Raw genomic sequence first — 115343 nt, forward strand, 5'->3', positions numbered from 1 at the left:
GGTCGGCCGCCTTCCGGCTCGTCTACGACCGGCTGCCGATCGCGCCGCGCGCCTTCACCGCCGTCGCCCGGGAGGTCGGGGTCCCTCCCCTGCGCACCGGGGCCGCGCTGTTCGAGGGCGACATCAACCTCCTCACCGTCATGGGTTCCGAGCTCGCCGGGTACTCCCTGCCGGCCGGGTACCGCCGGGTGGGGCCGATCTTCGCCGAGCTCCCCGGTGAGGTGCCCCCAGTGGTCCGGGAGCTCGCCGCCGGCCCGCGCCCGCTCGTATATCTGGCGCTCGGCTCCTCGGGAGACCGCCGCACCGTGCTCGCCGCCGTCGCATCGCTCGCCCGCCTCGACGTCGAGGTCGTCGCGCCCGTCCGGCACCTCCTCGAGCCCGGGGACGAGTCGGAGCTGCCGGAGCGCGTGCACCTGGTCGACCTGCTGCCGGCACACCGCCTGGGCGGGCTCGTCGACGCCGCGGTGATCCACGGCGGGCAGGGCACGGTGCAGACGGCGTGCGCCACCGGGGTGCCGTTTGTCGGGATGGGGATGCAGCCCGAGCAGTCGTGGAACATCGCGGTGTGCGCTCGGGAGGGCAATGCCATCGCGCTCCCCCGCCGGGCCGCCGGGACCCGCAGGCTCACCGAAGCGGTCCGCGCGCTGCTCACGGACCCGCGCTACCGGCAGGCGGCGGACCGGGTGCAGGCGGAGTACGCCGCCGAGGACGGGGCTGCTGCCGCGGTGGCCGCGATCGAGGAGGTGCTCGGGGGCGTCGGGTGAGGAGTCGTCAGGTGAGGGGTCGTCAGCGCACAGTCCAGCGCGGTTCGCGCTTCTCGAAGAACGCGCGGATCCCCTCCTCCCGGTCGGGTGACGCCCACAGGGTCTGCGAGGCGCGGTCGGTGAGCGGCCACAGCGGCTCCTCCGCGAGATCGCGCGCCTCGATGAGGGCCCGGGTGGTCTCCGCGACGGCGACCGGGGAGTTCGCGGTGATGCGCCCGGCGAGCTCGAGCGCCCCGGCGAGCGCGTGGCCGGGCTCGGTGACGGTGTTGACGAGGCCGAGCTCGACGGCGCGCGGGGCGGAGATCGGGTCGCCGGTGAGGAGCATCTCGGTGGCGACGGTGGCCGGCAGCTTGGCCGGGGTGCGGAAGAACGCCCCGCAGTTCGCCACCACGCCGCGCTTGACCTCGGGGAGGCCGAACCGGGAGTCGCGGGCGGCGACGACGAGGTCGCAGGTGAGGACCATCTCGAAGCCGCCGCCGAGCGCGAATCCCTCCACCGCGGCGATGACGGGCACGCTGCGCCGGCGGCGCACGAAGCCGTAGGAGCCGCCGTCCGGGGTCTTCGGCGAGGTGCCCTCGCTGAGATCGGTGCCGGCGGAGAAGTACCCGCCCGCCCCGGTGAGGACGATGACGCGGACGGAGGCGGTCGCCTCGGCGATGGCGAAGGCCCGGTCGAGCGCGTCGGCGAGCTCCTGGTTCACCGCGTTGCGCCGCTCGGGGCGGCGCAGCGTGAGCGTCATGATCCCGTCGTGGATCTCGACCTGCAGCGGGGCGTCGGAGGGGAACTCCGTGGTGGCAGGGCTCGCAGGGCCCGGCGACGACGTGTCTGCAGACGCGCCTGCGGACGAGGTTCCGGTGGACGAGGCGTCGCGGGACGGGGAGTTCGATGACGAGGTGCTGGGATCGGACACGGCAGACCTCCTTGTAGGCGTGAACGCCGTCAGTCTATCGGCACCGGTCATCAGGGCCTGGGCGTCTGCTGTCAGGTCTCGGGGGCCGCGCGAGGTCGCACGCGCTGACATTGCGAACTCGTGCGGAATCGCTCTCAGGAACCTTCCGAGATCGAGGTCTCAGCGGGAGAGGATCCGGTCGAGGGCGAGGTTCGCATCGATCAGCGGACCGACGAACCGGGACGGCCCCCCGGTGTGGTCGAGGTGCGCGAACCGCTCGGGGTTCCAGTCGAGCTCCGGCTCCCGCCCGGTGGCAACCGCCTCGGACGCGATGAGCAGCGCGCGCAGGTGGGTGTCGAGCGCGCTGTGCCCGTGCTCCGGCAGCGCGACGAGTCGACCCTGCGGTGCGAGGCGGACGATCTCCTCGGCCACGGGGCGGGGTGTGCGCAGGTCGCGGTCACCGGACAGCGCGACGACGGGGAAGTCGAAGCCCGGCAGCGCCGCCGGCAGGTCGTAGGGCTCGCCGACGTAGTCGGAGTACTGCGCCCGGATCGCCTCGAACTCGTGCGTCTGGTCGAAGATCCGGCCGTCGCCGGCGGCGAAGAAGCTCAGCTCGCGGAACGCGATCTCGCCGACGAGGTCGAACTCCATGAAGTAGGGCAGCCCGTCGCCCATGTCGCCGGAACCGGCCTTGTCGAGGAACGCGAGCGTGCGCTTCGCCCGGCCGAGCCTGACCTGGTTGAGGAAGCGGTCGAGCACCTGCGGCCCGGCGAACTCGAAGATGATCCGCACATCGCGGCCGAGCGTGAGCTCGTCGACGTCGCCGGAGGTCACGAGGTCGTGGACCTTCGCCGCGAGCAGCCGTGTCTCCCGCGACCCCGCGGTGCCGTGGAACAGCAGGTCGCGCGAGTACTCGCGGGCGACCTTCTCGTCCGTCGCGGCGAGCATCGGGGAGTCGAGGACGAGGCCCGCGACCCGTTCGGGGTGCTCGACGGCGAAGGCCTGGGCGAGGTAGGTGCCGTAGGACGAGCCCACGATGACCGCCCGCTCGATGTGCTCGGCGTCGAGCACCGCGGCGATGTCCTCAGCGGCGAGCGCGACGGAAAGCGCCTCGCGGGGCAGGTCGTGGCCGTCGAGGTCGCGGCGGGAGAGCCCGACTCCGCGGTGCTCGATCATGATGACCTCGAGGCCGCGCGCCGCCGCCTGCTTCCGCACCTCACCGTAGGGCAGCGCCGAGGCGAGGCCGGGCCCGCCGGGGAGGATGACGAGGGGGACGGACGCCGCGCCCGAGGCCGGCGCCACCGGGTCCGGTGACCTCCGATAGGTGTCCGGGCCGGTGCGTACGTAGTGGAGCTCGAACTCGGGCCCGGTCGAGGAGGCGGCTGGCGCCTCGGCGGGTGGTGGGGAGGACAGCGGAGATCCCGCCGCCGAGCGCGGGTCGCGGGTGCCGATCGGGCGGCGGATCGAGCGGAGGCCGGGCGTGCGCAGCGCCTGTCGGCGCATGGTCGCTGATCTGTCCATCCGGCCAGTCTAGGAGGTCGACCTGGACGGTGTTCGAGTGCGGCATCGGTGCCCGGCGGCCTCAGTCGAGGAGGTCGACCTCGCCCACGGTGTCGGCGGCGAACCCGCGGAGCAGCCGGGCATAGCGGCGGGGGTGCTCGAAGTGGAAGCTGTGTCCGGAGTCGACCCGCTCGAATCGCACGTCGGGGATGAGGTCGCGCGCCTGCTCCGCGTCCTCGCCGCTCATCGCCGCCATGAGCACGCCGTCCTCGTCGCGGAACCAATTGCAGTGGATGAGGAGGGTGGGCGTGCTGATCGCGGCGAGAGTGAGCGCGTGGTCGAAATGGTCGTGGAAGCTGCCGTCGAAGAAGGCCTGTCCGAACCGCGGGTCGTAGTCGCCCATCCCGCGGAAGTACTCGTAGAGCACCGGCGGCATGAGCGCCCAGCGCACGGGCCGCGCGGGGTCGGCGGCTCGCTGGGCGAGTGCCTGGGCGCGCATGCGCGGGCCGAGGTCGCCGAATATGTCGAGCATGGGGGTGTGCTCGGCGTAGAAGGCGACGAAATCCGCGGCGCGCGGGTCTGCTTCGGACGGGTCTGCCGCGGGCTGGTCTGCCGCGGACGGATCTGCCGCAGGCGGGCCGGGTTGGCCGGGCGGGCCCGAGTCCGGGGAGTGCTGCGCGAGGTAGGCGTGGGCGGTGGTCGCCAGGTCGACGTGGTTCGCGGTCTTCTCCGCGGCCGGCAGCACCGAGGAGAAGAACGGAGGGTCCTCGAGCACGAGCGCGGCGACCACCTCGGGCCGGGACGCGGCGAGCCAGGCGGCGATGAGCCCGCCCGAGGAGTGCCCGGAGACGATGGCCTGCTCGCCGACGACCCCGGCGATGAAGTCGGCGAACAGCTCCCCGAGCACCGCACCGGAGTAGAGCTCGGGGTCGTGCTCGGACCCGCCGTGGCCGGGGATGTCGACGACGTAGACATGGAAGTCGCGGGAGAGGTCAAGCATGACGCGGGCGTAGTTCCACAGGTCGCTCACCTGGCCGGGCAGGAGCACGAGCGCCGGGCCGACGTCGGGGCCCTCGGCGAACCGGATCCCGTGTCCGTTGATCATCGTCGTGCGGAGGGTGAAGCCAACGCGTTCGGCGCGTGCCCGGTCGAGCCGGGCGTAGGTGGTGTTGCGGAGGACGTAGGTGCCGGCGGTGAGGGCGAGAACACCGGCGAGGGCCCCGGCGGTCCGGGCGGCGATCGGGAGGAGGCTGGACTTCGGGCGGGCGGTGGCCGACATGGCGGGCCTTTCGCTGGAGATCGAGTCACGAGCAGACTATCGAACGCGAACCGGTCACGGATCGGGAATCGCGTCGGCCGCGAATCGGGGATGAGAACTCCCGCGGGTTGGACTTCGCACTCGGGGTGCAGCGGCCCGCGGGTTCGGCCCCGCACCGACCGTCAATCCTCGAACCGAGGCACCCCGCGCTGAAACCGCAGAGAACGGCGGATCGGCGCTCAGGGACCTTCCGAAATCGAGGTCTCAGCACGGGGCGGGAGGCGAACGCCGGGGAATGAGAGATGGCTCGCGGGGCTGACAGGACCGCGGCCCGGTGGCAGGCTGGGTGGATGGATGAGCAGACGTTCCCCCGCCTCCGCTCCACCGTGCTCGATGCCGAGGACCACCGTGGACTCGCGGAGTTCTACCGCGCGCTCCTGGGGTGGTCGTACCGCCCGGGCGACGAGCCGGGCGGGAAGCACGACGGGGAGTTCCTCATCCTCGTCTCGCCCGACGGTCAGCGGCTCGCGTTCCAGCCGACCGAGCACCTGCCGCGCTCGACCTGGCCGAGCACCGAGGTGCACCAGCAGCTCCACCTCGACTTCACCGTCGAGGACACCGCACAGCTCGAGCGGCACCGCTCGCGGGCGCTCGAGCTCGGTGCCCGGCAGATCGAGGACGGCCGGGCCGACCCGGACGAGCCGATCGTGATCTTCACCGATCCCGCCGGCCACCCGTTCTGCATCTTCGTCGGCTAGCGGAATCCCGCCTGCACGAGGGTCTTCTTCGGAACGAGGATCATCATCGGGCAGGGCATCGTCGGATGATGATCCTCAGCGGCAATTCCCCGTGTGCGCTTCGCACCACGGGGTCGTGCCCAGGAAGCGGGCGCGGTTGCGCGCGACCCACTGATAGGCGCGATCGAGCAGCTGTTCGACGCCGGGGGTCCGGGCCACCCGCTCGAGCGGGCCGCGCCTCCCGGCTCTATCGACACGGTCGTCCGGGCCGGGCCCGAGGGGCCCACCGGATCCGTGCCGCGCACGGGATTCGAGGCGCGCACCGGGCCCGAGGCCCGTTCGGGATCCGAAGCCCGCTCTGGATCCGATGAGTGTGTCGAGGATCGCGGCGACGGCCTGCGCACCTCCGGCCCGCTCGCCTCCGGGGCCGATGGCCCACAGCTGGTACTCCGCCTGCGCGCGGGTGACGCCCCAGCGCTCCCGCACCCCGGGCACCTGGTGTGCGAGGAACGTGATCCGTCCGTGGGTGTCGCGTGCCTCGACGGCATTCACGCAGCGGGTGCAGAACCCGCAGTGGCCGTCGAAGAGCACGGTGAGCGCAGCGGGCCGAACGCTGCGATCCGCGCGATCCACGGCAGATCGATCCGCTGCGGGCCGGGCCGCTGCAGACCGATCCTCGGAGGACTCCACCTCCGCACCACTCGCGGTCATCGCACTCCGGACTTCTTCATCCGTTTCGCTCCGACGATCCAGAGGATGATGCCGATGATGAGGATGAGTCCGCCGGCCACGGCCGCCATCGAGCCGCCGACGACTCCGAGCACCCCGCCGGCGATTGCGCCGCCGGACACGCTGGGCGCGACGAGCACCTCGGGGTTCGAGCAGGTGAGCTCATAGGTGCCGGCCTCGGTGGTCGTGAAGCCGCCGTTCGACTGATACTGGGCGCCCTCGTGGGTGAAGTTCGTGGTCATCGGGTTCTCGATCGGGTGCACCTCGGCCTGGCCGGGCGGGTACACGGTGCACACCGCCGGCGCCGCGCCGTCGGGCACATAGAGGTAGAGGTCCTCGTCCGCCTCGGCGGTCACGGTGCCGCTGGACACGATGGTCGTCATCCGGTCCTCGCTCGGCACCGCGTTGCCGAACCCGATCACGCCGGTGACGATCGCCGCGATGATGCCGACGACGGTGATCGCGAGGCCGGTCCAGGTCAGCCCCTGCCCCCAACGCTTCATCTTCCGGCCCGGCTGCGGGCCGTAGCCGTGTCCGGGGGCACCGGAGTGGTTCGCTCCCGGGCTGCCGGCACCGGGTCTGGGAGGCGGTGCATCCTGCCCACCCTGCGGCGGAGCGCTCTGAGGCGGAACACCCTGGGGCGGCCCTCCGGCGGACGACCCACCGAACTGCGGCCCTCCGAACTGTGGATCGGACGGTTGCTGGTTGGGAGGCGGGGGAATGCTCATGTCACCTTCTCGGTCTCGCGGGCCTGGTGGGATTGCACTCCGCTCATTCTCTCCCGCCTCGACGGAGGTGTCACACACATGCGGCACGAATGGCGGCAAACCCGAGGGGAGCGGCGGGTTATCCCGAATGCACCGCATCTCCCCTCGTCACCGGCCTGCACCTCGCCTCGGGCGGATGACGAAGACGACCGAACGCTGTGCCCGGACGAACGCACTCGGAGAAGCGCCGACGGACGAGCACCGCACCCGGGTGCGCACCGCGCCGGGCTGGCACCGCGCCCGGACCGACACCGTCAGACGAGCACGGAGAGCACGGTGAGAGTGACCGTCGTCCACACGACATGGGCGGTCACCGCCGCCACCACCCGACCGGTCCAGGCGCGCAGCCACGCGAAGGGCACGCCGAGCACCACGGTGGCGACGACGAGGGCGGGGTTGATCGTGGCGCAGGTGATGATCGCGTAGATCACCGTCGACCACAGGACGGGGCGACGGCGGAACAGGGCGAACACTCCCCCGCGGAAGGCGAGCTCCTCCGTGGCCCCGACGAGCAGCGCGGTGATGAAGACCGGAGTGAAGTTCTCGGCGCGGATCGGACCGAGGACGCCGACGATGAGGTCCGCGGTCCAGGGCAGGAGCGAGAGCACCCATGCGCCGATGATGCTCACGATGCCGACGGCGAAGCCGCCCAGTGCACCGAGCCCGATCGCGCGGCCGAGCGAGGCCCGTTCCGCGGAAGTGCGCCCGTCGCGGACCGCGAGCCCGGCGATGTACACCGCGACCCAACAGGCGGCGAGCACGAACGAGAACTGGAAGAAGAGCGCGGTGTCGTACCCGACGACGAACGTGCCGTAGAGGAACCCTGCGCCGATGAGCAGGCACAGGGCGATGACCGCGACGGCCGCCCACGGCGGGCGGCGGTCGACGGGGGCCTCCGGGTGCTGCGCGTGCGCCACACCGTCGATACTAGGGGAAGCACCCCGGCGGGATTCATCCCCGCGCCCGTCACACCAGCGAACAGGAGCCCCATGCGCGTCTTCGTCTCCGGAGCCACCGGCTACCTCGGCTCCCGGCTCGTCCCCGCCCTGCTGGCCGCCGGGCACGAAGTGACCGCCGGGGCCCGCACCCCGGAGCGGCTCGCGGAGTTTCCGTGGGCGCACCTGGTGCGCGCGGCCGAGTTCGATGTGCTCCGCCCGGACACCATGCCCGCGGCACTGACCGGGTGCGATGCGGCGGTGTACCTCGTCCACTCCATGGCCGACCGCGACTTCGCGCGGATCGACGCCACGGCCGCAACAGAGTTCGCCCGGGCGGCCGAGGCAGCCGGGGTGGGCCAGATCGTGTACCAGTCGGGGCTCGTCCCGGCCGACCGCCCGCAGGTGCGCACCGACCTGCGCACCGGGGCGAGCGCGCGGACCGAGACCCGGCACTCCGAGCACGTGCGCTCGCGCCTCGAGGTCGAGGAGATCCTGCTCGCGGGTGCGGTCCCGGCGCTGTCGCTGCGGGCGGCGATCATCGTCGGCGCCGGGTCGACGAGCTTCGAGCTCGTCCGGCGCCTCACCGAGCGCCTGCCGGCGATCCCGGTCCCCGGCTGGATGCACCACTGGGTGCAGCCGATCGCCGTCGTGGACGTGCTGCGGGCGCTGGCATGGGCGATCGGGTCGACGCGCACCGGGTTCATCGACATCGGCGGGCCCGATGTCATGACCTACCCCGACTTCATCCGGCTCTACGCCTCGGTCGCGGGCCTCCACCGGCCGCACGTGCCTGCCGGCCCGGTGCCCGCCGAGGCGGTGGGCCCGGCCGTCGCCCGCATCACCGGCCTGCCCGCCCCGGTCGTCACCGCGCTCGCGCACAGCGTCGCCGAGGACATGATCTGCACCCACCCGGGCGCCGACGACTGGTTCTCCGATGCTCCGCGGCTCGACACCGCCTCGGCGATCCGCCGCGCGCTCAGCCCCACCCGCACCGGCACCACCCCCGGCGGCGACCCCCAGACCGGCGCCGACACCGACCCGCGCTGGGCCGGCGGGAACGTGGAGATCGACGGCGCCACCCGGTTCCGCAGCACCTTCGGGCACGTGCTCCCCCTCGATCGCGCGCGCCCCGGGCGCCTGCGATTCCCGCGGCATTAGGTCCGGCAGACGCACGGCGAGGCGGGTGAGACGGAGGCGGGTGAGACGGAGGCGTCTGCGCGGCCATTAGTTCCACGGTGCAACAACATCACTGATTTCAAGTAGTCAGAACCGCACGGAAACATCTACCGTGGAACCATGACCCCTGAGGATCACTCGGTCGATCACACTGCCGATCCGGCTCGCGCTCCGATAGGCGATCCCGCTTCCGAACCCGTGGTCGAACACCTGCCGGACGACACCGCCGCGGCAGGCGCCCCTGCCGACAGTCGCAGCCCGCACCGGCACGAGACCGGGTTCTCCTCGCTGTTCCTGCTCCAGAAGTTCACCGTCGAATCGGAGCGCTACTTCGAGACGGTCCGCCGCACCGAGCATATGGGCCACACCGATGTGCACGCGGTCAACGCCGTCATCGAAGCCGACCGGCGCGGCTATCCGATCACTCCGACGGACCTGCGCCGGCGCCTCGTGCTGTCCGGGCCGGCGACCTCGGCAGTCATCGACCGGCTCGTGCGCAACGGACACCTCACCCGCCACCGCTCCGATGCGGATCAGCGGGCGGTCAACCTCCACGCCACGGAGAAGGCCCGGCAGCAGGGCGCGGACATGTTCGCCCCGCTCGTCGAGCACATGATGCGCGTCATGCGCGGGGTGCACCCCGACGACATCGAGATGTTCGACGCCCTCATCGTCATGCTCACCCGCGCCGTCCAGCACGCACAGGAGGAGGTCGCCGCCGGCCAGGCCGAGCGCGGCCCCGCGGCACCGGATGCGGCAGACACCTCGGCGACCGACGAGGCCGACACCACGATCCCGGACGAAGCCGGACCCTCGGCTCCGGACGCGGACGGCGGTCCCGCATGACCCCGCGCCCCGCCGACCTCTACACCGCCACCGCCCAGCGGGCCGCCCACCAGGTGCTCACTCGCTATTCGACCTCGTTCTCGCTCGCGGTGCGCACCCTGCCGCCCCCGGTCCGCGCCCACATCACGAGCATCTACGGCATGGTCCGGGTCGCCGACGAGATCGTCGACGGCGCCTGGGACACCGCCGACCCGGCCGAGGCGCGCGCCGAGCTCGATCGGTTCGAGCACCGGATCGAGGCCGCGGTCGCACAGGGATTCTCCTCCGACCTCATCGCGCACGCCTTCGCCCGCGCTGCCCGCGACACCGGGATCGGCCCGGACCTGTGGCGGCCGTTCTTCGCCTCGATGCGCTCCGACACCGAGCACGACGGCCACGACGAGGACGGTCTGGCGACCTACGTGCACGGCTCCGCCGAGGTGGTCGGCGAGATGTGCGTGCACGGTTTCTTCGACGGCGCGCCGCTTCCCGCGAGCCGCGAGCACGAGATCACCGAGGGGGCGCGCGCCCTGGGGGCGGCGTTCCAGAAGATCAACTTCCTGCGCGACCTCGGGGAGGACGCCGCGCTCGACCGCGCCTACTTCCCCGGGGTGGACCCCCGCTCCCTCACCGAGGAGCAGAAGACCGCGATCGTCGCCGACATCACCGGCGACCTCGACCTCGCCGCCGCGCGCATCCCGCACCTGCCGCGCGGGGTCCGGCCGGCGGTGTGGACCGCGCACGGGATCTTCGACGAGCTCACCCGGATCATCGCGCGCACTCCGGCGCACCGCGTGAGCACCACGCGGATCCGGGTGTCGAATCCGCGTAAGCTCGCACTGGCCGCGGCCGCCGCCGCCGGCCGACCGCGCTCAGGCAATCGCGTCGGCCGTTCACCACGCACCCGGACATGCGTCCGGACCCGAGGAGTCGCATGACCCGCACCGCGCAGTCCTCCGCCGCGCAGTCCTCTACCGCGTCGCCCTCCACTGCCCGGACCGAGGTGCCCCGCACCGTCGTCATCGGAGCGGGGATCGCGGGCCTCGCCACCGCCGCTCTACTCGCCCGCGACGGCCACGCGGTCACCGTGCTCGAGCGCAACTCCTGGCTGGGCGGCCGCGCCGGCATCCATCGCGAGTCGAGCTTCACCTTCGACACCGGGCCCAGCTGGTACCTCATGCCCGAGGTGTTCGACCACTTCTTCCGGCTGTGCGGCACCTCGAGCGCCGAGCAGCTCGACCTCGTCCCGCTCGATCCCGGCTACCGGGTTTTCGCCGAGGACGGGCTCACCGTCGACGTGCCCTACGGCCGCGACCGGGTGAGGGAGCTGTTCGAATCGCTCGAACCCGGCAGCGGAGAGCGCCTCGACACCTATCTCGACTCCGCATCCGATGCCTACGACCTGGCGCTGCGCCACTTCCTCTACAGCACCTTCCGATCGCCGGCCGCGCTCGCCGACCCCGCGATCCTCACGCGGCTCGGACCGCTGGCCGGCATGCTCACCGGCTCGCTCGCCGATCGCATCGACGCCACCGTGACCCACCCGCTGCTGCGGCAGATCCTCGGCTACCCCGCGGTGTTCCTCGCGATGTACCCGGAGCGGGCGCCCGGCATCTACCACCTCATGAGCCGCCTCGACCTCATCGACGGGGTGCAGTATCCGCGCGGCGGCATGCACACGATCATCGACGCGATCGAGCGGCAGGCCCGCGCCGCCGGGGTGGAGATCCGGACCGGGGCCGAGGTGGTCGCCCTCCCGGCCGCACCGGCCGGCCGGCGCGGCACCATCACCGAGGTCGTCGCCCGCACCGAGTCCGGCCTCGAGGTGTTCGAGTGCGACCATGTCGTCGCCGCCTGCGACCTCCACCACCTCGAGACCCGGCTCCTCGACCCGGCCTACCGCACCGCCGGGAAGCAGACGTGGGCGCACCGCGATCCGGGGATGGGCGGCGCGATCCTCATGCTCGGCGTCGACCGGCGCCTCGACCGGCTCGCCCACCACAATCTCTTCTTCACCGCCGACTGGGACGCGAACTTCGCCGCGGTGTTCGGCGAGGAGCGCTCCCTGCCCGACCCCGCCTCGGTCTACGTGTGCGCCCCTTCGCGCACGGACCCCGGTGTGGCCCCGGACGGGTGCGAGAACCTCTTCGTGCTCGTCCCCTGCCCTGCCGACCCGTCCCTGCGCGCCGGTCAGCCGGCCTTCGAGGCGTACTGCGACCGGATCATCGAGCAGATCGCCCGCTGGTCCGGCGAGGCGGACTTCGCCGAGAACCTCGACGAGCACATTCTCGTACGGCGGACGCTCGGGCCCGGGGACTACGTCGACGACTTCCACGCCTGGCAGGGCACCGTGCTCGGCCCGGCGAACACCCTGGCGCAGAGCGTGTTCCTGCGCGGCGGGCCGCGGCGGCCTGCCGGACTGCGTGCTTCGCGGCTCGACAATCTGCTCTACGCGGGGGCCTTCACCGCTCCCGGGGTCGGGCTGCCGATGTGCCTCATCAGCGCGGAGAACGTCGTCAAGGAGCTGCGCGGCGACACCTCAGGCGGCTGGTTGGAATCGCTGTGATGAGCTGGGCGTACCTCGCGTGCCTGCTGTTCAGCCTGGCCGGGATGACGATCCTCGACCTGCGGCACCGGCTGTTCTGGTTCGCCGATGCGCGACGTGCGGCGATCGTCCACGGCCTCGGGCTGGCGGCCTTCCTCGCGTGGGACGGCCTGGGGATCCTCACCGGGATCTTCCATCGGGGCGACAGCCCGTACATGACGGGGATCGACCTGGCTCCCGAGCTGCCGCTCGAGGAGCTGTTCTTCCTCGTGTTCCTGTGCTGGCTCACGATGAACCTCTACACCGGCGGGGCGCGGATCCTCCGAGCGCGTGCAGGCAGGGCGCGTGCGGGCATTGTTCGCCCGGGCAGGGCGCGTGCGGGCAGCGGTATCAGTCATGCCGGCCCCGGCCCCGCTGCCACGGAGCCGGCCGATCACAGCGGACGAGCAGCGCACCGGACGGGAACCGACGTCGACGGCGGACCGGCAGGTGAGCGGCCGTGACCTATACGCTCATCAACCTCGTGTTCCTCATGCCGACACTCGTGCTCGCGGTGGTCGGCTGGCGCTCCGGCAGGGTCTCCCGGTCCGCGCTGGCGCTCACGGCGATCGTGATGATCGCGCTCACCATCGTGTTCGACAACCTCATGATCCGCGTCGGGCTGTTCACCTATGCCGAGGACCTGATCTCCGGGATCATGATCGGTGCGATGCCGGTCGAGGATCTCGCCTACACGGTGTTCGCCGTCCTCGCTCTGCCGGCGCTGTGGGAGCTGCTGGGACGGCGACGCACCTCGGCAGTGAGGAGCGGGGCCGTGGGGAGCGATGCCGTGGGGAGCGCTGCCGTGCGTGTCGACACGGCACGGATTGACGAGGCACGGGTAGACGCGGCACCGAGCGATTCGGCCCAGCATGACCCGGCACAGCATGATCCGGTACTGCATGATTCGGCCCAGCATGATTAGGCCCAGCAGAATGTGGCCCATCAGAATTCGGCACGGCACGATCCGCAGTCGGACCGAGGAGGTGATCACCGTGCTCCGTGAGCTGTTCCTCGCCTCGCGCCCGATCTCGTGGGTGAACACAGCGTTCCCGTTCGGGGCGGCCTACCTGCTGGGAGGCGGCCGGGTCGACCTCGTGTTCGTGCTCGGCGTCGTGTTCTTCCTCGTGCCGTACAACCTCGCAATGTACGGCATCAATGACGTCTTCGATTACGAGTCGGATCTGCGGAATCCGCGCAAGGGCGGCGTCGAGGGGCACCTCGCCTCGCCCGAGCAGCACCGCCGGATCCTCATCGCGGCAGCGGTGGCGTGCGTCCCGTTCCTCATCGCGTTCGTCGTCCTCGGCACGGTGCTGTCCACTGCCGTGCTCGCACTGAGCATGTTCGCGGTGCTCGCGTACTCGGTCAGGGGTCTGCGCTTCAAGGAGATCCCGGTCCTCGATTCGCTCACCTCGTCCACTCACTTCTCCTCACCCGCGTGGTTCGCCCTCGCGCTCCTCGGCGATCCGGTGGGCCGGGACGGCTGGCTCGTGCTCGCCGCATTCTTCCTCTGGGGGATCGCGAGCCAGGCCTTCGGCGCTGTGCAGGACGTCGTGCCCGACCGCGAGGGAGGTCTCGCCTCGGTGGGGACCGTGCTCGGCGCACGGGCCACGGTGCGTCTGACGACATCCGTGTACCTGCTCGCCGGGGCCCTGCTCGTCTTCACCTCTTGGCCGGTGCCGCTCGCCGGACTGCTCGCGCTGCCCTACGCGGTGAACTCCGCCCGGTTCTGGTCGATCACCGACAACACCTCGGCCGAGGCGCACCGCGGCTGGTCGGTGTTCCTCTGGCTCAACTACGTCGTCGGCTTCTTCGTCACCATGCTCATGCTCTGGTTCGCACTGGGGTGAAGCTCCTCCGGGTGGAGTAGGGCGCAGCTCCTCCGGATGGAGGCTGGGGTGAATCTCCTCCGGGTCCAGTACGGCGAAGCGCTGCGAATGCAGGTGACGAGCGGAGCCCGCGGTCGCTCTCCGACGCGGAGGTCAGTGACGATTCCCGGTGACGATCCCGGGGTGTTGGAAAGTTGACCAGCTGATCTCGGAGTCGACGTTTCACGTAGTGCCGGCCTCGTCACCGCCCGTCGACCGATCGGTCCGATCGCGCGGCTGATGCGCTGCGAGCCGGGCGGCGTGCTCGGTGTGGATCGGGTTGCGCATCGGACGGGTGGTGATCGCGTCGGCGCAACTGGCTCGCCATACTGTGCCGGTCACATGGGTTCCGCAGTCTGCGTGGTAACCGGTCGATTGATCTGAGTCACCGGCGATACGGGGATCGCCGCCAGCATGGCACGCGCCGCCTGCACAAGGCTCACCGCCGACGAAGCCCTCCGTCTCCTCCTGGGATTCGACACTGATGATGCCGCGCGTCTTGCAGTCGTGGTGATGTTTGCACAGCGGGTGGAGATTCCGCGGCTCCGTCCGGCCACCGGCCTGAGGGTCGGCGTGGTCGAAGGGGATCAGATGGTCGATCTCGCAGTACTGAGCAGGCACGTCGCAGCCCGGTGCCGCACACGTGTGCCATTGCGATTCGGCTGTTCGCCGCAGAGCGTCCGGGATCGGGTACTTCTGCGCCGCGATCGGCAGGACGGTGCCGTCGACCGGATCGGTGAGAACCCGTTCGAGGTGCGGTGCGAGTGCCACGATGCTGCGGGCGATCTCCGCGGGAACGGGGCTCGTGCCGTGGAGCTCGCCGGGCATGTCCGCACCGCCGGATCTTACATCGAGCAGCGACATCGCGGGTACGGTGACGGTGACCGCGGCCTGGCGGCGCAGCCAATCGTCGTGGGTGGGGCAAGTGAGCGTGACGGTGTGGATGTATGCAGTCTCCGACTCCCCCAGGTCGGGGACCTCGCTGAGGCCGCTGAGCTTCCGCATTCTCCGCGTTCTCGACCCGGTGTGTCGGTGAGTCGGTGGAGGCGTATCGGGTGGTGGATCGTGTGCGCTGCCGGTGCGGGTGTCGGACCCTGCCGGTGCGGCCGTGGTGTCTTCACCGCCTGGATCCGGACTCTGCCGGACCACGGCTCCTGCGCCGGTGCCCGCAGGGCGCTCGGGACCGGGCTGGAAGCTGCTGTTCGGGGTCGCGGGGCCGTCGACCTCGGCGACGGTGACGTCGATCCGGCCGGTGGCGCGGGTGATGATGTCGAACATGAGCTCGTTGACCTTGCGCGGATCGACGATTGCCTGGCGGGAGCGATCGAGGCCGAACGCATCGGCGTGATTCAGGGTGATCGCCCGTGCCATCGCACGAGTGCGCTGATGGAGCGCGTCGAGCGCGGTCGTCGGACCGGTCAGCGTCAGGCGCGCGGTGCCGTCCCGCCAGCGCTCGATCTGCACCGTTCGATGCCGATTGCGGGCGTGCTCCAGGTTCTCGCGGCCGGCGATGAGCGCCGCCTGCCGATCGACGAGCACTCCCAGTCGGTGCGGGGTCAGATCGTGCGGTTGGGCACACGCGAACTCGTCGATCCTCCTGACATCCGTGAGCGACAGGTCGCGGGTCTTCTTCATCACGGTCCGCAGCTTCGTCCATGACGCCTCCCCGGTGAGCACTGCGTGCCTCAGACGTGGCAGCCCGTAGTACGCGAGCAGACTGTCGGCGGCCGCACTCGTCGCACGCGCCGTCGTCATCGACAGCCGGTGCGCCAGAGTGATGTCGAATCCCGCCCTCAGCGACTCCCGCGCCGCATATCTGAACGGGACGGCCGGTGGCACTCGCTCCGCAGCGAGATCGTCCTCGAGCTCGAACAGGGCACGGATCTCGTCCGCGCTGTGCATCGTGGCCAGATAACCGGTAGCGGCCTGGGCGAGTGCGACGAGTTCTTCGAGCGCCACGACATCCCGCTGACGCGCAGCGGCTCGCACCCGCTCATGGAGCCGCTCGAACCGGATCTCCTCCTCCGCGAGCATCGCAGTGCCGCGATCGACCGGTTCGCCCCGGGGACGTCCGGAAGCACGGGTACTCCCGGCGACAGGGAGACTCAGGTCAGAGGGGGACGCACCGACACCGCGTTCTGCATCCTCTGCCGAGAGCATGTTGTAGACGCCGAGGAGAGTCGAGGGCGCTGAGAAGCGCGCTGGGTCCGTGGAGACGGTGTATTCGGGGTCCGCTGGACCTGCACCTCCACCTGCGCCTGCCGCCGCACAGGCAGCGAAGATCTGCTCGTCCACCGTGGGTGCTCGCTTGGCCGACATTGCTCGGTTCCTCTCGCCGTGTTCTAATACTAATCGATCGAAGCAACGATTGGAACAGCTTGCGCTGAGAATGTTCGAATACTTTTTCACTCACTCACACTCCGCTCGTCGGCCGTTCGATTCCGAGCTCAGCAAGTCAAATCCAAACCGACTAAACACCTCCAAACCCACCCCGGGCGGCCCCGGCCCCCGCCCGGAGAGAAACCACCCTGCCGGCAACCACCCCTTCCACCTACCGCTCGACGCCTGGCCACGGTATTCTCAAGAATCTAAACAAATCCAAACCACCGCGACCGGACTGCGATCGGAGGACCACGGACGATGAGCGTCACCATCCCCCCGCCGCCCGTACCCGGTGCCTCCCCCTCGCCCTTCACCCCGACCTTCGGCGTCATCCCACCGGCCCTCGTGGGCCGGCAGGGCGAGGTCAACGACTTCGCCTACGCGCTCGACAGCGGCCCCGGCGCCACCGGCCGGGCCACGCTCATCACCGGCCAGCGCGGCGTCGGCAAGAGCGTCCTCCTCCACGTCTTCCACGAGGTCGCGGCGAGCCGCCAATGGATGACCGTCCATGCGCAGGCCTCGCCCGGGTTCTCCACGAGCCTGACCGAGGCGCGGCTGCCCGAGCTCCTCGCCCGCCTCGATGCCGCGGACACCGTCGAATCCTCCGTCGTCGGGTTCACCCTGCCGTTCGGTGCCGGCGGGCTCACCACCCGCACGGAGTCCACCAACCCCCTGACCCCTGACTTCCGCCACCACCTCATGCGAGCGCTCGAGATCCTCGCTGCCCACGGCACCGGCCTCGTCCTCACCCTCGACGAGGTGCACCGCTCGCAGCTCGACGAGCTCCGCCGCGTCACCGATGCGATCGCCTACGCCTTCAGTCAGGAGGCGCCGGTGGCGTTCGTCGCCGCCGGCCTGCCGCAGACGATCACGAGCCTCGTCGACGACGAGGTCTCCACCTACCTCCGGCGGGCCGAGCGGGTGACGCTCGGCAACCTCAGCCCGGAGAACACCCGGATCGCGCTCGAGGCGCCGATCACGCAGGCCGGCAAGACGATCACGCGCGAAGCCCTCGAGCTGGCGATCGGGGCGAGCGGGCACTATCCGTTCCTCATCCAGCTCATCGGCGACCACGCGTGGAGAGCCACCGGCGACGAGGACGTCATCACCGTCGAGCACGTCGAGGAGTCGGTGGCCCGGGCGCGCACGGCCATGCACCGGCAGATCCACGAGCCGACCGTCGAAGGACTCACCGACCAGGAGCGCAGCTACGTCCTCGCGATGGCCGCCGACGACGACCGCTCCCGGACCGCCGAGGTCGCCCGCCGGATGGGCGTGACGGCGAAGTACGGCAGCGTCTACCGGGCCCGCCTCATCACCCGCGGCGTCATCGAGCCCGCCGGCCGCGGATGGGTCCGCTTCACCATGCCCTACACCCGCGAATACCTGCTCACCCGCTGACCGGGTACACGGAATCGTCGATCGCGATCGGCTGCCGAACCGAGATGTCCGCCGGTCCTGCAGCAGCCCTCGATTCCTCAACAGGTATCGTCGGCCGCAGCAGGATTCGTCGGCAATCGGGCCGGCGAGGCGTCATCGGGCCGGACCGGCCCCGCGCAGGAAGGACCCGCCGTGGCCGACCCCACACCGCAGACCCCGGATCCTCTGCAGACCCCGGATTCCCCGCAGACCCCCGAACCCCCGCACGCCCCTGTCGCCCCGCAGCACACCCGTGGCGATCTGCCGCCGCACGTGCGGACGCTCGTCGGCTTCACCCTGGTCAAGCTCGACGAGATCATCGATGCGGTAGGTGCCCTCGACGACGCCACCGCCAACGCTGTTCCGCCCGCGCCCGGCGCGAACTCCCCCTTCGTCCTGCTCACCCACTGCCTGGGGATGATGCGGCGCTGGTCGTCGACGGTCAACCTCGGCATCCGGGTCCCCCGCGACCGGGAGGCGGAGTTCAGCGCCATCGGCCGGGTCGCCGATCTCCTCGTATCCGCCGCCGAGGTGCGGGCCGCCTTCCTCGCCGACCTCACCGCCACCGACTGGAACAGCCCACCGGTCGCCCCGGCGACCGGGTACGGACCGTGGTCGCAGTCGACGTTCGGAGTCCTGCTCCATGTGTTCGAGGAACTGTGCCAGCACCTCGGGCACCTCGAGATCACCCTCGACCTCCTCCGGGCAGCCGAGCTCCGGGCGGACGACCACTGCGCCCCCGACCACCGGGCCCCCGATCACCGGGCAGGCGACCTCCGGGCAGGGAACGACCCCGCCTGAATGCTCGGCGCCCCCGCCCGCTTCCTCCACCCCGACCCGACTCCCGCGAGGACTCCCATGCGCACTCTCCACGTCATCGCCCTGGGCGGCACCATCGCCTCGAGCACATCACCGGCTCCGACCGACAGCGCCGACAGCACGGGCCGTACCGGCCCTACCAGCAGCACCGATCGCACCGACAGCACCGGACCCACTGCGCCGGCCCGCGGGGTCGCACCGACGGTGACGGCCGAGGAGATCACGGCCGCCGCCCGCCTCGACACCTTGCCCGGCGGCGCCCCGCAGGTCAGCGCGGAGCAGCTCGCGCAGGTGGGGTCGGGGAGCATCGACTTCGGCATCCTGTTCAGCACTGTGCTCGCCGCGCGACGTGCGGCCGCGCGCGGCGTCGACGGCATCGTGCTCACGCAGGGCACGGATACGCTCGAGGACTCCGCGTTCGCGCTCTCGCTCCTCAACGACTCCGGCATCCCGATCGTCCTCACCGGCGCCATGCGCAATCCCACGCTCCCCGGGGCGGACGGCCCGGCCAATGTCCGCGCGGCCGCGCTCACCGCGCTCGTCCCGGAGGCCGCCGGGCTGCGCGCCGCGCTCGTATTCGCCGACGAGGTGCACGACCCGCTGTTCGTCCGCAAGGCGCATACGAGCCATGTCTCGCCGTTCACCTCGGGCCCGGTCGTGGGAGCGCTCGGCTGGGTCGCCGAGGACCGCGTCCGGCTGCCGCACCTCCCTGCCCCGCGCACCCTGCCGGTCGGACTCGCGGTGCCCCGCGGTTCCGGGGCCGACGCCGCCCCAGATACCGCGCACGCCCCGAACCTCGACTTCCCTCGCGTGGCGCACATCGACGTCGGTTTCGACGACGGGCTCGAGTTCCTCGCGACGCTTCCCGAGGCCGGGTACTGGGGCGCAGTCCTCGCCGGAGTGGGCGGCGGTCACGTGGCCGCCCGCGCGGTGGAGGCCGTCGAGGCGCTGGCTGTGCGGATGCCGGTGGTCCTCGCCTCACGCACCGGGGCTGGGGCGACGCTCGAGGACACCTACGGCTACCCGGGTGCGGAGATCGACCTGCTGAGCCGCGGTCTGCTGCCGGCCGGCCTGCTCGATGCGCGGAAGGCGAGGATCGCACTCACCCTCGCGCTCGCCTGCGGGGTCGACCCCGCCGAAGTGCTCGCCGCCTTCCGCTGAGACATCAGTCCTGCGGGCGGTCGTCCCAGGCAGGCCGCTCAGGAGTGCGGCACGTCTCCACACCGACCAGCCGCGCCCCATGGAACCATCCGATTCCCGGAGGAAACAGATCGGTAGGCCGTACTGTTGTCGTAGTACGAACTGCGCCCGTCGCAGTGCGCGCTCTGCACATCGCAGTGCGCGCTCCGCGGTCTCCGCGGAGCGACCATCCACCGCCGCGCGCCAGAAGGGATCCGTCATGACCAAGGACAATCCGAACCGCTCGCCCTACGAGGGAGCAGGCCTCCTCATCGCGTTGGCGAGCACGCTCGTGGGTGCGGCGGTGACCGCACTCGTCGTCAAGGGCCGCCGCGACAAGGGCACCTCGCACATCGACGCCGACGACGAGAACTGACGCGCAGCACTCCCGAGCCCGGCACCACGTGCCCGACACCACCACGACAGCCCCACGAGGACGGCCCCACGGATATCCGTGGGGCCGCCGTCGTGTGTGCGGCTCGACCACCGAGGACGCGCTGCGCGCTCGTCAGGCGCAGGCCCGGACAGGCGCCTAGCCTGGCGCCCGGGCAAGTGCCCGGCCCGGCGCCCGGGCTCGGCTCAGCACGCGGGCCGGATGCTCACTCCCCGACCTGGATGATCGTCTTGCCGAAGTTCTTCCCTTCGAGCATGCCGACGAAGGTCTGCGGCGCGTTGTCAATGCCCTCGGTGATGTCCTCGCGGTACTTGACCTTGCCCTCGCGCACCCACTGGCCCATGTCGCGCAGGAAGTCGGAGAACATCGACTCGACGAACTCGGTCTGGATGAAGCCCCGCAGCAGCAGGCTCTTGGTGAGGATGTTGCGCATGAGGCCGGCGGACCGGTCCGGCCCGGCGGGCGCCTCGGTCGCGTTGTAGCCGGCGGCGAGCCCGCACACCGGCACGCGGGCGAAAGTGTTGAGCCGCGGCAGCACCGCGTCCCACACCGGTCCGCTGACGTTCTCGAAGTAAACGTCGATGCCCTGCGGCACCGCCTGCTTGAGCGCCCCGCGCAGGTCGTCGCCCCGGTGGTCGAGCGCGACGTCGAAGCCGAGCTCCTCGAGGTAGGCGACCTTCTCCGGCCCACCCGCGATGCCCACGGTGGTGCAGCCCTTGACCTTCGCGATCTGGCCCACGGCGGAGCCCACCGGACCGGTGGCGGCCGCGACCGCGACGGTCTCGCCGGCCTGCGGACGGCCGATCTCGAGGAGGCCGGAATACGCGGTGAAGCCCGGCATGCCGAGCACGCCGAGCGCGGTGGTGACCGGGGCGGCCTCGGGGTCGAGGAGGCGCAGGTGAGCAGCCGGCTCGACCGAGTACGACTGCCAGCCGCCGTAGGACAGCACGGTCTGACCGGCGGAGAACTCCGCGGAGTTCGACTCGACGACCTCGGACACCGTCGCACCGACGATGACGTCGCCGACCTCGACCGGCTTCGCATAGGACTTCGCATCGGACAGGCGCCCGCGCATGTAGGGATCGAGCGACAGGTAGCGGGTGCGGAGCAGCACCTCACCCTCGCCCGGGGATCCGATCGGGGCGTCGTCGTGGATGAAATCCTCCGGCTGCGGGACGCCCACGGGGCGGGAGGCGAGGCGGATTCGGCGGTTCGTCTCGGACATGCAAACTCCTTCGGCTGCTGTTCGACTGCGGATCGGCAGGTCTGCCGATCAGTGCGGGTGCGGATCAGCGGTGGTGCCGATCAGCACGGTGCCCGCGGCTGGGGAGCCCGCGGGCGAGGTCTCCGCACCAGTCTATGCTGACCGGTTCCACGTCGGCCACGGGTCCGCGCCCACACGGGTCCACGCGCACATGGATCCGTGGTCACATGGATCCGTGCTCACCGGCACCGCTCCCCACGGCATCCCGCACCGACGCTTCATTCCCCGAGGCGTCGTTCCCCGCCGCCGAGGCGCCCGCCGGCACCCAGGCCGCGACCGCCTCGGGCCCGGGGACGGGCCACGCGGGGTCCGGATCCCAGCGGGTCCACTCCTCGGCGAAGGCCCAGTGCCCGGCGGCGAACTCCGCGAGCGCGAGCTGCGCGTGGTCCTCGATGACCTGCGCGGTCTCCGGCGTCCACATGCCGTAGCGGACGGCGCCGGCGAGCTCATCGTCGTCCTTGCGGCGGACCGCACCGTCCGGGCCGATGAGGAGGTCGAGGATGTGGTCGCTCGTGAACAGGTCCGCGGCGCCGAGGCGCCGGTGGCGGTGCTCGAGATTGACGTACCAGCCGCGGAAGCCGCCGTCGGCGGTGCGGAACACCCAGACGGAGAACGGCATCCCGGCCGGCACGATCCGCAGCACTCCGCGTCCGTGCCAGTGCCGGAGGATCGGCACGCGGCCCGGCGCGCGGTCGACGGGCACGAAGCGCACCGCGTGGTCGACCTCGTGCGGGTTGAGCTCTTCGAATCCGCGCACCCGCAGGTCGGCCGTCGGGGTGCCGCCGGCGAGCCACAGCACCATGCCGCGCGGGTCGTCGCGGACGACGCGCATCGGCTGCACGACCTCCCCGCCCACCCGGTCGTAGTCGAGGCGGCGGAAGCGCCAGCGGACGAGGTCGCCCGGTGCGGCGAACGGCCCCTCGCCCACCGGCCGCGTGCCGGCGGGCAGAGTGATGGGGAACGGGTCGCGCGCGGCCGCCGGTGGACGGGCCGCCGGTGGGCGGGTTGCGGGTGAACGGGTTGCGGGTGGACGGGTTGCGGCGGGCGAGACGGGAGAAGCGGGAGCGGCGTCGGGCATGCGGCCATTGTCGCGCACCGACACCGGCACCGGCACCGGCACCGCGCCGGCGCCTCGGCGTCCCGGCACTGACACCGCGCTTCGGCGTCCCGGCACCCCTACAGTGGTGCCCATGACCACCGAACCCCGCGACGACGCGGACGTCCCCCGGTTCCTCGCCGAGCTCGGGGTCCCCGGGCTCGCCGACATCCACGTCCACTTCCTCCCCGAGAGGATGCTCACGAAGGTGTGGGACTACTTCGACCAGGCCGCGGACGGATACGGCCGGGCCTGGCCGATCACCTACCGGTACGACACCCCCACCCGCCTGCGGATCGTCCGCGAGCTCGGTCTCGCGCGGATCCCCGCCCTGACCTACCCGCACAAGCCGGGCATGGCACGCTGGCTCAATGCGTGGAACGCGGAGTTCGCCGACTCCGCACCGGACATCCTCCACTGCGCCACCCTCTACCCGGAACCCGGGGTCGGCGAGTACGTCGCCGAGGCGCTCGCGAGCGGCGCCCGGCTGTTCAAGGTCCACGTCCAGGTCGGGGCCTTCTCACCGGCCGACCCGCTCCTCGACCCCGCATGGGAGGCGCTCGCCGCCGCCCGGGTGCCGGTGGTCATCCATGCCGGATCCGCACCTCGGCCGGGGAAGCACACCGGTCCCGAGGCGGTCGCCCGGGTGCTCGCCGCCCATCCGGAGCTGCGCCTCGTCATCGCGCACATGGGGATGCCGGAGTACCACGCTTTCGCCGACCTCGCCGAGGCGTACGCAGGGGTCCACCTCGACACGACGATGTTCAACACGGACTTCACGAACGACGGGACGCCGTTCGACGCCGCCTACCGGGCGCGGCTGCCCGGGCTGCGGGAGCGGATCGTGCTCGGCTCGGACTTCCCCAACATCCCCTACCCGTATGCGCACCAGCTCCAGGCGCTGTGCCGGCTGGGAGGCTCGGACGAGGGGTTCGGCGACGACTGGCTGCGCGCGGTGCTGTGGGACAACGGCGCCCGGCTCATGGGGATCGACGGGACCTGAGAGTTCGAGCCGCTCGTCACCGGGGTCGGTCCAGTGCGATCCGACGCGGAGAACCGCACTGCCCCGCCCCCGGAGCAGCGGGTGACGACGCGGTCGGACCTGTGCGCTCAGGTCAGGCTCACCTTACTGAGATGAGCCTATTCTTACTGGTGAGGGGACTGGAGGCGGCCTAGAATCGAGTCATTCCTCCCCCACTGCGCAGGTTTCGGACCGCGCGGGGAGGAGCAGGGTCGACCGGGCAGATGTCCCGTCCCCGGAAAGGAACGATCATGACCGACCTCACCGATCACGGCCCCCGCCCCTACACCCTCGACATCGAGGAGGCCACGCGGGCCAATGACAATTTCCGATCCACGCTGTGGACCGGAGAGCACCTGCAGCTGACCGTCATGTCGATCGACGTCGGTGACGACATCGGACTCGAGGTCCATCCGGACAACGACCAGTTCCTGCGCCTCGAGCAGGGCCGCGGTCGGGTGACCATGGGCCCGTCCGAGACCGAGGTCACCTTCGAGGAGGAGGTCGCCGACGACTGGGCGATCTTCGTCCCCGCAGGGACCTGGCACAACGTCGTCAACATCGGCGCAGAGCCCATGAAGGTCTACGCGATCTACGGCCCGGCCGACCACGTGCGCGGAACCGTGCACGCGACCAAGCAGGACCAGGAGAACGATCCGAACGAGCACTGATCCGGACGAGCACTGATCCGGAGCCCGCCGCGCAGATCTGCCGGGCCGTCGCCCGGCGCTCGCAGGTTCAGCGGCGGCGGTATTGGGGTGCGCGCTTGGCGAGGAACGACTCGGTGGCCTCGGCGCGGTCCTCCGTCATCGCGGTGTAGATCTGCTGGCGGTTCTCGAACTCGACGGCGGCCTCGAAGGACGGGATCTCGAGGCTCTTCCACAGTCCTTCCTTGGTGAACTCGACCGAGATCGGGGCGTTGAGCATGATCTGCCGGGCGGTCTCGAGCGCCCTGTCCATGAGCGCTTCGGGCTCGACGACATCGGCGAGCAGCCCGAACTGCTGGGCCTCCGCCGGGGTGAAGCGCCGCCCGGTGAGCATGAGCTCCTGCGCGCGGCCGGCGCCGACGATCCGGGGCAGCAGCCAGGACAGGCCCATGTCGCAGGCGGAGAACCCGGCGCGGATGTAGCCGACGGCGAAGTTCGCTCCCGGCACCGCGTAGCGGATGTCCGAGGCGCACAGCATCGACAGGCCGACGCCGGCGGTGGCGCCGTTGACCGCGGCGATGACGGGCACCCGCAGCCCGCGGATCCGTGCGACGAGGTCGGCGATCTCCTTCTGGCGGGCCATCGCCCGCGGCACCGTGCCCTGCGCTTCGACGAGGCCATCATCGCCGTAGCCGGTGAGGTCGAGACCGGCGCAGAAAGCCCGCCCCTCCCCGGTGAGGACGAGAGTGCGGACGTCGAGGTCGGCGTCGACCTCCGCGAGGGCCTCCTTCGCCTCGGCGATGAACCCGATGTCGGCGGCGTTCATCCGCTCGGGGCGGCAGAAGGTGAGGCGGGCGATCCCGGGCTCGGGGCGGTCGAGGCGGACGGCGGTCACGGCGGCGGTGTCGGAATCCATGGCATCAGAGTAGCGATCCTGCGGCCGGGGCAGATGGTGCCGATCAGATTCCGGTCGGGTCGCAGCCGGCGTATCACTCGCCGCTGAGCTGGGCCCACTCCTCGGCGAGCCAGGGACTGAAGGCGAAGGGAGCGGCGGCGAGCGCGCGGCCGAGGTCGTCCGGGTCGATCCATGCGAACTCCGCGACCTCGTCGGCGCTCGGCCGCACCTCGCCGACGAGGCGGGCGGTGAACACCGGGCAGATCTCGTTCTCCACCACGCCCGAGGCGTCCACGGCCCGGTACCGGAAGTCCGGCAGCACCTCGGTGATGTCGGTGACCGCGCAGCCGAGCTCCTGCCGGGCCCGCCGTTCGATGGCCGCGGCGAAGGGCTCCTCGGGGCCGGGGTGCCCGCAGAACGAGTTCGTCCACACTCCGGGCCAGGTGCGCTTGCTCAGCGCGCGGCGCGTCATGAGGACCTCGCCGGCGTCGTTGTGGAGGAAGCACGAGAACGCGAGGTGGAGCGGGGTGTCGATGTCGTGGACCGTCGCCTTGGGCGCCGTGCCGGTCGGGGTGCCGTCGTCGGCGAGGAGGACGACGAGCTCTTGAGTGCCGGCCACGGTCGGACCTCCTGGAGTCGGGGCGGATTCCCGCGCTCGGCCCACGGCGCGATGCCGAGGGTGAGTCCGCAGGACGTCCTCCCACCCTAACGGAGGGGCCTGCGCGGAATCCTGCCTGCGAGGCCCCGCGCACGCCGTCCCCCGCAGAGGGTCCCCACGCTCGCTCCGCGCCGGAGCCCTTCACGCACAGCGTTCGATGGCACCCGACAGCGGGAGGTCGGAGCGGACGATGGTGAAGCCGGCCGGTGCGGCCGCGCACACGTCCGCGAGCCGCCCGACGTACTCGATGTCGAAGACCGCCTTCCCGGCCTCGGCGACGGGGGCGTACCAGTCGCATTCGCCCAGATCGAGGCACTGCTCGAGCACCGCGAAGTCGACGAGGTCGACGACCTCGGGCACGATCTCCCCGGCATTCTTGAGTCCGATCGCGAGCCCGTGCTCGTGGGCGATGTCCGCGATCGCCCGCATGTAGGCGACTGCGTCCTCCTCCGTGAGACCGAAGCCGGAATCGTTGCTGAACACGTCGATGCTGTCGGGGTCGATCGCGAGGAATCCCTTGTCCGCGCAGTTCTCGATCCGCCGCGACATGATCGGCAGCAGCACCTCGTGCCGGCGGATGTCGAGCCACCGCTCACCGGGCCACTCCTCATAGGGCTCCCCGATGACCTCGGCGGGGAAGTCCGGCGCATCGGCGCGCCAGTCCTCGACGGTCCCGATGCTCAGGTAGCAGATCGGATAGACGCCGCGGTCGCGCAGACCGCGCACGTCCGTCTCCGCGGTGTCGTCGCCGTCGAGGTCGTAGACGTCGACGGGGAGCCCGAAGTCGACCGCGCCCTCGTACTGGATGTGGAATCTCGCTCCCGGGGGAGGAACCGTGGCTCCGGGCGGCGCGCCCTCCACCCCGGGGGACGACGACGCCCCCGTCACCTCCCCGGTGGGGGACGTGACGGGGGCGGAGGACACCGAGGTGCCCGCGCCGGAACCGGAATCATCACCGGATCCGGGACCATCACCCGAGGCGCACCCCGCGGCGAGCACAATCACGGTTACGGCACCGGCGGCCCCTGCAGCCCGCAGGAGGCCTGTGCGCCTTCGAACGGTCATCGTGACACCGGTTCTGGCCCCGCAGGAGGCCTGTGCGCCTTCGAACGGTCATCGTGACACCGGTTCTGGTCCCGCAGGCCTGCCCGATCCGCCTCAGATGTCCCGGCGCTGAACCCGGTCGACCGGCTCCGGCCGCTCCTCGAGCACCTCGGAGGTGTTGGGGAACAGGAAGCCGTAGGTCAGGCCGGCGAGCGCGGCACCGGCGAGCGGGGCGAGGAAGAACACCCATACCTGTGCGAGCGCATCGCCGCCGGCGAACACCGCGACGCCGAACGAGCGGGCCGGGTTGACCGAGGTGTTCGACACCGGGATCGACACGAGGTGGATGAGAGTGAGGGTGAGGCCGATCGCGAGCGGTGCGAAGCCGGCCGGAGCGCGGTTGTCGGTGGCACCGAGGATGACGTAGAGGAAGATCGCGGTGAGCACGACCTCGCAGACGATCACCGCCGCGAGCGAGTAGCCGTTCGGCGAGAACTCGCCGTAGCCGTTGGTCGCGAAGCCGTTCTCCGCGATGGAGAACTCGGGGCGACCGGTGGCGATGAGGAGGAGGACGCCGCCGGCGACCACGCCGGCGACGAGCTGGGTGATCCAGTACGGCAGGGCATCGCGCCACGGCAGGCGGCCGGCGAGCGCGGCGCCGAGCGTGACGGCCGGGTTGAAGTGGCCGCCGGACACGTGACCCACGGCGTAGGCCATACCGACGACGGTGAGGCCGAACGCCAGGGCGACGCCGGCGAATCCGATGCCCATGTTCACGCCGTTGTCCGCGTCCATGACGGAGGCGGCGAAGATCGCCGATCCGCAGCCGCCGAACACGAGGACGAAGGTGCCGAGGAACTCGGCGGAGAGCTTGGAGACGAGCGAGGGGGAGGTCATGGTGCGGCCTTTCGGTGGGAGTGCCGGCCGGGAGGGCCATGTGCTCGATGCGCCATCAGTATACTCCTACGCTCGGGCGTCGACGACGGCCCTGACGGTCACGACAGCGAGGCGCGAGACGGCGGGAAGGCGCAGAGAGGCTGGGCACGCACCGTCCAGACGCCGATGAGCACAGCACTCTCGGGCAGCACGGTTCAACAGGCGCAGTTCAACAGGCTCGGGTCGGCAGGCTCGGATCAGGGAGCGGGGAGACGGAACCGGCACGGGGATACGCTGGCCCCATGACTTCGCGACCCCTCGGCAGCTCCTCCGACACGACCGCCGACCAGTCTGTCAGCGGCCCCCGCGCGTTCCGGCAGGTCGACGTGTTCGGCTCGGCTCCCCTGGGAGGCAACCCGGTGGCCGTCGTCCACGGCGCCGACGGCCTCGACGAGGCGACGATGGCGGCCTTCGCGCGCTGGACGAACCTGTCCGAGACGACGTTCCTCCTCTCTCCCACCGACGCGGGAGCGGACTACCGGCTGCGGATCTTCACGCCGGGCGGCGAGCTGCCTTTCGCCGGGCACCCGACGCTCGGCTCCGCTCACGCCTGGCTCGAGGCCGGCGGGACACCGCGCACCGCGGGCACCCTCGTCCAGGAGTGCGGGGCCGGGCTCGTCACCCTCCGCCTGGGCGATAAGGGCACCCCGCGCGAGGCGGACACCTCCGAAGATGCATCGACGGACGCATCGATCCGGACCGGGGCATCGCCCGCACCCGAGGCGTACGCGACGATCGCCTTCTCCGCTCCTCCGCTCATGCGCTCGGGTCCGGTCGACGCGGAGACGCTCGCCGCAGCGGTCGCCGCCCTCGGCCTGCGCGAGGACGATGTCGTCGCGAGCAGCTGGGTGGACAACGGGCCCGGCTGGATGGGGATCCTCGTCCGCGACGCCGCGCTCGTCCGCTCCCTCACTCCGGACTTCTCCGCCGTCGGCGACCTCCGCCTCGGCGTCATCGGCGCCTACCCGGAGGCCGAGGCGCACATCGAGCACGAGGTGACCCAGGCCGGCGATGCGCACGCGGCACGCCCGGAGCACGCTGAGGGCACGTCGCCCGCATCCAGCACCTACGACCCCGTGCGTCCGGCCGACTACGAGGTGCGTGCCTTCGTCCCCGGCGTCGGCGTGCCGGAGGACCCGGTGACCGGCAGCCTCAACGCCGGGCTCGCGCAGTGGCTCATCGGCGCCGGCATCGCACCGCGCAGGTACACCGCCTCGCAGGGCACGCAGGTGGGTCGCACCGGCATCGTCGGGATCGAGCAGGTCGGTGAGGACATCTGGGTGTCGGGCTCCACGCGCACCGTGTTCACCGGCACCGCCGACCTCGGCTGAGGATTCCCGCAGGCTGAAGCGCAGTGATCGCACCATCGAGCTGTCACTGGTGCTCGAGATTCGCGCCCCGGATCGAGCACACGTGACAGGTCGATGGGGATCGGGCAGAAACGGCAGGTCGACGGAGCGTGCCGGCCTCGACCGGCCCCGGGCACACGCGCACGCCCTGCCGCCCACCGGCCCCACCGGCTGCACGCACTCTGCCGCCCGCACATCCGGGCGGCCGTTCCACCGACCACGCAACCTCATTTCGACCCGGCCCGCGCACGTATTCTGAAGACCCGCCCCGACGCCGAGGAGGCACGATGACTGCTCCGGATCCCACCCCCGCCCCCACGGACTCCCCCGACACCAGTGCCGCGCCTGCCGCCGCCGATCCCACCGGCACCGCGGACCGCGCCCCGCTGACCTGGTTCATCACCGGTGCGAACTCCGGCCTGGGGCTCGCGATCGCGCGCACCGCAGCCGCCGCCGGCGACCGCGTGCTCGCCACCGCGCGCCGCCCCGAGACCCTCGAACCGCTGACCGCCGAGTTCCCCGACACCGTGCGCACCGCCGCCCTCGACGTCACCCGCTCCGAGCAGATCCCCGGCGCGGTCGACGCGGCGATCGGCGCCTTCGGGCGCATCGACGTACTCGTCAACAACGCCGGCTACGGGCTGCGCGGCGCGGTCGAGTCCTGGAGCATGGACCAGCTGCGCCGCCTGTTCGACACGAATGTGTTCGGCGTCGTCGAGCTCACGCGTGCGGTGCTCCCGCACATGCGCGCGGCCGGCGGCGGCTGGATCGTGCAGATGTCCTCGGTCGCGGGATTCCGGGTGAGCCCGGGCGCGGCGGCGTACTCCGCGTCGAAGTTCGCGCTCGAAGGGCTGTCGAAGGGCCTCGCGCTCGAGGTCGCCCCGCACGGGATCGCGGTCACGCTCGCCGAACCCGGCCCGTTCCGCACGGACTTCTCCGGCCGCTCGCACGACTGGGGCGAGGAGCACCCCGCCTACACCGAGATCCTCGCCGAGGAGTTCACCAAGTACCGCGCCCGCTCCGGTAAGCAGGCCAACGATCCGGTGCGCGCCGCGGAGATCCTCGTCGACCTCGCCCACCGCCCCGACAGGCCGCTCCACCTGCCTCTCGGGCCCGAGGCGTTCGCCACCGCCCGTGGCGAATTCGGCTCCCGGCTGTCCGCGCTCGACGAGATCGAGGGCATCGCCGCGGACACCGGCTTCGCCGACGAGGCCTGAGCCGACCGCCGGTCAGCCGCCGGGGACCGTCCACCGCGGGACTGATCCACCGCGGGGCGGCCTCACCGTCTGCCGGTGTCGACGCTCCGCAGCACCGGGGTGAAGGCGAGGACGATCGCACCGAGGCCGGCGACGACCGTGATGACGAGCGCGTACCGCAGCCCGAGCGCCCCGGCGGTGAGGCCGATGAGCGGCGAGGAGCTGAGCATCGCGATCCGCAGCGCCCAGCTGGCGAGCGTGATGCCCATGCCGTGGCCGAACCCGGGGATCATCCCGGCCGCGGCGTAGGCGGTGGGGATGAACGTCGCGGATCCGTAGCCGGAGAGGAAGAACCCGACTACCACGGCCCACGGTTGGGCGACGCCCATCGCGATCAGCATGCCGATGGTCACGCACACGCCGCCGGACAGCACGACGCCGGGGCGCCCGATCCGGTCGGTGAGCCGGTCGGCGGTGAAGCGGGCGATGAGCTGCCCGGTGAGCGCGACGACGAACGCGATCCCGGCGAACTGCACGCCCACTCCGCCGACCTCGCTGAAGTACAGCGAGGACCAGTTCATGCCGAGGTCCTCGACGAAGGCGCCGAGCAGGCCGAGCGCGATGACGCCGGCGAGGAGCGCCCACTTCGAGGGGGCGGCTGACCGGTCCGGGCCCGAGGCGCTCGACGCCGGCCGTGCCGCCTCGCCTCCGGCTGTGTCCCCCACCGAGGTGCCGTCCGGAGTGCCGGTCTCCTCGGCTGCGGTGGCCCCCGCTGCCGGTCTCGCATCCGCCGGGCTCGCCCCCGGTACGGCACTCGCCCCCGCGACGTCGGTCGTCTCGCCGGAGTCGTCCTCGTCGGGGATGACGGTGCGCTTGCGGGGTGCAGGGCCCGTGCGGTCGGACGCGAAGGGGTTCGGGCCGGACAGTCGCCACGCCCAGAGCGCGAGGCCGACGCCGATCGCGCCGCTCACGCTCAGGTGCGCCCACAGCGGGATGCGGAGGGTGGAGGCGAGGAGGCCGAGGCCGCCGCCGGTCACCGAGCCGACGCTCCAGATCGCGTGGAGGGAGTTGAAGATCGAGGTCCCGCGCGCCTGCTCGACGATGAGGCCGTGGACGTTCTGCGCGGCGTCGACGACGGCGTCGAGGAACCCGGCGAGCGCGATGAGTCCGGCGACGATCCACGGGATCGCAGGGGCCCAGGCGGCCGGACCGCCGGACCCGGGGCCCGTTCCCGCCTCGGCCCCGGGCCCGAGGGCGGCGACGGCAGCCGCGGCGGTGAACACGAGGGCGAGCACCGCGGTCCCCGCACTCGCCACCGCCGCGGCGCCGAACCGGCGGATGAGCGGGGCCGGCAGGGCGGCCGCGGCGATCGAACCGACGGGCAGCGCTGCGATGATGAAGCCGAACTCGACCTCCGTGAGGGCGAGGAGGCCCTTGACCTCGGGCAGGCGGGTGAGGAGCCCGGAGATGAGGAAGCCGTTGAGGAAGAAGAAGAGGGAGGCGCCGAGCCGGGCGCGCGCGTGATGAGCGCGCACCGCGGGGTCCGTGCGCGGCTCCTCGGCTGGTTTCATGGCCTCCCGAGTCTAGTGGCCTGCCCCTGCCGCCCGCACTGCGAGCTCGGTCACAGGACGAGGTCGTGCTGCCGGGGCGGTCATTCCCCCGATGACGTCAGCCGCACCGCGAGGTCGACGAGCTCGGTATCGCGGCCCGGGGCCATGACGAGCTGCACCGAGGCGGGGAACTCGCCGCCTCGCGCCTCGGGAGCCCCGCGCACCTCGGGGACCCCGCGCATCCCGGCGCCGCTGGCACCGGACCCACCGCCGACGAGCGGCGAACCTCCGCCGAGGAGGTCGACGGGGACGGAGATCGCCGGCCAGCCGAGCAGGTTGATGAGCTGGGTGTAGAGACGCAGCTGGTTGCGCACGTGCTGGTCGGCGTCCTCCCACGCCACGGGTTCGGTGCCGAGGGTCGGGAGGACGAGCGCGTCGAGCCCGGCGAGCTGGGCGAGCGCCGCGGTCCGGAGCGCGTCGAGCTCCTCGAACGCCGCCGCGTGGGCCTCGTCGGTGATCCGCGCGTCACCCTCGAGGTTGCGGAGGATCTGCGGCTGGAAGTCCCGCCGGCCGGCGTCGAGCGCCGCGCGGTGGATCCGGTAGGTCTCGTAGCCGCGGATGTGCGCGAAGACATCCGGCATCCGGTCGAAGGCGAACGGGGCGGGGTCGACCGGGGTGAGCGCGACCCCCGGCAGCTTCGCGAGTGCAGGTTCGGCCCGGCGGGACATCCACTCCTCCCCGCAGTCGGCGGCCTCCGTGGTGAGCAGGCCGAGGGCGAGCGGGGCTTCGGTGCGCGCGGCCTCGGTGTACGGCTCGATACCGTGCGGGGCGTCGGCACGGGGGCGCACCGTGGGCGAGTCCAGGGTGTTCGAGCCTTCGACCTGCTGGGCCTCGGTGCGCGAGGTCTCCGCGTGCGCGGTCCACTCCTGCCACAGGAGCTGCATCTCCGCCGGGGTCCGCGTGAAGAATCCGACGGTGTCGAGCGTGGTGGACAGCGGGGCGACCCCGCCCTTCGGCACCCGGCCGAGCGAGGGCTTGAATCCCGTGATCCCGGCGCAGGCCGCGGGCACGCGCACGGACCCGGCGGTGTCGGTGCCGATCGCCACGGGCACGATCCCGGCGGCCACCGCGATCGCCGAGCCGTAGCTCGACCCGCCGGTGAGGAAACCCGGTCGCAGCGGATTCACGCCGCGACCGTGGGCACTCTCCTCGCCGAGGATCCCGTAGGAGTGCTCGTGGCACGTCGTCTTCGCCACCGGCACCAGGCCCATCTCCTCGAACCGGAGGACCACCTCGGCCGAGGCGCCCGCCGGCTCCTCGGGCCGCACGGTCGATCCCATGGTCGTGGTGACCCCCGCGAGGTCGATGACGTCCTTGATGACGAACGGCACCCCGTCGAGCCGGGAGCGCGGGGTCCCGCCGGCGCGCCGGGAGTCGACCTCCCGCGCGGCGGTCCGCGCGTGCTCGGCGACGCGCTCCGTCTGAGTCGCGGGCACGTGCGGTGGGGCGACGACGGCGTTGAGGCGTCGACCCTCCGTGTGGCAGGCCTGCAGCGCGGCCTCCACGCTCGGCTCGGCTGAAGCGGTGCGGTCTCCGAGAGCGGCAGCCAGCGCGACGAGATCGACGAGCGAGTCAGGCGCAGTGTGGGAAGCAGCGTCGGTGCGGGAGGCGGGGTCGACGTGAGATGCGGGGTCCGTGTGAGGCGCAGGGTCCATGGCTCCGTTCTACCCCCCATCCGCCGCACGGGGACAGGGGTCATCGGACCGCGCCCTCACCGATCGCGGCCCCACCGACCGCAACCTGACCTACCGAGCCCCAGCGCACCCGGGCCGGGCACCCGCCGCCGCCCGCTGCGGCGGACCCGCGCTCCTCCGGCTCCCGGCCCGGCCGGGCGCAGACGCGCCCGAGGCGACACGGGCCTGGCATCCGACACGAGCCCGACATCCGACACGGAGCTGACGCATGACGGCGGCCTGACACGCGATGCCGGCGCCTCCCCTCGAACGGGAGGCGCCGGCGTTCGGTGCGAGCGAGCCGCGATGACGACCGTCCGCTCCGGTCGATCTGCCGGACCGGTGATCGTTCCCGGATCCGGTCGTCACCGACTGCGCGGGCTCACCGGTACGCGATGGACACCGAGCCCGAGGTGGCGTCGAGGGTGATCGGGATGACGACCTCGGCGGAGGCGGGCGCCTCGTCGATCGCGATGTCGACCCTGCCGCTCGTCGAGCGCGTGCTGAGCCGGTACCCGGTGGCTTCCGTGTCCTCGACGTCGACGATCTCCGGGACGAAGAGCTCGACGGCCCCGGTCTTGCCGTTGATGTCGATGCCCTCGGTCGGGAGGGTCCGCGTGCCGAGCCGCGCCTCGACCCCACCGGTGTCGGTGTCGACCGTGAGCTTCTTCGCGACCGACAGGTCGTCGATCTCGACGGCGCCGAACTGGGTGTCGAAATCCGCGGTGCCGACGCTGCCGGATGCCCGCACGGCGCCCGTCGAGGTCTGCAGGCGCAGCGAGTCGGCGACGACATCGGCCTCGAGGTAGCCGGAGTTCGTCTCCGCGACGATTCCGCGGTAGGTCCCGTCGATCGAGGTCCGAGCGAAGTTCGAGGTGCTCGTGACGTCGAGCTCCTGCGCCTGGGACTCGGGCACCTCGACGGTGAGGGTGACCCGGTCGTTGCCGCCGCCGAGCACCGAGTCTCCGAGCCCGGTGAGCCCGACGGTGGTGACGCCGCCGGAGACGTCGACGGAGACTGCGGGGTCCTCCGCGCTCGACCCGCGGTAGTGGAAGGACACCGAGCCGGTCTTCCCCGGCGTGGTGACGATCCGGACGCGGGCGTTGCTCGCGTCGACGACGAGCTCGGACATGGTCTCCGGCAGGTCGACGGTCTCCGAGGTCTCATAGGTGTTGACGCGCTTGGTGAAGTCGATGATCGCGCCGGTCAGCGGCAGGATGAGCGCGATGACGGCGATGGCGGCGATGATCAGGCGGATGGCGAGGCGGAGGCCGGGGTTCATGCCGGCGGGTCCGGGAGTGCTGGGGGATGACATGGCGTGTCCTTTCGGGACTGCGGTGCAGAAGATCGATGCGGGGGCGGAGCCGCGGGTCGGTGGCGAGGTCGCGCGGTGCGGGCCGGACGCGGAGTCGAACGGGCCGGTGGTCAGGCTTTCGGGCTGTCAGGCGCGGAGGAAGCGGAGCACAGCGAGCACGCGCCGGTTCTCCGAGGTGTCGGCGGTGAGGCCGAACTTCGTGAACACCGAGCTGATGTGCTTCTCCACCGCGCCGGCGCTGAGGTACAGCGTCGAGGCGATCGCGGCGTTCGACTTTCCCTCCGCCATGAGCTGGAGGACCTACCGCTCGCGCGGCGACAGCGTCGCCAGACCGTCCTGCTTGCGGGAGCGGACGAGGATCTGGGTGACGACCTCGGGGTCGAGCACCGTGCCGCCGGAGGCGACCTCGGTGACGGCGGCGAGGAAGTCGTCGACGTCGGCCACCCGGTCCTTGAGGAGGTACCCGAACCCGCCGGTGTTCTCCGCGATGAGCTCGGCGGCGTAGCGCTCCTCCACGTACTGCGAGAGGACGAGCACACCGGTCTCCGGGTTCTGGCGGCGCAGCAGGACGGCGGCCCGGATGCCCTCATCGGTGAAGGTGGGAGGCATCCGCACGTCGACCACGGCGAGGTCGGGGCGGTCGGTGTTGACGGCGGCGAGCAGCCCGTTGGCATCGGACACCGCACTCGTCACCTCGTGGCCGAACTCGGTGAGCAGGCGGACGATTCCTTCGCGCAGGAGGACGGAGTCCTCGGCGATCACGATGCGCATGGTACCTCCGCAACGATGGTCGTGGGTCCGCCTGCCGGGCTGGTGAGGCTGAGCGTGCCGCGGGCGGAGGTCACCCGGTCGGCGAGCCCGGCGAGGCCGGTGCGGCTGCCGTCGCGATTCACCTGCGCTCCTCCCCGTCCGTCGTCGGTGACGCTGATCTGCATCGATCGTCCGTCACCCACGATACCCACCCGGGCGCGGCTCGCACCGGAGTGCTTGGCGATGTTCGTCAGCGATTCGGCGACGACGAAGTAGGCGACGGACTCCGCCTCGGTGCCCGGTCGGCGCGGCAGGTCGATGTGGACGTCGACGAGGATCACCGAGCGGGCGGCGAGCGCGGAGATCGCCGGGTCGAGGCCGCGGTCGGTGAGCACCGCGGGGTGGATGCCGCGGGCGAGCTGGCGCAGCTCGGTGATCGCGACCTTGCTCTCCGCGTGCGCCTCGGTGAGGAGCTGGCGGGCGTCGTCGGGGTGGGAGTCGAACTTCGACTTCGCCATCCCGAGCTTCATCGACATCGCGACGAGCATGGGCTGCACGCCGTCGTGGAGGTCCCGCTCGATCCGCAGCCGTTCGGCGGTGGCGGCATCGACGGCGCCCACGCGGGCCCGGTCGAGGGTGTGGACCTCGGCGCGGAGTGCGGCGGCCTGGGTGGCCGGGAGCAGTCCGCGGTCGAGTGCCCGGTCGAGGTAGGGCGCGAACCACAGGAGGGTGAGGGCGACGAGGATGCCGGTCACGCCGAGTGCCCCGTTGAGCAGCCGGAAGCCGGCCGCCGCCGGGTCGCCGATCGTGAACACCTCCGCCGAGGCGGGGGTGATGGCGCCGGCGAGCAGCACGAGTCCGAGGCCGGCGCCGACGATCGCAAGCGTGAAGGCGAAGAGCCCGTAGAGGGCTTTGACGATGTGGTGTGCGGTCGAGCGCCAGAACGCGCTCGAGCGCAGGATCAGCCACTGGGTCTCGAGGAAGCCGGCGAATCCGGTGCGCCGGGAGACTGGTGGGGTCGGTGCGGGGATCCCGTCGGCGTACACCGCCTCTGCGCGGAGGCGCTCGACGTGGTTGATCCCGCGCTGGAGCAGGAACCACAGGAACAGGCAGATGATGCCGGCCCCGGCGGCGAAGATCCCGCCGATGCCGACGAAGAGGATCGAGATCGGCAGCCACAGCCACATCACACCGATGACGGCGGAGACGATGACGTTGGCGGCGCCGAGGAATCCGGGAGGGGCGGGGTTCCAGGAACGCTCCGCCGGCTCGGGGGCACCGGTGGCGGTGGATGCGGTGGCGGTCGACGCAGCGGTGGCGACGGTGGCGGGTTCCCCGGGTGCCGAGGCCCCGGCCCCGGGGCCCGTCCCGAGGTGCGTGGTGCGCGGGAGGTCCGCGGGCCGGGCCGGGGCCGGGGCGGGCGCCTCGAGCGTGGCGGTCGGGGCCGAGGCACCGGCCGGGTATTCGCGGGTCGAGTACTCGCCGGCTGCGTGTTCGCTGGTCGCGTTCTCGCGGGTCGAGGCACCGGCCGGGTACTCGCGGGTCGGGGCGGGTGAGGGGATCGGCCGGGTGGCGGGCACCTCGGCGGCGGGCGCCTCGGGACCGGGCAGCTCGGGGGCGGCGTCGTGGGCGGCCGGCCGGGGATCGGCGGACGGGTGGACGGGCGGTGCGTCGGGCCGCGGGGGCGGGGATTTCTCATTCATGCTGTCACCGTACGGATTCCGGGCATGCGCCCACTATGCGGTGGACCGTCCACCCGGCTTCGGGTTTTCCCGACCCGGGGCAGGGGGACGGGCGGACGCCGCGTCCGGCCGGGCCCGCCTCGCTGCGTCTCATGCCCTCCATCCGGCCATTGTCTCCCACCGGCGGATCGGTGAGGATGGCCTGAGTGTGACCGCCGTCATCCGAGAGGACCCCCATGCGCCTGTCGTCCCGTCCCTGGCTCCCCGCCGCCTCACGCGAGCGGATCTCCGCCGTCACCGCGCACACCTTCGCCGACACCGCCGCCCCGGGGAGCATCACCGCCGCGATCGAGGCGCTCGCACGGGACAGCGAGCGCTACTACTCCGAGCAGGCGCTCAACCTCAACCCCGCCTCGAACGTCATGAACCCCCGGGCCGAGGCGCTGCTCGCCGCCGGCATGGGGCCACGCACCTCGCTGGGCTACCCGGGGGCGAAGATCGAGACCGGGCTGCGGGAGCTCGAGGCGATCGAGGTCATCACCGCCGAGCTCGCCGGCCGCGTGTTCGGCGCCGACTACGCCGAGGTGCGGGTGATGTCCGGGGCGATGGCCAACCTCTACTCCTTCATGGCGACGTGCCGGCCCGGGGACTCGATCATCGCCTCGCCGGCGACGATCGGCGGGCACGTCACCCACCACCGCGACGGCGCGGCCGGTCTCTACGGGATCACCACGCTCGAGGCGCCCGTCGACGCCGCGCGCTACTCGGTCGACGTCGATGCGCTCGCCGCGCTCGCCCGGGAGGTCCGGCCGGCGCTCATCACGCTCGGCGGCTCCCTCAACCTGTTCGAGCACCCGGTGGCCCGGGTGCGCGAGATCGCCGACGAGGTGGGCGCGCGGGTGCTGTTCGACGCAGCCCACGTGTCCGGGATGATCGCCGGCGGGGTGTGGGCGAACCCGCTCGCCAAGGGCGCCCACCTCATGACGATGAGCACCTACAAGAGCCTCGCCGGCCCGGTCCACGGCCTCGTCCTGACGAACGAGGCGGAGCTCGCCGAACGCGTCGAGGCGATCGCGTTCCCCGGCCTCACCGCGAACTTCGATGTCGGCGCGGTCGCCGCTCTCGGGGTGACGCTCGCGGACTGGACGGCGTGCGGGGCCGACTACGCGCGGACCATGCGGGAGACCGCCGGCGTCCTCGCCGAGGAGCTCGCCGCCCGGGGCATCGCGCCGTTCAGGGGTGCGGACGGCTTCACCGATTCGCACCAGTTCGCGCTCCTCGCCGCACCGTTCGGTGGCGGCTCCGTCATGGCCGCCGCGCTCGAACGGGCGAACCTGCTCGCCTACGGGATCGGCCTGCCCGGGCCGGAGGTCGCCGGCGACACGAACGGCCTGCGGATCGGCACCCCGGAGCTCGCTCGCCGCGGGCTCACCGTCGCCGACATGCCGCAGCTCGCGGACTTCATCGCGCGCGCACTCACGGCCGGCGAGTCGGGACTCGCCGGCCGTGGATCCGGTGCGGATGGCGCCGGTGACCCGGCCTCCGCGCTCGCCGCCGAGGTGGCGGCATGGCGGGCCGGGTTCACCGGGGTCCGGTTCACCGCCGGCTGAGGGGCTGCGAGGAGGTGGCGGGTGCCGTTGACCCGGTAGGAGCCGTTGACCCGGTAGGAGCGGTTGACCCGGTGGGAGCCGTCACGGCGACCAGGGCAGGGGTGCCGGCGGGCGTCTCGGGCCCGGTGACCGATCCGGCGAGCGCCTCGGGCCCGGTGACCGATCCGGCGAGCGCCGGAGCCGGGGTGCGGAACTGGTCGGCGGCGCGGCCCTGATCGGGGCTGTTGGACTGATCGGTGCGGCCGGGCAGGTTGGTGCGGCCGGTCCGGTCCCAGCGGGGCAGTCGCCACAGGGCGATGGCGGTGAACACGACCGTGGTGGCGACCGCCACGGCGACCCCGATCGCCTGGATCTCCGTGACGTTCATGTCGACGAGGCCGAAGGCTGCGAGGACGAAGATCAGCGTGTTGTTGACGACGTGGAGCCCGATCGCGAGCTCGAGCCCGCCGGACCGGTGGGTGAGCACACCCATCGCGACGGCGAAGACCGTGATGTCGATGAGGCCGATCCAGTTGTAGTCGTGGGCGATGACGAAGAACGGCACCGGCGCGAGGTACGCCCAGGCGGGGTGGCGCAGCCAGCCGCCGATGACCTGCGGCAGCACACCGCGGAACGCGAGTTCCTCCGCGGCGGCCTGGAAGGGCACGAACAGCAGGGCGATGAGCAGCGCGACGAGCGTGCGCTCGTCGATCACCGGGTGCGGGATCGGTTCGCCCAGGCCCAGCAGCGAGGACACGAGCATCGAGGCGCCGATGAGCACGAGCGACAGGATCATCGACCGGCCGAGCAGGCCCCACCGCATCCGGCCGGTGACGGACAGCAGCGAGCCGACCGGGCGACCGCCGCCCAACCGGACGCCGATGAGGCAGGCGGGGATGAGGACGATGAGGGTCAGCAGGGAGTAGAGCTGGACGATCGGAGCGCCCATGTCCGTCTCCCCTGCGGTGAAGGTCTCGATGATCGGGGTGCCGCCGGGCAGGAGCGCGGCGATGCCGAAACCGACGGTGACGAGGACGAGGAGGACGAGGTAGGTCGCGCCGGTGGCGAGCAGGGTGAGCAGCGGGCGCCACCACCGGTGGGAACCGTGCGCGCGGCCGAGCAGGTGGAACGGGACGGGCGCGGCGGACGCAGCGGCGGCGGTGCCGGGCGCCGGGGTTGCCGCGGTTGAGCCGGGTGCCGCGGCGGGCTCGGCGCCGGCCGCGGGTCGGGCCGCCGAGGATCGGGCGGCGGGGGTGGTCAGGGATGCGGAGGATGCGATGTATTCGTTCATGTCTTCAGTCTTCGCGCCTCGTCACGCCCGCGGTATCGGTCAGCGGGGTGAACGCGCGCGGCGAAGGGATGATGTCGGATCATCCCTTCGGACGACAGCGGCCGGGCCCGGGCGCGCCCTAGGATCGAGGGGATGACGACTCTGCCCGCTCCGAACCCCTGGACCCGCCGTGCGGTGGTCGCGACGATCATGGTCGCCGGCGTGCTCCTCGGCCTGGGCCTGCTCCTCTTCACCGTCTGGACGTACATCGACCCGGTGGCGGCGGGAGTGGAGCCGATCCCCCAGGAGCGGGCCTACGCGCTGTTCCTGGTCCAGGTCGTGACCGGGGTCGCGGGGATCGTCCTCACCCCGTTCGCCCTCCGCCACTCCGCGGCGGAGGCCGACCCGCTCGGCACCGCGAGCGGGCCGCGGTCGGCGCTGATCTGCGGCCTCCTCGTCATCGCACTCGGGATGTTCTCCCCGCTCGGAGTGCCGCTCGCGGTGGTCGTCCTCGTCTCCCACTGCTCCCGCCGGTCCATCGCCTGGCCGGTGGCGGCCGTCGTGACGTATGTCGTGGGCGCCTTCGTCGCCGAGCTCCTCGGCGTCGACGGGGATCCGGGTTTCGCCTGGGGGTACCTCGCGCTCAGCCTCGTCATCCCGGTGATCGCCCTGCTCATCGGGATGATCCGCAGGCGACGTCGCGAGAACCGGCAGCGTGTTCTCGCGCAGGCCCGGATGACCGAGGCCGAATCCGCCGCGCGGGAGGACCGCGCCCGGATCGCCGAGCGCACGCGGATCGCCCGCGACATGCACGATTCCCTGTCCCACCGCCTCAGCCTCATCGCGATGCACGCCGGCGCGCTCGAGTACCGGGCGGAGACCGACCCGGAGGACGTCCGGGAGAGCGCGGCCACGATCCGCGAATCCGCCCACGCCGCCGCGGCCGACCTGCGCGCCGTGCTCTCGGTGCTCCGCGAGGAGCAGGAGAACACCGCGCCGCGCCTCGACCTCGAGGAGCTCGCCGCCGAGGCGCGCCGGGCCGGCACCCCGGTCGACATCACGTGGGAGGCGCCGCTGTCACCGGCCGACCACTCCCGGGCGCCGACGCTCATCGCCCACACGCTGTACCGGATCGTCCAGGAGGGGCTGACGAATGCGCGGAAGCACGCGCCCGGCGCGCCGGTCCGGGTGACGGTCAGCCCGGCCCGCCGCGCGGTGGTGCTCCGGGTGAGCAACCCCGGGCCGGCCGATCCTGCCGTCGGGATGCCGCCGGGAGGGACCGAGGCGCGCGTGCCGGGGTCCGGCCTCGGGCTCGTCGGGCTCGACGAGCGGGTCAGGCTCGTGGGCGGCACCCTCGAGGTGCGGCCGGCGGGCCCGGGACACGACGAGCACATCATCACGGCGACCCTGCCGTGGGAGACGGGAGACCGACGAGCATGACCGCACCGCACGCCCAGAACCCCGCACCCGAACGGATCCGCGTCGTCATCGTCGACGACGAACCGCTCATGCGCACCGGCCTGCGCCTCATCCTCGGCGGGGCTCCCGATATCGAGGTCGCCGGCGAGGCGGGCAACGGCGAGGAGGCGCTCGCCGGGATGCCCGGGTGGGCGCCCGGCGTCGTCCTCATGGACATCCGGATGCCGGTCCTCGACGGGATCGGCGCGACCCGGGCGATCGTGGAGGGTGCCTCGGACCCGGCCCGCGCACCCCGGGTGCTCGTGCTCACCGCCTTCGACACCGACGGCTTCATCCTCGAGGCGCTCCGCGCCGGGGCGGTCGGTTTCCTCCTCAAGGACACTCCGCCCGCCGAGCTCGTCGGTGCCGTGCGCTCGGCGGCCGCGGGGACGAACGCGATGAACCCGAGCGTGGTGCGGCGTCTCGTCGACCTCGCCGGCGCCTCGGCCCCGGCCGCGGAACCGCCGGCCGACCCGCTCGCCGGGCTCAGCGCGCGCGAGCGTGAGATCGCCGAGTGCGTGGCGGCGGGGATGACGAACGGGGAGATCGCCGCACAGCTCTTCGTGTCGCTGCCGACGGTGAAGACCCATGTGGCGCGGGTGTTCGACAAGCTCGGGGTGACCAACCGGGTGCAGCTCGCGATCCTCGTCCTCGAAGCGCGGTGAGGAGCGCCGGCGTGTGCTCGCGGTTCCGGGAGCGCACAGTGGCACCGGGAGTGCACGATGTTTCCAGGAGTACACGGTGGCTCCAGGAGTGCACGATGGCACCGGCCGGATGTGGACTCCCCGTGAGATCCCCGGCGCACCGGGTCGGCCGTGGCTCTGTGAGCGGGTGCGGTTTGTAGAGTGGTCGGCATGACGGAACAGGTGTCGACGAACGGGCCGAGCCCCCTGCGGTCGCGCACCCGGACCCTGACCCTGTGGTGGATCGCCGCCGCCGGCGGACTCACCCTGTCGGTGGTGTTCCACATGACGCAGGCCTTCACCCCCGGGACCGTGAGCATGCTCGGCGGGCCGGAGATCAGCTCCGTCTACGACCAGCCCTCGATCGTCATGTTCTCCGTCGACCTGTGCCTCGGGGTGCTCGCGCTCGCGCTCCTGCCGGCCGCTCTCACCCACGACCCGATGGAGGTCGAGGAGTCCTACGTCGGTCCGCCCTCGGCGCTCGTCGCCGGGCTCGTCGTGCTCACCGTCTGGATGGTGTCCGTCATGGCCGCGCCCGCCGGGGCGATCGTGCTCATCTCGATCTCCTCCCGGCTGTCGGCCAATTGGACGGTGCCGGCGGTGTTCGCCTCGCTGCTGTCGATCGTCGTGTACGAGCTCACGATGTCGACCGACCTCGGCATCGACTGGGTGGTCATCGCGATGGCGATGGGCGTGACGCTCGCACTCGTGGGCGTCGGCGCCCTGCGCGGCACCCTGATCCGTCGCCAGGCGCGCGCCGCCGGCGGGTGACCGCCGGGCGAAGTGTGGTGGTTCCGGCGGAGAGTAGGACGAACAATGCCACCACTCTCCGTCGTAAGTCCCACAGTTCGCGCGATGCCGGCGCTCGTGCCGCCTCGGCCGCGACTCGCCGCACGCCTCGGCTGGGATGCGGACCTCACTGTCCCACCGATTGATTCTCGCTGTAACATGAAACACGAATGATTGATACCCGATTGGTTCAGGTCCGTTCGGGTGGCAAAGGAGATGTTCGATGACGCACAAGCCCCGTCCGCGCCCCGATACCCCGCACTACATGACCGAGGACCGCGTCGAGCTCCAGAAGCTCGCGCGCCAGTTCGCCCGCGAGGTCGTCCTGCCGATCGCCGACGAGGTCGACCCCGAGGAGGGACAGTTCCCCGCGGAGATGGTCCAGCAGATGGCCGACATGGGCTTCTTCGGCATCCTCATCCCCGAGGAGTACGGCGGCCTGGGACTCGGCGTCTTCGAGTACTGCCTCGTCGCCGAGGAGCTGTCCCGCGCCTGGATGAGCGTCGGTGGACTGCTCGCCCGCGGCAACGGCATGGGCGGCGGCTTCTCCGAGGAGCAGGAGCAGCGGCTCCTGCCCAAGGTCGCCACCGGCGAGTACCTGGGCGCATTCGCCCTGTCCGAGGCCGAGGCCGGCTCCGACGTCGCGAACATCAAGTGCAAGGCGACCAAGGACGAGGCCACCGGCGAGTGGGTCATCAACGGCACCAAGATGTGGTGCACCTACGCCGACCAGGCCGACTACATCATCCTCTTCGCCCGCACGAGCGTCGACGAGGACCCGAGCAAGCGCCACCGCGGCATCTCCGCCTTCCTCATCGAGAAGGAGCGCGGGACGTTCCCCGAGGGCATGTCCGGCACCCCGGCGCGCAAGATCGGGTACTTCGGCTGGAAGACCTGGGACCTCAACTTCGACAACTTCCGCCTGCCCGCCGATGCGCTGCTCGGCGAGGAGGGCAAGGGCTTCTACCAGGCCGTGTCCGGGCTCGAGGTGGGCCGCGCCCACACCGCCGCCCGCTCGATCGGGCTGGCCCAGGCCGCGCTCGAGGACTCCATCGACTACATGCACCAGCGCACCCAGTTCAACCACAAGCTCGCCGACTTCCAGCACCTGCGATTCAAGGTCGCGGACATGGCCGCGCAGATCGAGGCGTCCCGCCAGCTCATGTACCACGTGTGCACCCAGATCGACACCGGCCGCCGGTGCTCGAAGGAGGCCGCGATGGTCAAGTACCTCGCCGCGGAGATGTCGGAGAAGGTGACGAGCGAGGCCGTGCAGATCCACGGCGGAGCCGGCTACACCAAGGACTTCGCCGTCGAACGGCACTGGCGCGACGCCCGCCTGACGAAGATCTTCGAGGGCTCCTCGGAGATCCAGATGCGCATCATCTCCGACGAGCTGCTGGGCCGCTGAGGCGCCGGGCCGCCGCGGCTCGACCCCACGCTCGAACCAGCGATCTCCGGCGGTTCCGCTCTCAGGAACCGCCGGAGATCGCTGTCTCAGAAGGTCACTTGACCGAGCCGCCCACTCCTGGCGCTCGGAACCGGGTCACCGCTCCGATCGGGACCAGAATTCTGCGAGATCACGGCCGAGCGCCTCGGCCTCCTGCATCGGCAGCGAGTGCGTGGCACCGGCCCACAGGGTCACCTCGGCGTCCGGCAGCAGCTCGTCGGCGCGACCGGCCGCCTTCTCCCCGCCCGCCAGGGAGTCGGTATCGCCGAACGCGGCGTACACGGGCATGGTGAGCGCACGGAGCTCGTCGTCATCGAGCACTGCCGGCATCGGGAGCGCGGAGTGATAGTGCTCGCTGCCCGCACTGATCATGCGCGCCACCGGGTCCTCGGGATCGTAGGGGACTCCCCCGATCTCACCGAGCGCACGGTTGCGCAGACCCTCGGGGATGAGTGGCAGTGATCCGACCATCGCCCAGGCGAACTTCCCCACGGGCGGGTTCGCCACGGTCATGAACGGCTCGAGCAGGGTCAGCGATGCGACATCGCCGGGATGGGACAGGGCATAGGCTGCGGCACCTGCGCCGCCGAAGGAATGCCCGACCACGTGCGCACCGTCGGGAGCGAGCTGGGCCAGTGCCTCGGAGATCCACTCCGCCTGGTCCTCGAACGAAGCGATCGGCACCCCCTGCACCGACATCCCCGCGTCCCCGATCGCGTCGAAGGCGATCACCCGGCGGTGGGCTGCGAATCCCGCGAGATTCTCCGCCCACATCGGGACTCCCGAGGACATTCCCGGGATGAGCACGACCGGGACGGTGCCCTCGGCCTCCGGGCTCGACCATTCGTAGGCGCGGACGGTCCCGAACGCCGTCGGAAGGTCGTGGACCGCGGTGGACTCGGGCAGGAATCGCATCGCCGCGTCGTACGACTCGGTGTAGTCGGCCCGGCCTTCGGCGGTCCGGAAGTGCCCGACGCCCGGGGCTCCGAAGAAGAACTCCCCGGTTGCGACGATACCGACGATCGCGAGGAGCACCGTCACGGCTCGGGCGACCCGGGATCCGCAGCCGCCGCGCCGCCGAACCTCGGTCGGCCGGGCGTCCTCCTCGGTGGTCATGGTCGCCTCGGTCATCGGCACCTCCCCTTTTACAGTACGTTCATACTGTAAACGGAGAGGAGTTGTTCCGTACAGTCGTCACATGCCCAAGATCGTCGATCACGCCGAGCGCCGCAGCGAGATCGTCGTCGCACTGTGGTCCACCATCTACGCCGAGGGGATCAGCGGCGTCTCATTCGCCGCGGTCGCCCGTCACGGCGGGATCTCGATCGGCCGGATCCAGCACTATTTCGCCACCAAGCGCGACCTCGTCCTCGCCGGCGTGCGCGCGATCGTCGCGGCGGCGGAAGAGGATTTCCGGTCGACTCCGGAGGGATCCGAAATCCCCGGGGACGAGCCCGCACGATCGTCCCGCGCAACCCCGATCGATAAAGGGGACGCGACCGATCACGCCGTCGACACGCTCCGCTCGCTCCTCACCGGGCAGATCCCCGAAACGCAGGAGGCCCGGATCGGATCAGCCGTCTGGTCCGCCTACCTCGCGGCCTCGATGGCGGATCGCGAGATCGCTGCAGTCGTCCACGATGCGCTCGGCGGCACGCGGGAGCTCATCGCACAGCTCGTCGCGCAGATCCGACCGGACCTCGCACACGCAGAGGTCGGTACCCTCGCACTCCGCCTCTCCGCCCTGCGCGACGGACTCGCGCACGAGGTGCTCCACGGCACCGCAGCGCCGGAATCCGCCCGGGCGGTGATCGAATCGGAGATCGCCGCACTCACCAGCCGGGGGTGAGGGCGAAGCTCGCACGGATGAGGCACTGCACCTCGGCGGCGTCGAGCGCATCCTCCGCGTCGCCGAGCAGCACGCTCGCCCAGCTGCCCTTGTGCATGTGATAGGCGGGGAGGACGCCGCCGCCGTCGAGCAGCGCATCGAGCTCGTCGGGGTCGACCTTGATGTTCATGACCTCGTGGACCGCGTCCCCGGCCAGTCCGAGCTTCTCCGCGGGCACGTCCATGACGAGCGCGAACCACTTGCCCGTGTCCGCGTGCCGCAGCACCGCGTAGTCCGGGTGGTGCATCCACGGGAAATCCGGTTCGATCGAGAACTCCTCGGCGACGAACGCGAGCACTGCGTCCCGGTCCATGTCATCCCCTTCCGTCGTGGAACCCGCGGCCGAGGCGCCCCGCGCCCCGCCAGCACCACGATCCCACCCCGCAGCACACCTCGCCAATCCCGTGGTCCTGCATCCTCAATGCGACCGCTTCCCACCGATGCAACTGCTTCTCCTCTGTTTCGAAGCCACTGGGCCGGAATTCGTTCGTCCATCGGAGAAACAGCTGCATCGTGCGTCCGAACGGCCGCCGTGCACCAGCATGCGGACCTGTCTCGACACCCGCCACCGGGAGTGATGGAATATGAGCACCCGCTTATGCGCAGTTGATCGAGGAGGATCAGGATGCAGGTTTTCGCCGTCCACGGCCCCGGAGAGCCCGTCAAGGAGATCGAGGTTCCCACACCGGAGCTCGCCGGGAAGGAAGTGATCGTCCACATCACCCACTCCGGCGTCTGCCACTCCGATGTCCACTGCCAGGAGGGGCACTTCGACCTCGGTTCGGCCGGCAAGCTGCCGATCGCAGCCTCCGGCGTCCAGTGGCCGGCGGTGTTCGGCCACGAGATCGTCGGCACCGTCGTCGCCGCCGGGCCCGAGGCCACCGTGCAGCCCGGTGACACGCAGTACATCGTCTTCCCGTGGATCGGCTGCGGCAAATGCCAGGCCTGCCGCGAGGACCGCGAGAACTACTGCCCGCGCGGCCGCAACCTCAGCGTCGGCCTGCGCGGCGGATTCGCGCGCGAGGTGTGGGTGCCCGACGAGCGCTACCTCATCGAGCTCGGTGACCTCGACCCGGCCTGGGGCGCGACGCTCGCCTGCTCGGGCGTGACGAGCTACTCCGCGGTGAACAAGGTGCTCCCGCGCGGCGAGGAGGATGTCGTCGCCGTGATCGGCGCCGGCGGTGTCGGCCTCATGGCCGTCGCGATCCTCAACGCCCTCGGGCACCAGAAGATCGCGGTCGTCGACGTCAGCGACGAGAACCTCGAGATCGCGAAGAAGCTCGGGGCGACGATCACCTTCAACTCGAAGGTCGAGAACCCGACCGCCGGTCTGATCGAAGCCGCCGGGGGCAAGATCGCCGCGGCGATCGACTTCGTCAACAACGGCGCCACCGCGTCGATGGCGCTCGGCGCGCTCCAGAAGGGCGGCCAGCTGGTGAGCGTCGGACTGTTCGGCGGCGAGCACACCTACCCGACGACTCTGCTCGCCCTCCAGGTGTTCACCATCCAGGGCAACTTCGTGGGCAGCCTGCCGGAGCTCAAGGCGGTCGTCGAGCTGGCGCGCACCCACGACCTGCCCCAGCTCCCGATCGTCGAGCTGCCGCTGAGCGCGGACAACATCAACGCCTCACTCGAGGACCTCGCAGCGGGCAAGTCGCGCGGTCGCACTGTGCTCGTGGCGGACTGATCGCCGAAGGCGGGCCGGCCGCACCGGAGCCGTCCGACACAGTCATGCCCCGCAGAACCGCTCGGTTCTGCGGGGCATGGCTGTGCGGGTGCGGATCAGGCGAGCTTGCCGGCGACCTCGACGACGCGCTTCGACATGTGCTCGAGGGCGTCGATGGTCGGCTGCTCGAGCTCGTTCTGATTGTCCCCACCGGTGACGTGCGAGACGCCGTAGGGGTTCCCGTCGACGAACTTGAGCTGGTCGGTGTAGCCCGGGGCGACGATGATGCCGCCGAAGTGCATGATCATCTGGTACATGTGCTGCAGGGTCGTCTCCTGCCCGCCGTGCGCGGTCTGGGACGAGGTGTAGGCCGCGTAGACCTTGTTCGCGAGCTTGCCCTGTCCCCACAGCCCACCGAGCGTGTCGATGAACGACTGGAACGAGCCGGTGACGTTGGAGTAGCGGGTGGGCGAGCCGAAGATCACGGCGTCGGCCCACACGATGTCGTCGCCGGTGGCGGCGGGCAGGTCCTTCGTCGCCTCGTAGTTGGCGCTCCAGGCCGGGTTCTCGGCGAACACCGAGGGGTCGACCTGCTCCTCGATGTGGCGGACGCGCACCTCGGCGCCGGCGGCCTGGGCGGCGCGCTCGATCTCGGCGGCCATCTTCGTGCCGTGGCCGGTGGCGGAGTAGTAGATCACTGCGAGCTTGGTCATGTGGATCCCCTGTCGATCACGGGTCGGATCTGTTGAAATCTGAACCATCTGACGTCTTCACCCTAGTCAGCGGTCTCCGGTCCCGGCCAGCATTCCGCCCGGATACCCAGCGGACGTGGATACGATGATCAGACCGGACCCGAGCAGGACCGGTCCGGAACGTGCCGCCGCCCGACATCGGTGGCGCGGACCGCCGGGTGCCGCCCCGGGCGCCGGCAGAGGAGTGATGAGAATGCGCACCGGAAGACTCGACCCCGCCGCCCGCTCCCGGGCGATCGACACCCTGGCCCGCACCTCGGCGGCGACTCCGCTCGACATCCTCGTCGTCGGCGGCGGAGTGACCGGCGCCGGCGTCGCCCTCGATGCCGCGACCCGCGGCCTGCGGGTGGGGATCGTCGACGCGGGCGACTGGGCCTCGGGCACCTCCTCGAAGTCCTCGAAGCTCGTCCACGGCGGCCTGCGCTACCTCGAGATGCTCGACTTCGCCCTCGTCGCCGAGGCGCTCCGCGAGCGCGATCTGCTCCTCACCACCCTCGCCCCGCACCTCGTGCGCCCCGTGTCCTTCGTGTTCCCGCTCGACTCGCCCGTCGCCGACCGCGCCTACATCGGCTCGGGCATGACGCTCTACGACGCGATGGCGATCCGCCCCGGGACGCGCCGCGCGATGCCGCTCCACCGCCACCTCGGCCCGCGCGGCCTGCGCAGCCGCTTCCCCGGCCTGCGCACCGAGCACGGCGGGATCGAGTACGGCGACGCGCAGGTCGACGACGCCCGCCTCACGCACACGCTGATCCGCACGGCCGTCGCCCACGGCGCGGTGGCGGCCAACCACGCCCCGGTCACCGGCTACCTCCATGCGTCGGAGAGCACGGACGGGGCTGCTGGCGGATCCGCAACCCCGAGCAACAGCGACGGCGAGAGCGGGAGCGACGGCAGTGGCACCGGCAGGGCTTCCGGCGGGGACACCGGCAGGGCTTCCGGAGCAGACAGTTCCGCGGGCCCAGCCTCCTGCACAGAGGATCCCGCGGGCCGGGGCACCGGCCGGCCCATCGTCGGGGTGCGCGCCCGCGACGAGCTCACCGCGGAGGAGTTCACGATCCACGCCCGCCACACCGTGCTCGCCACCGGCGTGTGGACCGAACGGCAGCAGCAGCTCACCGGCTCCTCCGCCGGGCTGCGGGTGCTCGCCTCCAAGGGCATCCACATCACCGTGCCGCGGGACCGCATCGCCGCCGACCCCGGCCTCGGCGTCATCACCCGCACGGAGACCTCGGTGCTCTTCATCATCCCGTGGGACGAGCTGTGGCTCATCGGCACCACCGACACCCCGTGGCGCGAGAGCGTCAGCCACCCGCTCGTCACCGCCGAGGACATCGAGCGGGTGCTCGCCAACGCCAACGCCGTGCTCAGCGAGCCGCTCGAGCGCACCGACGTCGTGGCCGCCTACGCCGGCCTGCGCCCGCTCGTGCAGCCGCCGGCGGATTCCGACGACAGCACCCGGGTGTCGCGCGAGCACGCGATCGAGGAGGTCGCGCCGGGCGCCTCGGCGATCGTCGGCGGGAAGCTCACGACCTACCGGGTGATGGCGGAGGACGCGGTGGACTTCGCGCTCCGCGCCCGCCGCCCGCACCCGCGCAGCCGAACCGAATCCGTGCCGCTGCTCGGCGCGGACATCACGGAGATCACCGGCCCGCGCCGGGAGCGGCTCCGCGCCGCCCACGGCTGGGACGACGCGCGCCTCGGCCGGCTGCTCCGCCGCTACGGCTCGCTGCTCGGCGAGCTGCTCGACCTCATCGACGAGCGCCCCGAGCTCGCGGAGCCGCTGCCGGGAGCGCGGGAGCACCTTGCGGTCGAGGCGGTCTATGCGGTGCGAGCCGAAGGCGCTGTGCACCTCGCCGACGTGCTCCACCGACGGCTGCGCTGCGACCTCGCGTGCGCCGATCGGGGCGTGGAGGCGGCTCGGGCTACCGTCGCTCTCATCGCCCCGGACCTGGGCTGGGATGCCGAGGCGACCGCCGCCGAGCTCCGGGAGTTCACCGCGGAGGTTGCCGCCCAACGTGCGGCGGAGCGCACGCGGACCGACGCCGAGGCGGTCGCGGAGTACGCCGCCCGGAGCCGGGTGTGAGCACGGATACGGGTGCAGGAGAACAGATGACTGCGACGGGCAGCAGGGAGACCCGCCGGGTGGTCGACTGGCTCCTGCCGATCGACCCGGCCGCACATGCGGAGCATCTGCCTGCGGACTGGCGCACGCGCCGGGACGCGAGCGCGGTGTGGGAGGCGATCGGGCGATCCCAGCCCATCGGGCGATGGTGCCTGCGCAGCGGGTACCGGACCATGCGTTCGGGTGATCGGATCTGGGCCTACCTGTCGCGCCGCCAGGAGGTGTGCGCGGTCGGCGCGGTGAGGGAGGTCGTGGAGGACACGGAGTGGTTCGTCCTCATCGACTGGGACGAGCCCCGCACCGCGAAGCTGTGCCGCGACCCGCTGCCGCGTGCGGTCTTCGGGCAGGTGCCGATGTCGACGTGCCGAGCCGGGGTGCGTGCCGCCTCGGCGCTGGCGGAGCGCTTCGCCGCGCTCGGGTGAGGCCCGGGTCCGGCCTCTGCTGAGGCTCGTGGCGGAGGCTCGGGTCAGGAGTCGCCGCTCGTGCAGATGCAGGCGCGGTTGCCCTGCTTGTCCTCGAGGACGGTGAAGCTCGGGGCGTGGCTGGTGTCGACGACGGTGCCGCCGGCCTTGACCGCCCGCTCGACCCGGGCCTGCGCCTGGTCGTCGGGCACCCACACGTCGAGGTGGAAGCGCTGCCGAGGGGTCTCGTGCTGCTCGGTGAGCTGGAACCACAGGGGCGGCACCTGGCCGGTGTTCTCCGTGACCGTTCCGCCGTAGGACGAGAAGAACTCCGCGGAGCCCTGCACGCGTCCGATGTCGCCGTCGAGCACGGCGGCCCAGAACGGTGCGATGGATTCTGCGCGCACGCTGTCGAGGGCGATCTCGATCTCGGTGAGCCGCTCCGGTGCGGCGCTCACGCCGAGCCGGGCGGCGATCCCGCTGATCGTCTCCGCCATGTCGAGGTCGCGCTGGGTGACCCCGCCGGCGCTGTGGCTCACGAGGGCGAGGTCGACGTGGAGGTACCGGAGGTCGATGTCCGGGTGGTGGTCGGCGGTCTCCGCCGCCTCGGCCACGGCGTCGACGAAGCGGATGCCGGTGGCGAAGTCCCCGGTGAGGAACCGCGCGCGGACGATCCGGTTCATCAGGCGCCACTGAGCGGGGAGGTTCGCGCGGATGACATCGCCGGTGAGGATCTTCATGGACCGATTATCCCGTGTCCGCGCGCCCGTGTCAGCCCCCGATCCCCCACCCGAGACCTCAAAATGCGAAGGTTCCTGGGAACCGATCCGCGATGTATCGCAAGGTCACTGGCGCTCCTCGTCACAGGCGCACCGCGTCACAGGCGCTCCGCGTCGAACTGCGCGGTATCCCGATCCAGGCGCGCAATGACGCGTTCGAATCGGGATACCGCGCAGTTCGTCGGAGACAAGCCCGATACCGCCTGCCCCGACGCGAGCGGGGCGCCGTTTTCGCTCCCGCGAATCGGACGCCAATAGAGTCGGGCACCGATAGGTCGAAGGCCAAGAGAGTCAAACGCCCATAGATCGAGTGCCAGAAGAGTCTTGCGCCTTGAGGCCGGCCGGGCGTCTGCAGGTCGAGTGCCAAAAGTGTGCAATTTCTCGCGGTTCCGTTCACAGGAACCGCAAGAAGTTGCACTCTGGGCGGAATCAGGCGTCGGTCATCGCGGCGCGCTTCTCGCGTGCGCCGACGAGTGCCTCGCCCCAGAGCACCATGTCGTCGATCATCGAGGCGAACGGCTGGACCGAGACCTCCTGCGGGGCGAACTGCCCGTCGGTGAAGTCGGTGAAGATGCTGAAGGAGGTCTGGTCGCGCACCACGGCGACCCGCGAGTTCGCAAGGATCAGGCGCAGGTGCTCGGCCGCGCGCACGCCCTTGTCGGCGCCGTAATTCACGATGCCGGCGACCTTGTGGTTGAACTCGAGGCTGACGTAGTCGAGGGCGTTCTTGAGGCCGCCGGGGACCGAGTGGTTGTACTCGGGAGTGACGAAGATGTAGCCGTCGAACTCGGCGAGCTTAGCGCCCCACGCCTTGGTGTGGTCGTTCTGGTACATGTGCGCGCCCGCCGGGATCGGCTCATCGAGGACCGGCAGATCGAAGTCGTCGAAGCGCACGATCTCGGCCTCGATCCCGCCGCGGGCAGCGAGCTGCTGGGCCACCCAGTCGACGACCTGGGGGTTGAGGGCATTGGGTCGGTTGGTCCCGGCGATGATGGCGATCTTCAGCATGTCTCTCCTGTATGAGTTGGCGGATGTCGAGGGGATGCCGTGCGGCGGAGCCGGACTACCGCGACCGCCGGTGCTGCGGCGGTGGCCGACCGACGCCCCGGATCCCTGCGTCTTCACTCAGACTAACTTAGTTCAAAGTTAAATCATTCCATGGCTGGTGAGGGTTTCCTCACAGCGCCGCCCCACCCGGTACCGTGCCGCCGGCTCCTCCAGACCGTCGCCGAGGCGCCCGCCCCATCCCAGCACCGCCCTCGGCCCAGCCCCCAACCGCGCCACCGCCCTCACCGCGCCACCGCCCTCACCGCGCCACCGGCCGCCCGGCGCGCGGCCGCCCGGTACGACCGGCGTACACTCACGCAAGACCCCTTGATGCAATCCCCGCCCGCGCAGCGAACGGAGCCGGCATGGCCAGCCACGAGAAGCACATCGAGAGCCCCCTGTCCGGCATCGACGACACCGCGCATCCGCCCCGGCGGGTGCGGCACCCGTCCCACGCCGACAAGCCGGACTCCCCGAGCGATCTCACCAAGCCCTCGTGGAAGAACATCGCGCGCACGACGTACCGGGAGTACCTCGACGACGAGTGCATGGACCTGGCCGCCGGACTCACCTATCGCATGGTGCTGTCGACGTTCCCCGCGCTCATCGCGCTCGTGTCCATGCTCAGCCTCGTGGGCCAGAGCGGATCGCTCGAAACCGTCCTCCAGCAGGCCGACCGCGTGGTCCCCGCGGACACGTGGAAGATCATCGAGCCGGCGCTCTCCGCGGTCCTCACCGCTCCTGCCCCCGGGCTCGGCCTCGTCCTCGGTCTCGTCATCGCACTGTGGACGGCCTCGGGCTACACCAAGGCATTCGGCCGGGCCATGAACCGGATCTACGACGTCCCCGAGGGACGCGGTCTCATCAAGATCAACGCACAGATGTACCTATTCACGGCTCTCCTGCTGGCCCTCGGCGCGATCGCACTCGTGATCTTCGTCGTGTCCGGCCCGATCGCGGAGTTCATCGGCGGTCTCATCGGACTCGGCGGGACGGCGGTGACGGTGTGGAACATCGCCAAGTGGTTCCTGCTCGCCGGCGTCGTCATCGTCGTCGTCGCGCTCCTCTACTACGCCACCCCCAACGTCAAGCAGCCGCGGTTCCGCTGGATCAGCATCGGCGCCGTCGTCGCGATCGTCGTCTCAGTCCTCGCGACCCTCGGTTTCTTCTTCTACGTGACGAACTTCGGCAACTACAACGCGACCTACGGGGCGCTCGCCGGCGTCGTCGTCCTGCTCCTGTGGCTCTACATCGTCAACGCGGTGCTCCTCCTCGGAGCGGAGATCGATGCCGAGCTCGAGCGCGGTCGCGAGCTCCAGGCGGGACTGCCGGCCGAGCGGGAGATCCAGCTGCCGCCGCGCGACACCACCGCGAGCGACACCCGTGAGAAGAACTTCGCCGAGGACGTCGAGCGGGCGCGCGCCCTGCGGATCTCCGCGGGCGAGACCGCCGAACCCGACGAGGCGCCCCGCAGCTGACAGCCCACCGAACGCCCCTCGCCCGCTCCGCGGACACGCGTTGACCGCCCCGTGAGCCCTCCATAGACTCGGGAGCAGTACCTGAACGATTGTTCAGTTCTGCGGCGGTCGCCGCCGGACCCTGCGTGCGAAGGAGCACCCATGACCTCGATCGGACCCGAAATCGACTACCGGGTGGAGGACGGCGTCGCTGTCATCACCCTCAACCGGCCCGAGCGTCGCAATGCCTTCAACCGCGCGCTGCTCGCCGCCTGGGCCGCCGCGATCGACACCGCGGCCGCGGACCCGGAGGTCAAGGTCCTCCTCATCACGGGTGCCGGCAAGGGGTTCTGCGCCGGGGTGGACCTCGGCGAGTTCGGTGGGGTGACGGAGACGCTGCAGCGCCGCGCCTACCTGGCCGACGACGTCCATGCCGTCGCGCGCGCCCTCGAGCACCTCGAGAAGCCCTATATCGCCGCGATCAACGGTGATGCGATCGGTGCGGGGATGGACATGGCGCTCATGGCCGACATCCGCCTCGTCGGCACCGAGGCCCGGCTGTCGCAGGGGTACGTGCGCGTCGGTCTGGTGCCCGGCGACGGCGGGGCGCACATGCTGCCGCGCATCGTCGGCGAACAGCGCGCGCTCGAGCTCATGTGGACCGGCCGGTTCATCGACGGCGCCGAGGCGACCGAGCTCGGCATCACCATGGCCCACCACCCGACCGAGGAACTGCTGCCGGCAGCGATGGAGCTCGCGAAGTCGCTCGCCGCCGGCCCGCCGATCGCGATCCGCACGATCAAGCGCCTGACCCGCATCGCGCGCACCCAGTCGCTCACCGACCACCTCGTCCACGCCGCCGCGGAGCAGGCGGTCATCCAGTCCACCGCGGACTCCGCCGAGGCGGTCGCCGCGTTCAAGGAGAAGCGCGCCCCGCGCTTCGAGGGACGCTGAGGAGGCCGGCGATGAGCTCGACCGAGATCCGCACCCGCATCCGCACTCTGCTCGACGACTGGCTGTCGGCCGGCCGGTTCACCCCGACGGTGGACTGCTGGCTGCGCTCGGTGGACCGGGACTTCTCCCGCGCGCTCGGCGAGGCCGGGCTGCTCGGCATGACGTGGCCGGTCGAGCACGGCGGCGAGGGCCGGCCGAACACCGACCGGTTGGCGCTGACCGAGGAGATGCTGCGGGTGGGTGCTCCGGTCACGGCGCACTGGATCGCCGAGCGGCAGATCGGCCCGGCGGTGCTGCGCGCCGGGACTCCGGAGCTCAAGGCGGCGATCCTGCCCGACATCGTCGCCGGCCGGGCGATCATCGGGCTTGGGATGAGCGAGCCGGAATCCGGTTCGGATCTGGCGAGCGTGCGCACCCGAGCGGTGCCCACCGAGGGCGGGTGGATCCTCAACGGCCACAAGATCTGGACCACCCAGGCGCACAACGCCACTGCGATGTACATCCTCGCGCGCACCTCGGAGGAGGAGAAGAAGCACCAAGGGCTCAGCGAGTTCGTCATCGACATGGACTCCCCCGGCATCGAGGTGTCCCCGATCGTCGACCTCGCCGGCGAGCACCACTTCAACGAGGTCCGCTACACCGACGTGTTCATTCCTCGCGAGCGGCTCATCGGCACCGAGGGCGAGGGCTGGAAGCAGGTGATCGAGCAGCTGAGCTTCGAGCGCGGCGGACCCGAGCGGGCCCTGTCGACGTGGGTGCTCGTGCCCGAAGTGCTCGCCGCGCCCGGTCTGCGCACCGACGAGGGCGCGCTGCGCGACCTCGGACAGGTCGTCGCGGAGCTCTCCGCGCTGCGCCACATGTACCGCCGCATCGCCGCGGCACTCGACGCCGGGGAGGCGCCGATCCGGCTGGCGGCGGCCTCGAAGTTCATCGGCAACGGGTTCGAGAAGGGGCTCATCGACATCGCCCGCCGCCTCGTTCCCACCCCGGGTGAGAAGCTCGCCGGTCTCATCCAGCAGGCGCTGTGGGCGTCTCCGGCGTTCGGGATCCGAGGTGGGGCGGAGGACGTGCTGCTCGGCATCGTCGCGAAGCTCGAGCTGCCGCGTGACCTGTCGAAGGCCACCCCGCAGCCGCGCCTGGCCGACCCCGAGGCGCAGGAGCTCGTCGAGCTCGCCGGGAAGGTCGCCGGCGGCACCCTGCTCGACGTCGATCGCAGCGATGCCGGTCTGGACCGGCTGCGCTCGACGGTCGAGGACCTCGGCTGGACGCGGGTGTCCGTGCCGGAATCGGCCGGCGGGTCCGGCGGGTCCCTCGCCGATGCCGGGGCGATCGTGCGCGGGCTCGCCCGCCTGGGCGTCACCGCGGACCTGCCGGAGCACCTCGTCGCCGCGCACACCGGTGCCGGGCTCGGACAGCGGGAGGCCACCGCGCTCGCGTCGCTGCTCGACGCCGCGGTGCTCCTCGGTGCCGGGGAGGCAGCCCTCGCGCTGACCATCGGCCACGTCATCGAGCGCGAGCAGTTCGGGGCGCCGCTGGCGGCGATCCCGGCGGTGAAGTCGTGGATCGCACGGATGCGCATGCAGCTCGACCTCGCAGTCGAGTCCTACGACCGCGCCCTCGAGATCGCCGGCGAGGCGCTCGTCGCCGCCGAGGCCGATGATCAGGCCTCCGATGCGGCGGGCGGCCAACACAGGACGGCGAACGATCCGGCCGGCACCTCGGCAGCGGGCACCTCGGGCGAGAGCGCCCCGGGAACGGGGATCAGCGACGCCCAGGTGGCCGCCGCCCTCTCCGCGAAGGCGATCGCTGCGCAGGCCGGCGGGCTCGTCGCCGCGCAGACGCATCAGCTCCACGGCGCGATCGGGATCACCGCAGAGTACCCGCTCCACCACCTCACCCAGCTCATCTGGGCCACCCGCGATTCCGGCACCAGCGAGCACGCAGCGCTCGTCGAGCTCGGCCGCCTGGCCCTAGCCGGCGGCGAACCCGTGATCTGGGACCACCTCACCGACTCCGCCCCGGAGAGCTGAGACGGGCCCACCGACCACGTTGCGCGCCCCGAGTGATGCGCACGCGTCGAGTGGTCACAGATCCTTGAATCCACTCGATATTTCGAGGATCTGTGACCACTCGACGGGCGTCCGAGGAGAGGGTGCCGCGCAGCACCGCAACAGCGCAACCCCTCAGAAGCTCAGGAGGTCGGCTGCCTCGAGGTGGGAGATCTCGTTGCCGGTGAGCATGATCGCGCGATCGGCGGCGAAGCGCACCCGGGTGATCCCGGCGTGGGCGGGCCGGAACAGGAAGTCGCGGCTCAGCCCGTACTCCTCGGCGAGGAACGCGTTGATCACGCCGCCGTGGCAGGCGATCGCCACCTGGTCCCCCGCATGGCGCCGGGCGATCTCCCAGATCGCCCCGTGGACGCGGGCGCGGAACTCCGCCGAGCCCTCGCCGAGCGGGATCGAGTCCCAGGTCAGCGTCTCGATCATCTGCCGGCTGGCCGCGAGCGCGCGCTCGGTGCCGACGGCCTGCTCGAAGCTCTGCTCGCCGGGCACGTCCCGGAAGATCCCGACCTCCTTGAGCCGCTCGTCCACGACGACCTCGACCCCGTGGTGGGCGGCGATCGCCTTCCCGGTGTCGTGGGCGCGGGCAAGGTTCGAGGAGTACACCGCGTCGAGCCCGGCCCCGGCGAGCGCCTCACCCACGGCGAGCGCCTGCGCACGGCCCTGCTCGGAGAGGTGGGCGTCGTAGGCCATCGACTCCGGGGAGTCCTTGCCGGCGCGCACCTGCTGGCCGTGGCGGACGAGGTACACGTCCGTCGCATCATCGACGCGGGTCAGCAGTGCGGTGCCGAGGGCCCGCCCGAGGAAGTTGCTCATGGGTCTCCGTTCAGAGGTGGTCGGTCGGGAAGCCGGGACGCGCTCAGCTCGGGGCGCCGCCGTCGACGGTGAGCAGCGCCCCTGTGGTGTAGGACGCGAGCGACGAGGCGAGGTAGAGCACCGCGCCGACGATCTCGTCCGGCTCTCCCCCGCGCTCGGCGGCGAAGCTCTTGGCCCGCCTGCCGAACGCCTCCATGTCCCAGTGCTTGGCGATGTCGGTGAGGAAGGTGCCGGGCACCACGGCGTTGACCCTCACGCTCGGCCCGTAGGCGTGGGCGAGGGCGATCGTCGTCGCATTGAGTCCGGCCTTCGCCGCGGAGTACGGCACGGTCGAGGGCTTGGGGTGGAGCGCGGCGATCGACGAGATGTTGACGATCGACCCGCCCCCGCGCTCGGCCATCCGCTCCCCGAGCAGCGCGGAGAGCCGGAAGGGGCCCTTGAGGTTGAGGCCGATGACCTTGTCGTAGAGCTCCTCGCTGATACCGGCCACCGAGTCGTACAGCGGCGAGGAGCCCGCGTTGTTGACGAGCACGTCGACGCCGCCGAGCTCGTCCCACACCCGGTGGGCGAACTCCGTGCACTGGTCCCAGTCCGCGGCCTGCAGGGCGTAGGGGTGCACGCGCCCGCCGGTCTCCGTGGTGATCCGGGCGGCGGCGTCCTCGCACGAGGCGATCTTGCGGGAGGCGATCGCCACCTCGGCCCCGAGGGAGGAGAAGGCGCGCGCCATCTCGAATCCCATACCGCGCGAGCCGCCGGTGATGACGACCCGCTTCCCGGTGAAGTCGAAGCCCCACCGACCGGCGCCGGAAGTGCCGGTTCCCGAGGTGCCGGCGGGCGCCTCGGCGGGTGCGTTCCCGCCGTGGCCGGGTGCTGTGCTCTCGGTGCTCATCCGATGATCTCCATCGCCTGGTCGAACAGGGACACGGTGCGCTCGTGGAGCCGCCGGCCCACCGATTCCGGGGCGAGACCGGCCGAGGCGCGCGCCTGCGAGCCCTCGAGGATCGATCCGAAGCGGAAGCACGCGAGCACGTGGTAGAAGTCGACGTCGGAGACGTCGTAGCGGCTGGTCTCGCCGTAGGCGGCGACGACCTCGTCCTTCGCCGGCCAGCCGGGCAGGGCGAGGCCGTGGGTCGAGGCGAGCAGGTGCCCGAGGTCGAGGAGCGGGTCGCCGAGCGTGCACAGCTCCCAGTCGACGATCGCGGCCACGCCCGGTTCCTCCCGGGTGAAGAGGACGTTGCCCGGGTGGCAGTCGCCGTGGATGATCCCGGCGTTGCGCGCGTCGGGCATCCGCTCGGTGAGCCAGGCCGGGATCGCCTCGACGCCGGGGTGGTCGAGTCCGGGCCAGGACTCGAACTCGCGGTAGCTCTCGAGCTGCCCGACCCAGCGGCCGGGCTGCCGGGCGAGCCAGCCGTCGGGCTTGCCGAACCCCTCGAGGCCGGCGGCCACGTGGTCGATGTTGCCGAGCTCTGCGATCGCGCGGGCGTGGGCGAGGCCCATCGCGTGCTGCCAGTCGCGGTCGGCGGCGACGTGCTCGGGCACGCCGCTCACCCCGTTGAACCCGGCCACGGAGCGCATGATGAAGAACGCGTTGCCGAGCACCTCGAGGTCGTCGCAGGCCGCGATGAACTCCGGGTGCGGCACCCTGCTGCCGCCGAGGGCTGCGAGCACGCGGGCCTCGCGGAGCATGATCTGGTCGGAGTTCTTCCGCTTGTTCACCGGCGGGCCGCGGTAGATCAGTCGCTCGTCGTTCCACGTGAAGCCGAGCAGCACGTTCTGGGTGCCGCCGGTGAGGAAGTCCGGATCGGTGATCTCGCCGGGGCCGATCTGCTCGCGCAGCCAGGCGGCGAGCGTGTCGAGCTCGATCCCGGCCTGGCGCGCGTGCTCGGCGGCGACCGCGGCGTCGTCGACCTCGCTCACGAGGCCGCCTCGAGGTACTGGGCGAACTTCTTCTGCGCCTCCTCGGTGCGGGTGGGGATGTGCTCGCTGGGCACCGGGTGCGGCTCGTAGCCGCGCAGCACGCGCCGGGCCACGGTGACCTTGTGGACCTCGTCCGGGCCGTCGTAGATCCGGGCCGAACGGGCGTTGCGGTACATCTCCTCGAGCGGCAGATCACCGGTGATGCCGAGCGAGCCGTGCACCTGGATCGCCCGGTCGATGACGTTGAAGAGCACCTGGGCGCCCCAGAACTTGATGATCGCGATGTCGGTCAGCGCGGCCTTCGTGCCGCCCTGGTCCATCTTCCACGCCGCCTGCAGGGTGAGCAGGCGGGCCGCCTCGAGCTCCGCCTTCGAGGTCGCGACCATGTCCTGGATCATCTGCTTCTGGGAGAGCGTCGAGCCCTTGACCTCACGGGTGACGACCCGCTCGCACATCATGTCGAAGGCGCGCCTGCCCTGGCCCAGCCAGCGCATCGCGTGGTGGATCCGTCCCGGGCCGAGGCGCTTCTGGGCGAGCATGAATCCCTGCCCCTCCTCGCCGACGAGGTTGGCCGCCGGCACCCGGACGTCCTGGTAGAGGATCTCCGCGTGCCCCTTGTCGCCGGCGGCGTGCGACAGGCCCATGACCGGGATGTCGCGCAGCACATTCACGCCCGGGGTGTCGCGCGGGACGATGATCATCGAGGCGCGCTCGTGCGCCTCGGCGTCCGGGTCCGTCACGACCATGACGATGAAGAAGTCCGCGTGGGAGCCGTTCGAGGAGAACCACTTGTGGCCGTTGATGACGTACTCGTCGCCCTCGCGCACCGCACGGGTGGTGAGCATCGTCGGGTCCGCCCCGGCACCCGGCTCGGTCATCGAGAAGCAGCTGCGCAGCTCACCGGCGAGCAGCGGCTTCATCCACTTCTCCTTCTGCTCCTCGTTCGCCGCGATCGCGAGCAGCTCGGCGTTGCCGGAGTCCGGGGCGTTGTTGCCGAAGATCGACGGGGCGAAGACGCTCGCGCCGAGGATCTCGTGCATGAGGCCGAGCTTGAGCTGGCCGAAGCCGCCCCCGCCGAGCTCCGGTTCGAGGTGCGCCGCCCACAGCCCCTGGTCCTTGACCTGCTGCTTGAGACCGTCGGAGACCTGCGTGAAGGCCTCCGGGCTGAGATCGGCGACCTCGAGCGGCATGATCTCCTCGCGCACGAACGTGCGCATCCACTCGAGCTTCTTCTCGAACTCGGGCTCCGTTGAAAAGTTCCAGCTCATGTCAGTTCTCCTCCTTGAGAATGGTCAGCGCCTGCTTGGCGAGCTGTTCCACACCGGCGCCGGCCTCCTCGGGATCGAAATCGAGGTCACCCATCTGTCCGGTGATGAGACGGGTGTAGACGCCCTCGCGGATGCATGCGAGCTTCCACATCGCGAACGCTGCGTAGTAGTTGACGTTCGACGCGGTGATGCCCGACTGCTCCTCGTAGCGGGCGATGAGCTCCGCCTTCGTGGGGAAGCCGTGCTCCGGCCGCGGCACCCAGATGCTCGTGTGCTCGTCCGGGGTCGTGAGCATGGCGATGAAGTAGCCGAGGTCGGTGAGCACCTCGCCGATCGCGGTGAGCTCCCAGTCGACGACGGCGTTGATCGTGCCGTCGGGGGCGAAGATCATGTTGTTCGGCTTGTAGTCGCCGTGCGCGATCCCGATGAAGGAGTCCGCGGCCTCGGGCATCTCTGCGGCGAGGACGTCGTGGACCTCCTTGATCTCCGGGATGTCGCGCTGGGTGATCTGCTCGAACTGGCCGAGCCAGCGGCGCAGCTGGCGCTCGATGAGGCCGCCGGGACGGCGCAGGTCGGTCAGTCCCACGGCGTCGACGTCGACGCGGTGGATCGCGGCGAGCGTGTCGATCATCCCGAAGGCGGTGTCGCGCTTGTCCGCGTCGGGGATCCGGGCCCAGTCCTCCGGGGTGTTGATGGGGAACCCGGGGCAGTGGTCCATGAAGACGAACGGGACCTCCATGACGGCCGGGTCGTCGACGATCTCGAGGACGTTCGTCACCGGCACGTCGGTGGGTCCGAGCGCGGCCATGATGCGGCCCTCGCGGGCGACGTTGTGCGCGCTGCCGCCGGTGTGTCCGAGCGGCGGGCGGCGCAGCACCCAGCGCGGCTTCCCGTCGACCTCGACGGTGTACGTGAGATTCGAGCGGCCGATCGAGAGCACGGTGTACGTCACGTCGGCGGCGCCGAACCTGTCTTCGATCCAGCGGCCGACCGTGACCGGATCGATCCCGGCCGGAGCAGTGGTACCGGTCACCTTTGACCTCCTGAGTGAACAATCGTTCGAGTCTTTTGAACCGTATGGAATCCGGCGCGCAGTGTCAAGCCCCGAAACCGGGGACCGGTCTGCCGGGCCCGAGGCGCCCTGTGGGAGAATCGAACGACTCGTACCGGCTGCTCATTCAAGGATGAATCCTGTGACCATCGACATCACCGCACCCAATCCCGGCCCGCTCTCCGGCGTCATCGTCGCCGATTTCTCCCGCGTGCTCGCCGGACCCTACTGCACAATGATCCTCGGCGACCTCGGCGCCACCGTCATCAAGGTCGAGAGCCCCACCGGCGACGACACCCGCGCCTGGACGCCCCCGGCGTACCAGGGCAGCGCCTGCTACTACCAGGCGGTCAACCGCAACAAGCACTCGATCGCCCTCGACTTCTCCGACGCCGACGACCTCGCCGTGGCGAAGGACATCGCCGCCCGCGCCGACGTCTTCATCCACAACTTCAAGCCCGGCTCGATCGACAAGTTCGGCCTCGGCTACGACGGCGTCAAGGAGATCAACCCGGACATCATCTACGCCCACATCAGCGGCTTCGGCACCTCGGGTGCGGGGGCGGCGCTGCCCGGCTACGACGTGCTCGTGCAGGGCATGGCCGGGCTCATGGACATGAACGGCGAGGCCGACGGCGAGCCGGTGCGCTCGGGTGTGTCGATCTTCGACCTCACGACCGGGATGATGACCGCCGTGGGCATCACCTCCGCCCTGCGCCACAAGGAGCGCACCGGGGAGGGCCAGCTCATCGAGAACAACCTCATGGCGAACGCGATCTTCACCATGGCGAACCAGTACCAGGTCGCCTCGACGACGGGGAAGCACCCGACCCGCAACGGCAAGGAGCACCCGACGATCTACCCGTACAACGCGTTCCCCACCGCCGACGGCGACCTCATCGTGGTCGCCGGCAACAACGGCCAGTTCGCCCGCCTGTGCCAGGTGCTCGGCACCCCGGAGCTGCTCACGGACGAGCGCTTCGACAACCCGGAGAAGCGCAATATCAACCGCGCCGAGCTGCGCCCGCTGCTCGAGCGCGCGCTGTCGGTCAAGGGCAAGGACGAGTGGTTCGAGCTGCTGCGCGGCGCCGGCCTGCCGTGCTCGCCGGTGCAGAACGTCAGCGAGGGCCTCGAGTCCGCGCGTGAGCTCGGCATCGACCCGATCTGGCACACCGAGGACCCGGAGTCGATGCCGACCGTGCGCAGCTCGCTGAGCATGTCGGCCACCCCGGCGAGCTACCGCAAGGAGCCCCCGCAGCTCGGCGAGGACTCCGATGCGGTGCGCGCCTGGCTCGCCGGCACCGACAGCTGACCCGCGCCGCGGCCGAGGTGTGCCGGGACCGGCACACCACCGCCACGCCCGGCACCGTCGCCATCCCTAGGCTGGCATCATGAACCGGATCCTCGTCGCCCTCGGACTGCTCCTCGCCCTGCTCGGCGGAGCCGGGTGCGGGCTCATCGACACCCGACCGAAGTCCACCCATGCGGAGTTCGTGCAGGCGGCGTCCGCGCTCGCCGGAGTCGACTCGGTCATCGCGACCGGTTCATCCGAGTTCCAGCTCACGCTCGACACCGGGGCGCAGGAGGCGGAGCTCGCCGATACCTCCCAGGCCCTGTTCGACCTCGTCAACGGGCACCGCTATCCGGACGGGGCGCCCACACTGAGCGTCGAGAGCGGGGTGTTCACCGGCGAGATCGGCGTCATCCGCCGAGGCGCCGGCCCGGGAGTGCCGCAGCCGGGCCCGCTCGCCCTCGAGCACCTGCCGTTCCTCCACGCCCTTCCTGCGGTGGAGGAGGGCACGCTCGGGGACGGCAGCGGCGCCTCGGTCCGGCTGCAGGAGGGGACCGACATGCGCACCTGGACCAGCGACGCGGCGGCCGCCCCGCGCGAGCTCCGGCTCTCCGCCCACCGCCCGATGACCGACGACGAGATCCGGGTGCTCCCGCCGGACGATCGAGAAGCCGCGGAGACGACGGACGGCGCCGCCGAGCCCGACCAGCATTCCGCCGAGCCCGAACCCCCGGACGTGTCGATCGACCTCGACCTCTCCCGACCGGATCTCCCCGCCGACCTCGTCCGGCTCCACGACACCGTCGAGTCGGTCTCCGCGACCCTGATCGACGCCGATCTCAGCAGCATCGACACCGCCCCGGACACCGCGCTGGCCGTGCCCGCCGACAGCGACATCCCCGCGGTCCTCGCGGCGTTCGAAGCCGAGTACGGACCTGATCGGCTCGACGACGTGCGCGTCGCTTCGGCGGAGGGACTGTCCGTCGGCGGGGGCGAGGGCGACGTCGACGCGTTCTTCGAGGCCCGGGGGCTGCTCGAGGCGACCGGGGCCGAGGTGCGATCGATGGACCTCCGGCGCGACTCACTCACCGCCCGCATGCCGGATGGCGACACCCTGCGAGACGTGTCCGCTGCGGTGAGCGGCTCGGATTGGCCGCTGTCCGCCGACACCCGGCTCTCCGTCGAGCACACCTCCCACCCCGACGACTCGCCGTACTTCACCGCCGGCTCCTGGCCGGCGCACGCGGATCTGCTCGCCGCGCTGTGGGACGCCGGGTTCGACTCCGTCCGGATGTCAGCCGGCAACCAGCTCAGCGACTTCGACCTCCGCCTCTACCGCACCGAGACGCAGGACCTCACCAGCGCCGACAGCCGGGCCGCGCTCATCGACGTGCTGCGTAAAGTCGGCTGGGGCGGCCGGGCCCAGATCTCGCTTGCGACCGGCGACCACCTCATCTTCTGGTCCACTGCGGACGGCGCGGCCGAGGAGCCGTACATGGCCCTCCACGGAGCCGACCGGGAGCCCACCGGCTGGGCCGCGGACTTCCTCGCCGAATGGGACGCCACCGCCGGCTGAGCGGCAGGCACCCGCCGCCGAGGTGTGCCGGACCTGGCACAGCACGGCCACACCCGGCACCCGCCCCATTCCTAGGCTGGCCTCATGAAACGGATCATCGTCGCCCTCGGCCTCCTCGTCACCCTCCTCGTGGCGTCCGGCTGCTCCGTGATCGAGCGGTTCGGCCAGGGCATCTCCGATCCGCGTCCGCGCTCCTCGATCGGTGCGCTGGTCGACGAGATCCGCACCCTGCCCGGCATCACCTCGGCCACCGAGACCTCGCCCGGCACGGTCGAGGCGGACCTCCGCACCGACGCCTCGGCGGACGAGCTCGGCGACACCGCAGGGGAACTGTTCGACCTCGTCAACGACTTCCGGTATCCCGGCGGCACGCCCGCAGTCACCGCGACGAGCGGGAAGTTCACCGCGAGCGTCCCCGAGGCGCTCCCGAACACCCTGTACGACCCGCCGCCCACCGCACCGGCGCTCTCGGCGCTGCCGTACCTCCACACGCTCCCCGATGTCGCCTCCGGCCATCTTCCGGGCGGCTGGGGGATGCTCGGCGGCATGCACCCCGGCCCGCTGCGCCCGAGCTCGCGCATCGTGCTCGAACTCGACCCGGGCACCGACATGGCCGCCTGGACCGAATCCGTCGCCGCCCGGACCCGACCCTACGAACTCGACGTCCACCGGCCGCGGACCGCGGACGAACCCGCCGACCCCACGCCGCAGGATCTCCGCGGGGAGATGGATCGGCCGAGCGCGATCGAGTACGTCCTCGACCTCGCCGACCCCGGCACCCTCCCCGTGCTCCGCGACACCCACTCAGCACTCACCGGGACGGACCAGCTGCTCACGCGCGCGGAGATCAGCCCCTCGCGCAGGGACACCGCGCTGTCGATCCAGGTCCCCGCGCCCACCGACATCGTCCCCGCCTTCGAGCACCTCGAGAACGAGCTCGGCCCGATCGGCTACGGCGAGGGCACGGAGGTCGACATGATCACCGACGACGGGCTCGCCACCAGCGAACCCGACGAGGGCTTCGAGGACCTGTTCGTCGTCATCGAGCCGATCGTCGAGCGCGGCGGCACGGTGACCGGGCTCGGCGGCGACGGGACCGCCGCGGGGAGCACCGTGAGCGTCGGCGTGCCGGACGCCGATGCGCTGCGCGACATCGTCGACTACGCCGCGTCCGAGGACTGGCCGCTGAGCCCGGACACCACGCTGAAGATCGGCACGGACCCCCACTGGTCGACTTCGGCCACCGCGGTCGCCCAGTGGCCCGCGCAGGTGCCGCTACTCGCCGCGCTGTGGGAGGCCGGCTGGGACGCCTCGACGGTCGACGACCTCCGCGGCCTGTCCGGCGACGGCACACCCAGCACCTTCGACCTCGGGATCACTGTCGCCGCCCGGGACCGGACCACGGCCCACACGCAGGCCGAGCGGGAGGAGATCGTCCGGCTCCTCCGGCAGCGCGACTGGGACGGCACCGCATCGATCCGGATCAGCATCGGCGACGACGAGCTGCGCTTCTACAGCACCGCGGACGGCGTCGCCACCGACCTGAGCTACGAGAAGTACAGCGAGCAACCGGCCCGCTGGGAGAAGGACTTCATCGCGCTCTGGGACGCCACCGCCGGGTGAGCGCGGCAGTCAGACGGCGGCAGTCAGTCCTCGTGCGGGATCATCACCCCTCGCGCGGCAGTCAGTCCTCGCGCGGGATGTGGGGCGCGTGCTCGGCCTTCCACTGCTCCCAGGTCTCGGCGAGCTCGTCCTCCGGGGTGGACTCGAGCACCTCGGGCCAACCGGCGCGCAGGGTCTCGCCGCGCTCGATGAGCAGCTGGTTGCGCTCCTCGTGCTCCGGGGTCCACAGGCCCTGCTCCTCGAGGTACTTCACCAGGCCGTCGTGGTGCGGGAGCACCATCGGCATCCAGTCGATGTCCTCGAACTTCCAGTCCTTCGTCGTGGCGGTGGCGTCCGCGTAGAGCGGGTACGCCTCGTGGAAGGTCTTCACCATCGCGTAGACCTCGTCGACGCTGAAGTCGGCGTAGGTGGTCATCTGGATCGCATACGTCGGGCCGTGCTTGACGGTGTCCTCCATGCCGACCGCGGACTCGAACTCCTCGATGACGACGGAGGGCGCGTACTCCTGGAGCCGCTTCTCCGCCTCGGCGTCGCCGTCGAAGTCGACCCACCGGTAGTCCATCTGGGTGGCGACCTCGATGATCGCCGAGGACTGCGCCCCGAAGTACACCATGTCGAGTCCGCCGTTCTTGAACATCTCCGGCTGCGCGCCGTACTCGACCGGGACCTTGACGACGTCGTCCGGAGTGAGGCCGGCATAGGCGAGGATGCCCATGATCTTCTCCTGCGAGGACGGGTTGGCCGCCATCCACGGCACCCGCTTGCCCTCGAGGTCCGCGAGGGTCTCGATGCCGGAGTTCCCCGCCACGCCGACGGCCACGGTGGTCGGAGGGGTCCAGTACGTCCTGAGGTCCTGCGGCCCCCAGTCGGGGGACACGAACTCGTACTTGCCCTCGAAGGCGTAGAACGCCTCGTCGGACAGCCGGGCCGTCTGCGCCTGGCCGGTGCGCAGCGGGGTGAGCCGGCCGACCCCGGTGTCCGAGCCGAGGATCCGCACCTGCGTGTCGTACTCCTTGATCAGCGCCTCGGCGACGGCGGCCTGCTCGGAGTAGTTCGAGGTGCCCACACCGTAGCCGGTCCACACCGTGGCCTTGGGCAGGCCGTTGGCGTGGTGACCGGCCTGGGACTCGGCCACCGGGGTGCCGCTGCTCGTGATCTCACCGCAGCCGGTGAGGGCGAGGGCGGCGACGGCGATCCCGGCGAGCGTGCGCCGGATCCGGTGGGGGTGCGTCAACGTGGGTCTCCGTGCAGGTGTCGGGTGCGGCCGGCGGGGATCGCCCCGGGGAGCCGCGCCGCGGGTCGGGCGGTGTGACGCCCGGCGCGACAGGTCAGTCGATGAGCTCGAGGATGGTGGCGTTGGCCTGGCCGCCGGCCTCGCACATCGTCTGCAGGCCGTAGCGGGTGCCGGTGCGGCGCATGTGATGGACGAGGTCCGTCATGATCCGCGCGCCCGAGGCGCCCAGCGGGTGGCCGAGCGCGATCGCCCCGCCGTTGGGGTTGACCCGGTCCCAGTCCACGCCGATCTCCTTCATCCAGGCGGCCGGGACCGAGGCGAACGCCTCGTTGACCTCGAACACGCCGATCTCGTCGGCCGACAGCCCGGACTTCACCAGCGCCTTCTGGGTGGCCGGGATGGGTGCGGTGAGCATGGTGATCGGGTCGGCGCCGGCGAGCGTCGCGGTGTTGACACGGGCGATCGGGGTGAGGCCGAGCTCGCGGGCCTTGACGTCGGTCATGACGAGGAGGGCGGCGGCGCCGTCGGAGATCTGCGAGGAGTTGCCGGCGGTGACGACGCCGTCCTCCTTGAACACGGTCTTGAGCGCGCCGAGGGAGTCGAGCGTGCCGCCGGGCCGGATGCCCTGGTCAGCGGCGAACTCGAACTCCTCGCCCTCCTTGGTCAGGCCGGTGAGCGGGACGATCTGCGCGGCGAAGTCCCCGCGCTCGGTCGCGGCCTGTGCACGGGCGTGCGAGTCGAGGGCGAGCTGGTCGAGCTCGGTGCGGTCGAAGCCCCAGCGCTCGGCGACGATCTCCGCGCCGATCCCCTGGCTGAACTCCTCCTGCCCGTAGCGCTCGAAGATCGTCGGACCGAACGCCTTGCCGGGGCCGTTGGCGCGGTTCGTGCCCATGGGCACGCGGGTCATCGACTCGACGCCGCCGGCGACGGCGATGTCGTAGTGCCCGGCGACGACCGAGGCGATTGCGAAGGTCAGCGCCTGCTGCGAGGAGCCGCAGGCGCGGTCGACGGTGGTGCCGGGGGTGGTCTCGGGCCAGCCGGCGGCGAGCGCGGACCAGCGGGCGACGTTCGAGGACTGCTCGCCGGCCTGCACCACGCAGCCGAAGACGACGTCGTCGACGAGGGCGGGGTCGAGCGAGTTCCGCTCGGCGAGGGCGGACAGCACGTGGCCGCCGAGGGTGACGGGGTGGATGTCGCGGAGGGCTCCGCCGCGCTTGCCGACTGCGGTGCGGGCTGCGTCGACGATGACTGCTTCTGGCATCGGGTGTCTCCTTGAACTGCGGTGTCCCGGACGGTGGTGCTTCTGACGATGGGCTGCGGTGGCGCTGCGGTCGATGGTCGGGGTGCGGCCCACGCCAGTGGCCCGCATCACCATTTATACACCTGTGGCAATGAATTTTGGGAATCTTATGTGTTCCGTGTAACAATTTCGCAGGGCCGCAGGCCGTCCTGCACGCCCTGCCATCGCGCTCTTCCGAGTCCTCAGTCATTCAACGGCGAATCCCCCGCGGATCCGCCCGACCCTGCTGAATCGCCCGGCGGCGCACCACCGATTCGGCGCCTCGGCCGCTCCCGGCCGATCGCCGTTCGATCCCGAACAGGAAAGACCGACGATGACACGATTTACGCGGGCACTCGCCTCCATCACCACCAGCGTCATGCTGCTGTCGGGCTGCGCGCAGCTCGAGCTCAATCAGGAAGTCGACGACTTCCCCGCATTCAATGCATGGAGCACCTACGGAACCGCCACGTCGACCTATGCGGATGTGGCAGCGGTGGCGAACACGATCTCCAACGAGGAGGATTCGCAGATCCGCATCCTCACCTCCGACACCGGTGTCGGGCGGCTCAGCCCGCTGCGGAACAAGCAGGCGACGATGGCACGCACCGGTGACGAATACATCTTCGCCTTCCACGGCGAAGAGGACTTCACCACTGCGGATTGGGGCCCGCAGGACGTCCGCATGGTATGGACCCCGACCGCACCCCACGGCATGATGAGCCGGGTCGGCTCCGGCATCGATTCTCCCGCCGACCTCAAGGGCAAGAAGGTCCCGTGGGCCACGGCGAACCCTTCCGTCCAGAACAAGGTCGAGGCTTACCTCGCTTACGGGGGACTCACCTGGGACGACGTCGAGCGTGTCGATATCTCGTACAGCGAGCAGCCGGCTGCTCTCCAGGCAGGTCAGATCGACGCTCTGTTCCTCCAGGTCTACGGATCGTCGCTCTACGAGCTGGAGGCCGCGATCGACACGCAGTGGCTCGAGCTCGACCCGGAGGACACGGAGGCCGTGGAAGCCGTCGCGGAGGTCGCACCATCAGTGGAGATCGGTCCGTTCGAGAACGCTGCGGGCCAGGAGGAGGGCCAGTCGGACAACGGGTTCATCTACGCCGTCCCCTTCGTGTCCTACAACGAGCTCTCCGACACCCAGGCCTATCAGACCGCCAAGGCCTTCCAGGAGCACTACCCGAAGTACAAGGACGCCACCGCGACGACCTTGAACTGGGATCTCGAGCACGTCTTCACGACTCCGGTCCAGGTCCCGTTCCACGACGGCACGGTCGAGTTCCTCGAGGAGCACGGCGCCTGGACCGAGGAGGCCGAGCAGCGCAACCAGGAGCTCATCGCCTACGGCCAGGAGATGCGGGCCACCTGGCCGGACTTCCTCGCGCAGGCCGACACCTCGGGTGATCTCAAGCAGCAGTGGATGGACTGGAAGGACGAGCACCTCGAACCCATCGACTGACCCCGCCTCCACTCCTCACACTCTCTCCGGGGCCGGCCGCGTCGGCCCGATCGCAGAACAGGAACTCCCATGAATCAGAGAATCACCCCGATGTGGAAGGGTGTCATCGTCGTGCTCACCGTTCTCGGTGTGCTGCTGGCGATGAGCCAGGCCTTCTTCTGGAGCCCCTTCGGGCTCACCTTCCTCACGAACTCCTACCTCTACTACACCCTCGCGTTCTTCCTGCCGATCGTGTTCCTCATCTTCCCCATCGCGAAGTCCCAGAAGGACCGGACGATGCCGTTCTACGACGTCGTGCTCGCAGCACTCACCTTCGTCGTGGCCTTCTACTTCGGTCTCAACGGCGAGAACATCGTCAACTTCGGCTGGGACAAGTCGCTGACGTATCCGACGATCACCATCGTCTTCTCGTTCATCTTCTGGCTCCTCGTCCTCGAGGCGCTGCGCCGCGCGGCGGGACTCGTCGTCACGCTCATCGCGCTCGTGTTCTCGATCTACCCGATGTTCGCCCTCGCCGTGCCGGTGCCCTTCCTCCAGGGCATCCCCTACCAGCTCGACGACGCCGCCCGCATCCACGTCATGGGCGTCGACTCGATCCTCGGCCTGCCGCTGCAGACCGCGGCCTCGATCCTCATCGGCTTCCTCCTGTTCGGCGTCGCCCTCCAGCACACCGGCGGAGCGACCTTCTTCTACGATCTCGCGCAGTCGGTGTTCGGCCGCTATCGCGGCGGCTCGGCGAAGGTGTCGTCGATCTCCTCGGCATTCATGGGCATGATGAGCGGCTCGGCCGTGTCGAACGTGCTCACCACCGGCCCGATGACCATCCCCGCGATGAAGAAGTCCGGCTTCCCCGGGCGCTACGCGGCCGGCGTCGAGGCGACCGCCTCGACCGGCGGCACGATCACCCCGCCGATCATGGGCACCGCGGCCTTCCTCATGGTGTCCTTCGTCGGCGTGCCCTACGGCGAGATCGCCCTCGCAGCGGCCATCCCGGCCGTCCTGTACTATTTCGGCATCTACATCCAGGTCGACGCCTACTCCGCGAAGACCGGCCTCAAGGGAGTGCCCAAGCACCTCCTGCCCCGGGCCGGGCGCACCGCCCTGCTCGGCTGGCCCTACATCGTGGCGCTCATCGGCCTCATCCTCCTGCTCACCGTGCAGAAGAACGAGTCGCAGGCCCCGTACTGGGTGGTCGGCTTCCTCCTCGTCGTGGCGATCTTCATGAAGGACCACCGCCTCACCCCGAAGTCGTTCGTCGACTTCCTCTTCGCCGGCGGCAAGACCATCGCGGAGATCATCGGCATCATCGCCGGCGTCGGACTCATCGTCGGCGGCCTGTCGATGACCGGCGTGTCCCTGTCCCTGGCCCGCGAGCTCATCACGCTCGTCGGCGACAACCTGTTCCTCATCCTCATCGCCGGCGCGGTCACCTCGTTCGTGCTCGGTATGGGCATGACGGTGTCCGCGGTGTACGTGTTCCTCGCGATCGTCATGGCCCCGGCGCTGACCGGCATGGGGATCAACCCGATCGCCGCGCACCTGTTCGTGATCTACTGGGCGACCGTCTCCTACATCACCCCGCCGGTGGCGCTCGCCTCCTTCGCGGCGGCGAACATCGCCGGCACCCCGCCGATGTCGACCTCGCTCACGGCGATGCGCCTGGGCTCGGTGAAGTACATCATCCCGTTCGCCTTCGTCCTCAACCCGGCGCTCGTCGCGCAGGATTCGACGGTGTTCCAGATCATCTACACCTTCGTCTTCGCGCTCATCGGGGTGTTCTTCCTCGGCTGTGCGTTCGAGGGCTGGATGATCGGCGTCGCCCGTCGCCCCACCGTCGTCATGCGCGTGGTGCTGTTCGCCGCCGGCCTGGCGACCCTGGCACCGGAGCTCACCTCGAGCCTCATCGGCCTGGCCGTCGGTGTGGTCGCCATGGTCGTCACCCGGTTCTGGAACGCCGGCGGCCCGGAGGAGTCCGCCGCGATCGAACGCGAGAAGGCACGCCGGCTGGAGGCGAAGGACGCCGCCGCCTCCAAGGAGTACGCGGCCGCGCACACCGGCGGCGAGGCCACCGACGGGGTCATGGGACCGACCGCCACCCGCGGCCTGGCCACCGACCTCGACTCCGGGGGAGCCACCGTGCTCGCCGATGACGACCGCGCGGACATCCACGCCGGCGCCTCGGACCGCCAGGGCCACGTCCACGGCGGCGATGCGCCCGACGCCCCGGGCCGCCGCCCGGGTGCCGCCGGGGCCGAGGCGCGCCGCGACCCCGAGGACCCGGCAGGTCCCGGCAGCACCGCCCGCTGACCGCAGGGCCGCCGGCCACGGACCACGGCCGAGAAGCCGCCACCGATGGTCGACCGCGGCACCGTCTGAACCGAGGGGCGGGTCCCGTCCGGATCCTCACGGATCCGCGCACGGGGCCCGCCCCTCGGCGATGACCCGCCGGAATCGGACCCGGTGGGGTAGGGTGCGTGGGAACGACTTATTGATTGTTCGTTAGGGAACCTCCGAGCGGCGGACGACGGCGTCCGCGGCTCCCCGCTCCCCGACCGACCCCTGGAGAGACCATGCGCTCGACGAACGGCAGAGCAGAGATCCTGCGCGCCGCCCGGAACACCTTCGCCGCCAAGGGCTACGACGGAGCCTCGATCCGCGACATCGCGCAGGAGGCCGGCCTCAGCCTGTCGGCCCTCTACTACTACTTCCCCTCGAAGCAGGACGCGCTGTTCGAGCTCATCCGCTTCGCCTTCGACTGGTACATCCAGGAGGCCTCCGAGCTCGTGGAGACCGCCGGGGCGAAGAGCTCGGACAAGGTCGCGGTACTCGTCCGCTTCATCGTGCGCTACCGGTGCCGGAACACGCTGCTCGGCCGCGTCACCCTGCGCGACACCGAGCGCCTCGACCCGGAGAAGTTCGCACAGATCCGCACCCTGCAGCGGGAGTCGCGGGAGATCCTCGTCCGGGTGCTGCGCGCCGGGATGGAGTCCGGGGAGTTCCGGATCGAGAACCCCGAGCTCGCCGGCCGCGCGATCCTCTCGATCTGCAACAGCATCCCGCTCTGGTACAAGGACGACGGGCCGCTCGACTCGGTCCAGCTCGAGCGCTCCTACACCGCCTACTGCCTGCGGCTGCTCGGCTACCGCGAGCTCAGCGACGAGCTCACCCGGCTGCTCGACCTGCCGCTGGAGAAGTCCGGATACTCCGGCTTCCTCGACGACTGACGGGCCCTTCCGGAGCCGGTGCCATTCCCGCACGCGCAGCGGCCAACGTGCAGGACCAGCCCCGTCGTTCCGGCACAGGGTCTTGCCGCTGCGTCCCGGGAGGGATACGCTGACTGCAACTTATCGAGTGTTCGATCGTAGGTGATCGTGCTCGTCGCCCCACCCCTTCGACGAACGAGGAACCATGCGCAGGACCATCTTCACCGAGGAGCACGACGCCTTCCGCTCGATGTGCCGCGACTTCGTGGCCAAGGAACTCGTCCCCGCCTACGAGCAGTTCGAGCAGGACGGGAAGGTGGCCAAGGAGTTCTTCGCGAAGATGGGCGAGCTCGGCCTCACCGGCCTGCAGGTCCCGGAGGAGTACGGCGGCGGCGGCCAGGGCCACACCTTCAAGTTCAACACCATCCTCAACGAGGAGACCGCCTACGCCGCGACCACGCTCGGCACGCTGCGGGTGCACCAGGACCTCGTCATCCCCTACATCCTCGAGTACGCGAACGAGGAGCAGAAGCAGCGCTGGCTGCCCGGCATGGCCGCCGGCACCATCATGACCGCGATCGCGATGACCGAGCCCGGCACCGGCTCCGACCTCACCGGCATCCGCACCAAGGCGGAGAAGAAGGGCGACCACTACGTCCTCAACGGCGCCAAGACGTTCATCTCCGGCGGTATCAACGCCGACCGGGTGCTCGTCGTCGCCCGCACCTCGCCCTATGACGAGGCCGATCGACGCGGGGGCCTGTCGATCCTCGTCGTCGACGCGGAGAGCGCGGGCTTCGAGAAGGGCCGCAATCTCGACAAGATCGGCCTCAAGACGCAGGACACCGCGGAGCTGTCCTTCACCAACGTCGAGGTGCCGGCGACGGATCTGCTCGGCGAGGAGGGCAAGGCGTTCGAGTACCTCTCCCACAACCTCGCGCAGGAGCGGATGACGATCTCCGTCAACGCGGTGGCGAGCGCGCAGGCCGCGATCCGGTTCGCCTCCGAGTACGCGCACGAGCGCAAAGTGTTCGGCACCCCGCTCAAGAGCTTCCAGAACACCAAGTTCGTGCTCGCCGAGTGCTCCACCGAGGTCGAGGCCGCACAGATCATGCTCGACCACGCGATCGAGGCGCTCGACGCCAACGAGCTCAGCCCCGCCGACGCCGCCCGCGTCAAGCTCTTCACCACCGAGGTGCAGGCCCGCGTCGTCGACAAGTGCCTCCAGGTGCACGGCGGCTACGGCTACATCCTCGAGTACCCGATCGCCCGCCTCTACGCCGACGCCCGCGTCACCCGGATCTACGGCGGCACCTCGGAGGTCATGAAGACGATCATCGCCAAGGACATGGGCCTGTCCGAGAAGCGGGCCTGACCCGGGCCTGACCCGGGCGGGGCGCGGGCCGGCCCCGCGATCGCCCCGCCCCTCCCCCACCGTTCGCGCAGGACCACGGCGGTCCGGCCGCACCCATCAGAAGGAGTACCCCATGAACATCTCAGGACACGCAGCGCTCGTCACCGGCGGCTCCTCGGGCCTCGGGCTGGCCACCGTGCAGCGGCTCGTCGCCGAGGGCGCACAGGTCGTCATCGCCGACCTCAACCCGCCGGCCGAGGACGTCGCGGCCGAGCTCGGCGACGCGGTGCGCTTCGTCGCCACCAACGTCTCCGACGAGGCCCAGGTGTCCGCGGCGATGGACGCCGCGACCGAGCTCGGCGACCTGCGCGCGGTCGTGCACTGCGCCGGGATCGGCGGGCCGATGCGCCTCGTCCAGAAGGACGGGTCCGCCGGGAACCTCGACCACTTCCGCAAGGTCATCGACGTCAACCTCATCGGCACGATGATCGTCGCCAGCCAGGCCGGCGTGCGGATGGCGAAGAACGAGGAGATCGACGGCGAGCGCGGCGTCATCATCTTCACCGCCTCGGTCGCGGCCTGGGAGGGCCAGATCGGCCAGGCCGCCTACGCCGCCTCGAAGGGCGGGGTCGTGGGCCTCACCCTGTGCGCCGCGCGCGACTACGCCTCGAAGAAGATCCGCGTGGTGACGATCGCGCCGGGCACCGTCGACACCCCGCTGCTCGCCAAGGCCTCCCAGGAGGTGCGCGACTCGCTCGCCGCAATGGTGCCGCACCCGTCCCGCCTGGCGCGCCCGGACGAGTACGCCCACCTCGCGCTGTCGATCATCGAGAACGCGATGCTCAACGGCGAGACCATCCGCATGGACGGCGCGATCCGCATGGCCCCGCGCTGAGCGAGCCCTCACCGTTCGGGGGCGGCTCGCGCTGAGCCGTCCCCGGACACCCCGGCCTGCGGCACAGCTGCACCGGGCCCCGCACCGCACACCCAGCAGTCGAGACACAGCAGTCGAGCATCGAAGGAGATCCGACATGACCGAGACCACCGACACCCCCACCGAAGCCGAGGTCCTCACCGAGGTCCGCGGGCAGGTGCTCGTCATCACCCTCAACCGCCCCAAGGCCAAGAACGCCGCGACCGCCGCGATGGCGGCACAGATGGCGCAGATCCTCGACGACTTCGACAGCAACGACGAGCTGTTCGTCGCCGTCATCACCGGCGCCGGCAAGACCTTCTGCTCCGGGATGGACCTCAAGGGGTTCGTGCGCGGTGAGCGCCCCTCCGTCGAGGGCCGCGGATTCCTCGCGCTCACCGAGGCGCCCCCGCAGAAGCCGCTCATCGCCGCGGTCGAAGGCTACGCGCTCGCCGGCGGCTTCGAGACCATGCTCGCCTGCGATCTCGTCGTCGCGGCCGACACCGCGAAGTTCGGGATCCCCGAGGTCAAGCGCGGCCTGGCCGCCGCGGCCGGCGGTCTCGTCACCCTCCCGCAGCGCACCCACCGCGCGGTGGCGATGGAGATGGCACTCACCGGCGACATCTACTCCGCGGAGTTCGGCAGGACCAACGGCTTCGTCAACCGGATCGTCGGCGACGGCGAGGCGCTCGACGGAGCGCTCGAGCTCGCGCAGACGATCGCGGCGAACGGCCCGCTCGCCGTCAAGGCCTCGAAGCAGGTCATCGTCGAATCCGCCGACTGGTCGACCGATGAGAAGTTCGCCAAGCAGTCCGAGATCGTCGACCCGGTCTTCACCTCCGCCGACGCCAAGGAGGGTGCGACCGCCTTCGCGGAGAAGCGCGCTCCCCGGTGGACCGGCCGCTGACCCACCCTGAAACAGCAATATCCTGCGGTTCCTGAGAAGGATTCCGCAGGATATTGCTGTTTCGGGGGCGCGACCCCGGCTGTGGTGTTCGCCACGAACGCACCGGTAGGACTCCTCCGCCGTTTGGCCGATGCACCCCCGCTTGAGAACATTGGTCCATGACGCGTATCTCGTGCCCCGTGCTGTCGAAGAAGATCACCACTGCCGCGCAGGCCGCGGAACACATCTCCCCCGGTGACAACGTGGGCATGAGCGGGTTCACCGGCTGCGGCTACCCCAAGGAGGTGCCGGGTGCGCTCGCCGAGCGGATGAAATCGGCCCACTCCGCCGGCGAGGAGTTCACCATCGGACTGCTCACCGGCGCGTCGACGGCTCAGGAGCTCGACGGCGTGCTCGCCGAGGCCGAGGGCGTGCACCTCCGCGCTCCGTTCAACACCGACCCGAGCATGCGCAGGGCGATCAACTCCGGAGACGTCGAGTACATCGACACGCACCTGAGCCACCTCGCCCAGCAGGTGTGGTTCGGCTACTTCGGCAAGCTCGACGGCGCCGTGGTCGAGGTCGCCGCAGTGCTCCCCAACGGGCTGCTGGTCCCGGGATCATCGGTGGGCAACAACAAGACCTGGCTCGACCAGGCCGACAAGGTCATCCTCGAGGTCAACGAGTGGCACCCGCGCGAGTACGAGGGCTTCCATGACGTCTACTACGGCACCAAGCTGCCGCCGCACCGCAACCCGATCCAGATCCTCGAGCCGACCCAGCGGATCGGCGACCCCTACCTGCGGGTCGACCCCGACAAGGTCGTCGCTGTGGTGCGGACGAACGCCCCGGACCGCGACAACTCCTTCTCCCCCGTCGACGACAAGTCCCATGCGATGGCCGAATACCTCATCGATTTCCTCCGCCACGAGGTGAGCGCCGGCCGGATGCCGAAGAACCTGCTGCCGATCCAGTCAGGAATCGGCAACGTCGCGAACGCGGTGCTCGAAGGGCTCAAGGAGTCCGAGTTCGAGCACCTCCATTCCTACACCGAGGTGATCCAGGACAACCTGCTCGGCCTCCTCGACTCCGGCAAGCTCGACTCGATCTCCGCAACGGCGTTCAGCCTGTCCCGACCTGTCGCCGAGCACTTCAACGCCAACGCCGAGTCGTACAAGGGGCGCATCCTGCTCCGCACCCAGGAGATGTCGAACCACCCCGAGATCGTCCGCCGCCTGGGCATCATCGCGATCAACGGCATGGTCGAGGCCGACATCTACGGACACGTCAACTCCACCCACATCACCGGCTCGAAGATGATGAACGGGATCGGCGGCTCCGGGGACTTCGCCCGCAACGCGTTCCTCAACTTCTTCGTGTCCCCCTCGACGGCGAAGGACGGGTCGATCTCCTCGATCGTACCGATGGCCTCGCACGTCGACCACACCGAGCACGATGTCCACGTGCTCGTCACCGAGCAGGGCATCGCCGACCTCCGAGGCACCTCACCGGTCACGCGCGCCAAGCGGATCATCGACAACTGCGCGCACCCCGACTACCGCGAGAGGCTGCACGACTACCTCGACCGGGCGATCGCCGAATCCCCGAACGCCGCGCACACCCCGCACATCCTGTCCGAGGCGCTGAGCTGGCACACGCGGTTCCTCGAGGACGGCCACATGTGAGCTCCGGCCACCCCACGGTGAGACAGCAGAATCCCGCGGTTCCTGAGAACAGGAACCGCGGGATTCTGCCATGTCCGGCCGGCGCCCAGGCCCGATCACTTCGGGCGGCCCAATCGCCTCGGACCGGGCGGAGCCTGCGGATCAGCTCGGGCGGTGCGGGAGCATGATCTCCTCGAAGTACTTCTCACCGAAGGGCTGGAGGAACTCCTTGTCGCCCATCGGGTACCACTCGTCGTAGTCGGCGAAGGTGCCCTCGTCCTCGTAGCCGAGCTCCTCGGCGACCCCGCGCCAGCGCGCGACGGCCTCCGGGATGGCCTCGGTCGACCCCTCGGGCAGGGTGCCCGCTACGATGGCCTCGTCGACGAGTCCCTGCGAGGAGTTCTTCAGCTCGTCCTGCAGACCGGACTCCATCTCCTCGAAGGTGCCGCCCGCCTCGCGCACGGTCTTCGCGCCGACGGCGTTCGCCTCGAGGTCGCCGCGACGGGACTCGTTGAACTCGTCCTCCATCGAGTCGAACACGAGCTGCTGGACGGCCAGCGGCCACTCCTGCCAGGCGCTGCCGGCGTAGACGCCGCCCGGCCCGCGGGCGAAGGTGACGTCCGTGGTGTAGGTCATGTTCGGCGCGACATCCATGAAGCCGGCGGCGTCCGCGGCGAGGGTCGTCGACAGGGTGCAGTCGACGGTGCCGCGCTGCAGGGCCTCGTAGGTCTCGGTGTACTGGAGCGAGACCGGCGAGGCGTCGAGCGCCTCGAGCTGGCTCGTCTGCGCGACCGAGGACGCGCGCACCTGGTTGCCCTGCCAGTCCTCGGCGGTGGTGTGCGGCTCGGCGCACATCGTCACGACCGCGCCGGCGGCGTTGAAGATGTTGAGCGGTTCGAGCCCCTGATCGCGGAACTCGCTGATGAGGTTCTCGTCCTGCCAGGTGAGCTCGCCGATCGCGGCGTTCGCGGCGATCTCGTCGACGAGCGGCGAGGTGCCGGTGAGAGTGGTGCCGGTGACCCACGACTGGAAGACGGGGAACCTGTCCGGCTGGTAGATCGGGAGCATGTAGGCGACATCCACGCGGCCGTCGACGAGCGCATCGGCGAGCTCGGTGTACCCGGCGATGCCCTGACCGTAGGTGGTCTCCACGGTGATCTTGCCGTCGGACAGCGTCTCGAGGTTCTCGATGAAGGCGTGGGCGCGGTGTGCGTCGAGGCCCTCGCCGGACTGCGCGGACGGCTGGTAGTTGATGGTGAGGGGCTCGACGTCCGCGAACGCGGCCTTGATCTCCTCGTCCGAGGCGCCGTACTCGTAGCCTTCGCCGCTGCCGCCCTCCGCCGCACCGCCACCGCCCCCAGCCGAACCGGCGCAGCCGCTGAGGGCGATCCCGAGCGCCGAGGCGCCTGCGATGAGACCGAGCATGCGCGAACGCTGCAGACGAACAGTCATGTGAACTCCTGGGTTCCGAGGCCCGCACGTCCGTGTGCGGCACCGCTGGGCTCGGGGGTTCTCGCCGTCTCCCCATCGAAACCGGCACCGGCGCGGATCGATCCGCGACCCCGAGCAGTCTCACTAGTCTGAACGTTCGATAAGTCATCCGTCAAGGGTGTCTCACGAACGGGGCGGACCACCCCGGCCCGTGGCACTGATCAATTGTTCAGTTACTATCGGTGCAGACCTCCGGTCTCCGCGCTCGCCGCAGGCCGTCGATGCGGACGCCGCCCCCGTGCCAGGAAGGGCCCACCATGTCGCACTATTTCCCGCCGGGCATGCCCCGCCACCTCAGCTACCCCGATGCCGCCGTGCCCGAGGTGCTCCTCGCCTCCGCCCGCACCTACGGCGAGCGGGCCGCGGTGGTCGACGGAGAGGAGACCCTGAGCTACGCCGAGCTGCTCACCGGCGCCCGCGCAGTGGCTGCCGACCTCGCCGCAGCCGGGATCGCCTCGGGAAGCGTCGTCGGCATCCATCTGCCGAACATCCTCCACTACTTCACCGCCTACTACGGCGCGCTCCTCACCGGCGCCGCCGTCACCCTCGTCAACCCGCTGCAGCCGGCTCCGGCGCTGGCCAAGCAGCTCGCCGACGCCGGGGCGACCGCCCTCATCACCCACCCCGCGCACCTCCGCCCGGTGACCGAGGTCGCCGAGGAGCTCGGCCTCGCGCGCGTGCTCGTCACCGGACCGTCGTGGTCGGCCGGGGTGGACGAGGAGCAGCAGGCACTCGCCGATTCCGTGTTGGACACCGGCCCGTACCGGTCCTTCTCCGAGGTGCTCGCCGCCGGCGGAGAGGATTTCGAACCCGTCCTCGTCGGCATGGACGAGGTCGCCCACTACGCCTACACCGGCGGCACCACCGGGAAGTCGAAGGGCGTGCGCGTCCTCCACCGCAACGTCATCGCCAACATCACGCAGATGGCCGCCTGGCGCCTCCACTCGACGATCGACCGCGATGAGACCGGGCACCTGCGGCTCACGCACATCACCGAGCTCGACGTCCCGTACGTCGAGCCGGGTGCGGCCGCGACCATCCAGGTGCCGCCGCTGTTCCACGCCCAGGGCCTGACGAGCGGCGGGATGTTCATGCTCGGCGGCGTGACGATCGTGCTGTCCGGCCGGTTCAAGCCGCAGACCTTCGTCGAGCTCACCAACCGCTGGGAGGCTGCCTACGCCTCGGGCAATCCGCCGATGTACCTCGCGCTCGCCGCGCACTGCCGGGCCACCGGGGAGTCGATGCCGAGCATGAAGCTCGCGATCTCCGGCGCCGCTCCGCTCGATTCGACGGCCGTGGCGCGGATCGGCGAGGCGATGCCGAACGCCGTGATCGGCGAGGGCTACGGACTCACCGAGGGCACGTGCATGGTGACCTCGACCCCGGTGCAGCCGGGCACCACCCAGAAGATCGGCTCCGTGGGCATCCCGGTGTCCGACACGGAGATCGAGATCCGCAGCACGACCGGCACCGGGGTGCTCCCCGACGGCCAGGAGGGCGAGCTGTGGGTGCGCGGCCCGCAGGTCACCGACGGCTACAGCAACGCCCCGGAGCAGACCGCCGCGCAGTTCGTCGACGGCTGGCTGCGCACCGGCGACATCGCCTCCCGCGACACCGAGGGGTTCATCCGGATCCACGACCGGGCCAAGGACATGCTCATCTACAAGGGCTACAACGTCTATCCGCGCGAGCTCGAGGACATCGCCGCGGCACACCCGGGCGTGGCGCGGATCGCCGTCGTCGGACGGCCCGCGGACGAGGCCGGGGAGATCCCCGTGGCCTTCGTCGAGGCGGCACCCGGCGTCGCGCTGTCCGGCGAGGAGCTCATGGGCTGGGTCGCCGAGCGGGTGCTGCCCTATCAGAAGATCCGCGAGGTCCACCTCGTCGAGGCTCTGCCGACCTCTGCCGCCGGCAAGATCCTCAAGACCGAGCTGCGCGACCAGCTCGGCTGAGACCGTCCCGGCGCCGCGGCCGCTCCGACCGCACCGGCACCCCTGCCCCGTGTCCGTCCTGCTGTCTACACTGGACCCATGAGCGAACCGACAGTCTCCGTGACCGAGATCCCCGAGGGCGCGAACATCCTCGACGTCCGCGAGGACGACGAATGGAACGCCGGGCACATCGACGGCGCCCAGCACATCCCGCTCGGCGACCTCCCCGTGCGCTACGGCGAGGTGCCCCTCGACGAGGACGTCTACGTCATCTGCCGCTCCGGCGGCCGGTCGATCCGCGCCACCTCCTGGCTCAACCAGAACGGCTTCGACGCGATCAACGTGCGCGGCGGGATGGGGGCATGGAACCTCGACAACGGCCTGCCGATCGTCTCGGACGCCGGCGAGGAGCCCTGGGTCAAGTAGACCCGGCACCGCCCGAGGACGCCGCCCGGTTCCGCCCCATCATCTCGACAGCCGACCGCATGGCGAGATTTTTCCGGTCCCGGCTACTCCCCACGGCCCGCACTTGGGCATAGTGGGACCATGAGTTCACGCGCCGGCCTCCCCGCCGAAGAATCCGACCTCGTCAACCTTCCCGAGCTGCTCGACGCCTACCACGACGTCGAACCGGATCCTGCGAACCCGGACCAGCGCGTGGCCTTCGGCACCTCCGGCCACCGCGGCTCGAGCCTCAAGGGCTCCTTCAACGAAGCCCACATCGCCGCGATCACCGCCGCGATCATCGAGTACCGCCGACAGCAGGGGTACACCGGCCCGCTCTACCTGGCCCGCGACACCCACGCGCTCAGCGAGCCCGCCTTCCTCACCGCCCTCGAGGTGCTCGCCGCCGCCGAGGTGCCCACGATGATCGACGACCGCGACGGCTACACCCCCACCCCGGTGCTGTCCCGTGCGATCATCAAGCACAACGCGAACCGCGGCAGCGCCCAGGGCCTGGCCGACGGCATCGTCATCACCCCCAGCCACAACCCGCCGGCCGACGGCGGCTTCAAGTACAACCCGCCGCACGGCGGTCCGGCCGACTCCGACGCCACCGGATGGATCGAGGACCGGGCCAACGCCCTCCTCGAGAGCGGCTGGCAGTCGATCTCCCGCCGCCCGTTCCAGCGCGCATTCCACCTCGAGAACACGACGAACTTCGACTACACCGCGAGCTACATCGAGGACCTCGGACTCGTCATCGACATCCCGGCGATCCGCGACTCCGGACTCCACATCGGGGCGGACCCGCTGGGCGGGGCGAGCGTCGACTACTGGGCGGCGATCGCCGAGCAGCTCGACCTCAACATCGAGGTCGTCAACCCCGACGTCGACCCCACCTGGGCGTTCATGACGCTCGACTGGGACGAGAAGATCCGGATGGACTGCTCCTCGCCGTCCGCGATGGCCTCGCTCATCGCCAACCGCGACAAGTACGACCTCGCCACCGGCAATGACGCCGATGCCGACCGCCACGGCATCGTCACCCCCGATGCCGGCCTGATGAATCCCAACCACTACCTCGCCGTCGCGATCGACTACCTGTTCTCCCACCGCGAGCAGTGGTCGCCGGACACCGCGATCGGCAAGACGCTCGTGTCGTCGTCCCTCATCGACAAGGTCGCCGCCGCTCGCGGTCGCCGCCTGCTCGAGGTGCCGGTGGGCTTCAAGTGGTTCGTCCCCGGCCTCATGGACGGCACCGTCGGCTTCGGCGGCGAGGAGTCCGCCGGCGCCTCGTTCCTCACCCGCGACGGCTCCACCTGGACGACGGACAAGGACGGGATCCTCCTGTGCCTGCTCGCCGCGGAGATCACCGCGGTCACCGGACGCACCCCCTCGCAGCGGTTCGACGAGCTCACCGCAGAGTTCGGCAGCAGCGCCTACGCGCGCATCGACGCCCCGGCCACCCGCGAGCAGAAGGCCGCGCTCAAGCAGCTGAGCCCCGCCCAGGTCACCGCCGACACCCTCGCCGGCGAGGCGATCACCGCCAAGCTCACCGAGGCGCCGGGCAACGGTGCGGCGATCGGCGGTCTCAAGGTCACCACCGACAGCGCGTGGTTCGCCGCCCGCCCGTCGGGCACCGAGGACGTCTACAAGATCTACGCGGAGTCATTCAAGGGCGCCGACCACCTGGCGCAGGTCCAGCAGGAGGCCAAGTCCGTCGTCGATGCGGTGATCGGCGGCTGAGGCCGGACCCGGGAGGGTGACGGACGTCATCACCCTCCCCCGCGCGCACTGGCTAGAATCGACTGGTGCTGCGCAACTACCTCGAGATCTTCGCCCTGCCCGGGGCGTTGAAGTTCTCGCTCGCCGGGCTGCTCGCCAGGCTGCCCATCGCAGTGCTCGGCCTCGGCATCCTGCTCTTCATCCAGGGCACCACCGGCTCCTACGCGATCGCCGGGGTCGTCACCGCCACCTTCATGGTGGTGCAGGCGATCACCAATCCGCTCATCGCCCGGCTCGTCGACAACTTCGGCCAGGCCAGGGTGATGGCGCCGGTCGTCGTCGTCCACATCCTCTCCCTCACCAGCCTGCTCGTCACCGTGTACGCCGACTGGTGGACCGCCCTCGTCTTCGTCTTCGCGGGTCTCTCCGGCGGAACCGTCGGCTCGCTCGGCTCGCTCGTGCGCGCGCGCTGGAACGCCGCAGTGCGCACGCCCCGCCAGCTCGACACCGCGTTCAGCTGGGAGGCCGTCGCCGACGAGATCCTCTTCGTCTCCGGCCCCGTCCTCGTCACCACGCTGGCCACCGCGGTCCTCCCGCCGGCCGGGATCCTCGCCTCGATGACGGCGACGATCATCGGCTCCCTCCTCTTCTACACCCAGAAGGCCACCGAGCCGCCGATCATGCGGGCCGTCGAGGGCGACAAGGGGAAGGTCCTCACCAACCTCGGCATCTTCGTCGTCGTGGTCGCCCAGGTGCTGCTCGGCATCAACTTCGGCGCGATCGACGTCATCGCCGTCGCCTTCGCCGAGGAGCAGGGCCACAAGGCCCTCGCCGGCGTCCTGCTCAGCACCTTCGCCGCCGGGTCGCTGGCGGCCGGAGTGGTCTACGGCGGGGTGACCTGGAAGTCGCAGGCGCACCACCGCTTCGCCGTGATGATGGGCGGGCTCGCCGCCGCCACCTGGCTGCTGCTGCTCGCCACCGACATGATCCGGTTCGGCGTCATCATGTTCTTCATCGGCCTGACGATCGCCCCGAGCCTCATCAGCGCATCCTCGGTGGTGAAGAACCTGGCCCCGCCGCGTCGGCTCACCGAGGCGCTCGCCTGGATCAGCACCTCGCTGGGCTTCGGCGTGGCGATCGGTTCCGCGCTCGCCGGCATCATCATCGAAGCCGCCGGCGCCCGCACCGCGGTCCTCGTCCCGAGCGTGAGCTCGACGCTCGCCGCGCTCGTCGTCGCCCTGTTCATCCGCTCGATGGACCCGAGCCGACGCAGCCATGACGCCCGCGCCAACCGCACGGTCGTCGACACCGAGGGCTGAACCCGGGATCCGCGGAGCCTGCCCTCGGCACCGACCTCGACCCCTCCGCCCAGCGCCCCGGAACCGGCCCTCGTCGGCCGACCGGGGAGGGTGCCCCGGATCATGATGACGACGCATTACCCATCGGTTATGCTGTTCTCACCGTGGCGGTCAGGCTGAGAAAGTGTCGGGCTGTCACGGCTCTGTCTTTCCAGGTCAGCGCCCTGTTTCGACTGCTCCGGCGCGCTCGCTGCGACGGTCCGCAGCCTCGCTCCGGCCCACCGCACTACGGTGGGGGTATGCGCATCCTCCTCGCCTGCGACAAGTTCAAGGGCACTCTCACCGCACCCGAGGTGCACGCCCGCCTGGCACCGGCCCTCACCGCCGCCGGCCATACCGTCGAGTCCGTCCCCATCGCCGACGGCGGCGACGGCACCGTCGAGGCCGCGGTGTCCGCCGGCTTCACCCGGCACACCGCCGAGGTGACCGGTCCCCTGAGCACACCCGTCACCGCCGTCTGGGCGGAGTCGGCGGGCACCGCCGTCATCGAGATGGCCCAGGCGAGCGGCCTCGCGCTCGTGACCTCCGCTTCGGGCTCCGCGCCGGATGCGCACACCGCGCTCACCGCCACCTCGGCCGGGACCGGGGAGCTCATCGCCGCGGCCCTCGACGCCGGGTGCACGGAGATCGTGCTCGGCGTCGGCGGCTCGGCGACCACGGACGGCGGCGCCGGCATGCTCACGGCCCTCGGCGTCCGCCTGCTCGACGAGTCGGGCCACCCGGTCCCGGCCGGTGGAGTCGGCCTCGAGCACCTCGCACGGGTCGACACCGCGGACCTCCATCCCCGCCTGCGCGAGGGCAGCGCCCACGTCATCCTCGCCTCGGACGTGGAGAACCCGCTCACCGGGCACCAGGGCGCGGCGGCGGTCTACGGTCCGCAGAAGGGCGCCGGCCCCACCGAGGTCGAACGGCTCGACCGCGCACTCGAGCGCTTCGCCGCACGGGTCCCCGACGGTGCGCATCACGCCGCCCGGACGGGAGCCGGGGCGGCGGGAGGCATGGGCTTCGGAGCCTTCGCGGTGCTCGGCGCGGCCTCCGTGCCCGGTGCCGACTACGTCCTCGACCTCGTCGGATTCGGCCGCGCTCTCGGGACCGCGGAGGCCGTCGTCACCGGGGAGGGGCGCTTCGACGAGCAGACGCTGTCCGGGAAGGGCCCCGGCGCGGTCATCGCAGCGGCCCGGGACGCCGGCCTGCGGGTCCATGTGGTGTGCGGATCGAGCGAGATCCCGGCCGATCAGGCGAGTGGGCTCGGACTCGCCGGGATCCACACCCTCACCGACCTCGCTGCGCTCGCCGACTGCCTGGCCGACCCTGCGCCCGTCCTCGAGCGCCTCGCCGCGGAGCTCCTCGCCCCCGCTCTCGAGGCGCCCGCCGACTGACCCGCGCCGCCCGGCTCGGACATCCCGGACCCGCCTCGGCGCGGTTCGCCCCGGCCCGGCCTCGGCTCCGGTCGGAAACGACGAGTGGTCACAGATCCATGGAATCCCGTAGGGGAATCGTGGATCTGTGACCACTCGCTGGTGCGGGCGGAGCGCGCCTGCACCAGCGGTGCGGGGTCTCCGCCTCAGGGACGGCGGGGCGTGTCCCCCGGGCAGGGGCCTCCGCCTCAGGGCTTGCGGTCGGTGTCGCCCTCGGTGCCGGGGAGGCCCTTGTTCTTGCGCATGAGCAGGAGGACGACCATGACGACGACAGCGAGCGCGCCGACGCCGAGCAGCACGATCATCGGGGTCGACATGCCGCTCGAGGCGTTCTCCGCCTCGCCCTCCTCGAGCGAACCGCGCTGCTCACCGCCGAGCTGCGGCTCCTCGTCGACGGCTCCGGCGCCGAGGCCCGGGCCCTCGCCCTCCTCGGTGCCCGCGGGCGCGGATTCGCCGCCGGCACCGCCGGCGTCCTGGATGGTGAAGGGGATCTCACCGCTGATCGGGTGGCCGTCGGAGGACACGACGCGCCACACGATGGTGTACTCGCCGGCGCCGAGGTCGGCGGGCAGGGCCGAGGAGACCTTCGTGCCGTCGACGGTGAGCTCACCGGCGGAGACGTTCTCACCGTTGTGCATGACCTGCACCTCGGAGCCCATCTCCTGGACCTCACCGCTGAACTCGAGCTCGATCCATTCCGGCTGGCTGTCGAGCTCCGCTCCCTCCTCCGGGTTCGAGGACACGAGCTGGTCGTGGGCGGCTGCGGCGGGCGCGAGCAGCAGGCCGAGGCCCACGAACAGCGCCGCCACCAGTGCGAACAGGGACGTACGAGTGCTGCGGACGGTCACGGAGGCTCCAATCGATTGGCTGCTGGCCCCATTATCCCGCAGACTCCCTGGGAGTTCACCCATCCGGCGCGCCGAGTCGATCTCCGTCACGCGCTCCGGCGGGCGCGGATCTCCTCGACGATGGCGGGCACTGCGGCCTCGACCTGCTCGAGCGTGGTGGTGAACCCGGCCTGGTCGCCGTACCAGGGGTCGGCGACGTCGAGCTCGGTGCCGGTGAGCCCGGCCGCGGCCGGGTCGAAGCTGCGGAACATCCGGATCTCCGGGCGCCGTTCCACCGGCAGGTCCGCGACCAGGCGCTCGAGCGCGGCCCGATGCCGCTGCGTCATCGCGAGCGCGAGGTCACGCTCGCCCAGCCACTCCGCGGTGATCTGGCGGGCGGCGTGGTCGGCGGTGTCGTAGCCGGCCTCGGTGAGCACACGGACCGCGCGCGGATCGATCGGGTTCCCGGACTCCTCGTCGCTGATCCCGGCCGAATCGACGATCGCCTCGATCCCCTCGGCGGCCAGCCGGCTGCGGAGCACGCGCTCGGCCATGACCGAGCGGCAGATGTTCCCCGTGCAGACCAGCACCACCGAGGCGCCCGCCGTCCCGCCGACGCCCCTGTCAGCCCCGCCGTCACCCCTGTCCGCGGTGCTCGTCCCCTCCGCCGTCTCCTCTGCACCTCGCGCTTCCGCCACTGCTGCCCTCCATCGTCATCCGTTGTCCGCGGCCGGGCTCCGCGCCCGACCACCGCAACCATGGTCGCAGATGCGCCCGGTGGGCCGGGACCGGATACCGTTGGACCATGACCGAAACTCGACTGCCCCACGGCGACCCCGCGATCAGCGCCCGCGAGGACCTCTTCCGCCACGTCAACGGCGCGTGGCTCGACACCTTCGAGATCCCGGAGGACCGGGCCGGCGACGGCGCCATGCGCGCCCTCTACGATGCCGCCGAGGTCAAGGTCCGCGACCTCATCACCGGACTCGGCGAGCAGGACTCCGAACCCGGCTCCGAGGCGCATAAGATCGGCGCCCTCTACGCCTCCTTCATGGACACCGACACGATCGAGGCGACCGGGATCGAGCCGGTCGTGCACGACCTCGAGCTCGTCGCCGCCGCGTCCGACCATGCGGAGCTCGCGCGCGTGCTCGGCGCGCTCGACGCCTCCGGGGTGCCCACCGTGGTGGGCGGTTTCGTCTCCGCGGATGCGAAGAACTCCGCGGAGTACATCCTCTATGCGATGCAGGCCGGGCTCCACCTGCCGGACGAGGACTACTACTCGTCGGACGACTACACAGAGATCCGGGAGGCCTATGTTGCCCACGTCGCCCGCGTCTCCGAGATCGCCGATCTCCCCCGCTTCACCGGCCGGCCGCACAACGAGCTCGCCGCGCTCGTCCTCGACCTCGAGACGCGCCTCGCCGAGCACCACTGGGACCGGGTGTCGTGCCGCGACGCAGAGAAGACGTACAACAAGTTCGCCGCCGTCGAGCTCGACGAGCTCGCCGCCGGCTTCGACTTCGCCGCCTGGTGCGAGGGCGCCGGGATCACCGGCCTCGAGTACCTCGTCGTGTCGCAGCCGTCGTTCTTCGTCGGGATGGCGCAGGAGTGGGCGCGCACATCACTCGACGACCTCAAGGCGTGGATGCAGTTCAGCATCGTCGAGGCCTATGCGGGCCTGCTCACCGAGGCCCTGTCGGAGGAGAACTTCGACTTCTACGGCCGCACCCTGTCCGGCACGCCCACCCAGCGGGAGCGCTGGAAGCGCGGCGTCGCCCTCGTCGAGAGCCTGCTCGGCGAGGCTGTCGGCAAGCTCTACGTGGCCAGGGAGTTCCCGCCGGAGTCCAAGCAGGCGATCACCGAGCTCGTCGACCGGCTCATCCGCGCCTACGAGTCCTCGATCTCCGAGCTCGACTGGATGGGCGAGGACACCCGTGAGCGCGCCCTGAAGAAGCTCGCCCGGTTCTCCCCGAAGGTCGGCTACCCGGACGTGTGGCGGGAGTACCCGGCGGAGATGGTCGCCGACGACCTCGTCGGCAACGTCCGGCGCGCCGCGCACGCCGAGCACGTGCGCCAGATCGGGCGGATCGGGCAGCCGATCGACCGCACCGAATGGCTCATGACGCCGCAGACGGTCAACGCCTACTACCACCCGGTGATGAACGAGATCGTGTTCCCCGCCGCCATCCTGCAGCCGCCCTTCTTCGATGCGCGCGGCTCCGATGCCGCGAACTACGGGGCGATCGGCGCGGTGATCGGCCACGAGATCGGACACGGGTTCGACGACCAGGGCTCGCGCTACGACGGCGACGGCAACCTCGTCGACTGGTGGACCGAGGACGATCGCGCCCGCTTCGAGGAGCGCACGGCGAGCCTCATCGACCAGTTCGACGTGCTCGTCCCCGAGGGCCTCGACGCCAAGCACCACGTCAACGGCGCGCTCACGGTCGGGGAGAACATCGGCGACCTCGGCGGCATGTCGATCGCGTGGAAGGCCCTGCAGCTGCTCGCCCGCGACGAGAACCGGGAGCTCACCGAGGAGGAGGGCCGCGAGTTCTTCTACGCCTGGGCCACCGCCTGGCGCTCGAAGTTCCGCAAGGAGGAGCGGATCCGCCGGATCGCGGTCGACCCGCACTCCCCGGAGGAGTTCCGGTGCAATCAGATCGTCAAGAACCTCGACGCCTTCGCCGAGGTGTTCGGCGTGCGCGAGGGCGACGGGATGCACCTCGCACCCGCGGACCGCGTGTCGATCTGGTGACCTGACCCGGCTGGCAGCTCGGAAGCGGCGGGACTGTGGTGGTTCCGGCGGAGTGTGGTGGCGTCGACGCTCATACTCTTCGTCGGAACCACCATTCTCCGCGCCCGGCCCGCGCGCCGCGGTGGCCTGCGCGCTTTGGCAACCCGACACCTCGGTGGATCCAGCACCTCAGCCCCGGGCCGGGCCGCGGGCCTCAGAAGTTCGTGTGGACGAGCCGGGCGAAGCGCTCGACGAGATCGCGCCAGGTGATGGTCAACGACTCGTTGCGGGTCGCGGCGGGCGCCTCGTCGGCGAGCTTGTCGATCTCGATGTAGCCGATCCCGTCGGACCCCAGGGTGGAGATGTTCGCGCGGAACAGCCCGTCGTCGGCGATGTCCGCGCTCACCGCGAGCGGCAGCCGCCCGAGGTCCGCCGGCGTCCCCTCGAAGGTCAGGCGCCCGGCGGTGAGCGTGTCGTGGGCCGCGGCGTGCGTGAGGTACTGGGCGGCCGAACCGCCGCCCACCACCGGCAGGCGGGTCGCCATGACGTCGGTGAGGAGCTCGGTGATCTCCGCCCGCCGCTCGGCGCTGAGGTCATCGCCCTCGAACCCGCCGAACAGCACGACGGCGGCGAACCCGGCCAGCGGCGGCAGCGCCTCGCCCTCGGCCACCTGCACGTGGGTGACCTCGAGGCCGTTCTCGTCGAAGCGGGCGAGGATCGACTCCACGCCGGGGGTCGGGCTCGTCTCGATGACGAGGACGGGCGTGTTGATGCCGGCCTCGCTCAGGGTCTGCGTGGGCCTGCGCTCCCCGGCCTCGACCGCGAGCGGGAGGATGTTCTCCGGCACCGGCGCCGGGCAGGTGGCGTACGGGGTGAAGGCGAAGGGGTCGTTGTACACCCGGTTGAAGTCGAGGATCACGGAGTTCCCGGCGTCGGGCAGCCCGATGTTGAGCGTCCGCCAGGTCGCCGTGGTCACGCCGTTGGTGTAGTCGTGGAACCGCACGGTGAGGCCCGACCCGGGGCAGCCGGTGGTCCGGAGCCGGTGGGTGTGCCCGGCGAGCTCGAACTCGACCTCGCCGGAGAGCTGCTCGTCGAGCTCGATCCCCGGCATCGCCGAGGCGATCCGGCGCGGCTCCGGCTGCGGGTACGGAGTGAACGCCGCGCGCACCACCCAGTCCTGGCTGACCGGGAAGGTCGGCACGTCGATGAAGCGCGAGAGCAGCGGCGCCTTGGAGTCGTGGCGGCGCAGGCCGATCGAGCCGTCGCGGTTGAGGAGCTCGTAGAGCACGTGGCCGACGAGGATCCAGTTGAGCGATTCCCCGGGGGCCACCCGGGCGGACATCCGGTCATCGGAGTCGACGCGCACCTCGGCCGCCGGGCCGGGCCGGCCCATGATCTCCAGGGCGTCCTTGCCGGGGCCCGCGCTGGTGCCCGGGGCGAGGGTGAAGTGCACCCATTCGCCGTCGCGCACGAAGGTGCCCGGTCCGCCCTCCCAGGCCGTCGTCTCGCCCTCGTCGAGCCAGGTCAGGCCCGTGAGGCTGAGCCAGCCGAACGGAGTGGCGAGAGCGGACAGGCGCGCATCATGCCATTCGTGCCATTCTGCGGTGTACTGGTCCACGCTCGTCCTCGTCTCGATGATCGCCTTGCTGTTCATAGTAGGGGATCGGCCGCGGGGGCGGGCAGGTCCTACGGCGCCCCGCCCGGTGGGGCGGGTGCGGGGGCCGCGGCAGGTGCGGCGGAGACGCGCGCGGCGCGCCGGCGGGTGAGGAGGACCTGGATTGCGCCGAGCACGAGGAGCAGGGTGAGGGAGGCGAACGACAGCCAGAACCCCTCGCGGTATCCAGCGGCGTCGACGACGGCGCCGGTGAGCGCCGACGCCGCGGACTGGCCCACGACGACGCCGGTGGACATCATCGCCATGACGGTGGTCGTGCGCCCGAACGGGGCGACCTCCGAGGCGATCGAGTAGAGCGTGACGAGGCTCGGCCCGATCCCCGCGCCCATGACGAGGAGGGCGGGGACGAGCAGGCCGATGTCGCGGGTGAGCACGAACAGCACCGCGCCGGTGAGCGCGACGCCGGCGAACACGAGCCAGCGGGCGGTGAGGGTGAACCGTTCGGGCAGGAGCACGACGCCGAGCGCGCACACCGCCGAGCCGATGCCCATGATCCCGTAGAAGATGCCGGTCGCGTCGGCCTGCCCGAACTCCTGCATGAAGCGGGTGAGCGAGGTGAGCGAGGACCCGAAGAACAGCCCGATCGCCGTCATCCCGGTCACCGGCAGGAGCACGACCGGCCGCCGCACCCACGCGATGGGGTCCGGGGGCCGCACGGTCTCCCCCGCCGAGGCGACCGCCCGGTGGTCGCGGGCGTCGCGCAGGTGCCCCCGGGCGTAGCGCACGGAGGGGTGCACGGCGAAGGCGATGACGCCGAGCAGGGTGAGCGCGGCGGCGAACTCGAGCGGGACGACGACACCGAGCAGCACCGCGACGAACCCGGTGACGACGGGGCCGAAGACGAACACGAGCTCATCGGTCATCGACTCGTAGGACAGCACCGTCGAGGTCGCCTTGCGGGCCCGGTGCCCGGTGAACTCGGCGCGGATCGCGTGGAGCCAGCGGGTGCGGACCATCGAGGAGGCCTGCGGGGCGGTGAGCCCGATGAGGAGGCCGGCGCCGAGCACGAGGGCGGTGGGCGCCTCGGCGCGCAGTGCGGCGGCGAGGCCGAACAGGGCGAGCGTGTTCGCGACCGCGGCGATGAGGAGGACGATGCGCTGGCCCCAGCGGTCGGCCGAGGCGCCGAGGACGGGCCCGGAGATCGCGGTGCCCACGCCGACGAGGGCGGCCGTGACCCCGGCGAGGGTGAAGGACTCCCGGGTCGAGGAGACAGCCGTCATGACGGCGACGACCGACATCGCGAAGGGCAGCTTGGCGATGAGCGCCAGGGGCAGGAAGCCCCAGCCGAACATGCGTCCGAGGGAGGTGAACACGATTGACTAGGCTACCGGCTATGAGGCTTACGACAGAATCAGCTCCCACCGCCGTCGCCGCCGACCTCGCGGAGTTCGTCACCGAGTCCCCCTCGTCCTTCCACGCCGCCGACGCCGCCCGCCGGCGGCTGACCGCGGCGGGCTTCACCGAGCTCGACGAGCGCGCGGAGTGGGATCTGCGTCCCGGCGGCAGGCACCTGGTGGTCCGCGACGGCGCGATCATCGCCTGGGTGATGCCCGGCGGGGCCGGGGGTGCCGGGGGTTCTGGCGTCGGGGGTGCCGGAGACGCCGCGGGCGCCGGCTCGGCCGAGGTGCCCGGGTTCGCCGTGCTCGGCGCGCACACCGATTCCCCGGCATTCAAGCTCAAGCCCCACACGGACTTCACCGTCGAGGGGAACCTCCAGGTCGGGGTGGAGATCTACGGCGGCCCGCTGCTGAACTCGTGGCTCGACCGCGAGCTGTGCTTCGCCGGCCGGCTCGTCACCGTCGACGGGGCCGAGGTGCTCGCCCGGACCGGGCCGATCGGCCGCATCCCGCAGCTCGCCATCCACCTCGACCGGCAGGTCAACGACAAGCTCGCGCTCGACCGGCAGCGCCACGTCCAGCCGGTCATCGGCCTCGAGGCGCTCACCGGCGGCGCCGGCGAGGGGACAGGCGTGCTCGGCGCGCTCGCCGCCTCGGCCGGGGTCGAGGCCGCCGATGTCGTGGCCTTCGACGTCGTGACGATCCCGGCCCAGGAGCCGGCACGGTTCGGTCTGCACGAGGAGTTCCTCGCCTCCCCGCGCCTCGACAACCTGTCCTCCGTGCACGCCGGGATCAGCGCGCTCGCGCTCGTCGAGCCGGCCGGGCTCGACTCGATCCCGCTCGTCGCGGCCTTCGACCACGAGGAGGTCGGCTCGGAGACCCGCTCGGGGGCGAGCGGACCGTTCCTCGCCGATGTCACCGAGCGGATCATCGCCGGCATCGTCGCCGGGGCTCCGGCCGGCGCCGGGCCGGGTGCCGGGGAGTCCGGTCCGGTGGGCGCCTCGGGTGCGGATGCCGCGGGCGGCAGTGGCATCCGGGAGGCGAGCGCCCCGGGTGCGGGGCGCGTGCGCGAGGCGTACCTGCGCGCGCTCGCCCGCTCGGTGTGCGTGTCGTCCGACGCCGGGCACGCGGTCCATCCGAACTACCCCGAGCGCCACGACCCGGTGAACCGGCCGCGGCTGGGCGGCGGGCCGCTGCTCAAGATCAACGCCCAGCAGCGCTACGCCACGGATGCCGTGGGCACCGCGCGGTGGGCGCGGGCGTGCGCGGCGGCGGGGGTGCACTACCAGGAGTTCGTGTCGAACAACGCGATGCCGTGCGGGTCGACGATCGGTCCGCTCACCGCGACGCGTCTGGGCATGACGACCGTCGACGCCGGGATCGCGCTGTGGAGCATGCACTCCGCGCGCGAGATGTGCGCGGTGTCCGACGTCCACGACCTGTTCCGCGTCGCGCACGCCTTCCTCAGCGGCCGCTGAAAGCCCGCGCGGGGCGGCTCTGCGGTGGGAGCAACGCTGCGCAGGGAGCGGTGCCGCGTGCCCGCCGGGAATGATCCCGGCTGGGACCGGGGCGGCGGAGGGCTGGGAACAGCGACGGGTTCAGCGACGTGACTCCCGCTCCGCCTCCTCCTCGAGTCGGAGCCACTCCGGCTTCCACGCGCGGGGGATCCTGTAACTGAAGCTCCACCCGACGTTCAGCAGGACGACGACGGTGCCGAGGAACACCCAGTGCCAGAGCGGTTCCATGGGAGGCTGCACGGAGGTGAGAACGATTCCGTAGAGCGCGAGGACGGCGATCGCCGCCGCCTGCGGCACGATGGCGGCAGGAAGCCCCCAATAGGGACCCTGGAAATTTCTCCGCCTGGGCCTCACCCGCCGCCACCCCTCATAGAACCCGGAGTACGCGACCCAGGTGAGAATGATCATCGCGGTCGGCAGCCCGAATCCGATGAGGACGAGCAGCCCGATGAAGGCCGAATCGCTCACCGGGAGTCCTTGAGGGCGCACATGACGTCGTTCGCGGTGGGGTTGGCCAGCTGCGCATTGCGGGTGAGGACCACGGGGGTGGCGAGCGCGCCGTCCATGAGCGCGCGGACCTTCGCCGCGGCGGTCTCATCGCGGTCGACGTCGATGAACGCGAACCGCCCGTCGGTGTTGAAACGGCGCATGAGGGCGCGGCTGCGCGGGCAGTCGTCCTGCCACAGGACCACCGCGCGGCCCGGCGCCAGCAGGTCGTCCGACCAGGGCGTGTGCGGCTTCCGGTTGAGGACGAAGAATGCCAGCACGAAGGAGAGGATGCCGAGGACCACGAAGAGCCAGCCCAGGACGCTGCCCGGGTCCGTGGCGAGCCGGATCACACCGGATGCGGTGAAGAGCAGGGCGGCCGCGAGCTGCAGCAGGTTCGTCATGCGCATGGGGACAAGCCTACGGTCACGGCGGTTCGCGGCCGCCTGGGGGTGGCGCGCTCACGCAGATGCGACTGTTCTTTCTGTCGACAAGCGAATTCCCCTGCACACGACCGTCGATGCAGCTGATTCAGACGCCGTGGGGAGAAAGAGCTGCATCGAGCGGCGGGGCGGTCTCAGGGGGCGGGGTCGCCGAGCAGCTCGCGGAGGTCCTCGGGGGCGGAGTCGGGGAGGACCCGGCGGCCGACGACCGCAGTGGGCGTGAACCGGTTCCCGCGGTTGAGCTCGCGGACCCGGGTATCGGCGTCCTCATCAAGATGGATGTTGACCCAGGTGATCCGCTCGTCACCGGCGAGGGCGCGGAGCAGGGTGTGGCAGTGGGGGCAGCCGTCCTTCCAGTAGACGACCGCCGCCGAGGTGTCCTCGAGTTCGGGGGACCACGCCGTGTGCGGCCGAGGGCCGCTCATCCGGATCGCGAAGATCGCCAGTCCGGCCGCACCGGCGAGCAGACCGGCACCGGCGGCCGGCCGGTCGACGAGGAACGCCGCCGTCCCGGCGAGGGCCAGAACGGCGGCGAGGGTCCAGAGGAGCCGACGAGGGATGCGCACGGCACCAGGCTAGCCGGACCCGGCCCGGATCAGCGTCCGGCGGCGAGGATCCGGATGGCCTCGGCGGCGCGCGGCGCCTCGACCTCGACGGTGTACTCGGAGGCCTTGAGCGACTGGACCGAGCGGAAGCTGCGGGCCTTGCCGTTGATCGCGAAGGCGATGAGGCCGAAGATCAGACCCCAGACCGCGCCGAGCGCGATCGTGGAGAGGAGGACGGAGAAGAAGCCGATCCCGGCGACGAAGAGGGCGAAGACGAGCCCGAGCAGCAGTCCGATCCAGGCACCGGAGAGCGCACCGAACCCGGCGGCCTTGCCCCAGGTCATGTTCCCGGTGACGTGCTCGACGGTGGTGAGGTCGTGCCCGACGATCCGCACCGTGCTCACCTCGAAGTCGGAATCCGCGAGGAGATCGACGGCGTTCTGGGCCGGCAGGTAGTCGTGGAAGCGGGCGACGATCTCGCGGGGGACGGGCTGCACGGTCTGCCCGGTCGCAGGCGACTGCGCGAGGTGCGGGGCGGGGTCCTGTCCGGCAGCGGGGTGTCCTGCGGGAGTCCCGGTGTTCTCGGTCATGCTGTCCTTTCGGTCGAGGGCGCGGGCGCGGATGGTCGTCCGATCCGGCTGGGCGAGGCGAGCACCTCGGGGATTCCGATCGCGCACCGTCCGCGCTAGAATGATTTGATCATACCAACCAAATCTCCGGGAAAGCTGAGCACGATGCCCGAGTCCCCCCGCACCGCCGAGGTCCTCGCCTCGCTGCGTCATGCGCTGACCTCGATCGAGCGCTGGGGCAGCCGGCGCGCCACCTGGGAGCGCCTGAGCGGCGGTGCGGCCTCGCTCACCCGCACCGATGTGTGGCTGCTCGAACGCATCGCCGACTGCGGACCGGCCCGGATGTCCGCGCTCGCCCGCTGGCAGTCGGTGGATCGCTCGACGATCACCGCCCAGGTCAACCGCCTCGAGAGCAACGGACTCATCACCCGCGGCCCCGACCCCGCAGACCGGCGCGCCGTCCAGGTGGACCTCACCGCGGACGGGCACGCGGTGATGCGCGAGCACCGGTCGCGCCTCGCAACGACGATGGAGGACCTCACCGCCGCGTGGCCGGCGGCCGATGTCACCGAGTTCGGTCGACTCCTCTCCCGGTTCGCCCGCGCCCTCGACGACGATCTCGCCGACCGGGCCGACTGACACCGGACCCGACCCAGCCCGACGCACCGGTCCCACCCACGCGCACCCGATCCATCAGGTCGCCCTGCCGCCGGACGCACCACCCGCGTCATGACCCGACGTCATTCGATCCCGACCCCCGGAAACCGCTCTTCCCACACCCCTTGGAACCGGCCCGATCCCCGCTAGCATGAGGGCATGGAATCGGTTCGCTCACACCTCAACGAATACGTGACGACGGTGGGGAAGTCGCCGATCAGAGCCCTGTTCGAGCTCTCGTTCGACCCCACCCTCATCAGCTTCGCCGGCGGCAACCCCGCCTCCGAGCTGTTCGACGTCGAAGGACTGACGAAGTCCTTCACCCACATCATGGAGACCGCCGGTCAGCGGGCCCTCCAGTACGCCTCCACCGACGGGGAGCCCGAGATGCGTCAGGCCGCAGCGCTGCGGACCACGCAGATGGGAGTGCCGACGACGGCCGCCCAGGTGCTCATCACCTCGGGCTCGCAGCAGGGGCTCGGCCTGCTGAGCCAGACGCTCGTGAATCCCGGCGACGTCGTGCTCGTCGAGAACCCGTCCTACGTGTCCGCGCTCCAGGCGTTCGGGCTCCAGGGGGCGGAGTTCAAGCCGATCGACACCGACGAGGGCGGGGTCGTGCCCGAGGCGCTCGACGCGGCGATCCGGCAGTGGAAGCCCAAGGCCGTCTACATGATCCCGACGTTCCAGAACCCGACGGGCGTGACGATGCCGGAGTCCCGCCGCCGCGCGATCGCGGACATCATCGCCGCCCAGGACACCTGGCTCATCGAGGACGATCCGTACTCCGAGCTCCGCTACACCGACGAGCAGCAGATCCCGATCAGCGCGGACCCGCGGCTCGACGACCGCGCATTCCTCCTCAACACGCTGTCGAAGGTGCTGTCACCCGGGTTGCGGGTGGGCTGGATCCGGGGGCCGGAGGAGATCCTCGAGCGGATCAGCGTCGCCAAGCAGGCCAATGCCCTGCAGACCTCGACGGTGGACCAGCTCGTCGCCGCACACTACCTCGAGAGCAACGACCTCCAGGCGAAGCTCGACCCGGTGAGGGCGGAGTACGCCCGCCGGCGCGATGCGATGCTCACCGGGCTCCGCGAGGTCCTGCCCCCGGGCTCCGCGCTGACCGAACCGGAGGGCGGCATGTTCGTCTGGGCGCGTCTGCCGGAGGGCTTCGACGCCTCCGCGCTCGTGTACGACGCGATCAAGGCCGGCACGATGTTCGTCCCGGGCGCCCCGTTCTATGTCGCCGACCCGGACCCGCGCACCCTCCGGTTCTCCTTCGTGTCGAACACCCCCGAGGTCACCCATGAGGGGCTCGCCCGCCTGGCGCCGGTGTTCGCCGGTGCCTGAACGGCCCGATCCCGAGCCCGAGGTGCGGGCCGGGTCCCCGGGTCCGAGCGCCGAGGTGCCCGCCGGGGACCCCGACCCGCGCGCGACCTCGGCCGCCGGCGACTGGCTCAACGTGCCGAACGCGATCAGCGTGGTGCGCCTCGTCGTCCTCGTGCCGGTGGTGATCTGGCTCATGAGCATGCCGGAGCACCGGATCGCGGCGACGATCGCGCTCGCGGTGTTCGGTGCCACCGACTGGATCGACGGCTTCTGGGCGCGACGCTTCGGGCAGGTCACGCGGGTCGGTGAGATCCTCGACCCCGTCGCCGACCGGCTGGGCATCACCCTCATCTGTGTGGCGATGACGTGGTTCGGCATCCTGCCGCTGTGGATGCTCGCCGTCATCGTGCTCACCGACGTGTTCCTCGGGATCGTCGGCACCGTCCGCCTCGATGCGACCGCGACCTCGCACGTGAGCTGGCTGGGGAAGGGGCGGACCGCGCTCATCATGACCGGGCTGCCGGTCCTCCTCCTGTCGACCGCGAGCCAGCTGCCGGACACACCGCTCCACCAGGTCGGCACGTTCCTGCTGTCGGCGGGTGTGGTGCTCCACCTCGCGGCCGGCGTCGACTACGCCATCCGCCTCATCCGCACCCCCCGGAGCCGCACAGCTTCCCGAAGCTGACTCACTCCCCGGGGCCGCACACCCGCCCCACATGCGCGGTCTGCCCATCGACCTGCCACATGTGCTCGATCAGCACGTCGACCTGTCACGTGCGCTCGAGAATCCCCGCTGAGATCGAGCCGGAGTGACAGGTCGACGGAAGGGCGCGAGCACACCTGACGGCTCGATGGCTCAGCGCAGCCGCCGCTGACCGTCTCTCACCGGTGCAGTGCCGGCTGCGCGGCCCCGCCCTGCGCCTCGACCGTGAGCTTCTGCACCTGCCCGAAGGGGTTGAGCTCGAGAGCGACCGTGCGGGTTGCATCTGGTCCATGCACCGTCCAGCGCGCCCGGGTGGGGCTCCGCCACACCACATCCGGCACCCCCGCCGAGGCGCCCTCTCCGGCACCGTGCCTGTGCTGGGTCGCCGTGTCCGGCACGGCCGGGGGATCCCCCGCTGCATCGGCGGTGCCTGAGCCGGATCCGGCTGAGTCGGAACCACCCGCCTCCGGACCGCCCACCTCGGCGCCGGCCTCGCCCGTGGCGGCGAGCACGGCGTCGAGGACCGCGCGGCGCTCCGCCCGCGGCACGTCCAGGTCCATGTTCGGGCTGAACAGCGCATCCGCCTCGGCGTCGTCCCAGGCCCGGAGGAGCCGCTCGACCCGCTCCGCGACTCGGCGGGACTCCGCGGCGACCGGCAGCTCGACGCCGAGACGATCGACGAGCGGCTCGCTCGATGGCGCCGGCCGCTCGCCCGTGGGTGCCGCTGCCCGCTGCTCCTCGGCCTCGGCGGTCACCGCCGGCTCGGTGCTCTCCCCCGTCTCGGCACCGGCCTCCGTTGCGGCGGACACTGCTGCTCCCGGCTGCCCGGCAGGGTCGCGGTCGCAGCCGAGTGCGGTGACGCACGCCTCGGCGGCGCCGGTGGCGATCGTGCGGGCCGGGAAGTACGTGATATCGCCGAACACGATGACGGCGGAGCGCGTGGCCGGGTGCCAGCGCATGTGCGAGCCGAAGCCGGGGTACCCGCCGGAGTGGTGGACGAACTCGCCGAACACCGGGTCGGTCGAGGAGTGGAGGCCGCAGCCGTAGGAGTTCGCCGACGGCCCCCCGGCGGACGCATCGATCCCGATGAAGCGCTGCGGCTGCTGGATGTCGCGCAGGGGGCGCGCCCACGGGTCGGCTCCCGCGCCATCGCCCGACTCCTTCGCAGGACCTGCGGCGGTCACGGGCGCGCTCGCATCGAGCAGCCTGCCGATCCAGGCCGCGATGTCCGGCACCGTCGACCACAGTCCGCCGATCGCGGAGAAGGCGCCGGGCCGCGTCGGGACGAGATCCTCGAGGCCGCCGTCCGCAGTCCGTCGGAATCCGGGCACGACCGCCGCCGGAGGGAGCGCGGCGACGTCGAACCCAGACGATTCCAGGCCCAGCGGCCTGAGGATCTCCTCGGCGACGACCTCGGTGTAGGGCCGGCCCGTCACCTCCTCGATGACCCGCCCGAGCAGCGCGTACCCGAGGTTCGAGTACTCGTACCCGGTACCGGCGGCGAACCGCCGCAGCGGCGACCGGGTGACGAGCTCGCTGAATTCTGCTGCGGTCATCGCCTCGAGCCGGTCCGCCCAGGGGTCGTCGGTGGGCAGGCCGCCGGCCATGGTCAGCGCGTCGCGGACGGTGATCGCCCGGATCGGGGCACTCGCCTCCGGCACGAACTCGGCAATCGGATCGTCGAGGTCGAGGCGCCGGTGGGCGGGGATCGCCCCGTACCGGATCCCCAGCACCGCGGCCGCGGTGAAGGACTTCGTCATCGAGGCGATGCGGAACGCCCGGTCGAGGTTCTCCCCGTCGACCAGCCGGCCGTCGAGCACGAGCCCCCAGGCAACCTCGGGCGCCGGATGCGCGGCGAACGCCTCGGCGAGGTGGGCGCGCACGGCGGCCCGCGCCCGCGCCTCGGCACCTGCTCCCGCGCCGGCCAGCGGACCGTCACCGGGCACGGCGCCGGCCGCCTCGGCTGCGGTCAGGCCCTCCCCCGCGTTCACTCCGACTCCCGTCGCTGCGCCTCGACCTCGTGGCGGTGGAGGTGCTCGTAGGAGTCGCCGAGCAGCGCGCGGAGCGCCTCGGTGCGCGGCTTGGCGCGGGACACGGCGTAGAGGACGATGCCGAGCACCATCCACACGCCGAGGATGATGTACTCCGCCGGCCACACGAGCGAGGCGCCGGTACCGGGCACGATCGCCCAGACGATGACGAGCAGCGCGCCGATCGCGCCGACCGCGGGCAGGAACCACAGGCGCGACACGTAGGGGCGCTCGAGCTCGGGATAGCGGCGCGGCAGGAGGTACTTCGCGATCACGACCATGCACCACACGATGCCGAGGTACACGCCGCCGGTGTCGAGGAACCACACGACCGCGCCCGGGCCCAGCCAGCCGAGGCCCAGGGTGACGGCGGCGGTGAAGATCAGGCTGATGTGCGGGATGCGGCGCTTCGGGTGGATCGCGGCGAGCTGCGCGGGCAGGAGGTTCGCCCGGCCCATCGCGACGAGGATCCGCGAGCTCGCGACGAACAGGCCGAGGAAGCTCGTGAGCAGGCCGAGGAAGGCGATGAGGTACGCGCCGATCCCGAGCAGCGGGAAGCCGGCGGCGTCGAAGGCGGAGACCGTGCCGAGGTCCATAGCGGCGATCTCCTCCCATGGGTGCACCCAGGCGGTGGCGGCGAGCACGAGGCAGTAGAAGCCGCCGGCGCCGAGCACGGTGATGACGACCGTGCGGCCGATCTTTCGGGCGGAGATCCGGGCGTCCTCGGCGAGCACCGCGACGAGGCCGAAGCCGGCGAGGAAGGTCATGCTCGGGACCACGAAGCGCAGCGTGTCGGCGATCGCCGAGTTCTCCGGGTGGTAGGCGGGGAAGAAGTTGTCCGGCGAGCCGGTGGTGAAGCCGACGACGACGAGCGCGGCGCCGATGACGATGATCGCGACGAACAGCGCGAGCTGCACCTGCGCCCCGACCTCGATGCCGAACCAGTTGAGCGCGAAGAACAGCACGGTGAGCACGACGCCGACGAGGAGGACGGGGAGGTACACCGTCTCCCCGTTGATCGTGTAGAGCGGGATCGTGTTGAACACGGGGAAGAAGTTGCCGAGCAGGTACCCGAACGCGGTGACGTAGAACGCGAGCGAGGACACGTAGGCGCCGAGCAGCATCCAGCCGGTGAAGAACGCCGGCCCGCGGCCCATCGAGGTGTAGGAGTAGACGACCTCGCCGCCGGCGCGCGGGAACGCGGTCGTGAGCTCCGAGTAGGCGAGCGCCACGCAGGTCGCGAGCAGGACGCCGATCGCCAGGCCGAACACCACGCCGCCGGAGCCGTAGGAGTCGAACAGCGTCGAGTTCGTGTAGATCCAGCTCGACCCCACCACTCCGGCGACCCCGAAGGCGAGGAGCTGGAACACTCCCAGGGACTTCTTCAACTCGGCCACGTGCGTTCTCCTCGCTCTGCGGTCGGCCCGCGCACCGCACCCGAGGCGCCCCGCGGCGCCGGTGCCCGCGCCGGCTCGACCTGTCTCACCAGGACGATCGTCCTGCTCAGGTCTCGATCTTCAAAGGCTTGCCCAACATACCTTTGAGTGACCCGGAGCACAAGCCCCGGGGTGAAGCATAGACTTCTGCGCATGACTGCTGTTGCGTGCTACCAGGCCACCGCCCCCGACCAGCCCCTGACCAAGGGCACCCTCGACCGGCGCGAGCTGCGGGCCGACGACGTGATGATCGAGATCGAGTTCGCCGGAATCTGCCACTCCGACATCCACACGGTGCGGGACGAGTGGGGCGGGTGCCGCTACCCGATGACGCCCGGCCACGAGATCGTCGGCCGGATCTCCGAGCTCGGCTCCGCGGTCACCGACTTCGCGCTCGGCGACCGGGTGGGTGTGGGCTGCCTCGTCGACTCCTGCGGCGAGTGCGCGCAGTGCGCGGCGGGCAACGAGCACTACTGCGAGACCGGCTCCGTGGGCACGTACAACAGCACCGACCGGGTCGACGGCTCGGTGACGCAGGGCGGCTATGCCACCCACATCCCCGTCAGTCGCCGCTTCCTCATCCGCATCCCCGAGTCCCTCGACCCGGCCGCGGCGACCCCGCTGCTGTGCGCCGGCATCACCACCTACTCGCCGCTGCGCAAGTGGCAGGCCGGGCCCGGCTCGCACGTCGCCGTCGTCGGCCTCGGCGGGCTCGGGCACGTCGCGGTCAAGCTCGCCGCGGCGATGGGCGCCCGGGTGACGGTGTTCTCGCACTCACTGGCGAAGGAGGACGACGGCCGCCGGTTCGGTGCAGCGGACTACGTCTCCACCGCCGAGGACGGCTTCCACCGCGCCCACCGGGGCGAGTTCGACCTCATCCTCAACACCGTCTCCGTCCCGCTCGACACCGACACCTACCTCAAGATGCTCCGCCCCGAGGGCGCCTTCGTCCTCCTCGGCCTGCCGCCGGCGCCCCTGTCGGTGCAGCCGGGACTGCTCATCGGCGGTCGGCACACGGTCGCCGGCTCGAACATCGGCGGCATCCGCGAGACGCAGGAGATGATCGACTTCTGCGCCGAGCACGGGATCACCGCGGAGATCGAGCTCATCGACGCGGACGCCATCAACGACGCCTACGACCGGGTGGTCGATTCCGCCGTGCGCTACCGGTTCGTCATCGACGCCAAGACCTTCTGAGCCGCTGACGAGGAGAGCGACGGAGCGCGACCGCGCACGCCGAGGCGCCGGAGCACGCTCGGCTGCTCATCCGCGCTCCGCAGCCCCCGCGGTCTCCCGGCGTGAGGCATCGTCCTGCTCGGCGGTCGGCGCGAGGTTCTGCGGATCGAGCTCGGTCCGGCGCAGCAGCTGCGCGTTGAGGGCGACGATGATCGTCGAGAGCGACATGAGGATCGCACCGACGGCCGGGGAGAGCACGAAGCCGAGGGGCGCGAGGACACCGGCGGCGAGCGGGACGGCGAGCACGTTGTAGCCGGCGGCCCACACGAGGTTCTGCATCATCTTCCGGTAGCTCGCGCGGGACAGATCGATCATCGAGAGCACGGCCCGCGGGTCGTTGCCCGCGAGCACCACGCCCGCGGACTCCATCGCGACGTCGGTTCCGGCACCGATCGCGATCCCGACGTCGGCGCGGGCGAGCGCCGGCGCATCATTGACCCCGTCGCCGACCATGGCGACGGACCGCCCCCGGCCCTGGAGATCCGCCACTGCGGAATCCTTGTCGTGCGGGAGGACGTCGGCGAACACCTCGTCGATGCCGAGTTCCCGGCCGACGGCCTCGGCGACCTGTCGGGCGTCGCCGGTGATGAGCGCGACCTGGACCCCACGGTCCCGGAGCGCCTTCACCGCGGCCTGCGATTCGGGCCGGACGGCGTCCTCGAGGGCGACGGCGCCGATGACGCGGTCGTCGGCGATGACGTGGACGATGCTCGCTCCGCGCCCGGTCCACTCCTCGATCCGGTCGGCGAGCTCCGACGGCGACTCGAGTGACATCTCCTCGAGCAGGTTCGGTCCCCCGACCGCGACCTCGGTCCCGTCGACCTGGGCACGGACCCCGCGCCCTGCAGCCGACGAGAAGTCGCTCCCGGTCAGCGGGAGCCCGGCGGCATCGTCGTATTCGGCGGCCGCGGCGGTGATGGCGCGGGCGACCGGGTGCTCGCTGCGCGCCTCGGCCGCGGCGGCCAGGGCGAGGACCCGCCCGTCGTCGAGGCCGTCGACGGAGGCGACCGCCGCCACGGTGTGCGCACCCCGGGTCAGGGTGCCGGTCTTGTCGAACAGCACGGTGTCGATCGACCGCATCCGCTCGAGGGCGATCCGGTCCTTGATGAGCACCCCGGCGCTCGCGGCGCGCTCGGTCGAGATCGCGATGACGAGCGGGATGGCGAGGCCGAGGGCGTGCGGGCAGGCGATGACGAGCACGGTGACCGTGCGGACGACCGCCTCGTCCGGGAAGCCGATGAGCAGCCAGACGAGGAAGGTGATGATCCCGGCGCCGAGCGCGAACCAGAACAGCAGCGCGGCCGCCCGGTCGGCGAGCGCCTGGGCGCGGGAGGAGGAGTCCTGCGCCTCGGAGACGAGCCGCTGGATCCCGGCGAGCGCGGTGTCGTCCCCGGTCGCCTCGACTTCGATGCGCACGGAGTCGTCGACCGCGACGGTGCCGGCGACGACGGTGTCCCCCGCGGCGCGCGGCACGGTCCTGGATTCTCCGGTGATCATCGATTCATCGAACTCGGCATGGCCGTCGACGATCCGGCCGTCGGCCGGGACGCGCCCACCGGAGCGCACGAGGACAATGTCACCGGCGGCGAGCTCGGCGACGGACACGGTGACGGTCCCGCCGTCGACGACCTTCTCGGCGTCGTCGGGCAGGAGCTCGGCGAGCGCATCGAGTGCGCCCGATGCCGCCCCGAGTGCCCGCATCTCCATCCAGTGGCCGAGCAGCATGATGACGACGAGCAGGGCGAGCTCCCACCAGAAGTCGAGCTGGAAGCCGCCGACCCCGAGGCTGGTGATCCACGAGGCGACGAAGGCGACGGTGATCGCCATCGCGATGAGGAGCATCATCCCGGGCCTGCGGGACCGGAGCTCGGAGATCCCGCCGGTCAGGAAGGGCATCCCGCCGTAGAGGTAGATCACCGTGCCGAGCACCGGGGCGACCCAGTGGGCGCCGGGGAACTCGGGCACGGACAGGCCGAAGAACCCGACGAACATCGGGCTGAAGGCCATGACGGGGAGAGCCAGCACCAGGCTCAGCCAGAACCGGCTCCTGAACATGGCGGCGTGATCCCCGTGTCCACCGCCGTGGCCCGAGTGGCCGCCGTGGTCGGAGTGGCCGCTGTGACCGGGCTGGCCGTGGCCGGAATGGCCGCGACTGGGATGGCCGTGACGGTCGGAATGCTCCTCGTGCGCGGCGTGGGCGTCCTGGTGACGGGCGTCCGAAGAACTCATGTGAACTCCTCGATCGTGTCGGGTGACTTCGCCCTTCGATCTTATACCCCCTAGGGGTATTGTGAACAGGGGGCTCCACAGTTCCGTCGGTCACGGTGCGCGCCCCGCGCCTGCAACAATCGGGGTGGAGCCGGAGAACGCATCCGCTCGCCACCCACCGCCGCAGAGGAGCACACCGACGTGCCGAACCCCGCCCTTTCCGAACCGATCCGCACCACCGACTACCACACGGCCGGGGAGCCGTTCCGGATCGTCACGGAGACCCCGCCCCTCTCCGCCCCCACCGTCGCGGACAAGCGGCTCGAGGCGATGGCGGACCCCGCGGTCGACGGGCTGCGCCGGCTGCTGTGCTCGGAGCCGCGCGGCCACGCCGACATGTACGGCGGCTTCATCACCGCACCCGATGACCCGGGCGCGCACTTCGGCGTGCTGTTCTGGCACGCGGACGGGTTCTCGACCGCTTGCGGGCACGGGACGATCGCGCTCGGGACCTGGGCGGTGGAGACCGGCCGGGTGCCCGTGGGAGCGGGCGGCACCACCGACGTCGTCATCGATGTCCCGTCCGGCCGGGTCACCGCCCGGGTGAGCACCGATGCCGAGGGGCGGGTCGCCTCGGCGGCGTTCGTCAACGTGCCGAGCGTCCACCTCCACTCCGGCGTCGAAGTGCACACGGGTGCCGGCACGGTGCCGGTGTCGATCAGCAGCAGCGGCGCGCTCTATGCGAGCGTCGACGCGACCGCGTTCGGGCTCCTTGTGGTCCCCGAGAACCTGCCCGAGTCCATCGCACTCGGCCGGGAGATCAAGGCCGCGCTCGACGGCACGGAGCTCGCTCAGCACCCGGAGGACGCGCGGCTCAGCGGCATCTACGGGGTGATCTTCGTCGAGCACCTGGGGTTCGAAGACGACGGCAGCCCGGTGCAGCGCAACGTCACGGTGTTCGCCGACGGCCAGGTGGACCGCTCGCCGTGCGGCTCGGGGACCGCGGCACGGATGGCGACCCTCGCCGCCGAGGGCGTGCTCCGCCCAGGCACCCGGCTCGTCCACGAATCGATCGTCGGCACGCGGTTCGTCGGCCGCATCCTCGAGCAGACGCACGCGCACGGGCTCCCGGCGATCGTGCCCGAGGTCACCGGCAGCGCCCACCGGACCGGGGAGCACACCTTCACCGTCGACCCCGCCGACCCCCTGGTCCCCGGCTTCACCCTCCGCTGAGGCCGGTGCCGGGGACGAGCCGGAGGGATAGTGCCGCGGCCCGCACCTCGGCCCCGGCTATCCGGGGCGTTCCGGCGCCACCCCAGTGCGGTTCCTCGGTTCCGGGTGCACTGCAGTGCGGATACTCACCGGTATCCGCACTGCAGTGACCCGGGAAGACCCCGATTCCGGGCTCGATCGGCCGCGCTGCGCTCAGTGTGCCCGTTCCTCAGCAGCGAAGGCCCGCACGCCGTGCCGCTGGGCGTGGAGGGCGGCGAGCCCGGTGCCGAGGAGCGCGAGCCCGCTGGCGATGACGGTGACGAGGACGTACCCGAGGCTGCCGGCGAGCCAGGTCATGAGCGCCCCGGACACATAGCTGAAGAGGATCGCGGTCGAGGCGAGCAGGGTGAAGTCGACGCCGGCGGATTCGACCCGCGAGTAGTCCATGTTCACCGTGTACACGACGGTCGATGCCGCCGCCATCGCCGCGACGTACAGGCACACCCCGGCGACCACGGCCAGCCGGGAACCGTCCCCGCCCATGAGCGGCAGCAGGCCGAGGGTCGCAGCGGCGGCGGCGATTCCGGTGGCGAGGATCATGGTGCGGCGGCCGAACCGGGCGAGGAGCCACCCGCTGCCGAGCGAGGCGGCGATCGCGGGGAAGCCGAGCACGATCCCCATGAGCACGCCGATCGCGGTGAGTGACCAGCCGGCGTCGACGAGCGCGACGGTGAGCAGGCCGTAGGCCGCGGTCACCCCACAGAGGAAGGCGGGCATCGCCGCGAGCGCCCAGAAGCGGCAGCCCGACTGGGCGAAGAGCGAGCGCATCGCCCGCACGGAGGCGCGCAGACCGTGGGCGGCGCCGGCGAACCCGGCCGGTGCCCCGGCGGAGTGCGGGTGGGAGCTCGCCGAACGGGGCAGGACCCCGGCCCCCCGCGGCAGAGGCTCCGCGAACCGGAGCACGAGGACGAGCGGGAGGAGGGTGAGCACGGTGAGCGTGACGACCGCGGCCGTCCAGCCGATCGCGTCGTACATGACGACGACGAGCCCGCCGCCGAGGATGTTGCCGAGCCACGACCCCGCCCCGGCGAGTCCGTTGGCGACCCCGCGGTGGCGGGCGTCGACGATCCGCACGGCGAGGGCGTCTGCGGCGATGTCCTGGGTGGCGCTGAGGAATGCGTAGGCGCCGATGATGAGTCCGAGCGCCCCGAGCTGCGTGGCGGGCTCGCGGATGAGGAGCAGTGCGAGGACGCTGAGCGCGAGCAGCGGCTGGACGACGAGGATCCAGTTCCGGTAGTGCCCCGTGCGGGTGCGTCCGACAGCGTCGACGAGCGGCGCCCAGAGGAACTTGAGCGCCCACACCGCGCCGATGAGCTGGAACGCGGCGAGCTGCGCGAGCTCGATCCCCTGCCGCCGCAGGATCGCGACGAGGCCGAAGTAGATGAATCCGACACCGACGTACTGGGCGGTGTAGAGGCTACCGAGGAGCGGGACGCTCGTGCGCAGCGGCGGGATGGGGAGGCCGCCGGCCGCGGTCGGCGCGGCGGACGGGGCATGCATGGTCATGCGATAAGGCTAACCTCATTTGAGCATGTTCGTGTAACCTAATTTCCGGAAACCCGATCCCGGGTGCCGCCGAACACAGAGGAGCCCGCCGCGATGACACCCCCGCCGAGGACCGTGAGCTCGACGCTCCTGTCTGCAGCGACCGCGGTCTACGGCCGCTTCATGGCGATCGCCCCGCCGCGCGAGGAGTACGTCCTCCACCGGCTCACCGTCACGGCGAACGTCGAGGTCGCCCCGCGCGTCCGACGGATCACCCTGGCCGCGGAGTCGCTGCGCACCTTCGTCCCCGTCGGACCCGACGAGTACTTCGCACTCATCCTGCCGCGCCCCGGGGTCGCGCTCGCGCTGCCGGCTCCCGAGGTCCTCCAGGTCGCCCGCGCAGTCCGCGACCTCCCGGAAGACATCCGACCCGACGTCCGCTGCTACACCGTGCGGCGGCACCGGCCGGGGCGCGGGGAGATCGACGTCGACGTCGTCACGCACGGGGACGCAGGCCCGGGGTCGGCCTGGGCACTGCGGGCGCGTCCCGGGGACGAGGTCGGTCTCAAGGAGGGCTCGGCGGGGTACCGCCGTCCCGCCGAGGGTCCCCAGCTGCTCGCCGCGGACGAGACCGCGCTGCCGGCGCTGGCCCACATCGCCGAGGAGCTGGCCGGCACACCCGACGCCGCGCGGGTCCGCGCCTTCGTCGAGGTCGACAGCATGGACTCCGTCGCCGACCGGCCGGAGTCGATCGACATCACCTGGGTGGTGCGCGGGTCCGCACGACCCGGCGATCTGCTCGCGGGGGCCATCTCCGAAGCGCTCGCGACGGGAGCGGACCACGGCACGGAGCCGGGTGCAAGATCAGGTGAGGGCAGCACGGCGGGCGCCCCGGACTTCACGAGCGCGTGGCTGTGCGGTGAGGGCGGCGGGGTCGCGCGGATCCGCAGGCTGCTGCTCACGCGCACGGCGCTCACCCGCCGCTCGGTGTTCTCCAAGGGCTACTGGCAGGCCGGCCGGCCCACCGAGTGATGCCGGCCCGCACCTCGACCCCGGCTATCCCAGCCGTTCCGGCGCCACTTCAGTGCGGTTCGTCGGTTCCGGGTGCACTGCAGTGCGGATACTCACCGGTATCCGCACTGCAGTGCACCGGGAGCGGCCAGGCGCCCCCCGCTCAGCACTCGACGACGTTGACGGCGAGCCCGCCGAGCGCGGTCTCCTTGTACTTGTCGCTCATGTCCGCCCCGGTCGCTCGCATCGTCGCGATGACCTCGTCGAGCGACACCCGGTGCTCGCCATCGCCCCACAGCGCCATCTTCGCGGCGTTGATCGCCTTGCCCGAGGCGATCGCATTGCGCTCGATGCACGGCACCTGGACGAGCCCGGCGATCGGGTCGCAGGTCAGGCCGAGGTTGTGCTCCATCGCGATCTCCGCGGCGTTCTCCACCTGCTGCACCGAGCAGCCGAGCACCTCGGCGAGACCGCCGGCGGCCATCGACGAGGCGGATCCGACCTCACCCTGGCAGCCGACCTCGGCCCCGGAGATCGAGGCGCGCTCCTTGTAGAGCACGCCGATCGCACCGGCGGTGAGGAGGAAGCGGACGATCGCGTCGGCGCGCGCCGCCTGTCCGCCCTCGACAACCTCGGTGACGTAGTTGAGCGCGTAGTAGAGGACGGCGGGGATGATCCCGGCCGCCCCGTTCGTCGGCGCGGTGACCACGCGCCCGCCCGAGGCGTTCTCCTCGTTGACCGCGAGCGCGATGAGGTTGACCCACTCCTGGTAGTACTTGGGGTCCTTGCCCGGGTCCTCGGCCTTAAGCCGGAGGAACCAGTCGTGGGCACGGCGGCGCACCTTGAGCCCGCCGGGCAGGTAGCCGGAGCGGTCGAGCGAGTTCATCGTGCACTGGTCCATCACCGAGTAGATGTGGAGCAGCCCGCGCCGGATCTCGTCCTCGTCCCGGCTCACCTTCTCGTTGGCGAGCATGACCTCCCAGATCCGCAGGTCCTCGCGGCGGCAGATCTCGAGGAGCTCCGCGGCGGTCTCGAACGGGAACGGCACGCCTCCTGCCTCACCGGATCCCGCCTCACCGGATCCCGCCTCACCGGATCCCGCGGCCGAGGTACCCGCCGGGCTCGTGCCATCGGCCGGCTGGGCCATGGCGGACGGATCGGAAGCGCTGTCCCCGCCCCGAGCATCGGCTCCGGCCCCGGCCTCGCCACCCGCCGCGAGCGCGGCGTCCTCGGTGGCGGACACGACGAAGCCGCCGCCCACGGAGTAGTAGGTCTCGTGGGCGATCTCCTCGCCGCCGGCGTCGAGCGCGCGGAGCTCGAGCGCATTGGGATGGCGCTCGAGGATCGTCAGCGGGCGCTGCCGCAGGTCGTCGATCCCGAAGGCGATCTCCTTCGCATCGGCCAGCCGGATGCACCCGGTGCTGCGCATCCTCTCGGTGCGCTCGACGATCTCATCGGGCTCGACGAGATCCGACTGCACCCCTTCGAGGCCGAGCAGGATCGCGTCGAAGGTGCCGTGGCCGCGGCCGGTCGCGGCGAGCGAGCCGAAGACGTCGACCTCGAGGGAGGCCACCTCATCGACCCGCTCGCCGATGAGCTCGGCGAAGCTCGCGGCCGCCCGCATCGGCCCCACGGTGTGGGAGCTCGACGGGCCGATGCCGACGGTGAAGAGGTCGAAGACGCTGATCGCCATGGGACGGCCCCGGATCAGGTGGTGGCTTCGGCGTAGGCGGCGGCGTCCATGAGCTCGCCGGCCGCGGACACGGCCACCTCGAACAGCCAGCCCTCGCCATAGGGGTCGGAGTTGATGATGCCGGGGTCGTCGGAGGCGGCCTCGTTGACCGCGACGACCTCACCGGTCACCGGCGAGTAGAGGTCGGAGACCGACTTCGTCGACTCGACCTCGCCGCAGGTCTCACCGGCGGTGATCGTGTCGCCCACGGCGGGCAGGTCGACGAACACGATCTCGCCGAGCTCGTCGGCGGCGACGGCGGTGATGCCGACCTTGACGGTGGAGCCGGTGACGGCGCCGGCGCTCGCGTTCACCCACTCGTGCTCGGCGGAGTAGGAGAAGTCCTGCGGGAGCTCGGGCAGATCTGCCATGGTGTGTCCTTTCGTGGATGCCGAGGCGGCCTCGGCGGTGCGATTGCGATGGGTGCGGGTGCCGACCGTCGGATGCCGCCGGCGAGCCGGTGACATCCGGCGACCCGGCCGGCCCGCGGACGGGCCGGCCGGTGCGTCAGTCCTGTTTGCGGGAGTAGAACGGCAGGGCGGTGACGGTGAAGTCGTTCGCCTTGCCGCGGATGTCGACGCTCACCGCGGTGCCCGGCTCCGCGGCAGCGGAGTCGAGGTAGGCCAGCGCGATCGGGTGGCCGAGCGTCGGCGAGGGCTGGCCCGAGGTCACGGTCCCCACCTCGCTCCCGTCGACGGAGACGACGGCTCCGGCGCGGGCGGCGCGGCGCCCCTCGGAGGTGAGTCCGGCGAGCACGCGGGCGGGTTCCGTGCCGGCGAGCTGTTCGAGCGCGGCCCGGGCCCAGAACTCGCTCTTGTTCTTCAGCGCGGCGGTGACCATCCGGCCCAGGCCGGCGTCGATGGGCGTGGTCTGCCGGCTGAGCTCGTTGCCGTACAGCGGCATCCCGGCCTCGAGGCGCAGCGAATCGCGGGCGGCGAGCCCGGCGGGCACGAGGCCGTGGCCCTCCCCAGCGGCGGTGAGCGCCTCCCACAGGCTGACGGCCTGCGGGTTCGGCAGGTAGAGCTCGAAGCCGTCCTCCCCGGTGTAGCCGGTGCGGGCGAGCATGACGTCGATGCCGGACACGGTGAGCGGCGCCCACGCGTAGTACTTCAGGTCCTCGATGCCGGCTCGGGCACCGGCGTCGTCCTGGGTGGCGAGCAGGATCGCCTCGGCGGCCGGCCCCTGCACCGCGATGAGCGCGGTGTCGCCCGACTCGTCGCGGACCTCGAGGTCGACCGATCCCGCGTCCGCGGTGCCTGCGCTCCGGAACTGCTCGGCGCGCTCGGCGAGCGCGGCCGCGACGGCCGGGGTGTTCGAGGCGTTGGGCACGACGAGGTACTCCTCATCGGCCATCCGGTAGGTGATGAGGTCGTCGATGATGCCGGCGGACTCGTCGACGATGACGCCGTACTTCGCCTTGCCGACCTTCATCGTCGAGTACGTCGCGAGCAGCGCGAAGTCGAGGAACGCCGCGGCCTCCGCGCCGGTCACCCGCACCTCGCCCATGTGGGAGAGGTCGAAGATCCCGGCCGCGTCGCGCACCGCCCGGTGCTCGGCGAGCTCGGAGCCGTACTTGAGCGGCATGTCCCAGCCGCCGAAGTCGGTGAAGCTCGCCCCCAGGGCCGAGTGGACGGAATGGAGCGGGGTCTGCCGCGGGCCGGTCGGCTTCCCGGCCTGCTGCGTGGTGTCGGCACTCATCGCTGGTCTCCCTCGGTCTGCTGATCGGTGGCGGCGGAGCCGCCGGCCCTGCCGGCGACGTCGGTGCTGCCGCCCGCGTCGTCGACATCGGCCGGGCTGGTGGCGGGCTCACCCGCGGAGCCCTCCGTCGCGGGCGCCTCGGTCGCGGAACCCGAGTCCGCGGCACCGGCGGACCCGGCGGGCTCCTCGGCGGTCTCGAACGCCTCGGGCGGCGGGCACGAGCACACGAGGTTGCGGTCGCCGTAGGCCCCGTCGATGCGGCGCACCGGCGGGAAGTACTTCGTGAGCTCGAGGCCGCGCACCGGGAACACCGCCGTCCTCCGTGAGTACTCGGCGTCCCAGTCGTCCATGACGCAGGTGGCGGTGTGGGGGGCGTTCTTCAACGGTGACTGCTCGTAGGAGTAGTCGGTGCCGATCGCGTCGATCTCCGCGCGGATGGCGCGCATCGCGGTGATGAAGCGGTCGAGCTCGCCCTTGTCCTCGCTCTCGGTGGGCTCGACCATGAGGGTGCCGGCGACCGGGAAGGCGAGCGTGGGGGCGTGGAAGCCGTAGTCGATGAGCCGCTTGGCGACGTCCTCGGCGGTGACCCCGGTGCGCGCCGTGATGTCGCGCAGGTCGAGGATGCACTCGTGAGCGACGAGCCCGGTCGCCCCGGTGTAGAGCACCGGGAAGGAGTCGTCGAGCTCGCGGGCGAGGTAGTTCGCGCCGAGCAGCGCGGTCTTCGTCGCCTCGGTCAGCCCGTCGGGACCCATGAGCTTCAGGTACGCC

General features: G+C 71.1%; 99 protein-coding genes and 1 pseudogene (2 of these 100 running past the window's edge). 52 read left to right on the forward strand and 48 right to left on the reverse strand.

Going from position 1 to position 115343, the window contains the following annotated elements; translation table 11 throughout:
* Positions 1 to 764, forward strand: partial view of a glycosyltransferase gene (locus ABD883_RS05225; protein WP_345030469.1) — the 3' portion only. It extends 550 nt beyond the left edge of the window; 764 of the gene's 1314 nt are visible here — the last part of the coding sequence; the start codon falls outside the window, past its left edge; it ends in the stop codon at positions 762 to 764.
* A 22-nt stretch (positions 765 to 786) separates the two neighbouring features.
* On the opposite strand, the gene ABD883_RS05230 is transcribed toward ABD883_RS05225, so the two are convergent.
* The 3 genes from ABD883_RS05230 to ABD883_RS05240 all read right to left on the reverse strand — a co-directional run bounded on the left by ABD883_RS05230 (position 787) and on the right by ABD883_RS05240 (position 4432).
* Positions 787 to 1674 carry an enoyl-CoA hydratase-related protein gene (locus ABD883_RS05230; protein ID WP_345030472.1) on the reverse strand — a complete coding sequence of 296 codons (888 nt, stop codon included), beginning with the start codon at positions 1672 to 1674 and terminating at the stop codon, positions 787 to 789.
* A gap of 159 nt (positions 1675 to 1833) precedes the next feature.
* Positions 1834 to 3174 (reverse strand): alpha/beta fold hydrolase, encoded by a 1341-nt coding sequence (locus tag ABD883_RS05235; RefSeq protein WP_345030474.1) that lies wholly within the window; start codon positions 3172 to 3174, stop codon positions 1834 to 1836.
* A gap of 61 nt (positions 3175 to 3235) precedes the next feature.
* Entirely contained in the window at positions 3236 to 4432 is a 1197-nt protein-coding gene (locus tag ABD883_RS05240; RefSeq protein ID WP_345030475.1) for an alpha/beta fold hydrolase, read from the reverse strand.
* Positions 4433 to 4761: 329 nt separating this feature from the next.
* Here ABD883_RS05240 and ABD883_RS05245 point away from each other — a divergent pair, with 329 nt between their 5' ends.
* Positions 4762 to 5169, forward strand: coding sequence for a VOC family protein (locus tag ABD883_RS05245; RefSeq protein WP_345030477.1), 408 nt, complete (start codon positions 4762 to 4764; stop codon positions 5167 to 5169).
* 75 nt (positions 5170 to 5244) lie between these two features.
* Here the strand turns inward: ABD883_RS05245 and ABD883_RS05250 are convergent, their stop codons facing one another.
* The 3 genes from ABD883_RS05250 to ABD883_RS05260 form a co-directional block, all read right to left on the reverse strand.
* Positions 5245 to 5781 (reverse strand): thiol-disulfide oxidoreductase DCC family protein, encoded by a 537-nt coding sequence (locus ABD883_RS05250; RefSeq protein ID WP_345030479.1) that lies wholly within the window; start codon positions 5779 to 5781, stop codon positions 5245 to 5247.
* Between the two features lie 74 nt (positions 5782 to 5855).
* Complete coding sequence (locus ABD883_RS05255) at positions 5856 to 6380, reverse strand: hypothetical protein (RefSeq protein ID WP_345030481.1); 525 nt, start codon at positions 6378 to 6380, stop codon at positions 5856 to 5858.
* Between the two features lie 518 nt (positions 6381 to 6898).
* A complete protein-coding gene (locus ABD883_RS05260; protein ID WP_295690248.1) occupies positions 6899 to 7561 on the reverse strand; it encodes a CPBP family intramembrane glutamic endopeptidase in 663 nt (220 codons plus the stop codon).
* 72 nt (positions 7562 to 7633) lie between these two features.
* On the opposite strand from ABD883_RS05260, the gene ABD883_RS05265 reads away from it, so the two are divergent.
* The 7 genes from ABD883_RS05265 (at position 7634) to ABD883_RS05295 (ending at position 14017) form a co-directional block, all read left to right on the forward strand.
* Positions 7634 to 8740 carry an NAD(P)H-binding protein gene (locus tag ABD883_RS05265; protein WP_345030486.1) on the forward strand — a complete coding sequence of 369 codons (1107 nt, stop codon included), beginning with the start codon at positions 7634 to 7636 and terminating at the stop codon, positions 8738 to 8740.
* 216 nt (positions 8741 to 8956) lie between these two features.
* Entirely contained in the window at positions 8957 to 9604 is a 648-nt protein-coding gene (locus ABD883_RS05270) for a MarR family winged helix-turn-helix transcriptional regulator (protein WP_345030489.1), read from the forward strand.
* Positions 9601 to 10521, forward strand: coding sequence for a phytoene/squalene synthase family protein (locus ABD883_RS05275; RefSeq protein WP_345030492.1), 921 nt, complete (start codon positions 9601 to 9603; stop codon positions 10519 to 10521). The genes ABD883_RS05270 and ABD883_RS05275 overlap by 4 nt, the downstream gene beginning before the upstream one ends.
* Positions 10518 to 12149, forward strand: coding sequence for a phytoene desaturase family protein (gene crtI, locus ABD883_RS05280; protein ID WP_345030495.1), 1632 nt, complete (start codon positions 10518 to 10520; stop codon positions 12147 to 12149). Before ABD883_RS05275 ends, crtI begins: the two co-directional genes overlap by 4 nt.
* Positions 12149 to 12631 (forward strand): lycopene cyclase domain-containing protein, encoded by a 483-nt coding sequence (locus ABD883_RS05285; RefSeq protein ID WP_276087625.1) that lies wholly within the window; start codon positions 12149 to 12151, stop codon positions 12629 to 12631. The genes crtI and ABD883_RS05285 overlap by 1 nt, the downstream gene beginning before the upstream one ends.
* Entirely contained in the window at positions 12628 to 13092 is a 465-nt protein-coding gene (locus ABD883_RS05290; RefSeq protein WP_345030500.1) for a lycopene cyclase domain-containing protein, read from the forward strand. Before ABD883_RS05285 ends, ABD883_RS05290 begins: the two co-directional genes overlap by 4 nt.
* A 10-nt stretch (positions 13093 to 13102) precedes the next feature.
* Positions 13103 to 14017 (forward strand): prenyltransferase, encoded by a 915-nt coding sequence (locus ABD883_RS05295; protein ID WP_345030502.1) that lies wholly within the window; start codon positions 13103 to 13105, stop codon positions 14015 to 14017.
* Between the two features lie 201 nt (positions 14018 to 14218).
* On the opposite strand, the gene ABD883_RS05300 is transcribed toward ABD883_RS05295, so the two are convergent.
* Positions 14219 to 15994 (reverse strand): HNH endonuclease signature motif containing protein, encoded by a 1776-nt coding sequence (locus ABD883_RS05300; RefSeq protein ID WP_345030504.1) that lies wholly within the window; start codon positions 15992 to 15994, stop codon positions 14219 to 14221.
* Between the two features lie 681 nt (positions 15995 to 16675).
* Here ABD883_RS05300 and ABD883_RS05305 point away from each other — a divergent pair.
* The 4 genes from ABD883_RS05305 (at position 16676) to ABD883_RS05320 (ending at position 20210) form a co-directional block, all read left to right on the forward strand.
* Positions 16676 to 17818, forward strand: coding sequence for an AAA family ATPase (locus ABD883_RS05305; RefSeq protein ID WP_345030506.1), 1143 nt, complete (start codon positions 16676 to 16678; stop codon positions 17816 to 17818).
* 171 nt (positions 17819 to 17989) lie between these two features.
* On the forward strand, positions 17990 to 18637 hold the full coding sequence (locus ABD883_RS05310; RefSeq protein WP_345030508.1) for a DinB family protein: 648 nt from the start codon (positions 17990 to 17992) through the stop codon (positions 18635 to 18637).
* Between the two features lie 57 nt (positions 18638 to 18694).
* Positions 18695 to 19816: an asparaginase domain-containing protein gene (locus ABD883_RS05315; protein ID WP_345030510.1), complete on the forward strand. Its 1122-nt coding sequence runs from the start codon at positions 18695 to 18697 to the stop codon at positions 19814 to 19816.
* A gap of 238 nt (positions 19817 to 20054) precedes the next feature.
* On the forward strand, positions 20055 to 20210 hold the full coding sequence (locus tag ABD883_RS05320; RefSeq protein ID WP_295690239.1) for a hypothetical protein: 156 nt from the start codon (positions 20055 to 20057) through the stop codon (positions 20208 to 20210).
* 223 nt (positions 20211 to 20433) lie between these two features.
* Here ABD883_RS05320 and ABD883_RS05325 read toward each other — a convergent pair whose 3' ends face one another.
* Entirely contained in the window at positions 20434 to 21453 is a 1020-nt protein-coding gene (locus tag ABD883_RS05325; RefSeq protein ID WP_295690237.1) for an NADP-dependent oxidoreductase, read from the reverse strand.
* A 202-nt stretch (positions 21454 to 21655) separates the two neighbouring features.
* Positions 21656 to 22570, reverse strand: coding sequence for a DUF402 domain-containing protein (locus tag ABD883_RS05330; RefSeq protein WP_345030513.1), 915 nt, complete (start codon positions 22568 to 22570; stop codon positions 21656 to 21658).
* A gap of 112 nt (positions 22571 to 22682) precedes the next feature.
* On the opposite strand from ABD883_RS05330, the gene ABD883_RS05335 reads away from it, so the two are divergent.
* Complete coding sequence (locus tag ABD883_RS05335) at positions 22683 to 23591, forward strand: amidohydrolase family protein (RefSeq protein ID WP_295690235.1); 909 nt, start codon at positions 22683 to 22685, stop codon at positions 23589 to 23591.
* 269 nt (positions 23592 to 23860) lie between these two features.
* On the forward strand, positions 23861 to 24280 hold the full coding sequence (locus tag ABD883_RS05340) for a cupin domain-containing protein (protein WP_295690234.1): 420 nt from the start codon (positions 23861 to 23863) through the stop codon (positions 24278 to 24280).
* Between the two features lie 67 nt (positions 24281 to 24347).
* On the opposite strand, the gene ABD883_RS05345 is transcribed toward ABD883_RS05340, so the two are convergent.
* From ABD883_RS05345 to aqpZ, 4 genes are all read right to left on the reverse strand, one after another.
* Positions 24348 to 25172 (reverse strand): enoyl-CoA hydratase/isomerase family protein, encoded by an 825-nt coding sequence (locus tag ABD883_RS05345; protein WP_295690232.1) that lies wholly within the window; start codon positions 25170 to 25172, stop codon positions 24348 to 24350.
* 73 nt (positions 25173 to 25245) lie between these two features.
* Positions 25246 to 25770 carry an isopentenyl-diphosphate Delta-isomerase gene (gene idi / locus ABD883_RS05350; protein WP_137318273.1) on the reverse strand — a complete coding sequence of 175 codons (525 nt, stop codon included), beginning with the start codon at positions 25768 to 25770 and terminating at the stop codon, positions 25246 to 25248.
* A gap of 180 nt (positions 25771 to 25950) precedes the next feature.
* The gene (locus ABD883_RS05355) at positions 25951 to 26670 is read right to left on the reverse strand and encodes an endo alpha-1,4 polygalactosaminidase (RefSeq protein ID WP_295690230.1); all 720 of its coding nucleotides are present in this window, start codon (positions 26668 to 26670) and stop codon (positions 25951 to 25953) included.
* A gap of 297 nt (positions 26671 to 26967) precedes the next feature.
* A complete protein-coding gene (gene aqpZ / locus ABD883_RS05360; protein ID WP_295690228.1) occupies positions 26968 to 27750 on the reverse strand; it encodes an aquaporin Z in 783 nt (260 codons plus the stop codon).
* 281 nt (positions 27751 to 28031) lie between these two features.
* Here aqpZ and ABD883_RS05365 point away from each other — a divergent pair, with 281 nt between their 5' ends.
* Positions 28032 to 29120 (forward strand): PhzF family phenazine biosynthesis protein, encoded by a 1089-nt coding sequence (locus ABD883_RS05365; RefSeq protein ID WP_295690225.1) that lies wholly within the window; start codon positions 28032 to 28034, stop codon positions 29118 to 29120.
* 305 nt (positions 29121 to 29425) lie between these two features.
* Positions 29426 to 30355: an SDR family NAD(P)-dependent oxidoreductase gene (locus tag ABD883_RS05370; RefSeq protein ID WP_345030518.1), complete on the forward strand. Its 930-nt coding sequence runs from the start codon at positions 29426 to 29428 to the stop codon at positions 30353 to 30355.
* A gap of 62 nt (positions 30356 to 30417) precedes the next feature.
* Here the strand turns inward: ABD883_RS05370 and ABD883_RS05375 are convergent, their stop codons facing one another.
* The 5 genes and pseudogenes from ABD883_RS05375 to ABD883_RS05395 form a co-directional block, all read right to left on the reverse strand.
* On the reverse strand, positions 30418 to 31905 hold the full coding sequence (locus ABD883_RS05375) for an MFS transporter (RefSeq protein ID WP_295690593.1): 1488 nt from the start codon (positions 31903 to 31905) through the stop codon (positions 30418 to 30420).
* 80 nt (positions 31906 to 31985) lie between these two features.
* Entirely contained in the window at positions 31986 to 33599 is a 1614-nt protein-coding gene (locus tag ABD883_RS05380) for an amidase (RefSeq protein ID WP_295690591.1), read from the reverse strand.
* A gap of 400 nt (positions 33600 to 33999) precedes the next feature.
* Positions 34000 to 34932, reverse strand: a complete 933-nt coding sequence (locus ABD883_RS05385; RefSeq protein ID WP_295690589.1) for a DUF4097 family beta strand repeat-containing protein — start codon at positions 34930 to 34932, stop codon at positions 34000 to 34002.
* A 126-nt stretch (positions 34933 to 35058) separates the two neighbouring features.
* Positions 35059 to 35703: pseudogene (locus tag ABD883_RS05390) on the reverse strand (response regulator transcription factor).
* Entirely contained in the window at positions 35691 to 37385 is a 1695-nt protein-coding gene (locus tag ABD883_RS05395) for a sensor histidine kinase (protein ID WP_345030522.1), read from the reverse strand. Before ABD883_RS05395 ends, ABD883_RS05390 begins: the two are co-directional and overlap by 13 nt.
* A gap of 215 nt (positions 37386 to 37600) precedes the next feature.
* Between ABD883_RS05395 and ABD883_RS05400 the strand changes: the two genes are divergently transcribed.
* Entirely contained in the window at positions 37601 to 38974 is a 1374-nt protein-coding gene (locus tag ABD883_RS05400; RefSeq protein ID WP_295689915.1) for a serine hydroxymethyltransferase, read from the forward strand.
* Here ABD883_RS05400 and ABD883_RS05405 read toward each other — a convergent pair.
* Positions 38961 to 40244: a CPBP family glutamic-type intramembrane protease gene (locus ABD883_RS05405; protein WP_295689916.1), complete on the reverse strand. Its 1284-nt coding sequence runs from the start codon at positions 40242 to 40244 to the stop codon at positions 38961 to 38963. The two genes, ABD883_RS05400 and ABD883_RS05405, sit on opposite strands and share 14 nt — an antisense overlap.
* A gap of 132 nt (positions 40245 to 40376) precedes the next feature.
* Here ABD883_RS05405 and ABD883_RS05410 point away from each other — a divergent pair, with 132 nt between their 5' ends.
* The 4 genes from ABD883_RS05410 (at position 40377) to ABD883_RS05425 (ending at position 44564) form a co-directional block, all read left to right on the forward strand.
* Positions 40377 to 41663 carry a sensor histidine kinase gene (locus ABD883_RS05410; RefSeq protein WP_137318284.1) on the forward strand — a complete coding sequence of 429 codons (1287 nt, stop codon included), beginning with the start codon at positions 40377 to 40379 and terminating at the stop codon, positions 41661 to 41663.
* Positions 41660 to 42346, forward strand: coding sequence for a response regulator transcription factor (locus ABD883_RS05415; protein WP_345030529.1), 687 nt, complete (start codon positions 41660 to 41662; stop codon positions 42344 to 42346). The genes ABD883_RS05410 and ABD883_RS05415 overlap by 4 nt, the downstream gene beginning before the upstream one ends.
* 189 nt (positions 42347 to 42535) lie before the next feature.
* Positions 42536 to 43135 carry a hypothetical protein gene (locus ABD883_RS05420; protein ID WP_345030531.1) on the forward strand — a complete coding sequence of 200 codons (600 nt, stop codon included), beginning with the start codon at positions 42536 to 42538 and terminating at the stop codon, positions 43133 to 43135.
* Positions 43136 to 43376: 241 nt separating this feature from the next.
* Positions 43377 to 44564 carry an acyl-CoA dehydrogenase family protein gene (locus tag ABD883_RS05425; RefSeq protein WP_247618456.1) on the forward strand — a complete coding sequence of 396 codons (1188 nt, stop codon included), beginning with the start codon at positions 43377 to 43379 and terminating at the stop codon, positions 44562 to 44564.
* A 135-nt stretch (positions 44565 to 44699) separates the two neighbouring features.
* On the opposite strand, the gene ABD883_RS05430 is transcribed toward ABD883_RS05425, so the two are convergent.
* The gene (locus ABD883_RS05430; protein ID WP_345030534.1) at positions 44700 to 45734 is read right to left on the reverse strand and encodes an alpha/beta fold hydrolase; all 1035 of its coding nucleotides are present in this window, start codon (positions 45732 to 45734) and stop codon (positions 44700 to 44702) included.
* A 67-nt stretch (positions 45735 to 45801) separates the two neighbouring features.
* Between ABD883_RS05430 and ABD883_RS05435 the strand changes: the two genes are divergently transcribed.
* The gene (locus ABD883_RS05435) at positions 45802 to 46452 is read left to right on the forward strand and encodes a TetR/AcrR family transcriptional regulator (protein ID WP_345030536.1); all 651 of its coding nucleotides are present in this window, start codon (positions 45802 to 45804) and stop codon (positions 46450 to 46452) included.
* On the opposite strand, the gene ABD883_RS05440 is transcribed toward ABD883_RS05435, so the two are convergent.
* A complete protein-coding gene (locus ABD883_RS05440) occupies positions 46436 to 46804 on the reverse strand; it encodes an MmcQ/YjbR family DNA-binding protein (RefSeq protein ID WP_345030538.1) in 369 nt (122 codons plus the stop codon). The genes ABD883_RS05435 and ABD883_RS05440 overlap by 17 nt on opposite strands.
* Before the next feature lie 312 nt (positions 46805 to 47116).
* Between ABD883_RS05440 and ABD883_RS05445 the strand changes: the two genes are divergently transcribed.
* Positions 47117 to 48178, forward strand: coding sequence for an alcohol dehydrogenase (locus ABD883_RS05445; protein ID WP_345030540.1), 1062 nt, complete (start codon positions 47117 to 47119; stop codon positions 48176 to 48178).
* Between the two features lie 95 nt (positions 48179 to 48273).
* Here ABD883_RS05445 and wrbA read toward each other — a convergent pair whose 3' ends face one another.
* Positions 48274 to 48870, reverse strand: coding sequence for an NAD(P)H:quinone oxidoreductase (wrbA, locus tag ABD883_RS05450; protein WP_137318290.1), 597 nt, complete (start codon positions 48868 to 48870; stop codon positions 48274 to 48276).
* A gap of 232 nt (positions 48871 to 49102) precedes the next feature.
* Here wrbA and ABD883_RS05455 point away from each other — a divergent pair, with 232 nt between their 5' ends.
* Positions 49103 to 50995 (forward strand): glycerol-3-phosphate dehydrogenase/oxidase, encoded by a 1893-nt coding sequence (locus ABD883_RS05455; RefSeq protein ID WP_345030542.1) that lies wholly within the window; start codon positions 49103 to 49105, stop codon positions 50993 to 50995.
* Positions 50996 to 51021: 26 nt separating this feature from the next.
* Positions 51022 to 51456 carry a hypothetical protein gene (locus tag ABD883_RS05460; RefSeq protein WP_265808958.1) on the forward strand — a complete coding sequence of 145 codons (435 nt, stop codon included), beginning with the start codon at positions 51022 to 51024 and terminating at the stop codon, positions 51454 to 51456.
* Positions 51457 to 51500: 44 nt separating this feature from the next.
* Here the strand turns inward: ABD883_RS05460 and ABD883_RS05465 are convergent, their stop codons facing one another.
* Positions 51501 to 52175: a 4a-hydroxytetrahydrobiopterin dehydratase gene (locus ABD883_RS05465; RefSeq protein WP_345030546.1), complete on the reverse strand. Its 675-nt coding sequence runs from the start codon at positions 52173 to 52175 to the stop codon at positions 51501 to 51503.
* A 468-nt stretch (positions 52176 to 52643) separates the two neighbouring features.
* Positions 52644 to 53222 (reverse strand): NADPH-dependent FMN reductase, encoded by a 579-nt coding sequence (locus tag ABD883_RS05470; RefSeq protein ID WP_247618449.1) that lies wholly within the window; start codon positions 53220 to 53222, stop codon positions 52644 to 52646.
* Positions 53223 to 53626: 404 nt separating this feature from the next.
* Here ABD883_RS05470 and ABD883_RS05475 point away from each other — a divergent pair, with 404 nt between their 5' ends.
* The 3 genes from ABD883_RS05475 to ABD883_RS05485 all read left to right on the forward strand — a co-directional run bounded on the left by ABD883_RS05475 (position 53627) and on the right by ABD883_RS05485 (position 57702).
* Positions 53627 to 54739 carry a YihY/virulence factor BrkB family protein gene (locus ABD883_RS05475; RefSeq protein WP_265808961.1) on the forward strand — a complete coding sequence of 371 codons (1113 nt, stop codon included), beginning with the start codon at positions 53627 to 53629 and terminating at the stop codon, positions 54737 to 54739.
* 141 nt (positions 54740 to 54880) lie between these two features.
* On the forward strand, positions 54881 to 55672 hold the full coding sequence (locus tag ABD883_RS05480; RefSeq protein WP_345030548.1) for an enoyl-CoA hydratase/isomerase family protein: 792 nt from the start codon (positions 54881 to 54883) through the stop codon (positions 55670 to 55672).
* Positions 55673 to 55683: 11 nt separating this feature from the next.
* On the forward strand, positions 55684 to 57702 hold the full coding sequence (locus ABD883_RS05485) for an acyl-CoA dehydrogenase family protein (protein ID WP_345030551.1): 2019 nt from the start codon (positions 55684 to 55686) through the stop codon (positions 57700 to 57702).
* A 153-nt stretch (positions 57703 to 57855) separates the two neighbouring features.
* On the opposite strand, the gene ABD883_RS05490 is transcribed toward ABD883_RS05485, so the two are convergent.
* The 5 genes from ABD883_RS05490 to ABD883_RS05510 are packed head-to-tail and all read right to left on the reverse strand — an operon-like array spanning position 57856 to position 62766.
* Entirely contained in the window at positions 57856 to 58548 is a 693-nt protein-coding gene (locus ABD883_RS05490; protein WP_137318297.1) for a histidine phosphatase family protein, read from the reverse strand.
* Positions 58549 to 58591: 43 nt separating this feature from the next.
* Positions 58592 to 59437: an SDR family NAD(P)-dependent oxidoreductase gene (locus ABD883_RS05495; protein WP_345030553.1), complete on the reverse strand. Its 846-nt coding sequence runs from the start codon at positions 59435 to 59437 to the stop codon at positions 58592 to 58594.
* Positions 59434 to 60465 (reverse strand): phosphotransferase family protein, encoded by a 1032-nt coding sequence (locus ABD883_RS05500; protein ID WP_345030555.1) that lies wholly within the window; start codon positions 60463 to 60465, stop codon positions 59434 to 59436. Before ABD883_RS05500 ends, ABD883_RS05495 begins: the two co-directional genes overlap by 4 nt.
* Complete coding sequence (locus ABD883_RS05505; RefSeq protein ID WP_345030557.1) at positions 60462 to 61733, reverse strand: acyl-CoA dehydrogenase family protein; 1272 nt, start codon at positions 61731 to 61733, stop codon at positions 60462 to 60464. Before ABD883_RS05505 ends, ABD883_RS05500 begins: the two co-directional genes overlap by 4 nt.
* 1 nt (position 61734) lies before the next feature.
* The gene (locus ABD883_RS05510; protein WP_345030559.1) at positions 61735 to 62766 is read right to left on the reverse strand and encodes a phosphotransferase family protein; all 1032 of its coding nucleotides are present in this window, start codon (positions 62764 to 62766) and stop codon (positions 61735 to 61737) included.
* Positions 62767 to 62917: 151 nt separating this feature from the next.
* On the opposite strand from ABD883_RS05510, the gene ABD883_RS05515 reads away from it, so the two are divergent.
* From ABD883_RS05515 to ABD883_RS05525, 3 genes are all read left to right on the forward strand, one after another.
* Positions 62918 to 64096 (forward strand): CaiB/BaiF CoA transferase family protein, encoded by a 1179-nt coding sequence (locus ABD883_RS05515; protein WP_137318302.1) that lies wholly within the window; start codon positions 62918 to 62920, stop codon positions 64094 to 64096.
* A gap of 79 nt (positions 64097 to 64175) precedes the next feature.
* Positions 64176 to 65651: a hypothetical protein gene (locus ABD883_RS05520; protein WP_295690040.1), complete on the forward strand. Its 1476-nt coding sequence runs from the start codon at positions 64176 to 64178 to the stop codon at positions 65649 to 65651.
* Between the two features lie 84 nt (positions 65652 to 65735).
* Positions 65736 to 67274 carry a hypothetical protein gene (locus ABD883_RS05525; RefSeq protein ID WP_295690038.1) on the forward strand — a complete coding sequence of 513 codons (1539 nt, stop codon included), beginning with the start codon at positions 65736 to 65738 and terminating at the stop codon, positions 67272 to 67274.
* A 61-nt stretch (positions 67275 to 67335) separates the two neighbouring features.
* Here the strand turns inward: ABD883_RS05525 and ABD883_RS05530 are convergent, their stop codons facing one another.
* Both ABD883_RS05530 and ABD883_RS05535 read right to left on the reverse strand, forming a co-directional pair.
* A complete protein-coding gene (locus tag ABD883_RS05530; RefSeq protein WP_295690036.1) occupies positions 67336 to 68508 on the reverse strand; it encodes a TAXI family TRAP transporter solute-binding subunit in 1173 nt (390 codons plus the stop codon).
* A 94-nt stretch (positions 68509 to 68602) separates the two neighbouring features.
* The gene (locus tag ABD883_RS05535) at positions 68603 to 69769 is read right to left on the reverse strand and encodes a thiolase family protein (protein WP_295690034.1); all 1167 of its coding nucleotides are present in this window, start codon (positions 69767 to 69769) and stop codon (positions 68603 to 68605) included.
* Between the two features lie 352 nt (positions 69770 to 70121).
* On the opposite strand from ABD883_RS05535, the gene ABD883_RS05540 reads away from it, so the two are divergent.
* From ABD883_RS05540 to scpC, 7 genes are all read left to right on the forward strand, one after another.
* Positions 70122 to 71255, forward strand: a complete 1134-nt coding sequence (locus ABD883_RS05540) for a TAXI family TRAP transporter solute-binding subunit (RefSeq protein ID WP_295690032.1) — start codon at positions 70122 to 70124, stop codon at positions 71253 to 71255.
* Positions 71256 to 71324: 69 nt separating this feature from the next.
* Positions 71325 to 73562: a TRAP transporter permease gene (locus tag ABD883_RS05545; RefSeq protein WP_295690030.1), complete on the forward strand. Its 2238-nt coding sequence runs from the start codon at positions 71325 to 71327 to the stop codon at positions 73560 to 73562.
* A 263-nt stretch (positions 73563 to 73825) separates the two neighbouring features.
* Positions 73826 to 74479 carry a TetR/AcrR family transcriptional regulator gene (locus ABD883_RS05550; protein WP_295690028.1) on the forward strand — a complete coding sequence of 218 codons (654 nt, stop codon included), beginning with the start codon at positions 73826 to 73828 and terminating at the stop codon, positions 74477 to 74479.
* A 184-nt stretch (positions 74480 to 74663) separates the two neighbouring features.
* Positions 74664 to 75833, forward strand: a complete 1170-nt coding sequence (locus tag ABD883_RS05555; RefSeq protein WP_137318310.1) for an acyl-CoA dehydrogenase family protein — start codon at positions 74664 to 74666, stop codon at positions 75831 to 75833.
* Between the two features lie 112 nt (positions 75834 to 75945).
* On the forward strand, positions 75946 to 76707 hold the full coding sequence (locus tag ABD883_RS05560) for an SDR family NAD(P)-dependent oxidoreductase (RefSeq protein WP_137318311.1): 762 nt from the start codon (positions 75946 to 75948) through the stop codon (positions 76705 to 76707).
* Positions 76708 to 76843: 136 nt separating this feature from the next.
* Positions 76844 to 77632, forward strand: coding sequence for a crotonase/enoyl-CoA hydratase family protein (locus tag ABD883_RS05565; protein ID WP_247618434.1), 789 nt, complete (start codon positions 76844 to 76846; stop codon positions 77630 to 77632).
* Between the two features lie 158 nt (positions 77633 to 77790).
* The gene (gene scpC, locus ABD883_RS05570) at positions 77791 to 79296 is read left to right on the forward strand and encodes a succinyl-CoA:acetate CoA-transferase ScpC (protein ID WP_247618433.1); all 1506 of its coding nucleotides are present in this window, start codon (positions 77791 to 77793) and stop codon (positions 79294 to 79296) included.
* Positions 79297 to 79437: 141 nt separating this feature from the next.
* Here the strand turns inward: scpC and dctP are convergent, their stop codons facing one another.
* Complete coding sequence (gene dctP, locus ABD883_RS05575; RefSeq protein WP_295689852.1) at positions 79438 to 80727, reverse strand: TRAP transporter substrate-binding protein DctP; 1290 nt, start codon at positions 80725 to 80727, stop codon at positions 79438 to 79440.
* 296 nt (positions 80728 to 81023) lie between these two features.
* Here dctP and ABD883_RS05580 point away from each other — a divergent pair, with 296 nt between their 5' ends.
* From ABD883_RS05580 to ABD883_RS05600, 5 genes are all read left to right on the forward strand, one after another.
* The gene (locus ABD883_RS05580) at positions 81024 to 82718 is read left to right on the forward strand and encodes a class I adenylate-forming enzyme family protein (RefSeq protein WP_295689850.1); all 1695 of its coding nucleotides are present in this window, start codon (positions 81024 to 81026) and stop codon (positions 82716 to 82718) included.
* A 78-nt stretch (positions 82719 to 82796) separates the two neighbouring features.
* A complete protein-coding gene (locus tag ABD883_RS05585) occupies positions 82797 to 83123 on the forward strand; it encodes a rhodanese-like domain-containing protein (protein ID WP_247618430.1) in 327 nt (108 codons plus the stop codon).
* A gap of 120 nt (positions 83124 to 83243) precedes the next feature.
* Complete coding sequence (pgm, locus tag ABD883_RS05590; RefSeq protein WP_295689846.1) at positions 83244 to 84887, forward strand: phosphoglucomutase (alpha-D-glucose-1,6-bisphosphate-dependent); 1644 nt, start codon at positions 83244 to 83246, stop codon at positions 84885 to 84887.
* A gap of 65 nt (positions 84888 to 84952) precedes the next feature.
* Positions 84953 to 86185: an MFS transporter gene (locus ABD883_RS05595; RefSeq protein ID WP_265808978.1), complete on the forward strand. Its 1233-nt coding sequence runs from the start codon at positions 84953 to 84955 to the stop codon at positions 86183 to 86185.
* 278 nt (positions 86186 to 86463) lie between these two features.
* Positions 86464 to 87603: a glycerate kinase gene (locus tag ABD883_RS05600; protein ID WP_295689844.1), complete on the forward strand. Its 1140-nt coding sequence runs from the start codon at positions 86464 to 86466 to the stop codon at positions 87601 to 87603.
* 227 nt (positions 87604 to 87830) lie between these two features.
* On the opposite strand, the gene ABD883_RS05605 is transcribed toward ABD883_RS05600, so the two are convergent.
* On the reverse strand, positions 87831 to 88490 hold the full coding sequence (locus ABD883_RS05605; RefSeq protein WP_247618427.1) for a copper resistance CopC family protein: 660 nt from the start codon (positions 88488 to 88490) through the stop codon (positions 87831 to 87833).
* 86 nt (positions 88491 to 88576) lie between these two features.
* On the reverse strand, positions 88577 to 89167 hold the full coding sequence (locus ABD883_RS05610; RefSeq protein WP_345030573.1) for a low molecular weight protein-tyrosine-phosphatase: 591 nt from the start codon (positions 89165 to 89167) through the stop codon (positions 88577 to 88579).
* Between the two features lie 107 nt (positions 89168 to 89274).
* Here ABD883_RS05610 and ABD883_RS05615 point away from each other — a divergent pair, with 107 nt between their 5' ends.
* Positions 89275 to 91230, forward strand: a complete 1956-nt coding sequence (locus tag ABD883_RS05615; RefSeq protein WP_295689841.1) for a M13 family metallopeptidase — start codon at positions 89275 to 89277, stop codon at positions 91228 to 91230.
* 193 nt (positions 91231 to 91423) lie between these two features.
* Here the strand turns inward: ABD883_RS05615 and ABD883_RS05620 are convergent, their stop codons facing one another.
* Together ABD883_RS05620 and ABD883_RS05625 are read right to left on the reverse strand one after the other, a co-directional pair.
* Positions 91424 to 92863 carry a DUF1684 domain-containing protein gene (locus ABD883_RS05620; protein ID WP_345030576.1) on the reverse strand — a complete coding sequence of 480 codons (1440 nt, stop codon included), beginning with the start codon at positions 92861 to 92863 and terminating at the stop codon, positions 91424 to 91426.
* A gap of 32 nt (positions 92864 to 92895) precedes the next feature.
* Positions 92896 to 94197: an MFS transporter gene (locus ABD883_RS05625; RefSeq protein WP_295691082.1), complete on the reverse strand. Its 1302-nt coding sequence runs from the start codon at positions 94195 to 94197 to the stop codon at positions 92896 to 92898.
* Between the two features lie 20 nt (positions 94198 to 94217).
* Here ABD883_RS05625 and ABD883_RS05630 point away from each other — a divergent pair, with 20 nt between their 5' ends.
* On the forward strand, positions 94218 to 95699 hold the full coding sequence (locus tag ABD883_RS05630; RefSeq protein ID WP_295691079.1) for a M18 family aminopeptidase: 1482 nt from the start codon (positions 94218 to 94220) through the stop codon (positions 95697 to 95699).
* A gap of 120 nt (positions 95700 to 95819) precedes the next feature.
* Here ABD883_RS05630 and ABD883_RS05635 read toward each other — a convergent pair whose 3' ends face one another.
* From ABD883_RS05635 to ABD883_RS05650, 4 genes are all read right to left on the reverse strand, one after another.
* Complete coding sequence (locus ABD883_RS05635) at positions 95820 to 96206, reverse strand: hypothetical protein (protein ID WP_295691076.1); 387 nt, start codon at positions 96204 to 96206, stop codon at positions 95820 to 95822.
* Positions 96203 to 96634 (reverse strand): hypothetical protein, encoded by a 432-nt coding sequence (locus tag ABD883_RS05640; protein ID WP_295691073.1) that lies wholly within the window; start codon positions 96632 to 96634, stop codon positions 96203 to 96205. The genes ABD883_RS05635 and ABD883_RS05640 overlap by 4 nt, the downstream gene beginning before the upstream one ends.
* Positions 96635 to 96801: 167 nt before the next feature.
* Positions 96802 to 97233 carry a glutaredoxin family protein gene (locus tag ABD883_RS05645; RefSeq protein ID WP_345030578.1) on the reverse strand — a complete coding sequence of 144 codons (432 nt, stop codon included), beginning with the start codon at positions 97231 to 97233 and terminating at the stop codon, positions 96802 to 96804.
* Between the two features lie 29 nt (positions 97234 to 97262).
* A complete protein-coding gene (locus tag ABD883_RS05650) occupies positions 97263 to 97802 on the reverse strand; it encodes a general stress protein (protein WP_247618420.1) in 540 nt (179 codons plus the stop codon).
* 144 nt (positions 97803 to 97946) lie between these two features.
* Between ABD883_RS05650 and ABD883_RS05655 the strand changes: the two genes are divergently transcribed.
* The 3 genes from ABD883_RS05655 (at position 97947) to ABD883_RS05665 (ending at position 100449) form a co-directional block, all read left to right on the forward strand.
* On the forward strand, positions 97947 to 98420 hold the full coding sequence (locus tag ABD883_RS05655; RefSeq protein ID WP_295689871.1) for a MarR family winged helix-turn-helix transcriptional regulator: 474 nt from the start codon (positions 97947 to 97949) through the stop codon (positions 98418 to 98420).
* A gap of 177 nt (positions 98421 to 98597) precedes the next feature.
* Positions 98598 to 99785, forward strand: a complete 1188-nt coding sequence (locus ABD883_RS05660; RefSeq protein ID WP_295689869.1) for an aminotransferase-like domain-containing protein — start codon at positions 98598 to 98600, stop codon at positions 99783 to 99785.
* Complete coding sequence (locus ABD883_RS05665) at positions 99778 to 100449, forward strand: CDP-alcohol phosphatidyltransferase family protein (protein WP_175406821.1); 672 nt, start codon at positions 99778 to 99780, stop codon at positions 100447 to 100449. The genes ABD883_RS05660 and ABD883_RS05665 overlap by 8 nt, the downstream gene beginning before the upstream one ends.
* Positions 100450 to 100646: 197 nt before the next feature.
* Here the strand turns inward: ABD883_RS05665 and ABD883_RS05670 are convergent, their stop codons facing one another.
* Both ABD883_RS05670 and ABD883_RS05675 read right to left on the reverse strand, forming a co-directional pair.
* Positions 100647 to 102458, reverse strand: coding sequence for a serine hydrolase domain-containing protein (locus tag ABD883_RS05670; protein WP_295689867.1), 1812 nt, complete (start codon positions 102456 to 102458; stop codon positions 100647 to 100649).
* Positions 102455 to 103894 carry an APC family permease gene (locus ABD883_RS05675; RefSeq protein ID WP_137318331.1) on the reverse strand — a complete coding sequence of 480 codons (1440 nt, stop codon included), beginning with the start codon at positions 103892 to 103894 and terminating at the stop codon, positions 102455 to 102457. The genes ABD883_RS05670 and ABD883_RS05675 overlap by 4 nt, the downstream gene beginning before the upstream one ends.
* Positions 103895 to 104086: 192 nt before the next feature.
* On the opposite strand from ABD883_RS05675, the gene ABD883_RS05680 reads away from it, so the two are divergent.
* On the forward strand, positions 104087 to 105130 hold the full coding sequence (locus ABD883_RS05680) for an NAD(P)-dependent alcohol dehydrogenase (RefSeq protein ID WP_295689863.1): 1044 nt from the start codon (positions 104087 to 104089) through the stop codon (positions 105128 to 105130).
* A 66-nt stretch (positions 105131 to 105196) separates the two neighbouring features.
* Here the strand turns inward: ABD883_RS05680 and ABD883_RS05685 are convergent, their stop codons facing one another.
* The gene (locus tag ABD883_RS05685) at positions 105197 to 107398 is read right to left on the reverse strand and encodes a heavy metal translocating P-type ATPase (protein WP_295689861.1); all 2202 of its coding nucleotides are present in this window, start codon (positions 107396 to 107398) and stop codon (positions 105197 to 105199) included.
* Positions 107399 to 107578: 180 nt separating this feature from the next.
* Between ABD883_RS05685 and ABD883_RS05690 the strand changes: the two genes are divergently transcribed.
* Entirely contained in the window at positions 107579 to 108610 is a 1032-nt protein-coding gene (locus ABD883_RS05690) for a proline racemase family protein (RefSeq protein WP_295689860.1), read from the forward strand.
* Between the two features lie 192 nt (positions 108611 to 108802).
* Here the strand turns inward: ABD883_RS05690 and ABD883_RS05695 are convergent, their stop codons facing one another.
* On the reverse strand, positions 108803 to 110155 hold the full coding sequence (locus ABD883_RS05695; RefSeq protein WP_247618415.1) for an MFS transporter: 1353 nt from the start codon (positions 110153 to 110155) through the stop codon (positions 108803 to 108805).
* A 93-nt stretch (positions 110156 to 110248) separates the two neighbouring features.
* On the opposite strand from ABD883_RS05695, the gene ABD883_RS05700 reads away from it, so the two are divergent.
* Positions 110249 to 111166 (forward strand): siderophore-interacting protein, encoded by a 918-nt coding sequence (locus tag ABD883_RS05700; RefSeq protein ID WP_247618414.1) that lies wholly within the window; start codon positions 110249 to 110251, stop codon positions 111164 to 111166.
* 142 nt (positions 111167 to 111308) lie between these two features.
* Here ABD883_RS05700 and ABD883_RS05705 read toward each other — a convergent pair whose 3' ends face one another.
* The 4 genes from ABD883_RS05705 to gcvP form a co-directional block, all read right to left on the reverse strand.
* On the reverse strand, positions 111309 to 112838 hold the full coding sequence (locus ABD883_RS05705; protein WP_265808995.1) for an L-serine ammonia-lyase: 1530 nt from the start codon (positions 112836 to 112838) through the stop codon (positions 111309 to 111311).
* Between the two features lie 14 nt (positions 112839 to 112852).
* Positions 112853 to 113239: a glycine cleavage system protein GcvH gene (gene gcvH / locus ABD883_RS05710; RefSeq protein ID WP_265809063.1), complete on the reverse strand. Its 387-nt coding sequence runs from the start codon at positions 113237 to 113239 to the stop codon at positions 112853 to 112855.
* Between the two features lie 145 nt (positions 113240 to 113384).
* Positions 113385 to 114575, reverse strand: a complete 1191-nt coding sequence (gene gcvT / locus ABD883_RS05715) for a glycine cleavage system aminomethyltransferase GcvT (RefSeq protein WP_265808996.1) — start codon at positions 114573 to 114575, stop codon at positions 113385 to 113387.
* Positions 114572 to 115343 carry the final stretch of an aminomethyl-transferring glycine dehydrogenase gene (gcvP, locus tag ABD883_RS05720; protein WP_295690795.1) on the reverse strand. 2360 nt of this gene lie beyond the right edge of the window, so 772 of the gene's 3132 nt are visible here — the last part of the coding sequence; the start codon falls outside the window, past its right edge — the gene reads right to left on this strand; it ends in the stop codon at positions 114572 to 114574. Before gcvP ends, gcvT begins: the two co-directional genes overlap by 4 nt.

It is taken from the genome of Brevibacterium pityocampae (genome assembly GCF_039541555.1).
GTDB lineage: Bacteria > Actinomycetota > Actinomycetes > Actinomycetales > Brevibacteriaceae > Brevibacterium > Brevibacterium pityocampae.

Coding starts and splice junctions, on each gene's coding strand:
- ABD883_RS05235 (WP_345030474.1), bottom strand. CDS start 3,174: ATGGACAGATCAGCGACCATGCGCCGACAGGCGCTGCGCACGCCCGGC.
- ABD883_RS05240 (WP_345030475.1), bottom strand. CDS start 4,432: ATGTCGGCCACCGCCCGCCCGAAGTCCAGCCTCCTCCCGATCGCCGCC.
- ABD883_RS05245 (WP_345030477.1), top strand. CDS start 4,762: ATGGATGAGCAGACGTTCCCCCGCCTCCGCTCCACCGTGCTCGATGCC.
- ABD883_RS05255 (WP_345030481.1), bottom strand. CDS start 6,380: ATGAAGCGTTGGGGGCAGGGGCTGACCTGGACCGGCCTCGCGATCACC.
- ABD883_RS05265 (WP_345030486.1), top strand. CDS start 7,634: ATGCGCGTCTTCGTCTCCGGAGCCACCGGCTACCTCGGCTCCCGGCTC.
- ABD883_RS05275 (WP_345030492.1), top strand. CDS start 9,601: ATGACCCCGCGCCCCGCCGACCTCTACACCGCCACCGCCCAGCGGGCC.
- crtI (WP_345030495.1), top strand. CDS start 10,518: ATGACCCGCACCGCGCAGTCCTCCGCCGCGCAGTCCTCTACCGCGTCG.
- ABD883_RS05285 (WP_276087625.1), top strand. CDS start 12,149: ATGAGCTGGGCGTACCTCGCGTGCCTGCTGTTCAGCCTGGCCGGGATG.
- ABD883_RS05295 (WP_345030502.1), top strand. CDS start 13,103: ATGTGGCCCATCAGAATTCGGCACGGCACGATCCGCAGTCGGACCGAG.
- ABD883_RS05305 (WP_345030506.1), top strand. CDS start 16,676: ATGAGCGTCACCATCCCCCCGCCGCCCGTACCCGGTGCCTCCCCCTCG.
- ABD883_RS05315 (WP_345030510.1), top strand. CDS start 18,695: ATGCGCACTCTCCACGTCATCGCCCTGGGCGGCACCATCGCCTCGAGC.
- ABD883_RS05320 (WP_295690239.1), top strand. CDS start 20,055: ATGACCAAGGACAATCCGAACCGCTCGCCCTACGAGGGAGCAGGCCTC.
- ABD883_RS05325 (WP_295690237.1), bottom strand. CDS start 21,453: ATGTCCGAGACGAACCGCCGAATCCGCCTCGCCTCCCGCCCCGTGGGC.
- ABD883_RS05330 (WP_345030513.1), bottom strand. CDS start 22,570: ATGCCCGACGCCGCTCCCGCTTCTCCCGTCTCGCCCGCCGCAACCCGT.
- ABD883_RS05335 (WP_295690235.1), top strand. CDS start 22,683: ATGACCACCGAACCCCGCGACGACGCGGACGTCCCCCGGTTCCTCGCC.
- ABD883_RS05340 (WP_295690234.1), top strand. CDS start 23,861: ATGACCGACCTCACCGATCACGGCCCCCGCCCCTACACCCTCGACATC.
- ABD883_RS05345 (WP_295690232.1), bottom strand. CDS start 25,172: ATGGATTCCGACACCGCCGCCGTGACCGCCGTCCGCCTCGACCGCCCC.
- aqpZ (WP_295690228.1), bottom strand. CDS start 27,750: ATGACCTCCCCCTCGCTCGTCTCCAAGCTCTCCGCCGAGTTCCTCGGC.
- ABD883_RS05365 (WP_295690225.1), top strand. CDS start 28,032: ATGACTTCGCGACCCCTCGGCAGCTCCTCCGACACGACCGCCGACCAG.
- ABD883_RS05370 (WP_345030518.1), top strand. CDS start 29,426: ATGACTGCTCCGGATCCCACCCCCGCCCCCACGGACTCCCCCGACACC.
- ABD883_RS05375 (WP_295690593.1), bottom strand. CDS start 31,905: ATGAAACCAGCCGAGGAGCCGCGCACGGACCCCGCGGTGCGCGCTCAT.
- ABD883_RS05380 (WP_295690591.1), bottom strand. CDS start 33,599: ATGGACCCTGCGCCTCACACGGACCCCGCATCTCACGTCGACCCCGCC.
- ABD883_RS05385 (WP_295690589.1), bottom strand. CDS start 34,932: ATGTCATCCCCCAGCACTCCCGGACCCGCCGGCATGAACCCCGGCCTC.
- ABD883_RS05395 (WP_345030522.1), bottom strand. CDS start 37,385: ATGAATGAGAAATCCCCGCCCCCGCGGCCCGACGCACCGCCCGTCCAC.
- ABD883_RS05400 (WP_295689915.1), top strand. CDS start 37,601: ATGCGCCTGTCGTCCCGTCCCTGGCTCCCCGCCGCCTCACGCGAGCGG.
- ABD883_RS05405 (WP_295689916.1), bottom strand. CDS start 40,244: ATGAACGAATACATCGCATCCTCCGCATCCCTGACCACCCCCGCCGCC.
- ABD883_RS05410 (WP_137318284.1), top strand. CDS start 40,377: ATGACGACTCTGCCCGCTCCGAACCCCTGGACCCGCCGTGCGGTGGTC.
- ABD883_RS05415 (WP_345030529.1), top strand. CDS start 41,660: ATGACCGCACCGCACGCCCAGAACCCCGCACCCGAACGGATCCGCGTC.
- ABD883_RS05420 (WP_345030531.1), top strand. CDS start 42,536: ATGACGGAACAGGTGTCGACGAACGGGCCGAGCCCCCTGCGGTCGCGC.
- ABD883_RS05425 (WP_247618456.1), top strand. CDS start 43,377: ATGACGCACAAGCCCCGTCCGCGCCCCGATACCCCGCACTACATGACC.
- ABD883_RS05430 (WP_345030534.1), bottom strand. CDS start 45,734: ATGACCGAGGCGACCATGACCACCGAGGAGGACGCCCGGCCGACCGAG.
- ABD883_RS05435 (WP_345030536.1), top strand. CDS start 45,802: ATGCCCAAGATCGTCGATCACGCCGAGCGCCGCAGCGAGATCGTCGTC.
- ABD883_RS05440 (WP_345030538.1), bottom strand. CDS start 46,804: ATGGACCGGGACGCAGTGCTCGCGTTCGTCGCCGAGGAGTTCTCGATC.
- ABD883_RS05445 (WP_345030540.1), top strand. CDS start 47,117: ATGCAGGTTTTCGCCGTCCACGGCCCCGGAGAGCCCGTCAAGGAGATC.
- wrbA (WP_137318290.1), bottom strand. CDS start 48,870: ATGACCAAGCTCGCAGTGATCTACTACTCCGCCACCGGCCACGGCACG.
- ABD883_RS05455 (WP_345030542.1), top strand. CDS start 49,103: ATGCGCACCGGAAGACTCGACCCCGCCGCCCGCTCCCGGGCGATCGAC.
- ABD883_RS05460 (WP_265808958.1), top strand. CDS start 51,022: ATGACTGCGACGGGCAGCAGGGAGACCCGCCGGGTGGTCGACTGGCTC.
- ABD883_RS05465 (WP_345030546.1), bottom strand. CDS start 52,175: ATGAAGATCCTCACCGGCGATGTCATCCGCGCGAACCTCCCCGCTCAG.
- ABD883_RS05470 (WP_247618449.1), bottom strand. CDS start 53,222: ATGCTGAAGATCGCCATCATCGCCGGGACCAACCGACCCAATGCCCTC.
- ABD883_RS05475 (WP_265808961.1), top strand. CDS start 53,627: ATGGCCAGCCACGAGAAGCACATCGAGAGCCCCCTGTCCGGCATCGAC.
- ABD883_RS05480 (WP_345030548.1), top strand. CDS start 54,881: ATGACCTCGATCGGACCCGAAATCGACTACCGGGTGGAGGACGGCGTC.
- ABD883_RS05485 (WP_345030551.1), top strand. CDS start 55,684: ATGAGCTCGACCGAGATCCGCACCCGCATCCGCACTCTGCTCGACGAC.
- ABD883_RS05490 (WP_137318297.1), bottom strand. CDS start 58,548: ATGAGCAACTTCCTCGGGCGGGCCCTCGGCACCGCACTGCTGACCCGC.
- ABD883_RS05495 (WP_345030553.1), bottom strand. CDS start 59,437: ATGAGCACCGAGAGCACAGCACCCGGCCACGGCGGGAACGCACCCGCC.
- ABD883_RS05505 (WP_345030557.1), bottom strand. CDS start 61,733: ATGAGCTGGAACTTTTCAACGGAGCCCGAGTTCGAGAAGAAGCTCGAG.
- ABD883_RS05515 (WP_137318302.1), top strand. CDS start 62,918: ATGAATCCTGTGACCATCGACATCACCGCACCCAATCCCGGCCCGCTC.
- ABD883_RS05520 (WP_295690040.1), top strand. CDS start 64,176: ATGAACCGGATCCTCGTCGCCCTCGGACTGCTCCTCGCCCTGCTCGGC.
- ABD883_RS05525 (WP_295690038.1), top strand. CDS start 65,736: ATGAAACGGATCATCGTCGCCCTCGGCCTCCTCGTCACCCTCCTCGTG.
- ABD883_RS05535 (WP_295690034.1), bottom strand. CDS start 69,769: ATGCCAGAAGCAGTCATCGTCGACGCAGCCCGCACCGCAGTCGGCAAG.
- ABD883_RS05540 (WP_295690032.1), top strand. CDS start 70,122: ATGACACGATTTACGCGGGCACTCGCCTCCATCACCACCAGCGTCATG.
- ABD883_RS05545 (WP_295690030.1), top strand. CDS start 71,325: ATGAATCAGAGAATCACCCCGATGTGGAAGGGTGTCATCGTCGTGCTC.
- ABD883_RS05550 (WP_295690028.1), top strand. CDS start 73,826: ATGCGCTCGACGAACGGCAGAGCAGAGATCCTGCGCGCCGCCCGGAAC.
- ABD883_RS05555 (WP_137318310.1), top strand. CDS start 74,664: ATGCGCAGGACCATCTTCACCGAGGAGCACGACGCCTTCCGCTCGATG.
- ABD883_RS05560 (WP_137318311.1), top strand. CDS start 75,946: ATGAACATCTCAGGACACGCAGCGCTCGTCACCGGCGGCTCCTCGGGC.
- ABD883_RS05565 (WP_247618434.1), top strand. CDS start 76,844: ATGACCGAGACCACCGACACCCCCACCGAAGCCGAGGTCCTCACCGAG.
- scpC (WP_247618433.1), top strand. CDS start 77,791: ATGACGCGTATCTCGTGCCCCGTGCTGTCGAAGAAGATCACCACTGCC.
- dctP (WP_295689852.1), bottom strand. CDS start 80,727: ATGACTGTTCGTCTGCAGCGTTCGCGCATGCTCGGTCTCATCGCAGGC.
- ABD883_RS05580 (WP_295689850.1), top strand. CDS start 81,024: ATGTCGCACTATTTCCCGCCGGGCATGCCCCGCCACCTCAGCTACCCC.
- ABD883_RS05585 (WP_247618430.1), top strand. CDS start 82,797: ATGAGCGAACCGACAGTCTCCGTGACCGAGATCCCCGAGGGCGCGAAC.
- pgm (WP_295689846.1), top strand. CDS start 83,244: ATGAGTTCACGCGCCGGCCTCCCCGCCGAAGAATCCGACCTCGTCAAC.
- ABD883_RS05600 (WP_295689844.1), top strand. CDS start 86,464: ATGCGCATCCTCCTCGCCTGCGACAAGTTCAAGGGCACTCTCACCGCA.
- ABD883_RS05615 (WP_295689841.1), top strand. CDS start 89,275: ATGACCGAAACTCGACTGCCCCACGGCGACCCCGCGATCAGCGCCCGC.
- ABD883_RS05620 (WP_345030576.1), bottom strand. CDS start 92,863: ATGAACAGCAAGGCGATCATCGAGACGAGGACGAGCGTGGACCAGTAC.
- ABD883_RS05630 (WP_295691079.1), top strand. CDS start 94,218: ATGAGGCTTACGACAGAATCAGCTCCCACCGCCGTCGCCGCCGACCTC.
- ABD883_RS05640 (WP_295691073.1), bottom strand. CDS start 96,634: ATGCGCATGACGAACCTGCTGCAGCTCGCGGCCGCCCTGCTCTTCACC.
- ABD883_RS05650 (WP_247618420.1), bottom strand. CDS start 97,802: ATGACCGAGAACACCGGGACTCCCGCAGGACACCCCGCTGCCGGACAG.
- ABD883_RS05655 (WP_295689871.1), top strand. CDS start 97,947: ATGCCCGAGTCCCCCCGCACCGCCGAGGTCCTCGCCTCGCTGCGTCAT.
- ABD883_RS05660 (WP_295689869.1), top strand. CDS start 98,598: ATGGAATCGGTTCGCTCACACCTCAACGAATACGTGACGACGGTGGGG.
- ABD883_RS05680 (WP_295689863.1), top strand. CDS start 104,087: ATGACTGCTGTTGCGTGCTACCAGGCCACCGCCCCCGACCAGCCCCTG.
- ABD883_RS05685 (WP_295689861.1), bottom strand. CDS start 107,398: ATGAGTTCTTCGGACGCCCGTCACCAGGACGCCCACGCCGCGCACGAG.
- ABD883_RS05695 (WP_247618415.1), bottom strand. CDS start 110,155: ATGACCATGCATGCCCCGTCCGCCGCGCCGACCGCGGCCGGCGGCCTC.
- ABD883_RS05700 (WP_247618414.1), top strand. CDS start 110,249: ATGACACCCCCGCCGAGGACCGTGAGCTCGACGCTCCTGTCTGCAGCG.
- ABD883_RS05705 (WP_265808995.1), bottom strand. CDS start 112,838: ATGGCGATCAGCGTCTTCGACCTCTTCACCGTCGGCATCGGCCCGTCG.
- gcvT (WP_265808996.1), bottom strand. CDS start 114,575: ATGAGTGCCGACACCACGCAGCAGGCCGGGAAGCCGACCGGCCCGCGG.